The sequence below is a fragment of the Streptomyces sp. cf386 genome (assembly GCF_900103585.1).
Taxonomy (GTDB): Bacteria; Actinomycetota; Actinomycetes; order Streptomycetales; family Streptomycetaceae; genus Streptomyces.
In genome coordinates this window covers 654,965-768,887 of record NZ_FNHV01000002.1, presented here as the reverse complement: position 1 = coordinate 768,887, position 113,923 = coordinate 654,965, and the positions used below count along the sequence as shown (strand labels likewise).

The window sequence follows — 113,923 nt, the reverse complement described above, 5'->3', positions numbered from 1 at the left end:
CCCACCGCCGGAGGCAACCGTCACCCATTCGGCCCACCACCACCCACCCCTCACCCCCCACCCGAGCCATGGTCGTAACAACAGCCCACAGCCCACACCGCACGCAGCAAGCAGCACGCAGCACGCCCTGAGGACTGGAGCCAGAGTGACCGGCATATCGCGCTCACGTCCCGGACCTTCCGGCGTTGTCGGGGGCGGGCCGTCCGGCGGTTGGCGAGGGCGGCGGCGAGGGTGGCGGTGGGTGCGGCGGGGGGTTCTGGGGGTGGGGCTGGTGCTCGTGGCCGCTGCCGGGGCAGGATGGGCCGTCTACGCCAAGCTCGACTCCAACATCACCACCGACGAGGCCGCCGCCGCGGAGCTCCAGCGGTACGAGAACGAGCGGCCCACCTCGCTGGTGCGCGACGCGCGGAACATCCTGCTCATCGGATCCGATTCCAGGGCGGGCAGCGGAAACCGCCGCTACGGGCGCGACTCCGGCACCGAACGCTCCGACACCACCATCCTCCTGCACCTGTCCGCGGGCCGCCGCAGCGCCACCGCCGTCTCGATACCCCGCGACCTGATGGTGAACGTCCCCCGGTGCCGGAGTGACGACGGCAGCCGCAGCGAGCCCATGTTCGCGATGTTCAACTACGCCTTCCAGGTGGGCGGTTCGGCCTGCACCATCCGCACCGTGGAGCGGCTCACCGACATCCGCATCGACCACCACATGGTCGTCGACTTCCACGGCTTCAAGGAGATGGTCGACGCCCTCGACGGTGTGGAGATCTGCCTCGCCAAGCCCATTGACGACAAGGCGGCCAAGCTGCGCCTCCCCGCCGGCAAGGTGACCCTCAACGGCGAACAGGCCCTCGGCTACGTCCGCGCCCGCAAGACCCTCGGCGACGGCAGCGACACCGACCGCATGGACCGCCAGCAGCGATTCCTCGCGGCGCTGGTGAACAAGGTGCAGAGCAATGACGTCCTGCTGAACCCGGTGCGGCTCTACCCCGTCCTCGACGCCGCCACGTCCTCCCTCACCACCGACCCCGCCCTGGCCAGCTTGCGCGGTTTGTACGAACTCGTCCGCGGCGTGCGCGACATCCCCACTGAACGCGTGCAATTCCTCACCGTTCCCCGGGAGTCGTACATCCACAACCCCAATCGCGACCAACTCATGGAGCCCGCGGCCGAGCGGCTCTTCGAGCGGCTGCGCACCGACACCCCGGTGGAAGTTGTGGATTCGTCCGGAATGCGCCAAGGGCCGCCGGGACTCCTCTCGCACAAGAGTTCCCATGCGTGGGGTGGAAAGTCGGACGGCAAGTGGTCCGAGGGCTCCACAGAACCCACTCCCCCGCCCCCCACCTTCCGCGGCAACACCGCCGCCGAGAACCCCTGCGGGTAAAGCGCTCACCAAGTCCACGAACCTCAATTCAAAGAAATGGGGCGGATTGCCCAGTTGTAGGGACGTGGAATTTGTCACCGTCGTCGCTTGACGCTGAACTGGCCGGATAGTGTGAGCGATCCGGTGCACCCAGCCGTAGTTAGGCTTGCGCACTGTTTGACCGAGACCCGAGCGCCTTGGAGGGGTAGGCGCCGCGTGGCCCCGACGGAGGATTCAGACAACCGTGGACGCGCAAGGCCGTGGGCGGGCGGACGACATCGACCCCGCAGACCAGTGGGTACTCAATCCGAACACCGGTGAATACGAACTGCGACTGAGCCCTTCCGCTCCGCAGTCGTCGGTTCCCGGACCTCGCAGATCCGCTTCCCGTGCCGGCGCCGCCTCACGGGCCGCCGGCACGAGCGCCCAGGGCGCGGGCGGCACGACCGGTGGCGCGGTACGCAACCGGAGCGCGGCGCCGGGGCGGGAGACGCGGACGGCGCCGGGCCGTGAGGTGCCGCCGCAGCGTCGGCGCCGGGGTGCGCCCGAGGAGCCGTTGCCGGGGCGGCGTGGTCGCCGGCCGGTGAAGAAGAAGAGCAAGGCGAAGAAGGCCGTGCTCTGGACCGGCGGGATAATGGCGTTCGTGGTCGTCGCCGCCGCAGCCGGTGCGTATCTCTACATCGAGCACCTCAACGACAACATCCAGTCCGTCTCCGACGACGGCGCGAGCACCGGTGGCTTCTCGAAGGACAAGGCCATCAACATCCTGCTCATCGGCACGGACAAGCGCACGGGTGCGGGCAACGACAAGTACGGCGACTCGGGCAGCGCCGGGCACGCCGACACCACGATCCTGCTGCACGTCTCCAAGGACCGTTCGAACGCGACCGCGCTCAGCATCCCGCGCGACCTGATCGTCGACATCCCGGACTGCCGGACGCAGCAGGAGGACGGCTCCTACAAGGTCATCGCGGGTGAGAGCGACGTCCGCTTCAACACCAGCCTCGGCCAGGAAGGCCGCACGCCCAGCTGCACCATGCGGACGGTCACCGAGCTGACCGGGATCACGCCGGACAACTTCATGGTGGCGGACTTCAACGCGGTGAAGACGCTGACGACGGCGGTCGGCGGTGTCGAGGTGTGCCTGGCCAAGGACATCAACGACCCCGACTCCAAGCTCAATCTGACCAAGGGCGAGCACGTGATCGAGGGCGAGCAGGCGCTGGCCTTCGTCCGCACCCGGCACTCGGTCGGCTTCGGCGGTGACCTGAGCCGGATCGGGCTGCAGCAGCAGTTCCTCAGCGCGCTGATGCGCAAGCTGAAGTCGAACGACACCCTCACCAGCCCGACGAAGATGATCAAGCTGGCCGAGGCGGGCACGAAGGCGCTGACCGTCGACTCCCAGCTGGACACCATCGACAAGCTGAAGGACCTGGGTCTGGAGCTGGGCAAGCTCAACACCAAGAACCTGACCTTCACCACGATTCCGGTGATAGACAACCCGGCCGAGAAGGTGAAGGCGACCGTCGTACTCAACGAGACGACGGCGCCCCAGGTCTTCGAGGCCATACAGAACGACGTCTCCTTCACCGAGGTCAAGCAGCAGAAGAAGAAGGAAGCCGCCGCCGTGGCCGCCCGGCTGAAGGGCACCAAGTCCGACGCCTCCGAGGTGCGGGTGCGGATCCTCAACGGCGGTGCCAAGGCCGGCAGCGCGTCGTCGACGCTCACCTGGCTGCAGACCGAGGAGGGCGTGGAGAAGTCCGAGAACGCGGGCAACGCCCCGGCGACGTTGGCGAAGACGACGCTCGAGTACGCCCCGGACCAGGCGGACCAGGCTCGCCGGCTCGCCGCCATCATGGGGCTCTCCGGGTCCGCGATGAAGCCCGGCAAGAGCGTGACCAACTCCCAGGGCCTGCCCACGATGACACTGACGCTGGGCAAGGACTTCAAGGGTGCGGGCCAGTCCCTCACCGCTCCGACCAAGGCGCCCGACGTGGAGAAGTCCACCGCCGACAAGGTCGAGTGCGCGCAGTAGTGACCCAACGGGCCCGTCCCTCAGTCGGCTTGTGCTGAGGGGCGAGCCCGTTTCCGGTGCCGAAAACTCCGGCCGGGAACGCAACTGTGCCGGACTCTCGTTGGTCTGACACAAGACATGGTTGTGTCAGGCACCGTAGGCCGGGCACACCGAACGGCCGTACCTGGCGTGAATTTTGCCGACACGTGGCCAACCCGGTTCGGACCCACAGTGGTCTGACAGGTAGCGAACCAGTGTCGGACAGGGTGGTCTGACATGGTGCGCTCCGCACCGGACAGGGAGGTCCGGCGCGGAGCGATGCCGTGTCGGGCTAAGGGTGGGGAAGGGCAGACAGTTGGCGCAGAGCAGTGTGCGAGGGGATGCCCCCGCGGTGGACGACACCATGTCGCTCACCCCGCAGGCCGACCAGGACACGCCGGCCGACCAGGGCGGCCGGCACGGCGGCGGGGGACGCAGGGGCGGCCGGGGAGCCGACAGCAGGCGCCGCAGACGGCGTGCGCTGCGCTGGTCGGCGACGGTTCTGGCGGTGGTGATACTGGGCACCGCGGGTGCCGGATATCTCTACTACCAGCACCTCAACGGCAATCTGAAGAAGGACGACCTCAACATCGGCGACGAGAAGGACCGCGCCGCCAAGACCGAGGCGAACGCGGCCGGTCAGACGCCGCTGAACATCCTGCTGATCGGCTCGGACGCGCGCGACAGCAAGGAGAACCAGAAGCTCGGCGGCGCCAAGGAGACGTTCGGCGCCACCCCGCTCGCCGACGTCCAGATGCTGCTGCACGTCTCCGCCGACCGCACCAACATGTCGGTCGTGAGCATGCCGCGCGACACGCTGGTGGACATGCCCACATGCACGGACCCGGACAGCGGGGACGTCTACGAGGCCGAGAGGCGTGAGATGACGAACCGCTCGCTCGGCCGTGGCGGCCCGGGGTGCTCGGTGGCGACGTGGGAGAAGCTGACCGACATCCACATCGACCACTTCATGATGATCGACTTCTCGGGTGTGGTGTCGATGGCGGACGCGATCGGCGGCGTCCCGGTCTGCGTCGACAAGAACATCGAATCCAGGGACCGCGAGGGCCACGGTTCCGGGCTGAAGCTGGAGAAGGGCACGACGTACGTCCAGGGCAAGCAGGCCCTTCAGTGGCTGCGCACCCGGTACGGCTTCGAGGACGGCAGCGACCTGGCCCGCGCCAAGGCGCAGCACATGTACATGAACTCGATGGTCCGCGAGCTGCGCAAGAACGCGAAGTTGAGCAACCCGGGCAAGCTGCGTTCGCTCGCCGAGGCGGCCACCAAGGCGCTCACCGTCGACCCGGGCCTGGGCACGGTCGCGAAGCTCTACGACCTGGCGGGCGAGCTCAAGAAGGTGCCCACCTCGCGCATCACCATGACGACGATGCCGAACGAGTACGACACGATCCAGACCGGCCGGGTGGTGCCGACCGACGACGCGACCAAGCTGTTCCGGCTGGTGCGTGAGGACATCGCGCTCGACGGCAAGGACAAGAAGAAGTCCACCACGGAGAAGGCGTCCACCGACCCGGCGGCGGCGGACGGCGAGATCGCCGTCCAGGTGCAGAACGGCACCCGCACCGACGTCCTCGCCCCGGCCCAGGGCCGCGCGAGAACGGTCGCCGGGTTGCTCGTCGGCAAGGGCTTCACCCAGGCCGTGGCCGACGCGTCGACCACGCCGACCGCGGACACGACGCTCGTCCGCTACCCGTCCGCCGACCTGGAGGGCGACGCCCAGCGGGTCGCCAAGGCGCTCGGTATTCCGACCAGTGCCGTGGAGAAGTCCACGGACGTCTCCGGCGTCACCCTCGTCGTCGGCGCCGACTGGCGGGAGGGTACGGCGTACAAGGCCCCGAAGAAGGACGACAAGACGCCGGACACGGCGGAGGCGCTGAGCGCCTCCGACACCAAGGCGTGCATGAAGGTGGACCCGGACTTCACCTGGTGACGGGCTCCCCCGCCCGGCGGGCTCAGTTGGCGCTGAGCACGGCCGGGCGGCGGGAGGCGATGACCTTCCGCGCCAGGGACCGCGGGCTGGTGAGGAAGCCGTAGCCCCAGGACATGTGCATGGTGGCGAGGGCGACCGGGATCTGCAGGCGTGCCTTCAGGGGCAGGCCCTGGCCGGCCGGGACCGAGCCGGCGGTGATGGCCGCGAGGTAGCCGCCGGGGACGACCAGGGCCCACGGGGTGACCAGGGCGCCCAGCACGAGGCCCGCCGCGATCGCGCACACCGCCGTCGGCGGGGCGAGGTAGCGCAGGTTGATGGAGCCGGCGTGGTAGCGGGCGACGACATGGCGCCAGCGGCCGTAGTCCTTGTACTGCTTGGCGAGGGCACGCACCGAAGGACGGGGGCGGTACGACACCTTCAGCTCGGGCGAGAACCAGATCAGCCCGCCCGCCTCGCGGATCCGGAAGTTCAGCTCCCAGTCCTGGGCGCGGATGAACTCCTCGTTGTAGCCGCCCTGTTGCTCCAGCGCCTCGCGCCGGAAGACGCCGAGGTAGACGGTCTCGGCCTGCTGGGCCGCGCCGCCCGTGTGGAAGGCGGCGTTGCCGACGCCGATCTTCGAGGTCATCGCGGCGGCGACGGCGTGCTCCCAGTCGTTCTCGCCCTCGGCGTGCATGATGCCGCCGACGTTCTGCGCGCCGGTCTCCTCCAGGAGCCGTACGGCGGTGGCGATGTAGTTGGGCGAGAGGATGCCGTGGCCGTCGACGCGGACGACGATCGGGTGGCGGGAGGCCTTGATCGCGGCGTTGAGGGCGGCGGGCGTGCGGCCGGTCGGGTTCGGGACGGTGTGGACGCGAGGGTCCTCTTGCACGAGCTCGGCGGCGATCTCGTCCGTGCGGTCCGAGGAGGGACCGAGGGCGATCACGACCTCCATCTCGCCGGCGTACTCCTGCGCGAGGATCGCTTGGACGGCTCCGCGCAGATGCCGCTCCTCGTTCAGGACGGGCATGATGACGGACACGGCGGGGAGCTGCACGTCGGGATTGGCGTTCATAGGGGGCTCACGTTACCGCGAACGGGGGACACCCTTGCGCGCCGCCGGGGTCGCTGCACCGGGCAGCAGATCGTATGGGCCTACGGTGCTCACGGATCCCACGTACGGCCCCCAGGGCAAGCGACAGCGGAGGTATCTCCCCCATGCCCACGCCGCCCCGCCAGTCCCCCTCCCCCGTGCAGCGCCGTCCGCAGCCGTCCCGCCGCGGTGCGCGGCCGGTCGCGCCGGTACGGCGGAAGCGGCCACGGTGGGCCATGCGGGCGGTGACCACACTGTCCGTCGTGGTCCTCGCCTCGGCGGGGATCGGACACGCGGTGGTCACCAGCCTGGACGCGAAGATCGAGCGCGTGGACCCGTTCAAGGACATGAAGAACCGGCCGCAGGCCGGGACCGGGATGAACGTCCTGCTCGTCGGCACCGACGGCCGCGACCGCATCAGCGCGGAGGAGCGGCGCAAGTACCGGCTCGGCGGGGCGCCCTGTCACTGCACCGACACGATCATGATCGTGCACATCTCGGGGGACCGGGAGCGGGCGAGCGTGGTGAGCCTGCCACGCGACTCGTACGCCGAGGTGCCCGACGGAGAGGGCCGCGCGGCGCACCCCATCAAGATCAACGCGGCGTACGCGGAGGGCGGCCCGAACCTCACCGTGCGCACGGTCGAGCACATGACCCACGTCAAGATCGACCACTATCTGGAGGTCGACTTCACCAGCTTCATGAAGACGGTGGACGTGGTCGGCGGCGTCCAGATCTGCACCGCTGAGCCGCTGAAGGACTCGTACACCGGACTCGACCTGCCGGCCGGCACCCATCGGCTGATGGGCGGCGAGGCGCTGCAGTACGTGCGCGCGCGGCACATCGACAGCGGCTCCGACCTGGGCCGGATGCAGCGGCAGCAGCGTTTCATGGCGGGGCTGATCGCGCGGGCGACGTCCTCCGGGATCCTGCTGAACCCGATGCGGTTCCGGGACGTGACGCGGGCGGTGCTGGGCTCGGTGCGGGCGGACAAGGGATTCGGGACGGGCGAGCTGCTGGACCTCGGGCGGGCGATGCGGAACTTCTCGCCGTCGTCGTCGGAGTTCACGACCGTGCCCATCCGGCAGATGTCGTACACCGTGAAGGGCATCGGTTCCACGGTGAAGTGGGACACGGAGAAGGCCGAGCGGCTCTTCCGGGCGCTGCGCGAGGACCAGCCGCTGGCCGCGCTCCGGGGGCGGACCAAGGCGGTCCCCGTGGAGGTCGCCCCGCAGGAGATCCGCGTCCAGGTGGAGAACGGCACGCAGACGGAGGGCCTCGGCAAACGCGTCGACGCGGCGCTGGCGGCGACCGGGTTCCGGACGACCGGGCGGCCGGTGGACGCGACGGGCCGCACCGTGCCGCGCACGGTCGTCGCCCACGACCCTCGCTGGGACCGCTCGGCGAAGTCTCTCGCGGCCGCGCTGCCCGGAAGCGAGCTGCGACCGGTGAAGGGGCTGGGCTCGACGCTGAAGGTGGTCGTCGGGGCGGACTTCCAGCGGGTCCTGAAGGTGCGCTCCACGGACCCGACGCAGGGGGAGTCGATCGTGGTGCGGGGGGACGAGGCGGTGTGCTCGTAGGGCCGTGAGCCCGCTCGGCGGAAGGACTCGGCGTTCTCGTCCCCCAGGAACGGGGCCATGCCACGGTGTGCTTCCGCTCGGCTGATCGGGGCCAACGGCACTTCCCGTCACAGCGCGTGCGCGATGGCTTCGAGCTGCCGGCGCGGAGTGATCGGCTCCGGGCCGGTCAGCCCGTACGTCTGTCCCAGGTGGCCGGTCTCGGTCAGCGCGGCGCGGTCCACCGAGGCGATGTCCGCGGGGTGGATGGTGCGCGGGCTTGAGTGAGGCCGGTCGTCCTACGTCGCCCTCGACGGCTTCGGCATCGGTGGGAAACGCGGCCCCCACGGGGTCACGGGGTGAGGCCACAGAGCGGTTCGGCGTCCAGTGGCGCGAACTCCTTCACCAGGGCGCTTCCTACGTTTCCGGTGGCACTGGTCACGAGGATCATGAGGCCCGCCGTGACTCCTGGTCATCACTCCAATGGGGTCGATGACGCTGCGTCACGACCTCAGGTGGAGGAGGGGGACCCTGTGCCGCGCGGTATCTGGTGGGAATTGTTGCCGTTCGCCCGATGGCGCCCCGGGTCCGGCGGGCGTAGGACGGAAGGGCACGGGGCCCGCCCGGGCTCCCGCACCCCCAGGAGGAGCCATGACCCAGCCCGGAACCATGCCCGCGATGAGCAAGCAGATGCAGGCCTGCGTCGACGCGTGCATGTCCTGCCATGTGGTCTGCGAGGAGACGATGAGCTCCTGCATGCAGATGGGCGGCCAGCCGCAGATGCAGATCATGCGGGCGCTCATGGACTGCGCCGAGACGACCCGTATGTGCGCGGACATGATGATGCGCCGCTCGCCCATGTCGGCCGAGATGTGCGCGATGTGCGCCAAGGCCTGTGAGATGTGCGCCGAGGCGTGTATGTCCATGCCGGACGATCCCCAGATGATGCGCTGTGCCGAGGCGTGTCGCCGCTGTGCCGAGTCCTGTCGCTCGATGGCGGGCGCCACGATGTGACGGTCACTGTGTGAGGACCGTCGGACGACGGACGTCGGGGGCACCCCCAAGGGTGCCCCCGACGTCCGTCGTCCGCGCGGTGCGCGCTGCTCACTTGCCGGAGACGGTCACCGTCTCGTCGTTCTTCAGCTGCTCCACCAGCGTCTTCACCTTCGCGGTGTCCCACTGGAGGTTGCCGTTCGCGGAGTTGCCCGAGATCGGCATGTTCATGGACTTGCCCTCGCCGCCGCTGACGCCCTTCATCGCCCAGAACATGGACGCCAGGTCGTACAGGCCCATGTCCTTGTCGACGATCAGGGAGTCCAGGCCGGCGCCCATGGTCGGGTACAGCTTGAACGGGTTGAGGATCGTGCCCGGCGTCGCCACCTGGTTGGCCAGCGCCGAGAGGAACTTCTGCTGGTTCTTCGTACGGTCCAGGTCGGAGCCGGCCAGCGCGTACCGGGTGCGGACGAAGGCGAGCGCCTCCTCGCCGTTCAGGGTCTGCTTGCCCTTCTTGAAGTCCGCGCCGGACTTGGAGTCCTTGATGTCCTGCGGGATGTCGATCTCGACACCGCCGACCGAGTCCACGATGTTCGCGAAGCCTGCGAAGCCGATCTCGACGTAGTGGTCGATGTGCAGACCGGTGTTGGCCTCGACGGTACGGACCAGCAGTTCGGGGCCGTCCTCCGCGTAGGCCGCGTTCAGCTTCACCTGACGGCCGGTGCCCGGGTAGAGCTTGCCGGAGTCCGAGCCCTTGAACGACGGGATCGTGACGTTCGAGTCACGGGGCAGCGAGATCAGCGTCGGGGCGCCGCTGCCGGTGTGCAGGATCATCATCGAGTCGGTGCGCTTACCCTCGGCGGACCCGGTGTGCAGCTTCTTCTTCTCCTCGGCCGACATGCCCGCCCGGCTGTCGGAGCCGACTATGAGGTAGTTGGTGCCCTCGCCCGCCTCCGGCCGCTCGATGACCTTGGAGAGGTCGACCTCGCGGTTGAGCTTGGAGTCGGCCCAGAAGTAGGTGGCGACGCTCGTCACGAGCAGCACCGTCACCAGCGTGATCGTGGTCACCTTGATACGGCGCCGCCAGTTCGGCGCGGGCCGCGGCTCGCGCATCCCCGTACGGTCGTCCCCGCCACCGCCACCACCGCCGTAGACCTGGCCGGTGTTGTAGCCGCTGTCGTACCCGTCGTCGTCGTAGCCGCCATGGCCCTGGCCGTTGACGTACGACGGCTGCTGCGGCACCCCGCCGTAGCCCTGGCCGGGCGGTGCCGCCGGACCGCGGCGGACCTGCCGCATCACGCGCGCGCCCTCGGGCTGTGCGCTCGCGCTGCCGCGTCCGTAACGGTTGCCGCGGTTGTCGTCGGACCATGCCTGGGGCCAGTCATTCATGCGCCCCAGTGTGCAGGGCACGGCCCCGTGCCTTACAAGGTTCGGGGGAAAATAGAGGCACGGCTGTTGCGAACCCAACACAAAGTCCGCGAATGTCGGGGCCGCATAAAGTGGAGCCCATGACAGACCAGGTCACCGCAGCGGAATCGGGCACTCCGGAAATCCCGGGCAAGCTGATATCCGCGTCCCGCACCACCCTCAGCCACATCATGACCCACAACGACACCAACCTTCTGGGGACGGTGCACGGCGGTGTGATCATGAAGCTCGTCGACGATGCCGCCGGAGCGGTGGCCGGCCGGCACAGCGGCGGCCCCGCCGTCACCGCGTCCATGGACGAGATGGCCTTCCTGGAGCCGGTCCGCGTCGGTGACCTCGTCCATGTGAAGGCCCAGGTCAACTGGACCGGCCGGACCTCGATGGAGGTCGGCGTACGGGTCCTGGCCGAGCGCTGGAACGAGTCGGCGCCGCCCACCCAGGTCGGTTCGGCCTACCTGGTCTTCGCGGCGGTGGACGCCGACGGCAAGCCACGCCGGGTCCCCCCGGTGATACCGGAGACCGAACGCGACAGGCGCCGCTACCAGGAGGCCCAGATCCGCCGGACGCACCGGCTGGCCCGACGGCGCGCGATCAAGGAGCTGCGGGAGAAGCGGGCGGCGGAGGGGTTCGAGGACTGACCCCCACAGCACACGACAACGGCCCCCGGCATCACGCCGCGGGCCGTTCTGCCTGTGTCGCCCCTACGGCAGGTTCCGCGCCATGACGATCCGCTGGACCTGGTTCGTGCCTTCATAAATCTGCGTGATCTTCGCGTCGCGCATCATGCGCTCGACCGGGTAGTCACGGGTGTAGCCGTACCCGCCCAGCAACTGCACCGCGTCCGTCGTGACCTCCATCGCCACGTCCGAGGCGAAGCACTTGGCGGCGGCGCCCAGGTAGGTCAGGTCGGCGTCGACGCGCTGCGAGGCGGCGGCGGCCTGGTAGGTGAGGGCGCGGGCGGCCGAGATCTTCATGGACATGTCGGCGAGCATGAACTGGATGCCCTGGAAGTCGGCGATCGGCTTGCCGAACTGCTTGCGCTCCTGGACGTAGCCCTTGGCGTAGTCGAGGGCGCCCTGGGCGATGCCGAGGGCCTGGGCGGCGATGGTGATGCGGGTGTGGTCCAGCGTCTTCATCGCCGTGGCGAAGCCGGTGCCCTCCTCGCCGATCATGCGGTCCGCCGGGATGCGAACGTTGTCCAGGTAGACCTCGCGGGTCGGGGAGCCCTTGATGCCGAGCTTCTTCTCGGGGGCGCCGAAGGAGACGCCCTCGTCGGACTTCTCGACGACGAAGGCCGAGATGCCCTTCGAGCGCTTGGTGGGGTCGGTCACGGCCATCACCGTGTAGTACTCGGACTCGCCGGCGTTGGTGATCCAGCGCTTCACGCCGTTCAGGACGTAGTGGTCGCCGTCGCGGACCGCCTTCGTCTTCATACCGGCCGCGTCGGAGCCGGCGTCGGGCTCGGAGAGGCAGTACGAGAACATGCCGTCGCCCTTGGCGAGCGGGGTCATGTACCGCTTCTTCAGGTCCTCGGAGCCGGAGAGGATCACGGGGAGGGAGCCGAGCTTGTTCACGGCCGGGATGAGGGAGGAGCTCGCGCAGACGCGGGCCACCTCCTCGATCACGATCACCGTGGCGAGCGCGTCGGCGCCCGCGCCGCCGTACTCCTCGGGTACGTGCACCGCGTGCAGGTCGTTGGCCACCAGCGCGTCCAGCGCCTCCTGCGGGAAGCGGGCCTCCTCGTCCACCGCGGCGGCGTGCGGCGCGATCTTCGCCTCGGCCAGGGAACGGATGACGTCACGGAGCATGTCGTGCTCCTCGGACGGGCGGTACAGGTCGAAGTCAGCCGATCCGGCCAAGGTCTCTCACGCTCCAAGGACGCTGGTGGTAAATGCGCTGCTGGTGCTAATTACCGTTAAGTAACTCAAATTTTAGGGGGCGGCCCACGGGAGTGATACGTGAGCTTGGCGACAGGGGGGAAGTTGCCCGTCAGACCCGCCGACTATGCTCGGGCCCGCATGTCCCCGTACCCCTTCTGGAGTCCCTCATGGCCCTCAAGATCACCGTGATCGGCACCGGTTACCTCGGCGCGACGCACGCCGCGGCCATGGCCGAGCTCGGCTTCGAGGTGCTGGGGCTCGATGTCGTGCCCGAGAAGATCGAGATGCTGCGGCGCGGCGAGGTCCCGATGTACGAGCCGGGACTGGAGGAGCTGCTGCGCAAGCACGTCGCCGGCATCGAGGGATCCACCGGGCGGCTGCGGTTCACCATGGACTGGGCCGAGGTCGGGGCCTTCGGCGATGTGCACTTCGTGTGCGTGAACACGCCTCAGCGCCATGGTGAGTACGCCTGCGACATGTCGTACGTCGACCGGGCCTTCGAGTCCCTCGCCCCGCACCTCACCGCCCCCGCTCTCGTCGTCGGCAAGTCCACCGTCCCCGTCGGCTCCGCCGACCGTCTCGCGGCCTACCTCGCCGAGCACGCGCCGGCCGGCGCGGACGCCGAGCTGGCCTGGAACCCGGAGTTCCTGCGTGAGGGCTTCGCCGTCGAGGACACGCTGCACCCGGACCGGGTCGTGGTCGGCGTGCGCAGCGAGCGGGCCGAGAAGCTGCTGCGCGAGGTGTACGCGACGCCGATCGCCGACGGCTCCCCCTTCGTCGTCACCGACTTCCCCACCGCCGAGCTGGTGAAGACCTCCGCCAACTCCTTCCTGGCCACCAAGATCTCCTTCATCAACGCGATGGCGGAGGTGTGCGAGGCGGCCGGCGGCGATGTCGCCAAGCTCGCGGAGGCCATCGGGTACGACGACCGGATCGGCAAGAAGTTCCTGCGGGCCGGGATCGGCTTCGGCGGCGGCTGCCTGCCGAAGGACATCCGCGCCTTCATGGCCCGCGCCGGTGAGCTGGGCGCCGACCAGGCGCTGACCTTCCTGCGCGAGATCGACTCCATCAACATGCGCCAGCGCGGGCAGATGGTGGAGCTCGCACGGCAGGTGCTGGGCGGCGGGCCGTTCCTCGGCAAGCGGGTCGCGGTGCTCGGCGCCACGTTCAAGCCCGACTCCGACGACGTACGGGACTCGCCCGCGCTGAACGTCGCCGGGCAGATCCACCTGCAGGGCGGCCAGGTCACGGTGTACGACCCCAAGGGCATGGAGAACGCCCGCCGCCTCTTCCCGACCCTCGGCTATGCCGACAGCGCGATCGAGGCCGTCCGGGGCGCCGATGTCGTACTGCATCTGACGGAATGGCGGGAATTCCGCGAGCTGGATCCGGCGGAACTCGGTGAGGTCGCGGCGGCCCGCGTCGTTCTGGACGGGCGTAATGCGCTCGATCCTGAGGTGTGGCGGAAGGCCGGTTGGACCTATCGGGCGATGGGGCGGCCGACGGCCTGAGAAAAGACGGGCATTGTTTCCGGCAGGAAAATTGCGCTCGGACTGCCCCCCCCCGGGGGGGGGACGGGCCCACTGTTGCCCGCCCCCGGCCCTACGGCGGGACCACGCAAAGGCATATGCCGTTCTCCTTGAAATCCCCACGCACCTTCGAATTCTATTCGAGTAGCGTGAAGGAAAAGAAATGACCGCACGCGAATTCTCCACGGCTGCAATTGCACGGAATAACGACGGTCTTACCCGGTCTCACAGCGGGGCACCTCTCGAAAGAGAGGCACCGCAACAGCCGCTTAACTGACGTGTAGCCGCGCGGAATTCGCGCGCCACTCCACTGGTCGGCGTTCACCTGTTTGAACAGACCATGCCAGGAGTGACCATGCCCCTGTTCCGCCGGGCTCTGTGGCCGCAGGACCACCGTGACGAACTGGTCGCGGGCGCGCTTGTCGGCGCCGTGGTGGTCGTGCTCGGCTACGCGTCGGGGATCGGCGCCCCGTCGGCCTCCTCCGCCCCGAGTGCCGCCCCGCCGCCCGCGGCCACCGCGCCCTCGTCCCCGGGCGAGACCGCCGCACCGCCGGACACCCCGGGCGACGCCTCGGGCGGAGCCGCGGCAGGGACCGGGGTGCTCCCGGCCACCGGCGTCTACTACCCCGGCGGCACGGGCGGCACGGATCACACCGGCCACACCGGCACCTCCGGCGGCACGGGCCACACGGGCCACGGCGACTCCCCGACGCCCTCCGACCCCACGTCCCCGTCCTCCCCCGACCCCGACCCGTCCGCGCCGGGCACCACCCCGCCCGCCGACGACGCCACCTGCGAGGACGGCGAGGTCCGTCTCGCCCGCCCCCTCCTCACCGGCCTCGCCGAGCCCGTCTTCGGCCTCCTCAACCCCACAGCCGAAGACCCCACGGCCGAGGACCCCGCCGCCGACGCATCCCCGTCCCCACAGCCCTCCCCCTGCATCGGCCTCGCCCCGCTCCCCTCCCTCCTCGGCGGCATCAGCCCCACCCCGGAGGCGACGCCATGACCCTCCGCCGCGCCCTCACCCTCCTCGTCCTCACCCCGCTCCTCTACGTCCTCCTCGGCACCCCGTCCGCCTCCGCCCACACCGAGCTGGTCACCTCCAGCCCCGCGAACGGCGCCGAGCTGAAGCGAGCCCCCGAGCACCTCACCCTCACCTTCGACGAGCCCGTGGACCTCGCCGAGGTGCGCGTGATGACGCTGGACGGCGACCGGCTCCCGGTGACCGTCGTGCCGGGCCGCAAGGGCGAGGTCGTACGGGCCGCCCTCGGGCACCCGGCGGACGGTGACTTCGCCGTCGTCTGGTCGGTCGTCGACGAGGAGGACGGACACGCGTCCTACGGCAGGCTCGACTTCGGCATCGGCACCGCAGCGCCGGCCGCGAAGGACCGCGGCGACGAGGCCGCACCCGCACCGTCCCCCCTGGTGCGGAAGGGCCTCGTCGCCGCCCGCTGGACCGGCTATCTGTCGCTGGCGCTGTTCATCGGGGGCCTCGCCTTCGTCACGCTGCTGTGGCCGAGCGGTGCGCACGAGCCGCGGGCCCGGGCGCTGCTGGGGCTGGCCTGGACATGCGGGCTGCTGGCGTCGGTGGCAAGCATCGGCCTCCAGGGCGCGTACGGCGCACTCGGCGGCCTGCGTGACGCGCTGCGCGCCGAGACGTACGTGGACGTCCTGACCACCGAGCCCGGCGTCGTGCTCGCCGCCCGGGTGCTGCTGTGGGTGCTCGCGGCGGTGGTGCTGAGCGCGCTGCTGCAGGGCGGGCCCCGCACTTCCCGCTCCCCCGGCTGGCGGGTCGGCGCGCTGGCCGTCTGCCTCGGGCTGCTGCGGGCGACCGGCATGGCGGGCCACAACTCCGAGGGCAGTGAGCCCACTTGGGGTGCGCTCGCCGACCTGGTGCATCTGCTCGGCGTCGCGCTGTGGATCGGCGGGCTGGCCATGCTCGCGCTGGCGGTGCTGCCGCGGCGCCGGGCCGGGGAGCTGGCGCAGGTGGTGCCGGGCTACTCGCGGCTGGCGGCGGTGAGCGTGACGGGCATCGTCGCGGCCGGGCTGGTGCTGGCGTGGCAGGTCGTGGGCTCGTACGACGCCCTGCTGCACACCTCGTACGGGCACTTGCTCCTGCTCAAGACGGGCGTCCTAGGCGTCGTCCTGCTGGCCGCCCTCGCCAGCCGTCAGTGGGTGCGCACCCGTCTCGATCTCGCCGTGCTGCTGCGCGGCGACGCCGCCACCGTGCGGCCTTTCGGTTACTCGGTCGCGGCCGAGACGGGGCTCGTCCTCGTCGTGCTGGCCGTGACGAGTCTGCTGGTCACGACCAACCCTGGCCAGTGAACTCCCATGAAAATCAAAGGAGTTGCGTTGAAACGACGTAATGAGAGCGAGGCGGCGCCGCGCCGCCGGGCGCCCTCGGGCAACCGGGGTCTGCTGGTCGCCGGACTCGGCGCGGCGCTGACCGCGGTGCTCAGCCTGGGGCTGCTCCAGGCGGCCGCGGGCAGCTCGGCCTCCGGGGCGTCCTCCACGGCGGACGCGGGCGCGGCTCAGGCGCCCGCGGCCGCCGCGGCGGCGGCCCAGCCGGCGGCCGAAGCGGCGCCGGACCACCAGGTCGACATCATGAACAACAAGTTCGGCGACGGGAAGCAGCTCGTCGTCGAGGTCGGCGAAACGGTCCGCTGGACCAACCACGACAGCGTGCCGCACACGGTCACCACGACCAAGGGCCCGAAGAAGTTCGACTCGGGCACGTTGGAGCAGGGCGACTCCTGGTCGTACACGTTCACCACGGCAGGGACGTACGAGTACTACTGCGCGGTGCACCCGGACATGGTGGCGTCCGTGAAGGTCGTCGCCGCGGATGACGGCGGTTCGACCGGTGGTTCCACCGGCGGTTCGACCGGTGGCAGCACGGGCGGTACGTCCGGCGGCAGCACCGGTGGTTCGACCGGCGGGACCTCGGGCGGTACGTCCGGTGGCAGCACCGGCGGGACCTCCGGTGGTTCGACGGGCGGCACGACCGGTGGTTCGACGGGCGGTACGTCCGGCGGTGGTTCCGGTGGCGGCGACGAGCAGTGCGCCAGCGTCCAGAACGTGCTGCTGCCGATCCTCCAGCACCTCAAGGCGGCCCACCTGGAGCGGTCCCCGGGCCAGCAGGTCCAGGACGCGCTGGCGCTGGACTCGTACATCAAGCTGCACACGGTGTGGGTCGAGAGCATCCTGACGCCCGCCCTCGAAGACGGCGGCACGGTCCTCGACGACACGCTCAGTGTGCTGCTGAACCACATCAACAAGGCGCACCTGGAGGAGTCGCCCGGGCAGCAGGTCACCGATCTGCTGAACGTCGACAGCTACGTGCAGATGCACACGGTCTGGGCCGAGCACCTGCTCGCGCCCACCGAGGACTACCTCACCAGCAGCTGCTGACACCGCCCGCGCGGTAGACGGACGCCGGTCCGGCCGAGGCTCAGTCGGCCGGACCGGCGCTCCCCCATTGTTCCCGTCACCGCCGCCCTTCCGGAACCGCATTCCAAGGAGACCGGGATGACAACCGTCACCCTCCCCATCGAACCGACCCCACCCGGGGCCCCCGGTCCGGCCGCCCCCTGGCTCCCGCTGCCCGGCCGCTACACGGTGGCGCCCGGCCGCTCACTGGTCGAACTCACCGCTCTCTACGGCCCGTTGCCGGTACGCCGCCGTCGCCTCACCCTCGCCGAGGCCACGCTCACGGTGCCCGAGCCCCATGAACACCCTGACCACCCCACCCTCCGCTTCGCGTTCGACGACGCCCACCTCAAGGCCGCCCTCACCCTCGACCACGCCCAGGAGACCGCCGGCACCGCCCAGCTGACCGGCGACCTCCGCATCGACGACACCGACTTCCCCATACTGCTGCGGCTGCGGGTGGTCGAGCGGGCCGACGACCGGCTGCTCGGCGTGGGTGTGGCCCGGCTGCCGTACCGGCTGCTGCGGCGCGCCACCGGCTTCCGGTTCGGCCGGCTGCGTCCGGCCACCCGGCTGCGGCTGCTGATCGCCGGAGAGTTCGCGTGAGGGCGGCCCGGCGAGCGGTCCAGGGGGCCGTGCTCGCCCTGTCCGCCCTGCTCGGGCTGCTGTTCGTGGTGCCGGGCGGGCAGGCGTCGGCGGCGACGTACCGGGTGACCATGAGCGGGTATGCCTACAGCCCCGCGAGCCTGACGATCCCTGTCGGCTCCACGGTGACCTGGACCAACCAGGACACCGCACCACACGACGTGAAGACGACGTCCGGCCCGGTGGCCATCCACTCCCCCATGCTGAACAAGGGCGGCACCTGGAGCTTCACCTTCACAACGCCGGGGACGTACGCCTACTACTGCACCGTCCACCCGAACATGACGGCCCGGATCGTGGTCCAGGCGGCGGCACCGGCGACCTCGGCGGCGGCGCCGACGCACGATCACTCGCAGGCCGGGGCGGCTTCAGGAAACCAGTCGTCCGGCCATCACGCGACCGTCCCGAGCAGGACGGCGACGACCCGCGCACCGGCCTCCTCGCCGGTACGGTCCACCCCGTCGCCGTCTCACCAGGCCACCGCAAACTCGGCAACGCCGTCTCCGACGCCGACGGCCACCGCGTCCCCGACACCACAGACCCAGGTCATCGCCTCGACGACCCGCCCACTGGACCCCTTGCTGGTCCTGACGGGGATTGTCGCGGGGGTGGCGGTGATGTGCCTGCTGTTGGTGGGTTCACGGGCAGCGCGGTCCCGCGAGGAAGAGGCTTAACAGCAACGCCCCTAAAGGGGCGCGGGGAACTGCGCGACCAGCCACAACGAACCCGCAGCCGCAAGAAGACCCAACCCGGCACCTCCGTAGGCGTCACTTCGCCCGATAACGCCGCATCTTCGCCCGCGCCCCACACACCTGCATCGAGCACCACCGCCCCCGCCCCGCCGGACTCCGGTCGTAGTACGCCCAGTGGCAGTCGACCGCCTCACACGCCTTCAGCCGCATCCAGGTGCCCTCCACCAGCGCCTGCGCTATCCCCACCGCGACCCGCGAAACCAGCGGAGCATCGTCGGCCGCCCCCAGCAGCGCGGAGCCCCCCGCGTCGACCCTGACGAGCAACGGAGCCGCCGTCAGCAGCTCGTCCAGCGGCGCCACGGCACGGTGCGCGGGATGGCCGGCGTGCGCGAGCAGCGCCACCCGCAGCGACTCCCGCAGTTCCCGCGCCCCGGGAAGGTCCTCCTCGGCGACCCCGAACCGCGCGCGCCCCTCCGCCGTGTCCAGCGAGTCGACCCCCGTCTCGACGTCCAGCGTGTTGACCAGGGACTGGACCAGCTCCAGGCCTCCGGGCGCGGCCGATCTCTCACTCATAGCTGCACGCTACCTCCCGATCCCTCTTGCGACGTTACCCCCAATGCGGGAGTATGCGGTAACGCGGTTACCCGTTGACGAGCTATACGGGTAACCAAGACTTCAAGGAGGAAGCCATGGCCATCGCCGAACTGGGCGTCGTCGTCCTGGACTGTCCCGACCCCCGCACCCTCGCGGACTTCTACGCGCGCGTGCTCGGCGGCAGCGTCGAGGGCGAGGACGAGTGGGTGAACCTGAAGGCACCCGGCGGGCAGGCACTGGCATTCCAGGCCGCCCCGGGTTTCGTACCGCCGAAGTGGCCCGCGCCCGATCACTCGCAGCAGTTCCATCTGGACCTGACCGTCGAGGACCTGGACTCGGCCGAGAAGGAGGTCCTGGCCCTGGGCGCCAAGCCGCTGGACGCCGAGGACCGCACGCGGAGCTTCCGGGTCTACGCGGATCCGGCGGGGCACCCGTTCTGTCTCTGCGCCTGCTGATCACGCCTCGACCGCGCCGGCTCCCGGGCCGCCTCGATGACCGGCCAACCGACGAAATGCGCTGATCACGGCAGCTCCTGGACTGCTGGAGGCGATCTGCTCGGCGTCTTCCTCGTACACGGCATGGCCGTGCTCCCACCCGAACGCGCCGAACGGCCGGCGCGTCAGGCGGACGGGGACGGCGAGGATGGCGCCGACGGCGGCAGGGCGTAGACGTTGTCCGGGGTCACGATGCGGGTGATGGCCTGAGCGAACAGCGTGCTGTTCTCGGAGCCCTTGTAGATGAAGTCCGCGTTGGTGAGGATCACCAACGTCGCCTTGGCCGAGGGCAGGTAGACCGTCACCGACTCGTAGCCGGGGAGCGAGCCATTGTGCCCGATCCACCCGTTGGTGGTGAAGATACCGAGCCCGTACGCGGTTCCCGGGTAGCCGGTGGGCAGCATCCGCAGGCGCTGCCGTTGCGTGGCGGGCTCGAGCAGGGTGCCCGTCGCGAGGATCGGCGCCCATTTCCGCAGGTCCTGCAGGTCGGAGATGATCGCACCGGCGGCCCAGGCCCAGGACGGGTCCCAGTTCGTCGCGTTCGCGACGTCGCCGTTCGGTGTCTGCACCGTGTAGCCCTGGGCGTGCGGATCGGGGAACTCGGTCCCCTTGGGGAAGACCGTGTTGCGCAGGCCGGCCGGTTCGATGACCTGCTGCTTCAGGAAGTCGCCGAGGGGTTGGCCGCTCACCTTCTCGATGACCAGGCCGAGCAGGATCAGGTTCGTGTTGGAGTAGTTGAACTTCTGCCCCGGGGCGAACAGCGGAGGGTGCTTGAAGGCGTAGTCGAGCAACTGCTGCGGCGTGAATTTCCGGTCGGGGTCGGAGAGGAAGGCCTTGTCGAAGTCCGGGTCGTCGCTGTACGAGAACAGTCCGCTGCGCATCTCGGCGAGCTGGCGCAGGGTGATGCGGTCCCCGTTGGGGACGTCGTCCACGTGCTTCGAGATCGGGTCGTCGAGACCGACCCGTCCCCCGTCCACCAGCCGCAGGAGCCCGGTCACCGTGAACGTCTTGGTCTCGCTGCCGATCCGCACGCGCAGGTTCTCCGACATGGCGGCGCCGGTGCCCTTGTCGGCCACACCGAACGAGCGGACGTACGTGCCCTTGCCCGGCAGCCACAGCCCCACGGTCACCCCGGGCACGCCCGCCTGCTTCAGCGTCTGCTGGACGGCTTTGTCCAGCTGCGACGACAGCGCCGGGGTGAGTTCACGGACCGAGGTGCTGGGGGAGGGCGTCGCGGCGGCGGCCGCCGGCGGGGAGTTCGTCGTGGCGCCGGTGCACGCCGTCGCTGTCAGGAGCCCGGCGGCGGCGCATGCCGCCACCGCGAGTCTGCCCTGGGCTGTTGCCGCCGACCACCTGCGGCGTTCGGAGCTGCGCGTCATCCCGGATGCCTCTTTCCGCCGTGCGGTCAGTGCGGCGGCACGCGGAGACGGAAGGTCGCGAAGGGGCGCGTGCCGTGCCCAACGTAAGTCCCGCGCACATCCCCGAAGAGGAGACCGGGCCCGGCACTGCCCCGTTCGCAGCAGGCCGGTCAGCCCGCCAGATCAGCCTGAAGCACCATGAATTCGCCTGGCCTCGACCCACAGGCGCTCGAACTCCTCCGCGGAGATCTCGGCTGCCGGCGGCTGGTCCTGCCAGCCGTCGAGCACGGCCTCGGCCAGGACGCCGTACTGCGTTCATAGCGACCCATCGCCGCGAGGTCGGCATGATCACGCAAGTAGTAGGTGCGGAACCAGGTCGTCATACCAGCAGCCCGCACCATGTCCAACGAGAAACGGGCCCCACCAGGACTTTCGTCACTGGTAGAGACCCGTTTCGTCGGTTTCTCTGACCTCGTCCAGGGTGTCCCGGGAGCGGACGAGGTCGGCGATCATGCGGTCGATGCGGTCGCGCTCGGCGCACCGGCAGGACAAGTCATGCGCGGCCGCCCTTCCCTTGCGGTACCGCTAACCGCTCAGCTGTCCAGCGCCTCGATGGTCGCGTTGGACGGGCCCCGCGTCGCCTGAAGATCCCGCGCCACGTCCTCCGCCGCGCCCAGCACCCGCACCGAGTTCTGCCAGGTCAGCTTGGCCAGGTCGGGCTTGGACCAGCCGCGGTCCAGCAGTTCGGCGAGCAGGTTGGGGTAGCCGGAGACGTCGTTCAGGCCGTCCGGGGTGAAGGCCGTGCCGTCGTAGTCGCCGCCGATGCCGAGGTGGTCGACGCCGACGACCTCGCGCATGTGGTCCAGGTGGTCGGCGACCGTGGACACCGTGGCGACCGGGCGCGGATTGGTCTCCTCGAAGGCGCGGTGCACCTTCATCGCCTCGGCGGTCGTGTCGAGGTGGTGGAAGCCGTGCGCACGCATGTTCTCGTCGGCCGCGACCGTCCAGTCGACCGCCGCCTGGAGCACGAACTTCGGCACGAACGTCACCATCGCGACGCCGCCGTTTCCGGGGAGGCGCTCCAGGACGTCGTCGGGGATGTTGCGCGGGTGGTCGCAGACCGCACGGGAGGAGGAGTGGGAGAAGATCACCGGGGCGACGGAGGCGTCGAGCGCGTCGCGCATCGTCGTGGGCGCCACGTGCGAGAGGTCGACGAGCATGCCCGCGCGGTTCATCTCCCGCACGACCTCGCGGCCGAAGGCCGACAGGCCGCCCACTCCGGGCTCGTCCGTCGCCGAGTCCGCCCACGCGATGTTGTCGTTGTGGGTGAGCGTCATGTAGCGGACGCCGAGCGCATAAAGCGCGCGCAGCGTGGCGAGGGAGTTGGCGATCGAGTGGCCGCCCTCCGCGCCCATGAGGGAGGCGATACGGCCCTCCGCGCGCGCCGCCTCCATGTCCGCCGCCGTCAGCGCCGGGCGCAGGTCGTTCGGATACCGCGCGAGCAACTGCCGTACGCAGTCGATCTGTTCGAGGGTGGCGCTGACCGCCTTGTCACCGGCGTAGTCCGAGCGGACGTACACCGACCAGTACTGCGCGCCCACGCCGCCCTCGCGCAGGCGGGGGATGTCGGTGTGCAGATGGGCGCCCTGGTGGGCGGCGATGTCACGGGCGTCGAGGTCGTAGCGGACCTGTTCGCGCAGGGCCCACGGGAGGTCGTTGTGGCCGTCGACGACGGGGAACTCGCGCAGGAGTTCCCGGGCTGCCTCCAGCGAAGCGGAGGTCATCGGCGTCACTTCCCCGTGCCGAAGCCGAAGCCGCCCGCGCCCTCTACCTTGGCGCGCAGCCGCTTGCCCTTCTCGGTGGCCTGGTCGTTGAGGTCCTGCTGGAACTCGCGCATCCGCTGCTGCAGGTCCTCGTCGTGGGTGGCGAGGATGCGGGCGGCGAGCAGGCCGGCGTTGCGGGCGCCGGCGACCGAGACGGTGGCCACGGGGACGCCGGCTGGCATCTGCACGATCGAGAGCAGGGAGTCCATGCCGTCGAGGTACTTCAGCGGGACGGGGACGCCGATGACCGGGAGGGGGGTCACGGAGGCGAGCATGCCCGGGAGGTGGGCGGCGCCTCCGGCACCGGCGATGATCACCTTCAGACCTCGCTCGGCGGCCTGCTCGCCGTACGTGACCATCTCGCGCGGCATGCGGTGCGCGGAGACGACGTCGACCTCGTAGTCGATCTCGAACTCGTCGAGGGCCTGGGCGGCGGCCTCCATCACGGGCCAGTCGGAGTCCGAACCCATGACGATGCCCACGACGGGGCCGACAGCGGTGCTCATTCGGTGATCGTGCCCTTCAGGTAGCCGGCTGCGTGACGTGCGCGCTCCAGCACGTCGTCCAGGTCGTCGCCGTAGGTGTTGACGTGACCGACCTTGCGGCCGGGCTTCACGTCCTTGCCGTACATGTGGATCTTGAGCTGGGGGTCGCGGGCCATGCAGTGCAGGTACGCGGAGTACATGTCCGGGTAGTCGCCGCCGAGGACGTTGACCATCACGGTCCACCTGGCGCGCGGGCGCGGGTCGCCGAGGGGGAGGTCGAGGACGGCGCGGACGTGGTTGGCGAACTGCGACGTTATGGCGCCGTCCTGGGTCCAGTGGCCCGAGTTGTGCGGGCGCATCGCCAGTTCGTTGACGAGGATGCGGCCGTCGCGGGTCTGGAACAGCTCCACGGCGAGGTGGCCGACGACGCCAAGTTCCTTGGCGATGGTCAGCGCCATTTCCTCGGCCTTCAGGGCGAGGGTCTCGTCGAGGTAGGGGGCGGGCGCGATCACGGTGTCGCAGACGCCGCCCACCTGCTGGGACTCGACGACGGGGTAGGCGACGGCCTGGCCGTGCGGGGACCGTACGACGTTGGCGGCGAGCTCGCGGACGTAGTCGACCTTCTCCTCGGCGAGGACCGGGACGCCGGCCCGGAAGGGGGCCTCGGCCTCCTCGGGCGAGTCGACGACCCAGACGCCCTTGCCGTCGTAGCCGCCGCGGACGGTCTTGAGGACGACCGGGAAGCCGTCGCCCTCGGCCGCGAAGGCGGCGACGTCCTGCGGGTCGCTCACGATGCGGTGCCGGGGGCAGGGCACCCCGATGGCATCGAGTCTCGCGCGCATCACGCCCTTGTCCTGGGCGTGCTGAAGCGCGTCGGGGCCCGGGCGGACGGGGATACCGTCCGCCTCCAGGGCCCTGAGGTGCTCGATGGGTACGTGTTCGTGATCGAAGGTGATCACGTCGCAACCGCGCGCGAACTCGCGCAGCGTGTCCAGGTCGCGATAGTCGCCGATGACGACATCGCTGACGACCTGCGCCGCGGAATCCTGAGGGGTGTCACTGAGGAGCTTGAACCTGATGCCCAGCGGGATGCCTGACTCGTGTGTCATACGAGCGAGCTGGCCCCCGCCGACCATGCCGACTACCGGGAACGTCACGCCCCTAGGGTATCGGCCGTCCCGGGGCGCCCCTCTTACCGGAGTTTTCCCGGTCTCTTCCCGACCTATGAGCTTGCGCACAGGCAATCGTCGAGGGGGGTGGTTAGCATGGCTGGGTTGACGAAACCGTCCGACAAATCGACCGACAGGAGCCTTCACGACCATGGGACGTGGTTCCTCGGGGCTTCATGCGGCGCCTCCGGTCTCCCGCAGTGCCGTTCGGCAGCGCTTCGATCGGCTGATGCGTGAGGTTGTCAAGTTCGGGGCGGTGGGGGGAGCGGGGCTCCTGGTCAATCTCCTCGTGTTCAACCTGGTTCGGCATGTGACCGACCTGCAGGTGGTGCGGGCGAGTGTCATCGCGACGGTCGTGGCGATCGCCTTCAACTACGTCGGCTTCCGGTACTTCACGTACCGCGACCGCGACAAGAGCCGCCGTACGAAGGAACTGGGTCTGTTCCTGCTGTTCAGCGTGGTCGGCCTGGTGATCGAGAACGGCGTGCTGTACGCGGCGACGTACGGCTTCGGCTGGGACAGCCCGCTGCAGAGCAACATCTTCAAGTTCGTCGGCATCGGGATCGCGACGTTGTTCCGGTTCTGGTCGTATCGGACGTGGGTGTTCCGGGCGATGCCTTCGGATGAGGGCGAAGCGGAAGCTGAGGCTGAGGCGGCTGCTGTGGCGGGCGCGGAATCGTTCCTGGAGGCGCCGCGGCGGGCGGAGCCGGAGCAGGGGAATCCGCGGGTCCGCCAGCGGGTGGGCTGAGACGACGTTGCCGGCGCGGGCGGCTTGGGCCCTGGGGAGTTTTCGCCCCCGCCGCCCCTACCCGTCCCATCACCAAGGGCTGCCGCCCCTTCGACCCCGCTCCTGGGGGCTGCCGCCCCCAGACCCCCGCTATCGGCCCTGAAGGGGCCTCGTCCTCAAACGCCGGACGGGCTAAAAACAGCCTCTCCGGCGTTTGAGGAGCGGGGGTCCAGGGGGCGGAGCCCCCTGGCGGGGTCGAAGGGGCAGAGCCCCTGGAGGATGGGACGGGTAGGGGCGGCGGGGGCGAAATCCCTCCCGGCCCGCAGCCGTCAGTCGTCCCGAACCCCTACCTCACCTCACCGTCGTCCCCGACTCATGCGCCTGCTTCTTCTCCGGGGGCGTGCGGGACAGGAACAGGGCGATGACCGGGGGGTTCGTCTGGAGCATTTCCAGGCGGCCGCCGTCCGCTTCTGCGAGGTCTCGGGCCACCGCCAAGCCGATGCCCGTGGAGTTGCGGCCACTGATCGCGCGCTCGAAGATGCGGGCGCCGAGGTCGGCGGGGATACCGGGACCCTCGTCGGTGACCTCGATGACCGCCTGGTTGCCGGTGACGCGGGTGCGCAGCGCCACCGTGCCGCCGCCGTGCATGAGGGAGTTCTCGATCAGGGCGGCGAGGACCTGGGCCACCGCGCCGGGTGTGCCGACCGCCTCCAGGTGCCGCTTGCCCGAGGTGACGATCGCCCGCCCCGCGCTGCGGTACGCCGGCCGCCACTCCGCCAGCTGCTGCTGGATGACCTCGTCGAGATCGAAGGTGACGGCGGAGCCGTTGCGCGGGTCGCGGGAGTTGGTGAGGAGGCGTTCGACGACGTCCGTGAGGCGCTCCACCTGCGTCAGCGCGATCGTCGCCTCCTCCTTCACCGTGTCGGGATCATCGGTGAGGGTGATCTCCTCAAGGCGCATGGAGAGTGCCGTGAGCGGCGTGCGGAGCTGGTGGGAGGCGTCCGCGGCCAGGCGGCGCTCCGCCGTGAGCATGCGGCCGATGCGCTCGGCGGAGGAGTCCAGGACGTCCGCCACCCGGTCCAGCTCATGGACGCCGTACCGCTTGTGACGGGGGCGGGGGTCGCCCGAGCCGAGGCGTTCCGCGGTCTCCGCGAGGTCGGTGAGCGGGGAGGCGAGGCGGTTCGCCTGGCGGACGGCGAGCAGGACCGCCGCGATCACCGCCAGCAGGGCCACCGCGCCGATGATCAGCAACGTACGGCCGACCTCCCGCGTCACCGACGACCGCGGCTCCTGCACGATGACCGTCTCGCCCTCCTCGCCCGTCTCGCGGGCGCTGATGACGTCACCGGTGGGACGGGTGCCCACCTCGATCAACGGCTTCCCGGGGATCCGGATCTCGGCGTAACGATCCCCCTGGATCTGGTCCCGCAGCACCGAGGCGTCCACGGTCTCGTCCCCGAGCAGCCGGCTGTCGACGATGCTGACCAGCCGGACGGCCTCGGTGTCCACCCGCTCCTGTGCGGTGCTGGTGATGGTCCGTGTCTCGACGATCACCAAGGAAACGCCGAAGACGGCGATCACGACGAGAACCACGGCAAGGGTGGACTGGATCAGTCGGCGGCGCATGTCCTGTTACTCACGTGTGCGGCTTGGTCGGCGGATACGGCCCTGAAGGCTCAGCTCAGCTCTTCTCGAAGCGGAAGCCCACGCCCCGCACCGTGGCGATGTAGCGGGGGTTCGCCGCGTCGTCGCCGAGCTTCTTGCGCAGCCAGGAGATGTGCATGTCGAGCGTCTTGGTCGACGACCACCAGGTCGTGTCCCAGACCTCCCGCATCAGCTGGTCCCGGGTGACGACCCGCCCGGCGTCCCGCACCAGCACCCGCAGCAGGTCGAACTCCTTCGCCGTGAGCTGGAGTTCCTCGTCGCCCATCCACGCCCGGTGCGACTCGACGTCGATCCGCACCCCGTGCGTGGCCGGCGGCTGCTGCGGCTCGGCCGCGCCGCGCCGCAGCAGGGCCCGCACCCGGGCGAGCAGCTCGGCGAGCCGGAACGGCTTGGTGACGTAGTCGTCTGCGCCGGCGTCCAGGCCGACGACGGTGTCCACCTCGTCGGCGCGGGCGGTGAGGATGAGGATCGGCACGGCGTGGCCCTCGGCACGCAGCCGACGAGCCACCTCCAGACCGTCCATGCCGGGCAGGCCGAGGTCCAGCACGACCAGGTCGATGCCGCCCTGATTCCCGGCGTCGAGCGCGGAGGGGCCGTCCTCGCGCACCTCGACCTCGTACCCTTCCCGGCGCAGTGCGCGGGCCAGCGGCTCCGAAATGGACGCGTCGTCCTCGGCGAGCAGTACACGGGTCATGAGCTGATGGTAGTCCGCCCATGACAAGAGCTGGGGTGTGATCGGACCCCTTGATTCTTACCGGCCTTTGACCGGGCTCTTACCTTCGATCGCTGTGGTACAGACCTATGCCAATGAAGTGGGATCCTGGAAAGGACCTTGGAAAGGGTGCCCGCGGTTCCCTTGACACCTGTGATCCCAGTCTCAAGTCCTTCCATATCCGGCCGTGTCCTGCCGTATGGTGACTCTACGCCTGTAGCACTGCGGGGACCTTTGGCGGCATTTGACGCTGAAGGTCTCTTTTATGTGCGGATCAGTGTGCGGATCAAAAGGAATGACCTGTGGCCGGGCGGCCGAACCCGCCGGAGCCGGCCGCCCCCCACCGGGCGCGCGACCCCCAACGTCGATGCGCGTCCCGACCAGCAAGGATCGACCATGGCGTCCAGCCTGACGAAGGACTCGGCCTCCCCGGGCACCCCCGGTTCCGAGAAGACCTTCTTCGGCCACCCCCGCGGTATGGCCACGCTCTTCATGACGGAGATGTGGGAGCGTTTCTCCTGGTACGGGATGCGCGGCATCCTCGTCCTCTACTTGATCGCGGGCGTCCTCGACGGCCCCCTGGCGGGCCGGGAAGCCCTGGCCGCCTCGATCTACGGTGTGTACAACGCGGTCGTGTACATGGCCGCCATGCCCGGCGGCTGGGTCGCGGACCGCCTCTGGGGCGCCCGCAAGGCCGTGCTCGTCGGCGGCATCGTCATCGCCCTCGGCCACTTCACGCTGGCGATCCCCGCGGACATCGCCTTCTTCTGCGGTCTCGGCCTGATCGCGATCGGCACCGGCCTGCTGAAGCCGAACATCTCCGCGATGGTCGGCGGCCTCTACGAGGGCCAGCCCAGCGCCCGCCGCGACGCCGGCTTCACGCTCTTCTACATGGCGATCAACATCGGTGGCATGGCCGCCCCGCTGGTCGTCGGCTACCTCGGCGAGAACGTCAACTGGCACCTCGGCTTCGGTGTCGCCGGTGTCGGTATGACCCTCGCCGTCATCCAGTACGTCCTCGGCGGCCGCCACCTCGGCGACATCGGCAAGGAGCCCGCCACCCCGGCCTCCCCCGAGGAGAAGCGCACCGCGCTGCGCAAGGTCGCGCTGTGGGGCGGCATCGCGGTCGCCGCGCTGGTCGCGGACATCGCGCTGGGTACGTACGACATCGAGCACATCGTCAACGTGCTCGCGATCCTCGGCATCGTGGTCCCGATCGTCTACTTCGTGACGATGTACCGCAGCCCGGCCCTGACCACCGAGGACAAGCCCAAGATCAAGGCCTTCGCCTGGTTCTTCGCCACCGCCGTGCTGTTCTGGATGATCTACGACCAGTCCGGTTCGCTGCTGACGATCTTCGCGGACACCAAGACCGACCGCATGATCGGCGGCTGGGAGTTCCCGGCGTCCTGGTACCAGTCGGTGAACCCGGCCATGGTCATCGTGCTCGCCCCGATCTTCGCCGCCCTGTGGGTCAAGCTGGCCAAGCGCAACCGTGAGCCCAGCACGCCCATGAAGTTCGCCCTGGCGATGCTCCTCATCGGTGGCTCGTTCGGCATCATGGGCCTGGCCGGCGCCGCCGCCGCGAACAGCGACACGGGCAAGGTCACCGTCTTCTGGCTGCTGAGCGTCTACCTGGCGCAGACCCTCGGCGAGATGTGCCTCTCCCCGGTGGGCCTGTCCCTGTCGACGAAGCTGGCGCCGAAGCAGTTCGTGGGCCAGATCATGGGCCTGTGGTTCCTGGCCGTCGCGACGGGCAACGCCCTCAACGGCTGGACCACCAAGCTCAACGCGCCGCTGGGCGACGCGGTCTACTACACGCTGTGGGCCATCATCGCCGTCGCCGCCAGCCTGGCCTTCATGATGGCCGGCCGCAAGATCCGCGCCCTGATGGGCAACGTGCGGTAGCGCCTGCGGCTGGGCTGAACCGACGGAGGCCGTCGCACCGAGCATGGTGCGGCGGCCTCCGGCTTTTGCGGATCAGGTCAGTTCGGCAGCTCGTCGTGTCGTACGGCCGTGACGAAGGAGGCCCAGGCGGTCGCCGGGAGGATCAGGGCGGGGCCGTCGGGGTTCTTGGAGTCACGGACGGGGACGAGGGGGGTGGGGAGGTTGTCGGCGACTTCGAGGCACTGGCCGCCGTCCGGGTTGCTGTAGCTGCTCTTGCGCCACGAGGCCCCGGCCAGGAGGTCGTCGGAGACCTCAACGCACTCGCCGCCGTCCGAGTTGCTGTAGCTGCTCCTGCGCCACGTCACGCCGTTCAGGTCTATGGATCGCACGGTGCTTCCTCCAGCATCTGCCCGATGAACTTCAGCGACTCGGCCGGTGACAGCGCCAGGTCGCGCATCGAATCGTATGCGAGTTGCAACCGCCCAACTTGGCTTGCTTCCTCGATCAGTTCGCCCCGATAAGCGGTCTCCGTGTAGGCCACGGTACGCCCGTCGGCCATCCGCAGGAACATCACGTGCGTGCCATCCAGGACGCATGGTCCGGCGCTGAACGGCAGCACCTGGATCGTGATCCTCGGATGCTCGGCGGCCTCCAGGAGGTGCTCCAGTTGCTCGCGCCACGCCGCCGGGTCACGCAACGCCATGCGCAGCACCGCCTCGTACAGGATGGTGCGGAGGCGCGGGCCGCCGTCCCCCATCAGTAACTCTGCACGACCGAGTCGCGCTTCCACCTGCTGGACGAGGCCGTCCCCCTCGATATCGCCTGCCGCGAGGACCTCAGTCGCGTATCCCCTGGTCTGAAGCATGCCCGGCACTCGGGTGACGCCGAAGTGCCACAGGCTTTCCGCCTCGGCCTCCAGCAACATGTACCTGCGGTACTGCTCCTTGAACTGAGTCGGATCCGCGACCGCCAGCTCCCACAACGCCAGCAACAACCCCGGCGTCCCGTGATACGCGTCCAACGCCTGCACCACCTCAGGGCTGCCCAGCGTCTGACCCCGCTCCAGCTTCCCCAGGGTCGACCAGTCCCAGCCCAGCTGATCCGCAAGCTCCCGGAGGCTCACCCCGCTCCGCTCGCGCAGCGCCCGTACCTCCTCCGCGAACCGCCGTCGCGGCTCCTGGCTGCGGCTCGTCACCGTCCGTCGCTGCGGCACCCTGTCCTCCCCGTCCGCCCGGCTGTGGAATTTGTGGAATTTGGCAGGCCGAGCGTGGAACTAGCGCGTCCCAGCAGCCATTTCGCACTCCGTTCACGGCATGCTCGTATCTGCACCTGAACACGCACCGTAATCCAGCGGATGCGTTCAGCACAGGCGTTCCCCTGAATCGCCCCTCAAGGAGTGAGCCATGATCACGCCCACGACGCTCCCCCGACTCCCGCGCCGCACCCGCCCGCACGGCCCGAACCGCGCCCCGTCCCCCGCCGCCTGGGCGCCGAGCGGCGGCTGGGCGCGGCCGACGCCCACCGTGCTGCGGGCGATGGAGTCGGCGCTCGCGCGGTGGTCCGCGTGACCACACGTGCGGCATGGGCGGCGGCGCCCCCACCGCCGCCCACGTGTGACGTGTGCGGGGCGTTAACGGCCCAGCGGGACGCGGCACGAGAGGCGGGCCGGACCACCGAGGCCAGCGCCTGCGAACGGGAGTTGCGGGAGCACTGGAGCGTCGGACGGGGGTGTACGCGGTGACCCAGCCACCGCCCCGGTCGAGGCCCTCGTTCGACGTGAGCCGCTCACCCGTCCCCGTGGCCGGCTGCGACTCCTGCCGGGACCTCGCGGCACGACGGGCCGCCGCACGCACCGCGTACGACTACAGCGCGGTGGCCGACGCGAACGTGATGATGCGCTCGCACCTACGCCTGGACCACTGACCCGCCCCTAAGGGGCGCGGGGAACTGCGCGACCAGCCACAACGGACCCGCAGACACCCGACGCCCCTTCCCGGCACCACCAGCGGAGCGCTACCGCAGACGCCGCCCCGGCATGAACGTGAACACCGCGCCACCCAGCAGCAGCGCCGTACCCGCCACCAGGCCCAGGGCCTTCAGCGAGCCCTGGTCCTCCGCGCCGGTCGCCGCCAAGCCGCCGTCCGTGGACGAACCTCCCGCGGAACCGCCCGCCGCCGAGCCGCCACCGGACGCCCCACTCGCCTGCTCGGTCGTGTCCAGCGTCAACGACACCTCCGACTTGGCCGGCGTGCACGTCGTCGTCGTACCCAGGGCCTCGATCGTCAGGACACCCGGCGACAGCGTCGACTCCCCGCTCGCCCCCGGCTTGTACGTGCCCGTGAGGTCCGGGATCTCGATCGGGTCGCCCGACTTGATGGCCTCGGAGTTGGTCGGCCCCTCGACATGGACCGTGCCCTTGTCGACGCCGCCCAGGACGACCTCCATCGACGGCTTGACGGAGTCCTTGGGGATGTCGGCGGGGCTGTCCATCACCGACTTCTTGAACTGGACCGTCAGGTCGAAACTCCCGCCGTTCTTCTTGGCGTTGATCTGGACCGGCGAGGTCGCCTCCTTGTCGCCGATGGGCGTCTTGCACTCGTACGGGACCTGGACCTCTTTGCCGGTGAAGTCGGTCTGACCGCTGTCGCCGCCACCACCGGTGCTGGAACCACCGGCGTCCCCGCCCGTCTCGCTCTCACTCGGCGACGGAGTCGGGCTCGAAGAGCCCGTCGGCAGGCCGGTCGGCAGATCGGTCGGCACACCCGTCGGCAGCGTCGGGATCACCGTCGGCAGCCCACCCGTCGTACCGCCCGAGTTCCCGCCCCCGTCCGTCACCTTGATCGTCGCCGCCTTCTGCACCGTCTCCTTCGGCGTGCACTTGGTGTCCGTCGAGATCGGCTTGTTGACGTTGATGTTGTACGCGTCCGGCGTCAGGGTCACCTCGCCCGGCGCCGTCAGCTTCAGCTTGCCCTTCATGTCGGACAGCTTCATGTCGGTGTTCTTGGGGATCGGCGGGTTCTCGCGCGGCCCCTGCATCGCGATGTCCGCCGTCTGCGCACCGGCCGCCTTCAAGGTGCCCGTCGGCTGGACCGTGTTCTGCTCCAGGTCGAGGATGTTCGGGTTCTTGGACGCCGCCTGGACGAGCTTCCAGACGACCTCCACCTCGTCGCCGACCTTCGCCTCGGCGGGCGCGGTGATCTCCACCTTGGTCGTGCCCTGGACCGGCGGCAGTCCGGAGATGGCGGGCGGTATGCACTCGGTCGCGTACGACACCTCGGCCGCCTGCGCGGGTGCCGCGGCCACGCCGAGCAGCACGCCCGCGCCGCCGAGCATCAGGGCGGCGCCCGCCGCGGTCGCTCTCCGGGGGCGCCGAGGGCCGACCGGTGTGACTCTCCTTCGCTTGCTCACGTGGATCCCTTCCTGGTCGGAGCCGTAGGACCCGGCGGATCCGTGGGACTCGTCGGGCTGTCGTCGTGCGGTGCGGAGAGCCGACCGGCCGTGCCCGGGTCGTTGTCCGGGGTGAACCACGGCAGGGTCGTGGGAGCGGAGGCGGCGTGCTTCGCCTCCTCCCGGGGCCTCAACCCCGGGATGCGCAGGGCCACTTCGGGCATGCGGAAACCACGGCGCCGCGACGTCTGCCGCGGCCGTACCCGGTCCACCACCGCCATCCCGACGCGGAACAGAGCCGCCGGTACGACCAGGCAGACCAGCACCCAGAACAGCGTCACGCCCCAGGGCCGGCCCACGCCCCAGGGTTGCTCCGCCATCACCTTGCCGCCGTACTTCAGGGAGACCGTGTAGTCACCGTGCGCCCCGGCGGCGAGTTCCACCGGCAATTCGATCCGTGCCTTCTTGCCCGGCTGGATCGTGCCGCGCCACTGCTGTTCCTCCCATTGAGGGGCGAACACGCCGTGGGAGGTGCCGACCTGGAAGACCGGGTTCTTGACGGGCGAGGTACCGACATTGCCCACCGTGAACACCAGCGTCCGTGCCGGCGGTGCGCCGAACCAGGTCAGCAGACCGCCGGAGCCGTCGAGGCGGGTGTCCGTGAGGACCGACAGGCGTCCGCCCGCCGGTTCAGCGGGCAGCGGCTCGACCGCGTGCCCGGCCACCTGGAAGATCGCGTCGGCCTCGGCCTTCGCCCCGGTCACCGTCGCCACGTGCACCACGCACGGGCACGGCACGGGCGGCTCGGCCACCGGCAGCTTCCGGCTGAAGCGCCCCTCGGCGTCCGTCGTCACGGCCCTGCCGTCCGCGTTGGCGCAGGAGTTGGTGCCACCGGTCACGCCGCTCGACGGCACGGACTGGCCGCAGACCAGGATCATCAGCAGCGCCTTCGACCGCCAGCCGCTGCCGGTGACGGTGATCGAACCGCCCGTCCCCGCCTGCGACTTGGAGAGCTTCACGGCGGGCGGATCGGCGGCCATGGCAGGAGCCGGCGCCAGCAGCAGCGCCAGCACCGCCAGCACGGCCGGCAACACAGCCATGCGCACCCTGCCCCTGCCGCTCACGTCCCCGCTCCCGTCAACTCGGCTTCCTTCTGGGGTGGTTGTCCGGTTCCGGCGGGCTCGCCGCCGAATGCCGTACGGCGTCGCCTTCGATGTCGTACGACGAAGAAGGCGCCCGCCGCCGCCATCACCCCCGCGACCCCCGTCACCGCACCCCACGGCACGAACCGCGCCGACGCCACCGCCGTGTCGCTCACCCCGCCCGCCGCCGTCACCGTCAGCCGCACGTCGACCGCGTCGAGCGCGGGCCGGTCGGGCCATGGCTCGGTGAGCTCGGTGCGGCTGCCCGGGGGCAGGGCGACGGGGAGGGTGCGCGGGGCCCGGTCGAGGACCCGGCCGAAGACGCCGTCGGCCTGGACGGCCAGCCTCGGGGCGATGGGTGTCGTACCGCGGTTGACCAGCTCGTACGCGATGCGGTCACCGTTCACCCGCACCCGCTCGACGGTCAGCGCCGACAGCTCCGGGACGGTGACCCGGAGTTGGACCCGCACCCTCCGTTCGCCCCCGTCCGTGTCGCGGGCGACGATCTCGACGGCGCGGTCGGCGGTCGGGACGGCCACCGTGAAGGGAACGTCGGCGCGGGTGCGGGCAGGGACGCGCACGGTGCCGTCCTCGAAGGTGACACCGGTGCCGTGCAGTCGGACCGTGACCGGTGCGCCGCTCGGGTTGGTCACGGACACCGTGTCCTCAAGGACCGTCCCCGCCGGCCCCTCGCCGTAGAAGGACGGTCGCCCGCCGCCCGAGGGCGCGAGGGACCACCGCTCGGCGGCCGACGCGACAGGGGACACCGCGAGCAGAAGCAGCAGGGACAGGAACAGGACACGGGCGGCTGACGACATCGGCGGCTCCAACGGTCGTAAGGAAACCGGTCAGCGGCGTACCGCCTGCCCCCTGCGCGTCAGCCACAGCGCGCCCGCCGCGCCCGCGAGCAGGACCGTGCCGCCGAGGGTGCCGAGGGCGATCGCCGAGTCCTCGGGGCCGGTCTGCGGGAGCTCGTCGCCGGAGTCGGAGCCGCTCTGGGTTCCCCCGCCGCCTCCACCGCCCGCGGCCGTCACGTCGAGGGTCAGCGACGGTCCGGGGCTGTTGGTGGGCGTGCAGGTGGTCGTCGTACCGAGGGCCTTGATGGTGAGCACGGCCGCCGTGAAGGTGACCTTGCCGGTCTTCTTCGGGGTGTACGTGCCCGTCAAGTCGTTGATCTTGATGGGCGTGTTGGCGGGAATGGCCTCCTGGTTGGCCGGCCCGGTCACGTTCATGGTGCCGCTGTCGGCGCCGCCCAGCTTGATGGTGGCGCTCGGGTTCATCGCGCCCTTGCCCAGCTCGACCGGGCTGGACGAGACGCCCTTCTGCCACGACATGGTGATCTTGTAGCCGCTGCCGCTCTTGACGCCCTTGATGTCGATGGGCGAGACGGCGCTCTTGTCGCCGATCGGCGTCTTGCAGGCGTAGTTGACGTCGACGACCTCGGCCCTGGCCGCGGGGGCGGCCATCAGCACCGCCGACCCGGCCAGGGCCGCGGCGGTCGCGAGCGCGGCGGTTCGCTTCTGCTTCGACACGGTCCCCTCATTCCTGACGGCATATCAGATCGGCCGTCAAGGTACGCCCGGGGCCTTGAGGAAGGAAGACACAGCGCACGCCGGAGTTGTGACGATCCGGCGTGCGCGTGCGGGGGTTCGAGTGGAGAGCGATGCCCTCGGGGTGACCCTGGGTAACACGGGGTCAGGGCGGTCGCGGAGCTTTGGGCGGCCAAACCGATTCGTTCGGGCGACCAAACCGACTCATCCGGGCAGCCAAACCGATTCTTCGGTACGGCCGTCGAGGCGCCCTAGGCCGGTGCCCCCAGCTCCGCCCACACCGTCTTGCCCCCGACTCCCGGCGTCCGCACGACGCCCCAGTCCAGGCACAGCCGCTGCACGATGAACATGCCGTGGCCGCCGGGCCGGCCCGCGCGGTGCGGGGTGCGGGGCGCGGGCTGGCCCGTGCCCCTGTCGGAGACCTCGACACGGATCACCTTGTTGTCGCAGGCGATCCCCATCTCGGCGGGTCCCTCGGCGTGCAGACAGGCGTTGGTGACCAGCTCGGAGACGACGAGCAGCACGTCCTCGGCGGCGGCCCGCTGGTCGGCGGTGGCCGCGGGCAGCCAGCCCCACGCGTACAACGCCTGACGGGCGAAGTCCCGGGCGAGCGGGACGACCCCGCTCTGGCCCTCGAAGTCCAGCCGTCGGACCTGCCGGCCCGCCGCCGGCTCGTCGGACGACCCGGTCCCCCCGGACGCCCCCGAGGGCCCCTCAGGCGCTCCGGAAGCGCCGCTGGGCTCGGGGCCGCGGTCGCCCGGCGAGAAAGGCCGGGTGGTGCTCATCAGCGCTTCACCTCACCGATTCACCGTTCAACATTCACACGATTCAAGAGTCAGTACGCAGAGCCGGTACGTCCGTACACGGTCCTTGCCTGATAGGTCGGTCACAGTCCCCCACCCCCCGGTGGCCGACATCACAGCCGACGGTTTCAGGGTGTCTCCTGCCCGACCGGGCCGAGGGAACACCCCCGTATTCGGCACAAATGATGTGACGTCCGATGCAGGGGCGGACGCGAGGGGTCAGCCGGGCCCGTCGGCCTCGTCGACCAGGGCGTCGTCGAGCGAGTCATGGAGCGTGAAGACCGCCGAGGCACCCGTGATCTCGAACACGCGGGCAACGGCGGGCAGCATGCCCGCGAGATGCACCCCGCCACCGGCGGCCTCCGCTTTCAGGCGCGCGCCCAGCAGCACGTTCAGCCCCGTGGAGTCACAGAACTCGAGCCGCGAGCAGTCGACGACCAGCCGGCTGAAGCCCTTGCCGAGGAAGTCCTCAAGTGGCTCACGCAACAAATCGGCGGTGTGGTGATCCAACTCACCTGCCGGGGTCACGACGGCACTGGAGCCCTCTTCCCGCACCTCGACCAGAAGTCGGCCAGACTGTGCGCTGCCGACGGTCCCGCGGTCCATGCCGTCTCTCACTCCCGACGTCGTGGCTGCTGACTCACGCTCTCGAACACTACGCCTTCCCTACGCCCCTCAACACCCGAACATCCTCGCAGAATCGGACATTTCGGAACAGAGCGCACTTGCGGTGGGCTCACGAAAGCGGGTAGGGCTAGTAGGGACACGTAACCGAACTCGGCCGGCTTTGGAGGCGCCGCACACCGCAGTGCACCCACAAGGCTTCCGGCAGCCATATGCCGAGAACGATGGAGGACATCATGTCACCCCGGCTCGACGCATCGCATACCCAGAACGCGACGTCGGCACCCCGACCGGAACAGCTGGATCCCATCGAGCAGGACGACGTACTCGCCGGGCTTCCGGACATCCCCCCTTATGACGAGGTGGGGCCGGTGGACGCGCGGGCCCTGTCCAAGACCCTCTTCGAGCGGCTGGAGTCGCTGGAGGAAGGGACCCACGAGTACGCGTACGTCCGCAACACGCTCGTCGAACTCAACCTCGCGCTGGTCAAGTTCGCCGCCTCCCGCTTCCGCTCGCGCAGCGAGCCGATGGAGGACATCATCCAGGTCGGCACCATCGGCCTGATCAAGGCGATCGACCGCTTCGAGCTCAGCCGCGGCGTGGAGTTCCCCACCTTCGCGATGCCGACCATCGTCGGCGAGATCAAGCGCTTCTTCCGCGACACGTCGTGGTCGGTCCGGGTACCGCGTCGACTTCAGGAACTCCGGCTCGACCTGGCCAAGGCCGGTGACGAGCTGGCCCAGAAGCTCGACCGCGCACCGACGGTCGCGGAACTGGCCGAGCGCCTCGGTCTGACCAACGACGAGGTCGTCGAGGGCATGGCCGCGTCGAACGCGTACACCGCCTCGTCGCTGGACGCCCAGCCCGAGGAGGACGACGCCGAGGGCGCGCTGGCCGACCGGATCGGCTACGAGGACCACGGCATCGAAGGCATCGAGTACGTCGAGTCGTTGAAGCCGCTCATCGCCGAACTCCCGCCCCGGGACCGGAAGATCCTCTCGCTGCGGTTCGTCGCGGGTATGACCCAGTCGGAGATCGGCGACGAACTCGGCATCTCGCAGATGCATGTGTCGCGACTGCTGTCACGCACACTGGTCCGGCTCCGAAAAGGGCTGACGGTCGAGGAATGACCGACCGAGGAGCCATGGCCGCTCCTCCGCGCCGAACGCACTGTGCCCGGTGCCCCGCCGAATCTGTCGGCCGGGCACCGGGCACAGCGCGTTCAGGGGTTACCCACAGAAACCCTTTCCCCAGAGCCTCCCTTCCTCCACTATGAGCCGTCATACCCGCCGGTAAGTCAGGACTCCGGACGGGTCGCACGGCTGCAAGGAGGCAGGCGGATGGCTCGGGCCGACGACGGCAGGGACTCTGGCCCAGGGCTGCACGCGGGCGCGTCCGACGCACGGCTCACCGAACTGCTGCGCGCCGACACGGCCACCGCGTACACGGCGCTCCACGAGTTGCGCGCCCGCCATCACGCCCCCGTCCTCGCCTACGCCCGCCTGTGCACCCCGAACGTGTCCATGGCACGGCAGTTGGCGGCCCAGGCGTTCACGCTGGCGGCCCGTCAGACGGCGCGCGGCGTCGACCCGGGCCTGCCCTGGCGGCACCGGCTCCTGCTGCTGACCTCCCGGTCGGCCGGGACCTGGGCCATGGACGAGCGGGCCGCCGGGCTCGACGCGGGTCTGCTGCTCGTCCTGAACTCGACGGGCCCCTCCGGCCCGGTCCCGCCCATGCTCACGGCCTTCCAGACCCTGTCGTCCCGCACCCAGGGCCTGATCTGGTACGGCCTGGTGGAGTGGGAGCCGGTGGAACGGACGGCCGGTCTCCTCGGCCTCACCCGCGAGGACGTGACGTACGGCATCGACCCGGCGCTCCAGCAGCTGGCCCGCGCCTGTCTGCGCACCCGCCTCGCCGCCTCCGACGACCCCGCCTGCCCCGACTTCGGCCGCCTCATCGAGGAGTCGGTACGGCCGGACAGCCCGCGCGACAGCACCGACCTGCACGCCCACATGGCGCACTGCCCGCACTGCACGACGGCTTACGAGGAACTGTCGGCCCTGCGGGACGCGCCGCGCACGGCGCTGGCGGAGGGGCTGCTGCCGTGGGGCGGGACGGCGTATGCGGCGAGGGCCGCGGGGGAGCTGGTGGGCGGCGGCGGGTCTGTCGGCCTCGCCGCGAAGGCGCGGTCACCGGAGGGCGGTTGGCCCCCGGATCGCCGCCGGGTCGTGCTGGTGTCGGCGGCGCTGGGGGTGGCGTTGCTGCCGCTGGTGCTGTTCCTGGTGGCGCAGGGCGGCTCTTCGTCGTCGCAGGATCCGGTGGGCTCGGTCGGCACGCCGGTGAGCGTGCCGCCGGTGACGGTGACGGCCACGGTGTCGGCGACGCCGACGACGTCCTCACCCTCGCCGTCACCGTCACGCAGCTCCAAATCGCCGTCCCCCACGAAGAGTCCGACGCCGACGAAGACGACACGGCCGAAGCCGTCGCCCTCCCCCACGCACCCGCCGGGCAGCGCCTACGCCCAGGTCGTGAACGTCTCCTCCGGACTGTGCCTGGACGTGGGCGGCGCCTTCTCCAACGGCACCGATGTGGTCACCGTCCCGTGCACCTCGTCCCGCACCCAGCGCTGGCGGGTCGACTCCGGGCTCGGTGTGCTCCAGTCGGACGCCGATCCCGACTACTGCCTCGACAGCCGGGGTTCGACGGGTCGGGGCGTCGGGATCTGGACGTGCGACTCGGTCTACGGGTCCAACGGGCAGAACCTGAAGTTCGTGGTGGACGGTGACGGGTTGATCCGGCCGGCCATCGCGGTGGAGCGGGCGGTGACGCCGGACGGTGGGGCCGGGGACGGGCTGTCGCTGGAGTCGGTGAGCGGGGGTGCGGAGCAGCGGTGGAAGGCGGGGGCCGCCTGATCAGGCCTCGCGTACGCCGCGCCGCCACACCTCGCTGACCAGCGGCACCCCCGGCCGGTACGCCAGGTGCACATGGCTCGGTGCGTCGAGGAGGAGCAGGTCCGCGCGGGCGCCCGGGGTGAGGCGGCCGATGTCCTCCCGGCGCAGGGCCGCCGCGCCGCCCGCCGTGGCCGACCAGAGCGCCTCGTCCGGGGTCATCCCCATGTCCCGTACCGCGAGGGCGATGCAGAACGGGACGGACGAGGTGAAGGACGAGCCCGGGTTGCAGTCGGTGGAGAGGGCGACGGTGGCGCCCGCGTCGAGGAGGCGGCGGGCGTTCGGCCACTCGGCGCGGGTGGAGAACTCGGCGCCGGGGAGGAGGGTGGCGACCGTGTTGCCGTGCGCGAGGGCGTCGACGTCCGCGTCCGTGAGGTGGGTGCAGTGGTCGGCGCTGGCGGCGTCGAGTTCGACGGCGAGCTGCACGCCGGGGCCGTAGGAGAGCTGGTTGGCGTGGACGCGGGGGTGCAGGCCCTTGGCCTTGCCCGCGGTGAGGATCGTGCGGGCCTGGTCGCCGTCGAAGGCGCCCTTCTCGCAGAAGACGTCGATCCAACGGGCATACGGGGCACAGGCGTCGAGCATCTCGCCGGTGACGAGGGCGACGTACGACGCCGGGTCCTCGGCGTGGTCCGGCGAGACGATGTGCGCGCCGAGGTAGGTGACCTCGTCGGTGTGGGCGGCGGCGATGCGCAGGGCGCGGGCCTCGTCCTCGACGGTCAGGCCGTAGCCCGACTTGGTCTCGAAGGTGGTGGTGCCCTGGCGCAGGGCCTCGCGGAGGTAACGGGTGAGGTTGGCCTCGAGTTCCTCGTCGCTCGCGGCCCGCGTGGCCGCGACGGTGGTGCGGATGCCGCCGGCGGTGTAGCTGCGGCCGGACATGCGGGCGTTGAACTCCTGCGTCCGGTCGCCCGCGAAGACTAGGTGCGAGTGGGAGTCGACGAAGCCCGGGATGACGGCCCTGCCACCTGCGTCGACCCGATTGTCAGTGGCGGGTGCTTTGCTTTGATCACCGGTCCACGCGATGCGGTCGCCTTCGATGACGACGGCCGCGTCCTGGATCAGTCCGAGGGGGGAATTGTCACCGAGGGAGGGGTCGTTGGTGACCAGGGCGGCGATGTTGGTGATGAGCGTGCTTGCGGTGCTCGCGGAGTGGGCGGGGCTGACGGTCGTCGCGTTGCTCATGGCGTCCTTGGTGGCCTGGTCGGCGGTGGGGTCGGGTTCGGGGGCGGAGGCGGTCCGGGGTGCGGGCCGCGCCGGTGGGCGGCCCGCGGTCGTCATCCGCGCAGGGCTGCGACGGCGTCCGCGAGGGCTTTCGGCACATCCGGTACGAGGGTGTGCGCCCCGTCCCGCACGACGTGCCGACCTCCCACGACCGTATGCGACACGTCTGCTGCCGACGCGGCGAATACGGCCGTCTCGGCCCCGAGCCGCGGAAGCGGCCCTGCCGTCCTGACCGAGTCGAGCGCGATCGTCGCGAAGTCGGCGCGTGCGCCCGGCTCCAGGGTGCCCACGTCGTCCCAGCCGAGGGCCGCGTGGCCGTCGGCCGAGGCCGCCCGCAGGAGGGCCGCCGCCGTCCAGTGACCTCGCGTCCGGGTGCGCAGCCGCTCGTTGAGCTCCATCGCGCGCGCCTCTTCGAGCAGGTCGATCACGGCGTGGCTGTCGGAGCCGAGGGAGAGCGGGGAGCCCTCGTTCTGCAGGGCGACGGCCGGTCCGATGCCGTCGGCGAGGTCCCGCTCGGTGGTCGGGCACATGCAGGTGCCGGTGCCGCTGCCGCCGATCAGGGAGATGTCCTCGGCGGTGAGGTGGGTGTTGTGGACGCCGGTGGTGCGCGGTCCGAGGACGCCGTGCAGGGCGAGGAGCTGCGTCGGGGTGCAGCCGTGGGCCTCCAGGCAGGCCTCGTTCTCGGCGGTCTGCTCGGACAGGTGCACATGGAGCGGGGCCCGCCGCTCCTCCGCCCACCGTGCCACGGTCTCCAACTGGTCGGCGGGCACGGCCCGTACGGAGTGGATGGCCGCTCCGATCCGCGCGTGATCCTGTTCCTTGAGAACTGAACAGCGTTCGGCCCAGGCGTCGGCGTTTCCGTCGGAGAAGCGGAGCTGGTGGGTGGTGGGCGGCTGTCCGAAGCCGGAGGAGAGATAGACGGTGTCGAGGAGGGTGATCCGGATACCGGCTTCGGCGGCAGCGGCGACGAGAGCCTCGCCCATCGCGTTGGGGTCGGCGTACGGGGTGCCGCCCGGCGCGTGGTGGAGGTAGTGGAACTCGCCGACCGCGGTGATCCCCGCCAGCGCCATCTCCGCGTACACGGCCCGGGCGAGGGCGTGGTAGGTGTCCGGGGTGAGCCGTCCGGCCGTGGCGTACATGACCTCGCGCCAGGTCCAGAAGGTGCCGGAGCCGACCTGGACGGTGCCGCGCAGGGCACGGTGGAAGGCGTGCGAGTGGGCGTTGGCCAGTCCGGGGAGGGTGAGCCCGCGGAGGATCTCGGCGCCCGGGGGTGGGGTGGGGACGTCGGTTCGGATGGCGGTGATGCGGCCGTCCGAGCCCGCGGCGGAGCCGCTTGTGGACACGGTCAGGGCGACGCCCGGCTCGACGTGGGTGTCGAGCCAGGCGTGCTCCAGCCAGTAGGTCTTCGATGTCACCTGCAGGCCAGCCCTTCCAGTACGTCGGCGAGTGCGAGCACCCCGGCCACGCAGTCGTCCTCGGCGGCGAACTCTGCCGGGGAATGCGAGACGCCCGTGGGGTTGCGTACGAACAGCATGGCGGTCGGGATGCTCCCGGACAGGATTCCGGCGTCGTGTCCGGCGCCGGTACCCAGGACGGGGACGGTGAGGTCGGTGTCCTTGCCCAGGATGCGGCCCAGTTCGTCACGCAGGGCGTGGTCGAACTCGACGACGGGCGTGAAGGACTCGCGGACGACGTCGAGGTCGATGCCGTGGGCCTGCGCGTACTCCCGCGCCGCCTTCTCGACGCCGCCGACGACGCGGTCGAGGCTCGCCTGGTCCTCGGCACGGGAGTCGAGCCAGCCGCGCACGAAGGAGGGGATGGCGTTGACGCCGTTCGGCTCGACGGCGATCTTGCCGAAGGTGGCGACGGCACCGGCGAGTCCGGCCTCCCGGCGGGCGGCGAGCACGGTCTCGGCGTACGTCAGCATGGGGTCGCGCCGGTCCACGAGCCGGGTGGTCCCCGCGTGGTTGGCCTCGCCCCGGAAGTCGAACCGCCACCGGCCGTGCGGCCAGATCGCGCTGGCGAGGCCGACCCGGTCGCCGGACAGGTCGAGGGCCCGACCCTGCTCTACATGCAGTTCGACGAAGGCACCGATGCGCGCGAGCCGCTCGGGGTCGGCGCCGATGGTGTCGGGGTCGTACCCGGCGGCCTCCATGGCCCGGGGCAGGCTGACCCCGTCCCCGTCGGTCAGCCTGTGCGCGCCCTCGACGGTGAGCTGCCCGGCGGTGAGCCGCGACCCGACACAGGCGAGCCCGAACCGGGCGCCCTCCTCATCGCCGAAGTTGACGATGGCGAGGGGCTTGGTGAAGCCGACACCCCGGCTGCGCAGCTCATCGAGGGCGGCGAAGGAGGAGACGACACCGAGGGGCCCGTCGAAGGCACCTCCGTCCGGCACGGAGTCGAGATGCGACCCGGTGACGACGGCGTCCCCGGCGGCGGGGTCCCCGAGCCAGGCCCACTGGTTCCCGTTCCGGTCGACCTCGTAGTCAAGCCCCCGGCTCTCGGCCTGCTCCTTGAACCAGGCCCGGCAGTCGGAGTCGGCTCCGGTCCAGGCGAAGCGGCGGTAGCCGCCGGAGGCGGAGCTGCGGCCGATCGGCAGCAGCTCCGCCCACATGCTGTGGAAGGTCACGCGTCGTCACCTTCACGCATCGGGACCCGCACGCCCCGCTCGTCGGCGACCGAATCCGCGATGTCGTACCCCGCGTCCACGTGCCGGATGACGCCCATACCGGGGTCGTTGGTGAGCACTCGGCGAATCTTCTCCCCACCGAGCTTCGTACCGTCGGCCACCGTCACCTGCCCGGCGTGAATGGACCGGCCCATGCCGACGCCGCCACCGTGGTGAAGGGAGACCCAGGAGGCACCCGACGCCACATTCACCATGGCGTTCAGCAACGGCCAGTCGGCGATCGCGTCGGACCCGTCGAGCATGGCCTCGGTCTCGCGGTAGGGCGAGGCGACGGAACCGCAGTCGAGGTGGTCGCGGCCGATGGCCAGCGGCGCGGCGAGCTCGCCGGACGCCACCATGTCGTTGAAGCGCTCACCGGCCTTGTCCCGCTCGCCGTAACCGAGCCAGCAGATGCGCGCGGGCAGGCCCTGGAAGTGCACCCGCTCCCCCGCCATCTTGATCCAGCGGGCAAGGGACTCGTTCTCCGGGAACAGATCCAGGATCGCCTTGTCGGTCTTGGCGATGTCGGCCGGGTCACCGGAGAGGGCCGCCCAGCGGAAGGGGCCCTTGCCCTCGCAGAACAGCGGGCGGATGTAGGCCGGCACGAACCCGGGGAAGGCGAACGCCCGCTCGTATCCGGCGAGTTGGGCCTCGCCCCGGATGGAGTTGCCGTAGTCGAAGACCTCGGCACCGGCGTCCATGAAGCCGACCATGGCCTCGACATGCTTGGCCATGGACTCACGGGCCCGGGTGGTGAAGCCGGCCGGGTCCTTGGCGGCGGCGGACGCCATGTCCTCGAAAGCGACGCCCAGCGGCAGGTAGGCCAGCGGATCGTGGGCCGAGGTCTGGTCGGTGACGATGTCGATCGGCGCACCCTCGGCGAGCATGCGCGGCAGCAGCTCCGCGGCGTTGCCCAGCAGGCCGATGGAGAGCGGGCGGCGGGCGTCACGGGCCTCGGTGGCCAGCTGCAGCGCGTGCTCCAGGCTGTCGGCCTTCACATCCAGGTACCGGTGCTCGATGCGCCGCTCGATGGCGCGCGGGTCGCAGTCGATGCAGATGGCGACGCCGTCGTTCATGGTCACCGCAAGGGGCTGGGCGCCGCCCATGCCGCCGAGACCGGCGGTGAGGGTGATCGTCCCGGCGAGGGTGCCGTTGAACTTCTTGGCGGCGACGGCGGCGAAGGTCTCGTACGTGCCCTGGAGGATGCCCTGGGTGCCGATGTAGATCCAGGAGCCGGCCGTCATCTGGCCGTACATGGTCAGGCCGAGGGCCTCCAGGCGGCGGAACTCCTCCCAGTTGGCCCAGTCGCCGACGAGGTTGGAGTTGGCGATGAGGACGCGCGGAGCCCACTCGTGGGTCTGCATGACGCCGACCGGGCGGCCGGACTGGACCAGCATGGTCTCGTCCTGCTTCAGGGTCCGCAGCGTGCGCACCATGGCGTCGAAGGAGCGCCAGTCGCGGGCCGCCTTGCCGGTGCCGCCGTAGACGACGAGCTTGTCGGGGTGCTCGGCGACCTCGGGGTCGAGGTTGTTCTGCAGCATCCGCAGGGCGGCTTCCTGCTGCCATCCCAGGGCACTCAGTTCCGTACCGCGCGGCGCTCGGACGGGGCGGGGTCCTGACATGGTCTGCCTCCCAGCGGACTGTGACTGCGAACTGTTGAGGTGGATATTCACATCCTGGCTTCCTGAATAGAACTAGTCAATACATTCGTGCGCCAGCGCCGGCGCGTCCCGGGTGTTTGGCTGGATGCATGGGCTCGTACAAGGACATGACGGGGGATGTTGTGGGCAACGGAATCGAGATTCCGGCATGGGACGCCGACCGGGCCGCCCGGCGCGACGACGCGGTGCGGGCCGCCGTGGAGCAGGGGCTGCTCGGGCCCGCCGCCCCCATCGTCGGGCTGCTCGACGTGACCGGCATCCGGGAGTCCGCGGCGGCGCTGCGGGCGGCGTTCGACGCGGTGGTGGCGCCGGGCACGCCGGTGCTGCACGCCTTCGCGGTGAAGGCGACCCCGCTGGTGCCGGTGCTGCGGCTGCTGCGCGAGGAGGGCATCGGCGCGGAGGTGGCCAGCCCGGGTGAGCTGGCGCTGGCGCGGACGGCGGGGCTGCGCCCGGAGGCGACGGTGCTGGACTCGCCCGCGAAGACGCCGGCCGAGCTGCGCGAGGCGCTGGCGCTGGGCATCGCCGTCAACGCGGACAACCCGCAGGAGCTGGACCGCATCGACGCTCTGATGAGGTCGGCCGCCAGCCGCTCCCCGCTCGGGATCCGGGTGAATCCGCAGGTCGGCGGGGGTTCCATCGAGGCGACGTCCACGGCCACGGCGACATCGAAGTTCGGGGTGGCGCTGCGCGACGAGGGGGCGCGGGAGTGGGTCGTACGGGCTTATCAGGACCGGCCGTGGCTGACCCGGCTGCATGCGCACACCGGCTCGCAGGGCATCCCGCTGTCGCTCATGACGCAGGGGGTGGCCCAGACGTACGCGCTCGCCGAGGAGATCAACCGGCGGATCGGACGGCGGCAGATCGACACGCTCGACATCGGCGGCGGGCTGCCGGTGAACTTCGCGTCGGACGCGACCACGCCGACGTACGCGCAGTACGCGCGGCTGCTGAGCGAGGCGGTGCCGGGACTGTTCGACGGGCGGTACGGGCTGGTCACCGAGTTCGGGCGGTCGCTGCTGGCCAAGCACGGGACGATCGTGACGCGGGTCGAGTACGCGAAGAGCGCGGGCGGGCGGCCGGTGGCGGTGACGCACGCGGGCGTGCAGGTCGCGACGCGGACGGTGTACGTGCCGGGGAGCTGGCCGCTGCGGATCGCGGCGTACGACGGCAAGGGGCGCGCGAAGGAGGGTCCGGCCGTGGTGCAGGACGTGGCCGGGCCGGCCTGCTTCTCGGGCGATCTGCTGGCCGAGGGGGCCGCCCTGCCGCTGCTGGAGCAGGGGGACTACGCGGCGGCACTGGACACGGGGGCGTACTACTTCGCACATCACTACGCCTACAACTCCCTTGCCCGGCCCGGCGTTTACGGCTTCGTGCCGGACGGTGCCGGGGGCGTCGCCTTCGCGACCGTGCGGGAGCCGCAGTCGCTCGACGAGATCGTGGCCGAATCAGGAGGGGCGCACGCGGCCTCGCTCACCACCCTGCCCGCGCCGAAGCGCCGTTGACGTAGGCCAGACGGCAGCAGTACTCCATACGCGATCAAGTCACGCGAAAACAGGGTCAGTTGACCCACCCTAGTCACTCGGCGCATGTTCCACTGGAAAATGCCCGAACGCTCACTCGCCGCACACACGTTGCGTAGTTTGGCCGTCACTCAGCCGGACCCCAGGCGGGAGGGGAGCGACGGTGCCCGGAATCGACGAGTGCTTGCTGGAGACGATGCGGCTGCCCGGTGCGCGGGGCGCCGCGCTGGTCGACTGGACCAGCGGACTGGCCCTGGGCACCGTGGGCGATCCTCCGGGCGGCGATCACGAGACGGCGGCGGCCGAGGCGGCCGAGCTGGCCCGGCTGGCCGCCGAGCAGCACGCGTTCGGGCCCGCCGACGACGCCGACGGCTCCGACGACGCGGATCCGCCCGTCGAGGACCTGATCCTCAGCAACCGGGACAGCTACCACGTGCTGCGGTTCGTGCCGACGTCCTTCGACAGCAGCGTGTTCCTGTACCTGTGGCTGGCCAGGGCGGACGGCAATCTCGCGCTCGCCCGCATCCGGCTCGGCGAGATGGCCGAACGGCTGGTGCTGGGATGACCGTGATCGACACCCCGCCGCCGCAGCTGCCGGTCCGGGACCGGCAGGCGGCCCTCAAGCAGGCCGGGGGCGGCGTCTCCCCGATGCTGACCCGGCTCGCGGAGGAGCGGGCCACCGGAGTACTGGACCGCGAGCACGGCACGCTCCACCTCGCCGAGGGCCGGGTGGTGCACGCCGAGAGCCCGCTCGCCCCCAGCCTCGGCCTGCTCCTCACAGCCCACGGCGCCCTCGACGCCGAGGCCTGGCAGGACGTCGAGGACAGTGCCGACGAGGAGCGGCTCCTGCGGCACGGCGTCACGCCGGGCGCGCTGGAGCTGGCCCAGGTGAGCGCGGTGTACGACGCCGCGTACTTCGCCCTCGCACCCAGCAGCACGCCCGGCCGCTTCCGCTACGGCACCGCGCACTGGCTCGCCTCCGTGCATCCCGTGCCGGTCGCCGACCTGGAGCGCGAGACACTGCGCCGTCGCACCCTGCTGCGCCGCATCTGGCCCGACCCGGCGACCGACACCGCGCCCCTGATCCGGGCCGATCCGGTCGCGGCGCCCGCGGTCCCGTCCCGGCAGGCCGCAGTACTGGCCCAGGTGGACGGTGTGCGCAGGGCCGCGGACATCGCGCGGGAGCTGGGCAGACCGGCGTTCCACACGCTCGTGCACCTACGGCGGCTGGCCGCAGCGGGGCTCGTGTCCCCGCAGGCGCCGCCCGCCCCCGACCCCCCGCCCGACGACGCCGCCGCCGATCCCTACGTCGCGCTGCTGAAGAGGGTCAGGGATGCGCTGGAGGCCCTTTGACCGCAAACCCTTCGAGGACCGTGAGCCGGCCGGGGTGCCTCGCCCACCGCAGCGGTCCCGCGCCGAGAGGAGAAACCTGATGGCGGCCGAGGCCCCGATACTCGACGAGTTCCGTCGGCTCAGAGCCCGCGTGCCCCAGCTGACCGGAGCGCTCGCGGCCGGCGTGGACGGCCTCGTCCTCGCCCACGACACCCCCGGCATCGAACCGGACGGCCTCGCCGCCCTGACCGCCGCCGCGCTCGGCGTCGCGGTGCGGGTGACGGACGCGACCGGACGGGGCGACTTCCGCGAACTGCTGGTGCGCGGGGCGGACGGCTATGTGGCGACGTACGCGGCGGGCCGTACCGCCGTGCTGACGCTGCTCGCCGAGGACGGCGTCAACGTCGGCCGGCTCCACCTGGAGGGCCGCCGCGCCGGTGCCCGCATCGGAGAGCTCGTCGACGCGGAAGCGACGCCTCCGCGCAGGAGCCCTGCCAAGAGCTCCGCCAAGAGCTCCGCCAAGGAGCCCGCCAAACCCATGCCCACCCGGACGAGAAACGCGCGTACCGCACGCACCACCGCCAACGCGCGTACCACTACCGAGAGTTGAGAGGAACACACGTCATGGCCAACACCGAGACCACGCTGAAGGAATGCCTCGCCTCGATCGAGGGCGCGACCGGAGTCGCGCTCGTCGACTACACCAGCGGGATGGCGCTCGGCACGCTCGGCGGCAGCAAGAGCTTCGACCTCAATGTCGCCGCCGCCGGGAACACGGACGTCGTCCGCGCCAAGATGCGCACGATGGAGCACCTCGGCCTCAAGGGCGGCATCGAGGACATCCTGATCACCCTCACCGACCAGTACCACCTGATCCGGCTGATCGCAGGACGCGGAGGCAACGGGCTCTTCCTGTACCTGGTGCTCGACTCCAAGCGGGCGAACCTGGCGATGGCCCGGCACCAGTTGAAGAAGATCGAGGAGGACCTGGAGGTCTGATCCGGACCGTCCGCGAGGACTGAGCTACACGAGCGCCGCGGTGCGACGGCGGGCCCCGCCCGGGGCCGCGTCGCCCGCGGCGATACCCGTACTGCGGTAGGCCTTCACGGCCTTGCCCGCAGGGCGGCCGCCCCGCCCGTCGAGCCAGTCGACCCGCACCCACAGCAGGGCGTTCCCGTCCCGCTCCCGACGCCCGAGCCACGCGGCCTTGAGCCGCAGCCCCGCCCCGCACCCCGCGAGCAGCATCCCGCCCGCCGCGGGCACGGCGAACGCGCTGCCCAGCGCGGCGAGGAACGCCAGCAGCAGCCACCAGCGGTGACCCCGGCGCCAGTTGCGCACGGCCACCGCCCGGTCCTGGAGCACGTCGTGCTTGCCGGCTCGGGCGGCCGAGCGGGTCAGGACGGTGTAGCGCTTGCGTCGGGCGTACGCGACCAAGGCCGTCGCGACGATGAAGAGCGCCGCCCCGGCCAGCACCCCGATCCGGCGCCCCGTCAGCCCCGGCACCAGCACCCCGATGCCCGCCGCGAACACCCCGAGCCACCACAACGGCGCCGACCCGGCCCGTACGACGACGGCCACCCGAGCCAGCCCCTGCCCTCCTGCGCGCACCACGTCCGGCCTCCCGTCCCCTGTCTGTCCAGATGCTGTGCGCGCACGCTAGCCAGCCAACGTGAGACGAGCCTTAAGAACTCACTCGGACGTCATGAGGTCATTCGATTGAGGTCATCGACTGAGGTCACTCAGCTGAGGTCACTCGGCTGAGGTCACTCGACGAACAACCCCCGCGCCATCGCCCGCGCGTCGAACTCCTCCAGCCGCGCCTGCGCGTCCGGCAGGTCGTCGCACATCGCCTCCAGCAGGACCCGGCCCAGCAGCATCGGCGCACAGGCCGTGTCGAAGGCGAGGCCCGTGCCGACGGCGGCGGGCAGCAGCAGGTCGGAGACCTTGGCGACCGGCGCGAAGGCGGAGTCCGCCACCGTCACCACGGTCAGCCCGGCCTCCTTGGCATAGGCGAGGGTGTCCACGACCTCGCGCGGATGCCGGGGCAGCGCGAAGCACAGCAGAGCCGTCGCGCCGGCCCGTACGGCGGCGTCGATACGGTCGTGGATCATCGTGCCGCCCTCGTGCAGCAGCCGTACGTCCGGATGGACCTTGGCGGCGAAGTAGGCGAAGCCGTACGCCTGGGAGGCGGCGGCGCGCAGGCCGAGCACCGGCAGCGGGCGCGAGGCCGAGAGCAGGCGCCCCGCCTTCTGCACCGGGCGCGGGTCGGCCAGCACCTCGGCCAGGTGCTTGAGGTTCTCGATCTCGGCCTCGACGGCCTGCTGGTACTCGTTGTACGAACCGGCGTCGACCGCCGACTCCACGGGCGCGACCTCGCGCAGATGCCTGCGCAGCGCCGGGTAGCCGTCGAAGCCGAGGGCGACGGCGAAGCGGGTCACCGACGGCTGGCTGACCCCGGCCAGCTCGGCCAGCTCCACGCTGGACAGGAACGGCACGTCGGCGGCCCGCCGCACCATGCTGTGCGCGATGCGGCGCTGGGTCGGCGTGAGCCGGTGCCCCTCGAAGAGCGCCTGAAGTCGCGCGGCGGGGCTGTCCGTCCCGTTCGTGGTCCTGTCCGCACTCATGCGGCGCTCCCCCTCCAGATCTCCGTGAACCGGTCCAGCAGTGCGGCCGCCGCCGTCACGTCATCGGTGAGCGGCCGGTCGGCCGGGTCGTCGTCGAGCACCGACTCGGCCAGCTCCATCGCCCGCCCCGCCGGAAGCTCAGGGTCGGGCCTGAGGCCACGCAGACGCAACGCCCGTACCGCGGCGACGAGTTCGCAGCCGACGACGAGACGGTACGCGCCGCACGCGCGCAGTGTCTGCCGCGCGGCGAGCGAGGCGAAGCTGGCCTGCTCCTCCACGCCCCGGGAGAGTACAGCGTGGCCGAGCGAGGCGGGAGCGGAGAAGGCACGCAGGTCACCGAGGGCGGCCGCGGCTGCGTACTCCAGGATCATCACCCCGGACGAGGCGGCCTCGTGGTCGGCGAGGAAGGGCTTCAGGCGGGTGTAGGCGGGCTCGTTCAGGGTGGAGAGCCGGGATGTGGACAGCCGGGCCACCTGGGTCAGCGCCAGCCGGAAGTGGTCCAGGGCGAGGGCCAGTTGGGCCTGGTAGAAGCCTCCGTGGTGGTAGGCGGCCATGTCCGCGGGGGAGATGAGGGGGTTCTCGGCGGCGGCGTTGATCTCCACCGCGAGCACCTCCTCCAGGGCGTCGGCGGCGTCGTGCGCGGGGCCGTGGATCTGGGGCAGACAGCGGAAGCCGTACGGGTCCTGGATGCGGCCCAGCGGCGGGGTGGGCCGGTCCTCGGCGCCGATCAGCTCCCGCATGCGGCGGGCGACCTCGGTGCTGCCCCGGTGCGGTCGGGCGGTGTGCACGGGAGCGGCGTACGCCTCGTGGGAACCGTCCACGGCGAGCAGGGAGAGGGCGGCGACGACCTGGGTGGCGGCGACGAGCCCGCGCAGTTCGTGCAGGGCCAGGGCCGCCTGGCCGAGGGTGAGGGCGTTGCTGCTGATGAACGCGAGGGCGTCGTTGTTGTCGAGCGGCTGCGGTTCGGGGGCCCCGGAGCCTCGCCAGGGATGCTCGCCGGCCAGCGCCAGGCCGGTCTGGGCGAGCGCCGCGAGGTCGCCGGTGCCGACCGAGCCGAACTCGTTCACCACCGGGTGGGCCCCGCTCTCCAGGGCCTCGCACATCGCGGTGATGACGGTGGGGCGCAGGCCCGCGCCGCCCGCCAGCAGCTGGTTGGCCCGTACGGCGAGCATGGCCCGCACCTGCCGGGCGGGCAGCTCCTCGCCGATGGCGCCGGCATGGCTGCGCAGCAGACGCAGGCCGTGCTCGGCGGCGGCCTCGGTGGGCACGTCCTCGTTCCGGTTCGCGCCCACGCCGGTGGAGCGGCCGTAGACGCGCCCGGTCGCGGCGATGAGCCGGGCCGCGTCCCAGGACTCCTCGGCGCGCTTCATCGCGTCGGTCGCGGGCACCGGCCGTGCGGTCCCCTCGGCCAGGCGTACGACGTCCTCGACGCCGAGCCCGATCCCGTCGAGGACGACCAAGCCGGTATGCCCGGGAGACACAGCATCCGGCGTGTCCACGATCCGAGACGACATCAAGCCCAAACACCCCTCAATCCGGACATCCGATCTCGCGGTTCAGTCATCCGTTACTTCGGATTTACACCAACCCGTTGACAAGTTATTCACCTACCGAGAACTCTGCATGACGTTATACAGCCGGGCAAGGGACATCTCATGATCCAGTTCGACGCGGTCCACAAGCGCTTCCCCAACGGCACGACAGCAGTCCATGATCTCTCCCTGGAGATGCCGGAGGGTGGCGTGACCGTCCTGGTCGGATCCTCCGGTTGTGGCAAGACCACCACCCTGCGGATGATCAACCGGATGGTCGAGCCGACCTCCGGCACCATCCAGGTCGGCGGCAAGGACGTCACCCGGCAGGACGCCGCCGAGCTGCGCCGCTCCATCGGGTACGTCATCCAGCAGGCGGGCCTGTTCCCGCACCGCACGGTGCTCGACAACATCGCCACCGTGCCGCTGCTGCTCGGCTGGAGCCGCCGCAAGGCACGCTCCCGCGCGGCGGAGCTGCTGGAGACGGTCGGTCTCACGGCCGACGCCGGCAAGCGTTACCCGCACCAGCTCTCCGGCGGCCAGCAGCAGCGCGTCGGCGTGGCCCGCGCGCTCGCCGCCGACCCGCCGGTGCTGCTGATGGACGAGCCGTTCGGCGCGGTCGACCCCGTCGTGCGCACCCAGCTCCAGGACGAACTGCTCAGGCTCCAGAAGGAGTTGAGCAAGACCATCGTCTTCGTCACGCACGACGTCGACGAGGCCGTACGGCTCGGCGACCAGATCGCGATCTTCCGCACCGGCGGCCACCTCGTCCAGTGCGCCTCCCCCACCGAGCTCCTCGCCCGCCCCGCCGACGACTTCGTGGCCGACTTCCTCGGCGCCGAGCGCGGCCTGAAGCTGCTGAGCCTGAGGACCCTCGCGGCCGTCCCGCAGGGCCCGGCGCCGGAGGGCGGCACCTGGAGCCTGGTCCTCGACGAGGCGAACAAGCCCCTGCACTGGGCCTCGAAGGACGCCGAACTCCCCGTACGGCCGCTCAAGGACGAGGACTCCCTCCTCTCGGCCCTCAACGAGTCCATCGCCTCCCCCACCGGCCTGATCGCCCGCGTGGACGCGGACGGCATCCTCACCGGCGTCTCGTCCCGCGACGACATCCACGAGCACGCGGGCCAGGCGCACTCGGAAGCCCGGGTGGCGGCATGACGATCGACTGGTCGTGGATAGGCGACCACACCGACGACCTCACCACCCTGACGATCTCCCACCTCCAGGCCGCGCTCACCGCCGTCTTCCTGGGCGTCCTCATCTCCCTCCCCCTCGCGGTGATCGCCCACCGGGTCCGCCCCCTGCGCGGCTTCCTGCTCGGCCTCTCGAACGTGCTGTTCACGATCCCGTCGATCGCGATCTTCGTGCTCCTGCTGCCGGTATCCGGCCTGACCCGCACCACGACCGTGATCGGCCTGACGGTCTACACCCTGGTCGTCCTGCTCCGGAACACGGTCGAGGGCCTCGACTCGGTCCCGGTGAAGGTGAAGGAGGCCGCTAAGGCGATGGGCACGCGCCCCCTGCGCACGCTCCTGACCGTCGAGTTTCCGCTCGCGCTCCCCGTGATCATGGCCGGCGTCCGGATCGCGACCGTCATGTCCATCTCCCTGGTCTCGGTCGCGACCTACATCGGCGACGGCGGCCTCGGCCAGCTCTTCACCGACGGCTTCCAGCGCAACTTCCCGACCCCGGTGATCGTCGGAGTGGTCCTCACCCTCCTGCTCGCCGTGGTCGCGGACGCCCTGCTGGTCGCTCTGCAGTACGTCCTGACCCCGTGGCGGAGGCGGCGAGCCTGACATGTACGAACTCTTCAAGAACCTCGGCGCATGGCTGGTCAGCGGCGAGCAGTGGGCCGGCCCCGACGGCATCGGCCACCGCCTCGCCGAGCACCTCCAGTACTCGCTGCTCGCCACGCTCATCGCGGCGGCGATCGGCCTCCCCCTCGGCCTGCTGATCGGCCACACCGGCAAGGGCGCCTTCCTCGCCATCAACCTCGCGTCCTTCGGCCGCGCCCTGCCGACCGTCGGCCTGGTCGTGCTGGTCTTCCTGGCCAGCGGGCTGTCGATGACGCCGGTCTACGTCGCCCTGGTCGCCCTCGCGGTCCCGGCGATCGTCACCAACACCTACGCGGGGATGACGGCCGTCGACCCGGACGTGAAGGACGCGGCGCGCGGGCAGGGGATGCGCGGCCACCAGGTCCTGTTCCAGGTCGAGTTCCCCCTCGCACTCCCCCTGATCATGACGGGCCTGCGCCTGGCACTGATCCAGGTCGTGGCCACGGCGACCATCGCCGCGTACGTCTCCTTCGGCGGCCTGGGCCGCTACGTCTTCGACGGCCTCGCCCAGCGCGACCTCGTGCAGGTGCTCGGCGGTGCGGTGCTGGTCGCCGTGGTCGCCGTAGCCCTCGACCTGGCCCTGTCCGGCCTCCAGCGCTTCCTCTTCCGCCACCGCACCGCTTAGGACCCCTCGATGAACCGACGCACTCTCCTCGGCGGCCTCTTCGCAGCGGCCTCCGTCCCCGCCCTCGCCGCCTGCTCCAGCGGCATCACCTCCCTCGAAGGCGAGGGCAGCTCCGGCTCCGGCGGCGGCTCCAGCAAGGGCGGCATCACCATCGGCACCGCCAACTTCACCGAGAACCAGGTGCTCGGGTACCTGTACGCCGCCGTGCTCCAGGAGGCCGGCGTGAAGGTGACGGTCCGCCCCAACCTCGGCACCCGCGAGATCCTGATCCCCGCTCTCAAGGGCGGCGACATCGACCTGCTCCCCGAGTACCAGGGCGCCCTGCTCCACTACGTCGCCCCCAAGGCGACGGCGACGGAGGAGGGCGAGATGCAGAACGCCCTGACGATCGCCCTGCCCAGCGGCCTCCAGGTGCTGCCGTACGGCATGGCCGAGGACTCCGACGCCTTCGTCGTCACCCGGGAGACCGCCCAGAAGTACGGCCTGACCTCCCTCGCCGACCTCAAGAAGCAGAACGGCAAGCTGGTCATCGGCGCGGCGCCCGAGGTGAAGAAGCGGGAGGTCGGGGCCGTGGGCCTGAAGGACGTCTACGGCGTCGAGTTCAAGGAGTTCAAGTCCCTGGACTCCTCAGGGCCGCTGGTCAAGGGCGCCCTGAAGAAGGGCGACGTGGACGTGGCGAACCTCTTCACCACCGACACCGACATCCAGGCCAACGACTGGGTCGTGCTGACCGACCCCAAGAACCTCATCCCCGGCCAGCACGTCGTCCCGCTCATCGCCGACCGCAAGGCCGACTCCACCGTCCGCAAGGCCCTCGCCGAACTCGGCAACGCCCTGACCACCGCCCAGCTCACCGAGCTGAACCGGCAGGTCGACAAGGACAAGAAAGACCCCGAGGACGTGGCGAACGCGTACGCCGAGGAGCACGGGCTGGTGAAGTGACCCGGCAGTGCCGTACACCCCCACATGAACAGGGGGGCTAGCCCCAGTGCGACCCGCTCCGGCGCTGCCTACCTTGAGGCGTATGACCGGAATGGAAGCTCGGGACACCGAGCTCAAGAAGGAACTCAACGCCACCCTGCAGGCCCGCAGGGAACTGGGCGACGAGTACGAGTCCGCGCTGGTCGATTCGTTCCTGGAGAAGGTCGACCAGCGTATCGACGGGGTGGTCGAGCGCGGGATGCGGCGCCGGCTGGCCGAGCAGCAGATGGTGGCGGCCCGCGGCGCGCGGACACCCAAACCGACGGACTCCTTCGGTGAGCGCTTCGGCTTCGGCATCGTCTCGCTGGTCGTGGCGATTCCGCTGTCCGGCATCGGCGGCGGCGTCGCCGGCCTCTCCGGTCTGCTGGTCACCTGGGTCGGCATCGTCGGCGTGAACGTCGTCCAGGCGGCGCGCACCCACCCCGGCATCTTCCGGGGCTGGCGCCGCGGGTCGGCCAAGGACGGGGACCGCTGGGAGGACTGAGCCTCCCGACGGTCCTGGGGTTGTCGGTGCGCAGCCGCAGCTCGCTCTGGGGAGTTGGGCCACCACGAGGGCGTGAGCACGCCGGAAAAGCTATGCGCGGGGACCGCCGCACCCCCGTTGCCGGGGGGCGGGACGACGGCGGTCCCCGCGAAGGACGCGAGCCGGGTCAGGGCCGGGCTTGCGCGTCCGTGGCGTCCATGGAGGTCCGGGAGCCGCTCCGGAGGTCCTTGGACGTTCGGCGTCGGCCGGGGCGGGGAGCCGCTCCCGCCCTGCCGACACCCACTAATGTGCCGGACCCGTGTTAAGCGGGTGCTGCGTGAACGTGACGCGCTCGTACCAGTTCCGCGACGACCCGAGCGACCCCGGTCACCGCAAGTTCGCCGCGGACAGGCCCCGTTCACCGCAGGTTCGCCGCTACTTCCCGCCCTTGGCGAGGAACGCCAGCAGGTCCTGCCGACTGACCACACCGGTCGGCTTGCCCTCCACCAGCACGATCGCCGCGTCCGCCGCGCCCAGCACCGACATCAGGTCCCCGACCGGCTCACCGGAGCCGACCTGCGGCAGCGGCGTCGACATGTGCTTCTCCAGCGGGTCCTCCAGCGAGGCCCGCTTGGTGAACAGCGCGTCGAGCAGCTCCCGCTCGACGACGGACCCGACGACCTCCGCCGCCATGACGTCCGGGTGACCGGCGCCCGGCTTCACGATCGGCATCTGCGAGACGCCGTACTCGCGCAGCACCTCGATGGCCTGACCGACCGTCTCGTCCGGGTGCATGTGGACGAGGGACGGGATGGCGCCGTGCTCCTTGTCGTTGAGGACGTCGGCGACGCGCGCGCTCGGGCCCTCGTCCTCCAGGAAGCCGTAGTCGGCCATCCACTCGTCGTTGAAGATCTTGCTGAGGTAGCCGCGCCCGCTGTCGGGCAGCAGCACGACCACCACGTCGTCCGGCCCGAGCCGCTCGGCGACCCGCAGCGCACCCACCACGGCCATGCCGCACGAACCGCCGACCAGCAGCCCCTCCTCGCGGGCGAGCCGCCGGGTCATCTGGAAGGAGTCCTTGTCGGACACGGCGACGATCTCGTCGGCGACGGTGCGGTCGTACGCGGTCGGCCAGAAGTCCTCACCGACGCCCTCGACGAGATACGGCCGCCCGGATCCGCCGGAGTAGACGGAGCCCTCGGGGTCGGCGCCGATGACCCGCACCTTGCCGTCGCTGACGTCCTTCAGATAGCGGCCCGTGCCGGAGATGGTCCCTCCCGTGCCGACGCCCGCCACGAAATGGGTGATCTTCCCCTCCGTCTGCTCCCACAGCTCGGGGCCGGTCGAGTGGTAGTGGGAGAGGGGATTGTTGGGGTTGGAGTACTGGTCCGGCTTCCAGGCTCCCGGGGTCTCGCGCACCAGCCGGTCGGAGACGTTGTAGTAGGAGTCCGGGTGCTCGGGATCCACGGCGGTCGGGCAGACGACCACTTCGGCGCCGTAGGCCCGCAGCACGTTGATCTTGTCGGTGCTGACCTTGTCAGGGCACACGAAGATGCACTTGTACCCCTTCTGCTGGGCCACGATGGCGAGGCCGACACCGGTGTTCCCGCTGGTCGGCTCGACGATGGTGCCCCCGGGCTTCAGCGCCCCGCTCTCCTCCGCCGCCTCGATCATGCGCAGCGCGATGCGGTCCTTCACGGAGCCGCCCGGGTTGAAGTACTCGACCTTGGCCAGGACGGTGGCCTGGATGCCCTTGGTCACGTTGTTGAGCCTCACCAGCGGGGTGTTGCCGACGAGACTGATCATCGAATCGTGGAAATGCACCGTTGTCTCCGGATGCTGCAAAAGGGGTGGTCGTAGTGGTTCCGCCAGCCTAAGGCCCGGTGGCCCGCAGGGGTCGGTGAAGGTCGTTCACTCGCCGTTGGGATTGGGCCACGGTCCGTGCGGGGCAAGCAGTGGATGTACGGCTATGAGGAGGTGGCGGCGACGCATGACGAGCATGTCGAGGGCGAGGGTGGCCCGGCGGATCGCGGCCGGCGCGGCGTACGGCGGAGGCGGGATCGGCCTGGTCGGTGCGGCGGGCGTCGGTCTGCTGCTCGCCGAGGTGCGGCTGGCCAGGCGCCACGTGGGCAACGGCACCAACAACCACGTACCCAACGCCGACGGCCGGTACGGCCACATGTACGACTCCACCGACTCCGCCGGGGAACCCCCGCTGCGCCTGACGATCCTGGGTGACTCGACGGCCGCGGGCCAGGGCGTGCACCGGGCGGGGCAGACGCCGGGGGCGCTGGTGGCGTCGGGGCTGGCGGCGGTGGCCGAACGCCCGGTGATCCTGCGCAACGTGGCCCTGCCGGGCGCCCGCTCGGACGACCTGGACCGCCAGGTGGCCCTGGTGCTCGCCGACCCCGCCCTGACGCCCGACGTCTGCGTGATCATGATCGGCGCGAACGACGTCACGAACCGGATGCCGCCGACGCGCTCGGTGCGTCACCTCTCCTCGGCGGTACGGCGTCTGCGCACGGCCGGCGCGGAGGTGGTGGTCGGCACCTGCCCCGACCTCGGCACGATCGAACCGGTCCAGCAACCCCTGCGCTGGCTGGCCCGACGGGCCTCACGCCAGCTGGCGGCCGCCCAGACGATCGGCGTCGTCGAGCAGGGCGGCCGCACGGTGTCGCTGGGCGACCTGCTGGGTCCGGAGTTCGCGGCGAACCCGCGTGAGCTCTTCGGCCCCGACAACTACCACCCCTCGGCGGAGGGGTACGCGACAGCGGCCATGGCGGTCCTCCCCACGGTCTGCGCGACCCTCGGCCTCTGGCCGGCGGAGGAGGAACGCCCCGACGTCACCCGCCGTGAGGGCTTCCTCCCGGTGGCCCGCGCGGCAGCCGAGGCGGCGTCGGAGGCGGGCACGGAGGTCACGGCGGCGATGCCGACCGGCCCGAAGGGGCCATGGGCTCTGCTGAAGCGCCGCCGGCGGCGTCGGGTCCCCGAGCCGGACCGGGCTCCGGTGACGCCGTCGTCGTGAGCGGCCGGGCGTTTTCCGCCCCCGCCGCCGGAGGGGCTGAATTCAGCCGCCCGCACTGTTACCGGCTCAACCGCCGGAGGGCCAAGCAAGCGCTTAGAAAATTGCGGTCAGGGTCACACCCCTACACCCGTGACCCGATGCATACGTACGGGTAACTTCCCTCACAGCCCTGCCCGACCCCCCGGTATGCCCACCCGTCGCCCGACCACCACCCCTCAACGAGGCGCTGCGCGCCGCACCTTTTGACTGGAGCCGTGATGCCCGAAGCCGTGATCGTCTCGACCGCCCGCTCCCCCATCGGCCGCGCCTTCAAGGGCTCCCTGAAAGACCTGCGCCCCGACGACCTCGCCGCCACGATCATCCAGGCGGCCCTGGCCAAGGTCCCCGAGCTGGACCCGCACGACATAGACGACCTGATGCTCGGCTGTGGCCTCCCCGGCGGCGAGCAGGGCAACAACCTCGGCCGCATCGTCGCCGTACAGATGGGCATGGACCACCTCCCGGGCTGCACCATCACCCGCTACTGCTCCTCCTCCCTCCAGACCTCCCGCATGGCCCTGCACGCCATCAAGGCAGGCGAGGGCGACGTCTTCATCTCGGCCGGCGTGGAGGTCGTCTCCAGCTTCGCCAAGGGCAACTCGGACAGCCTCCCCGACACGCACAACCCCCTCTTCGCCGAGGCCGAGGCCCGCACCGCCGAGGTCGCCCAGCAGGAGGGCACGACCTGGCACGACCCGCGCGAGGACGGGCTCATCCCCGACCCGTACATCGCCATGGGCCAGACCGCCGAGAACCTCGCCCGCGCGAAGGGCATCACCCGCCAGGAGCTGGACGAGTTCGGCGTCCGCTCGCAGAACCTCGCCGAGGAAGCCATCAAGAACGGCTTCTGGGAGCGCGAGATCACCCCGGTCACGACCCCCGACGGCACGGTCGTCAGCAAGGACGACGGCCCTCGCCCCGGCGTCACCCTGGAGGGCGTGGCGGGCCTCAAGCCGGTCTTCCGCCCCGACGGCCTCGTCACCGCCGGCAACTGCTGCCCCCTGAACGACGGCGCGGCGGCCCTCGTCATCATGTCGGACACCAAGGCCCGCGAGCTCGGCCTCACCCCGCTCGCCCGCATCGTCTCCACCGGCGTCTCCGGCCTCTCCCCCGAGATCATGGGCCTCGGCCCGGTCGAGGCGAGCCGCCAGGCCCTGAGCCGCGCCGGCCTCACCATCGACGACATCGACCTGGTCGAGATCAACGAGGCGTTCGCCGCCCAGGTGATCCCCTCCTACCGCGACCTGGGCATCGACATCGACAAGCTGAACGTCAACGGCGGCGCCATCGCCGTCGGCCACCCCTTCGGCATGACCGGCGCCCGCATCACCACCACGCTCATCAACTCCCTCCAGCACCACGACAAGCAGTTCGGCCTGGAGACGATGTGCGTCGGCGGCGGCCAGGGCATGGCGATGGTCATCGAGCGCCTCAGCTGAACCCCTCGACAGAATCCCCTGAGTAGTCAACTCACGACCCACCGTGAGCCTTCGGCCCAGAACCTGGGAAACTCCAAGGTTCTGGGCCGATTTGTGATCCAATCTCCCCCAGGATGTGACCTATCTCCCTCTGCGGAGGGATTTACGCAGCTCAGAGCCGTTGCAGCACCAAACCCCAGGCCCAAAGTCCTGTCCGTTTCGTGACGTTACGCACTGACAGCTGGATAGTCCGCCCTTCAAGCTGATGTAGGAAGTCGGGGGTCGACTTTGAACCGGGAGTACGTCAGTGAGCGCCATGCCGATCGCCTTGCTGCTCACCACGGCCGCCACCGGCGCCGTGGGCGTCGCCGTCCTGCGCACCCTCATGGTGTTGCGCCGACAGGTCGCGGCCCTGCACACCGAGCTGGCACAGAACAACGCGACCACGGCCCGCGGCCTCGTTCCGCCGGCCCGCCTCTCCGCCGACGCCGATGAGATACGCGCCGCGGTGTCCGAGGCACTCGCCGAGGAACGCGAGCGGGAGCTCGCCGAGGCGCGCGCCTTCTGGGCCGCTCAGGAGGCCCGTGACGCCTCCGACGCGCCCACCCTGCTGGGCCTGTCCGACAGCGAGCTGTTCCTGCCCCGTCAGGCCGATTTCGCGGGCCTGGAGCACCTGGAGCCGGTGACCGAGCCGACTACCGACGCCGACGAGTTCGCCGGGGAGTCCCCGGAACTGGCCGCGGCCCGCCGCCGCCACCCCTCCCACCCGGACTTCGTCCCGGTCTCCTCACCGACCGTGAACGATCACGAGCGCACGGTGGCCACCCTTGAGGACCTGGCCGCCTCCGCCACCGAACTCACCGACGTCCGCCCGGGCCCCCTGGGCACCCTCGACGTCTACGTCTTCGCCGACGGCACCACCCTCTGCATGACCCCGGGCCACCGCGAAACGGCGGAACGCCTGTCAACAGCCCTCCGCGCAGGCGAAACGCCGGTACTGCTGGGCGGCTCCGGAGTGTCAGGCGCCTACACCCTGACGTTCGCGTGCGGCGAGGAGAACGTCTACATCTTGGCGGACAGGGTCATAGCGAGCCTGTAGTTCTTGATGCCGGGAACTGCAGCGCCCCTTTTAGGGGCGCGGGGCTGTATCGATGTGCGGCTCCGCCGCGTGGGCGCGACCAGCCCCCACCCGCCCGCACCCGCCAACCTCAGACCCCCGCCCGCTTCTGCGCATCTGCAACCAACCGCACCGCTTCAGCGACCTGATCCTCACTCTCAAGAACCACCGCCAAGTCATGCACGGCGACGGTGACTTGATCAGCCGCAGCGAACATCCCGGCGTCAGGCATCTCCCGAGGCTCGACCCCGGGCGTCTCCAGAGCCTGCGCCCACCGGGCGAACTCCCGGGCCAACCCCAGCGCCTCCCCGGCGGCGCCCCTCTGCAGCCGACTCTGAGGCGCAGCCCTCAAACGGTCGGCGAAGTGATCAACGGCACGAGTCAAGGGCGTCGTATCAACCACGCCACAAACCTACGCGTCCCACCACGACTGTTGCCAACGGGCGAACGCTCAGGCACGGTGACCTGAAGGACCGGCTTACATCCCCTTTGCGTCCGGAGGCGCCGATGTCCCACGTCCTCTCCGAGGAGACCCACCGCAACATGCTCGCCCGCATCCCCCACTGCACCGGTCGTGAAGTCTCCGACTGGCTCCGCACCGTAGAAGAAGGCCCGGCCCTCGTCCGCTTCGAGGAGAAGGTCAGCTGGCTTCGCCACGAATACGACCTCGCGTACGGCCACGCGAAGGCGATCATCCACGAGTACGACCTGAGGAGGGCGGCGCGCAAATTCCTCTAGGCGCGCACAGACGCCGAAGGGCCCCGGGGTGAACCCGGGGCCCTTCGTCTTACGACCGTCTAAAACCGGTCACCGCACAACCGGCGGAGACTAGTCGCTGCTGTTGAGGATCGAGATGAGCCTCAGGAACTCCATGTAGATCCACACCAGCGTCATGGTGAGGCCGAAGGCCGCGAGCCAGGCCTCCTCGCGCGGCGCGCCGTAGGCGATGCCGTCCTCGACCTGCTTGAAGTCCAGGGCGAGGAAGCAGGCGCCGAGCAGGATGCCGACGATGCCGAAGACGATGCCGAGCGGGCCGCTGCGGAAGCCAAGGCCGTCACCGCCGCCGAAGACGGCGAACAGCAGGTTGACCGCCATCAGCAGGATAAAGCCGAGCGCGGCCGCCATCACGAAGCCGACGAAGCGGCGGTTGACGCGGATCCAGCCCGCCTTGTAGGCGACCAGCACGGAGGCGAAGACCGCCATCGTGCCGAGCACGGCCTGCATGGCCGCACCGCTGGCGATGTGCTCGTCGACGACGCTGGAGACGACGCCGAGGAAGACACCCTCGAGCGCGGCGTAGGACAGGATCAGCGCCGGCGAGGCCTTGCGCTTGAAGGACTGCACGAGCGCCAGCACCATGCCGACCAGACCGGCACCGATGGCGATGCCGTAGGACCGGTTGATGTTCGCGGCGTCGACCGGCAGCAGGAACCAGGCGAGCGCGGCCGTGACGATCAGCGTGCCGAGCGTGGTGCCGGTGCGCAGGATGACGTCGTCGATCGTCATCCGGTTGGTGGTGGCCGGGGCCTGCGGCGGCGCGCCGTGCTGGAGGTCCTGCTGGGCGTAAGGGTTCTGCGCGTACGGGTTGCCGGCCTGCGGCTGGGCGTACGGGTTGCCCTGCGTGCCGACAGCGGCGCCCCCGGCCTGCGGCGCGGTGTTGAAGCCCGCGTAGCCGTTGTCGCGGCTGAACCCCCGTCGCGAGAAGACCGGGTTGCTGCTCCTCATTTCACTCCTCCATGGCCACCGTGCGCGGCCTTGGCTCAAGAGTAATAGGTAGGCAAAGGATTGACCCTAGTGCTTGGGGAGGATCTTTCCCTCGTCGTGTCGCGCAACACGCTACGCGGCCGGGTGATTCCCGGCCACGGAGGGGCTCATTCATGACGAACCTGGTACGTGGCCGGAACCGATCGGAGATCACTCCCCCGGCCCGCGCGCGCGGTCACCCGAACGGAAACCCGGTGTACCCCTCGGCGAGGTCCGTCTCGGCCGCCCTCGACCCGGCGATCCGTTCCAGTCGAGCGAGCTGGAGCCGGTCCTCGAACGGCGTGGCGTCGGGGGCACGGTGCAGCAGCGTCGTCATGTCGTACGAGAACCGCTCGGCCTGCCAGACCCGGCGCAGACAGGTCTCGGAGTAGGCGTCGAGGAGCTCGGTCGAGCCCGTCTCCTTCTCGTGCGTCAGCGCCCGCGCGAAGGTGACGACGTCGCCGACGGCGAGATTCAGCCCCTTGGCACCCGTCGGCGGCACGATGTGCGCCGCGTCGCCGGCCAGGAAGAGGCGGCCGTAGCGCATGGGTTCGTGGACGTAGGACCGCATGGGCGTGACCGACTTCTGGGTGATGGGGCCGCGTTCCAGCCGCCAGTCGTCGGCCGTTTCGAAGCGGCGCTCCAGCTCCGCCCAGATCTCGTCGTCGCTCCACTCCTCGGGGTCCGTGCCCTCGGGCACTTGGAGGTAGAGGCGGGAGACGGACGGGGAGCGCATGGAGAGGAGGGCGAAGCCGCGGTCGTGGCGAGCGTAGACCAACTCGTCGTGCGAGGGGGCGACGTCGGCGAGGATGCCGAGCCAGCCGAAGGGGTACGTCCGCTCGAAGACCCGGGTCAGCTCCGCCGGGATCGCCTTGCGGGCCACGCCCCAGAAGCCGTCGCAGCCGACGACGTAGTCGCATTCGAGGACGTCCTCGCCGCCGTCGTACCGGAAGCGGATCCGCGGGCTGCCCGTGTCCGCGCCTTCGACCGCCAGGGCCTCCGCCTCGAACAGCAGGGGGCCGCCCTCCTTGAGTTGGAGGGCGATGAGGTCCTTGCAGACCTCCGTCTGGGCGTAGACCCTCACCGACCGGCCGCCGGTGAGGGCGGGGAAGTCGACGCGGTGGCGTTTGCGGTCGTACCGCAGCTCTATGCCGTCGTGCCCGAGGCCCTCGCGGTCCATCCGCTCCCCGGCGCCGGCCGCGCGCAGCACGTCCACCGTGCCCTGCTCCAGGATTCCGGCGCGCTGGCGGTGCTCGACGTAGGCGCGGTCGCGGCTCTCCAGGACGACCGATTCGATGCCGGCGTTGTGGAGCAGCCTGGCGAGGAGGAGGCCGGCGGGGCCCGCTCCGATGATGCCGACGGTGGTGCGCATCGCCGAACCTCCCTGTTCGTGTCGTTCGCGTGGTGAAGTTTCATTCACCAACTTCCGAACAGGAGTGTGCTCCCCTCGTCATGAGGTGTCAATGAATGCTGCAGGGATCGACGAACGTCGGAAGTGCCCAGAGCCGGACTTGAACCGGCACGCCCGCGAAGGGGCAGCGAGGTTTAAGCTCGCCGTGTCTGCATTCCACCATCTGGGCAGGCCATGGGCTCCGCATCGAGGTTCCGAGCCTATCGGGATACATCCCCCGAACAGCGGACGGGCGGACCGATGTTGTCTTATTTTATTGACGTCTGAGGGTGCATCAGCCCACGGTACGAGCCATCCGCACTTGCCAATAGCCTTTCGTGCGACGGTCGGCCGCGCATACGGAATGACGGAATTTCACCGTCCAAACGAGGACGCTCCACCTGTTCTCGATCCGAACACCTGTCAGGGGTCCTCGTCATCCTCAGGTATGACACAGCCGCGTCCGGTCCATCCGCAGTCTGTCTTCGGAACCAGAACAGCGACTGACTACACGGCGCCTCTCGGCCAGGACGATGGATGACGTCCATCGAACACATCGTCGTCCTTCAGGAGCGTTCCTCTCGTGACCACCGCATCCATCGCCGGCCGGGCCACCGCCGTGGCCGCGCGCGCCACGGATCTGTCGAAGATCTACGGACAGGGCGAGACCCAGGTGGTCGCCCTGGACCAGGTCTCCGTCGACTTCCGGCAGGCCGAGTTCACCGCGATCATGGGCCCCTCCGGCTCCGGCAAGTCCACCCTGATGCACTGCGTCGCCGGTCTGGACACCTTCTCCTCCGGTTCGGTGCGCATCGGCGAAACCGAGCTCGGCTCCCTCAAGGACAAGCAGCTGACCAAGTTGCGCCGGGACAAGATCGGCTTCATCTTCCAGGCGTTCAACCTGCTGCCGACGCTGACGGCGCTGGAGAACATCACCCTCCCGATGGACATCGCGGGCCGCAAGGCTGACAAGCAGTGGCTGGATTCGGTCATCCGTATGGTCGGCCTCGCCGACCGGCTGAGCCACCGCCCCACCCAGCTCTCCGGCGGCCAGCAGCAGCGCGTCGCCGTCGCCCGCGCGCTGGCCTCCAAGCCCGAGATCATCTTCGGCGACGAGCCGACCGGAAACCTCGACTCGCGCTCCGGCGCCGAGGTGCTGGGCTTCCTGCGCAACTCCGTACGGGAGTTGGGGCAGACGGTGGTGATGGTGACCCACGACCCGGTGGCCGCGGCGTACGCGGACCGGGTGGTGTTCCTCGCCGACGGACGGATCGTCGACGAGATGTACCGGCCGACCGCGGACACCGTGCTCGACTTCATGAAGCAGTTCGACGCGAAGGGCCGCACCAGCTGATGTTCCGCACCGCCCTGCGCAACGTACTCGCGCACAAGGCCCGGCTGCTGATGACCGTGCTCGCCGTGATGCTCGGCGTCGCGTTCGTCTCCGGCACCCTGGTCTTCGCCGACACCCTCTCAGGCGCCTTCCGCAACCAGTCGGCGAAGAGCTACGACAACGTCGCCGTCGCCATCACCTCGTACGCCGACCCCGACAACGCCAAGGAGGAGCCCGGGATCTCCCGGAAGACCCTTGACAAGATCTCCGCGGTGGACGGCGTCGACACCGCCTACGGCCGGGTCGAAGGCTTCGCCGGGGTCGCCGACCCCGACGGGAAGCTGATCGGCGTCGGCTGGTCCAACAAGGGCTCCAACTTCGCCCCCGGCAAGGACGGCAAGGACTCCGCCTACACGTTCACCGACGGCTCGGGCCCGGTGAAGGACGATCAGATCGCCCTGGACAAGGAGTCCGCGGCCAAGGGCGAGTACCAGGTCGGCGACCGGGTCCGGGTCGCCACGAACGGGCCGGTGAAGGAGTACACCCTCAGCGGTGTGTTCACCACCGAGGACGGCTCCGTGAACGCCGGCGGCAGCCTCGTCCTCTTCGACACCGCGGTCGCCCAGAAGCAGTACCTCAAGCCGGGCTACTTCGAGAGCGTCACCGTCACCGCCGCCTCCGGCGCGGACGACAAGAAGATCCTGGACGCGGTCAAGCCGCTGCTGCCGGACAGCGCCGAGGCCAAGACCGGCCAGGCGCTCGCGGACGAGCAGGCCGAGCAGATCGAGCAAGGTCTGGGCAACCTCAAGCAGGTCCTGCTCGGCTTCGCGGGCATCGCGCTCTTCGTCGGGGTCTTCCTGATCTCCAACACCTTCACGATGCTGGTCGCCCAGCGCACCAAGGAGATCGCGCTGATGCGCGCCGTCGGTGCGTCGCGCAAGCAGATCACCCGCTCGGTACTCGCCGAGGCCGCGGTGGTGGGTCTGGTCGCCTCGGTGATCGGCTTCGTCCTCGGCATCGGTCTCGCGGTCGGACTGCGGTCCGGGATGGCCGCGTTCGAGATGAAGATCCCGGACGGCCCCCTGATCCTGTCCGCCACTCCGGTGATCGCCGCGATCAGCGTCGGTGTGCTGATCACGATGTTCGCCGCCTGGCTGCCCGGCCGCCGGGCCGCGAAGATCCCGCCGGTGGCGGCCATGAACAGCGTCCACGCGGTGGCCACCACCAAGTCGCTGGTGGTGCGCAACTCCATCGGTACGGCCATCACCGCCCTCGGCGCGGCCGGGATCGTGCTGGGTGCCTCGACCGGCGGCGACGACGGCCGGATGTACATCGGGGCGGGCGCGTTCCTCGCGCTGATCGGCGTGATCATCCTGATCCCGCTGCTGTCCCGGCCCGTGATCGCGCTCGTCCGTCCGCTGCTCGTCGGCCCCTTCGGGGTGGCCGGCAAGCTGGCCGGCCAGAACGCGGTCCGCAATCCGCGCCGTACCGGCGCCACCGCCTCGGCGCTGGCGATCGGACTGACGCTGGTGACCGGCCTGTCGGTGCTCGGTGTCACGGTCGGCAAGGCCATCGACAAGATGACCACGGACAACATCAAGGCCGACTACATGGTCTCGATGGCCAACGGCGGGGGCCTCGACCAGTCCGCGCTGACGGCGCTGGAGAAGGCCAAGGGAGTCTCGGCGGTCTCGCCGCAGCAGAGCACCTACTTCGAACTCGGTGACGAGGACTTCGTGTCCGCTTCGGCGGTGACGCCGGGCGACATCGAGCAGGTCCTGAACGTCGACGTCGTCAGCGGCAACATCGACTCGCTCGCCGAGGGGCAGATCGCGGTCGCCGAGAAGACGGCCAAGAACAAGGGCTGGAAGCCCGGCGACAGCGTCCCGGTCACGTTCAACGACGAGAAGAAGGGCACGCTCAAGATCGGTGCCGTCTTCAAGGACAGCGAGTTCCTCTCCCCCGTCCTCGTCGACACGAAGGTCGTCAACCCGCACGAGGTGCAGCCCAGCATCCAGCAGATCTTCGTGAAGGTGGACGGCGGCGAGTCCGCGGCGAACGAGAAGGTCCTCATCGACGCGCTGGGCGACAACCCCGCGATGACGATCATGGACCAGCAGGACATCCGCAACGAGTTCGGCGGCGCCATCAACACCCTGCTGAACATCATGTACGGCCTGCTGGCGATGGCCCTGATCATCGCGGTGCTGGGTGTCGTCAACACCCTCGCGATGTCGGTCTTCGAACGGCAGCAGGAGATCGGCATGCTGCGCGCGATCGGTCTCGACCGGCGCCGGGTGAAGCGGATGGTCCGACTGGAGGCCGTGGTCATCTCGGTGTTCGGCGCGGTGGTCGGCATCGGTCTCGGCTCGTTCCTCGGCTGGGCGATCGGCGAGACCTTCGCGGACCAGATCCCGGGCTACGCGCTGGTCCTGCCCTGGGACCGGATCGGGATCTTCCTGGTGCTGGCCGCTCTGGTGGGCGTCCTGGCCGCGCTGTGGCCGGCCCGCAACGCGGCGCGGCTGAACATGCTGAACGCGATCAAGGCCGAGTAGTCACGTCCCGACACGTCCCGACACACAGGAGGGCCGGGCTCCCCCGCGACGGGGGAGCCCGGCCCTTTGCTCGTGCCCGGATCTCGTGCCCGGATCAACGGCGCTCGGACTCACCCCACTTACGGGCCCGCAGCGGCATCCCGGAAGCGCCCCCTTCCGGCGTCTTCACCGCCAGCACCTGGTTGACGCCGATGCGATTGCGCTCGAAGGCGAGCGCGCAGGCGGCCATGTACAGCCGCCAGACGCGGGCCCGGCCGGGGCTGGTGAGCTTGACGGCCCGGGCCCAGTCGGCCTCCAGGTTGGCGATCCAGCGGCGCAGGGTCAGGGCGTAGTGCTCCCGGATCGACTCGACGTCGCGCACCTCGAAGCCGGCGCGTTCGAGCTGACCGACGGTGGTGCCGATGGGCTGGAGCTCGCCGTCGGGGAAGACATAGGCGTCGATGAACTCGTCCACCTGGTACGAGGATTCGTCCCGCTCCGGCCGCCGCCCGATCTGGTGGTTCAGCAGCCGCCCGCCGGGCTTCAGCAGCCGGTACAGCACATCGGCGTACTCCAGATACCGCTCGGCACCGACGTGCTCGGCCATGCCGACGGAGGAGATGGCGTCGTACGGACCGTCGCTGACATCGCGATAGTCCTGGACGCGGATCTCCACCTTGTCGGTGAGCCCCTCGCCGGCGACCCGCTTGCGGGCGTATGCCGCCTGCTCCTGGGAGAGGGTGACACCGACGACGCTCACGCCGTACTCGCGGGCCGCGTGCACGGCCATGGAGCCCCAGCCGCAGCCGACGTCGAGCAGCCGCAGGCCGGGGCGGAGGTCGAGCTTGCGGCAGATCAGGTCGAGCTTGTCGCGCTGGGCGGTTTCGAGGGTGCCGTCCGGGGGCGGGGCCGGCCAGTAGGCGCAGGAGTACACCATGGACGGCCCGAGGACGATCTCGTAGAAGTCGTTGCCGACGTCGTAGTGATGGCTGATCGCGCGCTTGTCGGTCCGCTTGGTGTGCAGGTGGCTGTGCCGGCGGACCTCCTCGGGAGGCGGCGCGGGCGGCAGCGGAAGCCCGCCGAGCCGGACGAGCCCGCGGACCGCGGCGCGCGCTTCGGGATCCCCGAGCACCTGCGTCAGGCTCCGGGCGTCCTCGCCCCGCTCCCACACGAGCCCGGCGAGGAGATCGAGGGCGGCGAACAGGTCCCCCTCGATGTCGAGGTCCCCGGCGACCCAGGCCCGGGCCAAGCCCAGTTCGCCCGGCTTCCACAGCAGGCGGCGCACGGCACGGCGGTTGCGTACGACGAGTGTCGGCGCCCCCGGCGGCCCCGCCTGCGACCCGTCCCAGGTGCGGATGCGCACCGGGAGCGGAACTCCCAGCAACTGTTCGAGAAGGCCCTTCAGCCGCACCGCGGCGTCTGCCATGGCGCACACCTCCGTGATAAGGGATCCCGGAATGTCCAACACCACGTAAACACCTGCGGGCCCCCGGCGCAGTCCCCCACGCGCGTCACAGCTGGGCAAACCCTTGGAGGGCGTATCCGGCCGCGGTTGATCAATTGAGTACGCGTACCCACTCGGTACCGGTCATCGCACCCATCCGCCCTGCTCCCGCGCCGACATAGCGTCCCCGTATGCCCGAGAACACCCCGCCCGTGAACGCCGCCCCCGCCCGGGACCCGTACGCCGCCCCTTCCTGCGTCCGCGGGGCTCTCGGCTGCGCGGGCGTCGCACTCCTCGCCCTGATCATCACGGTCGGCGTACTTTCGTGGCGGTCGTCGGAAGCGACGGACTTTCCGCGCGTCGCGCCCGAGGACATGGCGGACCGGGCCTTTCAGCGATCCCAGGAGGCATACGACGTCCTGGGGTTCGAGCGGACCGTCGAGCCGGTGGCCGGGGAGGCCGGCTCCGGCACGGACAACTCCTTCAGCGCCGACTACTGCTATGACAACGGCCCGTTGGGACTGGAGGACAGGACCGTCGACGGCGCGTACGCGATGAGCCACGGCTGGGCGCTGGACCACGTGCGCGCGAGCCAGGCCGCCTCCGGGCTGCGCCGACTGCACCGGCACCTGAAGGACGAGGGCTGGGAGGTGACGACCTACCGTGAGGACAGCAAGGACCTGGGCTGGTGGCTGAGCGTCCAGCGGGACGACGGGGACGAATGGATGTCCTTCGCCTGGTACCCGGACCGGGGTTACTTCACCGGCGACGCGAGCGTGCCCTGCGCCTACGCCCCCGAAGGGGAGTCCGACGACGTCCCGCCCGACTCCGGCCTGGAGCCGCCGTCCCTCGGGCCCTCGCCGCAGGACTAGGACAGCCGGCCCGGACACGCCGAAGGGGGCCGCCCGCACCACGGATGGCGGGCGGCCCCCTTCGAGGCGTTCAAGTGACCGGAGGTCAGGAGGCCTTGGCCTCGGTCTTCTCCGGCTTCGGCGCCGCGGGCACCGGCTTCGCGGCCTCGTAGAACTCCTCGCGCGGGTGCTCCATCGCGCCGAGGGAGACGACCTCGCGCTTGAGGAACATACCGAGGGTCCAGTCGGCGAAGACGCGGACCTTGCGGTTCCAGGTCGGCATCGCGAGGCCGTGGTAGCCACGGTGCATGTACCAGGCGAGACGACCCTTGAGCTTGATCTTCATCTTGCCCATGACGATCATCGCGACGCCCTTGTGCAGGCCGAGACCGGCCACCGCACCCTTGTTGGCGTGCTCGTAGTCCTTCTGCGGGAAGCCCCGCATACCGGAGATCACGTTGTCACCGAGGACGCGCGCCTGACGCAGCGCGTGCTGGGCGTTCGGCGGGCACCAGGCGTTCTCGTTGCCTGCCTTGCGGCCGACGAGGTCCGGGACCTGGGCGTTGTCGCCGGCGGCCCAGATGTAGTCGGTGCCCTTGACCTGGAGCGTGGTCTCGCAGTCGACGTGGCCACGGGGGCCGAGGGGCAGACCGAAGCGGCCGAGGGCGGGGTTCGGCTTGACGCCGGCCGTCCAGACGATCGTGTTGGAGTCGACCTCGAGGCCGTTCTTCAGCACGACGTGGCCGTCGACGCAGGAGTCCATGGAGGTGGAGAGGTAGACCTCGACCCCGCGGGCCTCCAGGTGCTGCTTGCCGTACTGGCCGAGCTTCGGGCCGACCTCGGGCAGGATCTTGTCGGCGGCGTCGACGAGGACGAACCGCATGTCCTCACGGGACACGCTGGTGTAGTACTTCGCCGCGTCGCGGGCCATGTCCTCGACCTCGCCGATGGTCTCCGCACCCGCGAAGCCACCGCCGACGAAGACGAAGGTGAGCGCCTTGCGGCGGATCTCCTCGTCGGTCGTGGAGTCGGCCTTGTCCAGCTGCTCGAGGACGTGGTTGCGCAGGCCGATGGCCTCCTCGATGCCCTTCATACCGATGCCCTGCTCGGCGAGGCCGGGGATCGGGAAGGTGCGGGAGACCGCGCCCATCGCGATGACCAGGTAGTCGAAGGGCAGCTCGTACGCCTCGCCGACCAGCGGGGCGATCGAGGCGACCTTGCGGTCCTGATCGATGGTGGTGACCCGACCGGTGAGGACCTCCGCCTTGGGCAGCACGCGTCGCAACGGGACGACGACGTGGCGCGGGGAGATGCTGCCGGCGGCGGCTTCGGGGAGGAAGGGCTGGTAGGTCATGTACGACCGGGGGTCGACGACCGTGACGGTCGCCTCGCCGTAGCGCATCTTCTTGAGGATGCGCCGAGCTGCGTACAGGCCTACGTACCCACCGCCTACTACGAGGATCCTGGGACGCTCCGTGGTGCTCATGCCATCGAGTATCCACCCGCCCCAGGGGGGTCGCTCGTGCGCCCCTTCACAAGCTCTTGCAGGCCCTGTGCTACACTCCCCGGCCCGCGTGACCCAGGTCATGGTCACGATCGGGAACCCGATCGCGATACGACCCGTTGTCAATGCCGCGTGAGCTGCCTCTCTAGGACATCGGACTCCCTGTGAGCGGACCGAAACGCCGTCCCGCGCCAGCCTCCCGAAGCCTCCATACACCGCCCGTCTGAACATGTTCAAGGGCCTGTTCACCCCTCGGAAGGGTCAACCGGCACCCATCCGTGCTTCTACAGGGCCGAATTCCTTGTGAAGAACTTCACGAAGTTTCTTCCGCGGGCGCCCGCAAGGGGTCCCAGAGGGGGCCGCAAGCGCCCCTCGGAGGCGCTCATACGCTAGCCGACCTGCTCAGCCGTCGGCTACTGCCCAGTAATCAAGGAGACCGGAACCACCTCTCGGCAGCGATCTGGATCACCGTTCACCCGTCGGCCGCATTCCGCGCGCGCCTGGACAGAAGTGTGCATAGCGTGCAGCCATGATCACCTCACAGAAGGCCCTCAAGCGGGCCACAGCTCGAATAGTCACGGTCGGCGCTGCCCTGAGCATCGCCCTCGCAGCAGGGGCGGCGACGGCCGCATCCGCCGCCGCCTCACCCGTCGCCACGAAGGCCACCGCGGCCTACGGCGGCCACGGACACGACCACGACGGCGACGGAGGGAGCTGCAGCGGTCTGCTAGTGCTCCTCTGCAACTGATGGACAGCCCGCACACGCACGGGCCGATACGACGGCCCCGGTTCCTCCGACGAGGAACCGGGGCCGTTCCGCGTCAGCACGCGCGTCAGTCACCGCGCTCGGCGTCCTCCGCCACCTTGAAGGCGATCCCGTCGAGAATGTCGTGCTCGCTCACCACGACCTCCTCGGCACCGATCCGCTCCATGACGGCCAGCAGCACCAGTGCGCCCGCCGCGATGACGTCAACTCGCCCGGGATGCATGGACGGTACGGCCGCGCGCTCCGCGTGCGTGGAGTGCAGCAGCCATTCGGTGATCTCCCGCACCCGGTCGTGGCCGATCCGGGAGTGGTGGATACGGGTCGAGTCGTACTCGGGCAGGTCCTGGGCGATCGCCGACACCGTGGTGACCGAGCCGGCGAGCCCGACCAGGGTCCTGGCCTCGCGCAACGGCACCGTCTCCTCGGCGAGGTCCAGAGCCGCCTCGATATCGGCCCGCATCGCCGCGATCTGCTCCTCGGAGGGCGGGTCGGAGACGACGCCGTCGCGGACCAGGTGACGCTCGGTCATCCGCACACAGCCGACGTCCACGGAGCGCGCCGCGCGGACGTGCTCCTCGCCGACGACGAACTCGGTCGACCCGCCGCCGATGTCCACGACGAGGTAGGGCCGGTGCACGTCCTCCCGCCCCGTCAGCTCCTTCGTCGCGCCGGTGAAGGAGAACTCGGCCTCCTGGTCGCCGGTGACGACCTCGGGCTCGACCCCCAGGATGTCCATGACCCCGCGCACGAACTCGTCCCGGTTCTCGGCGTCCCGGGAGGCGGACGTGGCGACGAAGCGAAGCCGCTCGGCGCCGTGCTCCTTGATGACCGCCGCGTAGTCACGACAGGCGGCGAAGGTCCGCTCCAGCGCCTCGGGGGCGAGCCGGCCCGTACGGTCGACGCCCTGGCCGAGCCGCACGATGGTCATACGGCGGTCCAGGTCGACGAGTTCGCCGGTGGCGGGGTCGACGTCGGCGACGAGGAGCCGGATGGAGTTCGTGCCGCAGTCGATGGCGGCGACGCGGGTCACCGGCCGGCCTCCTCGGACTCCTCGGGCTGCTCGGACTCCCCGGACTTCTCCGGGAGCGTCACGCACGCGCCCTTGCGCCACCACTCCGGCAGCATGGCGATCGCCTCGTCGCCGAGGGGGTTGACCCCGGGACCGGCCGCCAGAGAGTGGCCGACCAGGACGTGCAGGCACTTCACCCGGTCCGGCATGCCGCCCGCGCTCGGGAAGCCCTTCAGCTCCTCGATCTCGTCACGGCGCCGGATGTAGTCCTCGTGCGCGGAGCGATACGCGGCGGCCAGCTCCGGGTCGGTCTCCAGCCGCGCCGTCATCTCCTTCATCACGCCGTTCGCCTCCAGCGTGCCGATCGCCGACGCCGCCTTCGGGCACGTCAGGTAGTACAGCGTCGGGAAGGGCGTGCCGTCGGGCAGCCGCGGGGCCGTCTCGACCACGTCCGGCTGCCCGCACGGGCACCGGTGCGCGATCGCGCGCAGCCCGCGCGGCGGACGCCCGAGCTGCTGCTTGAAGGCCTCGACGTCCGCGTCGGTGGGCTCGGTGCGCGGGGTGGGCGGCGGGGGCGTTTCCATGCCTGTCTTTCTTATCGGTGTTCGCCGGCCGGATTCGGTGGCCAGGGCGAGTGGCCGGGCGCTGCGGCCGGGTTCATTCGCCGGGGCGAGTGGTCGGGTTCAGTGGTCGGGCTCACCGGCCGGGGCGAGCGGCCGGGTTGGGTGATCAGGTTCGAGGGTCGGATTTCAGTGGTCGGGCTCACCGGCCGGGGCGAGTGGCCGGGCGCTGCGGGGCCAGGTTCATTCGGCGGGGCGAGTTGGCCGGGTTCAGTGGCCGGAGGCGTCGGCGTCGGCCTTGTCGATCCCGTCCCAGATGTTCGCGTACCAGGGGCGGTCGGCCGCGGCCACGCCGGCCCGCGACTGCTTGGCCGCGTCCGGGTCGATCACGATGTAACCGGTCTCCCCGGGCATCACATAGTGCAGCCGCTGCCGGATCTGCTGCTCGGCGTAGGCGTCGTCCTGCCAGCGTGCCTTGGTGTCGCGCAGCTCCTCGACCCGCTGGGCGGCCTCTTCCTTCTCCCGCTGCGTGTCGGCGATCTCGGCGCGCTGCGAGACGTACTGCCTTATCGGGTAGGCGAGCGCCACGACCATGGAACAGAGAACCAGCGCGAGCAGCGCGGCGCGTCCGGTGAGCCGGGAGCGCCGGGCCTGCCGCTTGGTCTGGGAGCGGTAGACGCGGGCCGCCGTCTGCTCGCCGAGCAACCGGATCCTGGTCGCGGTGGAGAACCGGTCCCGGTCCTTCACGGCCATGTTCCCCGCCTCCCGTTTCACACGCGTACGTCCCCGCACACGGTACGGGACCGAGTACGGGGACGTACGTACGACTTGGCTAAGGCTTACCCGGGTGGGGTCAGCCGGGTCAGCCCTTGAAGCGCGGGAAGGCGCTGCGGCCGGCGTACACCGCGGCGTCGTCGAGGATCTCCTCGATGCGCAGCAGCTGGTTGTACTTGGCGACGCGGTCTGAGCGGGCCGGGGCGCCGGTCTTGATCTGGCCGCAGTTCACCGCGACGGCGAGGTCGGCGATGGTGACGTCCTCGGTCTCGCCGGAGCGGTGGGACATCATGCACTTGAAGCCGTTGCGCTGGGCCATCTCGACGGCGTCCAGGGTCTCGGTCAGCGAGCCGATCTGGTTCACCTTGACGAGCAGGGCGTTGGCGGAGCCCTCCTCGATGCCGCGGGCCAGGCGCTCCGGGTTGGTGACGAAGAGGTCGTCGCCGACGATCTGGACCTTGTCGCCCAGCTTGTCGGTGATGACCTTCCAGCCGGCCCAGTCGTCCTCGAACAGCGGGTCCTCGATGGAGACGAGCGGGTAGGCCGCCACGAGCTCCTCGTAGTACTCGGTCATCTCGGCGGCCGAGCGGGACTTGCCCTCGAACTCGTACGAGCCGTCCTTGTAGAACTCGGACGCGGCGACGTCGAGCGCGAGCGCGATCTGCTCGCCGGGGACGTAACCGGCCTGCTTGATGGCCTCGATGATGAGGTCGAGCGCGGCGCGGTTGGACTCCAGGTTCGGGGCGAAGCCGCCCTCGTCGCCGAGGCCGGTGGACAGGCCCTTGGTCTTCAGCACCTTCTTCAGGGTGTGGTAGACCTCGGCGCCCCAGCGCAGGGCCTCGGAGAAGGACTCCGCGCCGATCGGGGCGATCATGAACTCCTGGATGTCCACGTTGGAGTCGGCGTGCGAGCCGCCGTTCAGGATGTTCATCATCGGAACGGGCAGCAGGTGCGCGTTCGGGCCACCCAGGTAGCGGAAGAGCGGGAGGTCGCTGGCCTCGGAGGCGGCGTGGGCGACGGCCAGGGAGACGCCGAGGATGGCGTTGGCGCCGAGGGAGCCCTTGTTGTCGGTGGCGTCCAGGTCGAACATGGCCTGGTCGATCAGGCGCTGCTCGGTGGCGTCGTAGCCGACGAGCTCCGGGCCGATCTGCTCGATGACGGCGAGGACGGCCTTCTCGACGCCCTTGCCCAGGTAGCGGTTGGGGTCACCGTCGCGGAGCTCGATGGCCTCGAAGGCACCCGTCGAGGCGCCGGACGGAACGGCGGCACGACCCGTGCTGCCGTCGTCGAGGCCGACCTCGACCTCGACCGTGGGGTTGCCTCGGGAGTCCAGGATTTCCCGGGCTACGACGACGTCGATGGACGGCACGAGCATCTCCTTCTTGGGATGTGACGCGGGTACGCAGACCCCGGAGGGTGCTGCGAGATGAGCCTAACCGCCTCCGGGCGATCGGCCAGCGGTCGACCGCTCCGTGAACAGAACCGAGAGCGAATTGTTTCCGAACGGAACAAAAACCTCGGTGTAAAAACCGGTACGCACATAAGAAAGCCCCGCCCCGGTGCGTACGGGGGAACACGCACCGGAGCGGGGAGCCCGTGGGGGACGGGGGTGACCCTCACGAGGTCTTCACTCTGAAGTCCACGGATGTGAGGGCCCTGTGGTTCAGCTACCGACCCGCTGTTACTTCAGGTGCAGCTGCTGGCCCGGGTAGATCAGGTCGGCGTCCTCGACGATGTCCTTGTTCAGCTTGAACAGCTTCTCCCAGCCGCCCTTGACGTCGTGCTCGGCGGCGATGGTGCTGAGGGTGTCGCCCTTGACGACCTTGTACTCGCCGTCGCCCTTCTTGACCTTCTCGCCGGTCGGGGTGGTGACGGTCTTGGTCGACTTCTTCTCGGCGGCCGGACGCTCGGCGGAGCGGGAGGCCGACTGCTGCTCGGTGGAGCGCGTAGTGGTCTCGGTGCTCGGCGAGGAGCCGCTCGACGAGGAGCCGGAGTAGGCGGCGCTCGACAGGCCGGTGCCGCAGTGCGGCCAGGCACCCTTGCCCTGACCGGCGAGGACCTTCTCGGCTATCTGGATCTGCTGGTCCTTGCTGGCCTGGTCGGCGGTGGAGGCGAACTGGGTGCCGCCGTACGCGGCCCAGGTGGAGGCCGAGAACTGCAGACCGCCGTAGTAGCCGTTGCCGGTGCTGATCGACCAGTTGCCGCCGGACTCGCACTGGGCGACGGCGTCCCACTCGGAGGCGGTGGCGGCGGAAGCACTGCCGGCCGCCATCAGCGGAGCGGCGACGGCGGCGGCACCGGTGACGCCGACGACGGCGATGGCGCGAGCGGCCTTGGACGGACGACGGTGCTTGCCCTTGCTGGAAAACAGCATGGAAGGATCCCCTCACCGACGCCTGCGAGGTGAGCTGTCGGGTTCGGGCCGGTTGAGTTGCCCGGCCGCGTACCGCTGGTACCTGGTACGCGACTTCACCCCAAGCCGACTCCGGCCGTGCGGCCCCGAAGGGCCTCAACTGCCGGACCCGGCACAAACCTTGGGTCCCCCGCTCCTGCCTACGGCGCTTGACGCGACGACTGTTCCCGTACGGCCGCTGGCAGGATTCGGCGTTGCGGCAGCCGGGGCTCGTGGTGACGAGCGATCACGACCGTAGACACTCAATTCGCGGAATGACAAAGACGATCAGGGCTTCTGAGATCTATCTCTCACTGCCACCAAAAGGGACATTAGGGTGCGAAGCGGGGCGCGAACTCCCGCTGCATTTCGCCCTATTCGGCAGGTACTTCCAGGGTCTGACCGGGGAAGATGTGATTCGCGTCAGCACCGATGTCCTGCTTGTTCGCCTGATACAGCGCACGCCACCCGCCGTCGAGGTCAAGGGAGTCGGCGATGGAGGCGAGAGTGTCGCCGGCGCGGACGGTGTACGAGGCGTGGCGGCCGGACGACTTGGCGGCGCCGTCGACAGCCTCGCCCTCCTCGGCACTGGCCCCGCGATGGCGCCCCGAGCCGGTCGCGGAGTCGACCGCGTCGGCGTCGACGGCACCGGTGTCGACGAGGCCCCAGGAGCCCACCCCCGGCTCAGAGTTGTCCTGATTGTCGCCCTTGGGTGTTTCTGCGGGGGAGCCGTCGGGTGACTGTGAGGCCTCTGCGTCGGACGACGTATCGGACTTGGCGGAGCTGTCACCCTTAACGGAAGAAGAGGGCGAAGAGGAGGAATCACGGGAGGATTCGGACGAATCGCCGGCGGAGCCGCTCGGCAAGTCGGAGGAATTCGAAGCGTTCGAGGAGTCGCCGGACGACCCCTTGGACTGCGACGAGCCGGACGAGCCAGACGAGCCGGATGAATCGAGCAATCCGGATGATCCGGACACCGCAGACGGCGAGTCCTCCTCGACACCGGTGTCGATGTCGGTCGAGCCGGACTCCTTGGTGAGCCCGCTGAGCAGTCCGCAGGTGCGCCAGGCGCCGACGCCCTGGTCCGCGAGGATGTCCTGGGCCACGGCGATCTGCTGGGAGCGGCTCGCCAGGTTGGGACTCGGTGCGTAGTCGAGGCCGCCGTACTCGTCCCAGTCCTCCTGGGTCAACTGCAGTCCGCCGTAGCGCCCGCTGCCGTCGTCGTCGGCACTCCAGGAGCCGCCGCTCTCGCACTCGGCCACCTTGTCCCAGACGTTGCCGTCGGCGGCGCTCGCGCTCGCGGCACCGAGGAGCGGGATGGCGATGGCGGAGCCGGTCACACCGGCCGCGACGAGAAGAGCCGGAGCCTGACGGGGGCGTCGGTGGCGACCGTTCCCGGAGAGCATGCGGGGACCTTTCACGAGACAACGGTGACCGCGGCGCGTAAAACCTGGGCGCCGTCGTTGATCCGTGAACGTATAGGCAGACGATCACTTGTCACAAGTTAATGCCGCGCAGATCACGTGAAGATCACAGACTTGAGTGCGTGTCACGTTTGCGGTGGTGGACGAACTCACCCAACCGGGGTGAACTCCACCGGAAGCGTACGCAGTCCGCGCATGATGAGGCCGCCGCGCCAGCGCAACTCGGCCGGGTCCACGGCGAGTTGCAGATCCGGGAGGCGGGTGAGGAGGGTGGCGAGGGCGGTCTGGCCCTCCAGACGGGCGAGCGGGGCGCCGAGGCAGTAGTGGATGCCGTGGCCGTAACCGAGGTGCTGGTTGTCGCGGCGGCCGAGGTCCAGGACGTCGGGGTCGGCGAACCGCTCCGGGTCCCGGTCGGCGGCGGCCAGGACGACGAGGACGGGGTCGCCGGGGCCGATGCGCTGCCCGCCGATGGTGAGCGGTTCGGTGGCGAAGCGCCAGGTGGCGAGTTCGACGGGGCCGTCGTAGCGGAGGAGTTCCTCCACGCCGGTTTCCAGGAGGGCGGTGTCGTGGGCGGCGAGGGACGTCTGGAGGCGGGCGCGCTGCTCGGGGTGGGTGAGCAGGGCGAACGTGCCGTTGCCGATGAGGTTGACCGTCGTCTCGAAGCCGGCGAACAGCAGGATGAAGGCCATCGCGGCGGCCTCGTTCTCGGTGAGGTGCTCGCCGTGGTCGGAGGCGCGGATGAGGCCGGAGATGAGGTCCTCGCCGGGGGTGGGGGTGTCGGGGAGTGCCTCGCGCTTGCGGTGGATGAGGTCGGCGAGATAGCCGCGCATCTTCTTCACGGACCGCGCGACGCCGCCCCTGGGCCCGCCCTGGTGGCGGATCATCATGCCCGCCCAGTCCCGGAAGTCGTCCTGGTCCTCGCGGGGGACACCGAGCAGGTCGCAGATGGCGTAGATGGGGAGCGGGAAGGCGAACTCGTGGATCAGGTCGGCGCTGCCCTTGTGGGCGAACTGGTCGATGAGGTGGTCCGTGAGTTCCTGCACCCGGGGGGCGAACTCGGCGACCCTGCGGGGCGTGAACGCCTTCGAGACGAGCCGGCGAAGGCGGGTGTGGTCCGGCGGGTCGATGTTGAGGAGGTGCGTCATCAACTCGGCCTTGCGTTCACCCGGAATGCCGGTCTTGCCCTTGGCGTGGGCGGGTTCGTCGTGGTGGGCCGGGTTCTTGGACAGGCGTTGGTCGGCGAGGGCCTGCTTGGCGTCGACGTAGCGGGTGACCAGCCAGGCCTCCACGCCGCTGGGGAGGCGCGTCTTGTGGACGGGGGCGTGTTCGCGGAGCCAGGCGTAGGCCGGGTAGGGGTTGGTGGCGAACTCCCAGGTGAAGAGGGCCGGGGGTTCGGGGGTGGGGGTGGGCTGGTTGGTCACTCCTTGACGGTAGCTGGCTGGTCGGCGCGGTCCGCATTCTGTTCGGTCAGGTGCTGCTTGGCACGGTAGTGACCGTGCTCGGCGGCTTTGCCGTACCACCAGCGCGCCTCCTTGGTCCGGCCCTCCTGTTCCATGAACCACGCCAGGTAGTACTCCGCCCAAGCCTTGGCCTCCGCACTGCACTCCCCCAGGGTGGCGACCTGACGGAGGAGAGCCATCCCCTCCCCGTGTCTCTCCTCATTCCGCGCGAGGAGTAATCCGAGGGCGACAGCCGCGTCCGCACTCCCTGCCTCGATCGCCTGCCGAAGGAGCCTCTCGGATTCATTCTGATCACCCCGCTCAACGAGCAGCTGCGCGAGCCCGCGCATCGCACGCGTGTCACCTTGGGCGACGCCCCGTCGGTACCACCGCTCCGCTTCGCACCGGTCGCCCTGCCGCTGCAACAGTTCAGCGAACCGTGCGGCCACCTTCTCACTGCCCGCCTCGGCAGCCCGCGTGTACCAGTGGTAGGCCGCCCCGGTCCGCCCCGCACCGACCAGCAGGTTGCCGAACTGATACGCCGCGTCACCGTCCCCGTGTTCGGCGGCCCTGCCCAGCCAGTACTCAGCCCGCTTCCACAGCAGGCCGCCGAGTACCGTCGCGGCCTCGGAACTGCCCGCCTCAGCTGCCTTCTCCAGGTACGGCAGCGCACCGTGCTCGTCCCCGCGTTCCAGCAGGGCCTTCGCCAGTTCCACTGCCGCCCAAGAATCCCCCGCGTCCGCCGCCCGGCGCAGCCACCCCCCGCGCTCCACGCCCTCGGTACGCCGCGCGAACCCGAGCGCAACCGCCGCGTCCCCCGCCTCCACGCGCTCGTGCAACGCGCTGCGGGCCGCGTCGAGGACTGAGGCGAAGTCCAGCGGAGCGTCCGGTTCCCGCGCCGCGTCCAGCAACGTCCACCAAACCTCGTCCGGCACCGGTTCCAGGTCCCCCGACCTCAGCGCTTCCGCGACCAGCGCCCCGTATGCCCGCCAGGTGCCGTCCTCCTCCCCCGCCACGAGCAATCCCGACGCCCCGAACATCGGCGCCGTCGCCCAGGCGAGGGCCTCCTCGAACGACTCCCTCTCCTCCGCCCTGTACTGCTCCTGCACTCTCCTGAGCAGTTCGGCCGACACCGCTCCCGTGACGCCGCACCGAGCGAGATCGACGGCCGCCCGGACCAGTAACTGCCCGCGTGGATGCTCCAGTTGGGTCCCCACACGCTGCCACTCGTCGAACAGGTGATGCCCGAGGGCGAAGTACGACGCCACGCCCTCCCGGCCGCTCCACATGTATGCCGGATAAGCACGCGGATCATCGACCGCCGCCAGCCGTGCCAGCTCGGCCTCACTCCACTCGCGCGCCAGCTCCACCGTGCGGGCCGCGGCAACGACCCGGTCGCCCGGGGCGGTCCCGGTACGGCGCACGTAGTACTCGGCGGGGCTCATCGTGCCCAGCACGACGGCACCGAGGTCGTTGAGCCGCCCCAGCAGCCGTAAGTCGAGGCCGCCCGCGCCGAGATGGCCGGTCAGCTCGTCCAGCCAGACGACGTACTCGCCGGGGTTGCCCCGCAGTGCGGCGGCCAGAGGCCGAAGGTCCTCGCCGGGGTCCGGGGCGTACAGGCGGTGGCCCCGCAATGAGCGCACGCCGTTCCATGCGGTGTACGACTTCCCCGCGCACGGTTCGCCCAGGATCAGCACGAGGGTGTTGTGGGCCAGCTTGGCCTGCAGGTCCTTGTCGCAGTCGCGCGTCGCGTACGGCGGCACGTCGGGCAGACCCGGCACGGGCCGGGTCGGGCGTACGCCGAACTCCAGCGGCCTCACTTGCCCGACCGGCTGCCACTCCGCCGGGGTAGGCATGGTGCCGTAGTGGTTGTGCTGCACACCTACGACCCGGTCGTGGAAGGTGGAGTCGCGGAAGTCGATGTGGTCGCCGGCGACATGCGTGGCGGTGGAGTTGTCGCCAATGACGGCGATGTGGATGTCACCGCCCGCCGCGATGGAACGGGGGCCACTGGCCATGACGGAGGTACCGGAACCGGTTGTCTGTCCGGACGGGGAAAACTCCTTGATCAGGGCTCGGAGACCTTCCTCCACGAGAGAGGGGTCGGGTGCTTCCGCCAGCGCTTCGGAAAGTCGGCGTTGCCACCGCCGTTCGGCCAGGCTCCCCTGGGTGTATTCGTGCTGGCGTCCTTTGAGGTCGTGGAGGTCCCCGGCGTAGAAGCGCTGATCCGAGGCCTTCAACCACGCGGCGAAACGGTTGCGGACCCGTCTCCAGTTCTCCGAGCTCAACCCGGCCAGGAGCACCGCGCTGCCCTCGACCGCCAGTTCCTCCAACTCCGTTGCCACGACCGCCCCCGCCTCTAGCACCCACCCGTCACCCCAACGGTACTAAGCAGACAACCCCTCAGCGGCCCGAACGGCATCCCGATAAGCCCGCGCGGCAACCCGCAACGCCGCCTCCGGATCCACCCCCGCCGCCTCCGCCCGCACCGCCATCGCGAGCAGCTCGTACCCGACGCCCTCGCCCGACGGCAGCGGCACCTCCAGCCCCGCCGTGCGCACCCGAGAGGCCAGCTTCGACGCGAGCGCCAGACCCGGCTGGCCCAGGGGTATGCCCTCTGTCACCGACTCCCGCTGCTTCTCGACGGCCTTCGTGCGCAGCCAGTGCTCCTTGACCTCCTCGGGGGTCGTCGCCGTCTCGTCGCCGAAGACGTGCGGGTGGCGGTGGATGAGCTTGGCGACGATGCCTCCGGCGACGTCGTCGATGGAGAAGGGGGACTCCGGGTCCTCCTCGGCGATGCGGGCGTGGAAGACGACCTGGAGAAGGACATCGCCCAGTTCCTCGCGCAGCTCGTCGCGGTCGCCGTCCTCGATCGCCTCGACGAGTTCGTACGCCTCCTCGATGCCGTACTTCGCCAGGCCCTTGTGGGTCTGCTGGGAGGACCACGGGCACTCGGCGCGGATGCGGTCCATGACCTGGACGAGGTCGAGGAGGCGGGCGCCGGGCAGGTCGTAGGAGGCGGGAAGCAGTTCCAGATCCGGCATCTGGAGGCGGCCGGTGCCCGCGAGGCGGGCGAGGCCGTCGGTGAGGGCCGGCTCGCCCTCGCCCGTGGCCACGACCACCACCGTGTGGCCGCCTGCACATGCCTCGATCAGCTGCTCGGCGGTCGGGGCAGCCTCGTCGACCGCTATCCCGGCCTCACGCAGATAGGGCAGCTGCGGATGCGCGCCGTCCGCGCACAGCACGCGGTCGGCGCCGTGCAGCGCCTGCCACGCGGGCCAGGACAGCAGGCCGGGCGCGACACGGTGGCTGGTGGTGAGGAGGACGATGCGGCCGGGGGCGGCTTCGGGGCTGGTTGCGTTCACGATCCGAACGTAACCCACGTCGCCGACGACCCCCGAAGTTATCCACAGGCCCTACTGGTCCACAGGCACGGCTTGTCCACAGGCGCTGCTTGTCCACAGGCCCTACATCGTCTGCTGCGTCCCCGCCGCCGTCACCTCGCGCACCCACGGCGTCTTCGCGTCGGCGCGGCTGCTCTTCTGGACGTCCCAGGTGCCATAGCGCGGGTTGAGGTCGATGTCGAGCTTCTTGGACGCCTGGGTCAGGGCGTTCCAGAAGGCGGGCTTGCCGGTGTCCGTGCCGAGCGAGGTGGCGAGTTTCTGGGCCTCCAGCTGGAGGCGGAGGTTCTCGTCGAGGCGCTGCGGGGGGATTCCGTACTGCTGGAGCCAGGCCGTCTCCAGCGCCTCGGCGCCGCCGACCTGGCCCTCCAGGTCGCCGCGCATTCCCTGGATCTCCTTGCGGGTGACGGTCACGCCCGCGTCCTGGGCGGCGCGGTGCAGCACCCGGTCGAGGACCATGGTGTGCAGGACGTCGCGCGGGAGGGTGCCGGACTTGGCGATGACCTGCGCGTACTGGGTCTCGTCGGGTACGGCCGCGCGCTGCGCGTCGCGTACCTCGCTCACCCTGTTCTCCAGCTGCGCGACGGTGATCCGCTGGCCGCCCACGACGGCCGCCGCACCGGGATGCGCTTCGTTTCCGCAGGCGGTGAGGAGAGGGGCCGCGGCGGCGATCGCTGCGGTGAGGAGGAGCGCGGTGCGACGGCGGCGGTGCAAGGAAGCCTCCCGAGGAGATTGTGCGACGGTGCACAAAGTCTTGCGGTGATCGATGGTAGGCAGTGGGCAAGCTCTGGCCAACCCATTCGACCAACGATTCACCAGGACTTCGGGCACCGAAGCACCCCCGCCCGGCCCACTGGGCACACTCGGCCCCCTCAGGGCACTCGGTCTGCCGGGCTCCTCGCGGCGAGAACTAGCCGCGCACCTGCCCCAGCCACTGCAGCGTCCGCCGCACTTCCCCGGCCAGCGGGTGCCCCGGTCCCTTCAGTCGTTCCACGTCGAGCAGCAGCCGGGCCAGGGTGTCGTGGGCCGCGGGGCGGTCACCGAGGGAGAGGAGGAGGTGGCCGATACGGCGGCGGACGTCGTGGGCGAGTTCGGGGTCGCCGCCGGAGACGTACTGGTTCTCGTAGTACGGCAGCAGCGCGCGGTACTCGGCGAGTGCGGCCGCCGGTTCGCCGAGCTGCTCCAGGCACTGGGCGGCGTCGTAGCGGAACCGCAGGGACTGCGGGTCGGCCTGGCCGGCCTCGGCGGCGCGTTCGTCGGCGAGGCGGCGCAGTTCGGGCAGTGCGCGCCGGTACTGGCCGTCGTCCATGAGCGTGGCCGCGTACTGCTTGCGCAGGGTGCGTACGACCGGGGAGTGCTCGCCGTGCTGTTCGGCGGCGGTGGGCAGGATCGCGCCGAGAATGTCGACGGCCTGGGTGATGCGGCCCTCACCGAGGAGCCGCTTGACCTCGTCGACGGCTCGCGCGACGTCCGGTTTCTCGGCGGTGGGCGCGACCGGGGCGGGCTGATGCGCGGGGGTGCGGGCGCGGTCCGGCCAGGGGGCGTGGGGGCGCAGGAAGGGGCGGGTGGGGTCTAGGGGCGCTCCGGTGGGCGTCCCGCGCGCGGGCAGAAGCAGCGCCAGGTGCTCGTACACCTCCTGCGCGGAGTCGGGACGGTGCTGCGGGTCCTTCGCGAGCAGCCGCAGGACCAGGGCTTCGAGTGCCTCGGGGACCTCGGGGCGGATGCGGCGCACGGGGACCGGCGGCTCGTACAGGTGCCGGTGCAGCACACCGAGCGCCGTCGAGCCGGAGAACGGGACGTCGCCGCTGAGGAGTTCGTGCAGGAGGACGCCGAGTGCGTACAGGTCGGTGTACGGGCCGACCGCGCCGCCCATCGCCTGCTCGGGGGCCATGTAGGCGGGCGAGCCGATGGGGGTGCCGGTGTGGGTGAGGCGGGTGGTGTCGGCGTCCATGACGGAGGCGACGCCGAGGTCGAGGACGGTGACCGTGCCGTCCTGCTTCACCATCACGTTGCGCGGCTTGAGGTCGCGGTGGACGATCGGCACGGCGTGCACGGCGCTCAGTACGGCGCACAGTTGCGCTGCGACCGCGACCGCCCACTGCCAGGGGTACGGGTCGTGCTCGGCGAGATGGTCGGAGAGGTCGGCGCCGTCGACGTACTGCATGACGAGGAACAGCTCCTCGCCCTCACTGCCCGCGTCGTGCACGGTGACCAGCCCGGGGTGGTCGACCTGCGCGGTGACCCGGCACTCGCGCACGAAGCGCCGGCGCAGTTCGTCCGCCTCCTGGCCGGCCACCTTGTCGGGGCGCAGCAGCTTCACCGCCACGCGCCGGTCGAGCCGTTGGTCGTACGCCGTCCAGACCTGGCCCATGCCGCCCTGTCCGATGAGCTTGGACAGTTCATAGCGGCCGGCGACGACACGTCCTGTCGCCACGGTCACCTTCCGCCCTCGTGGTTGCCGTCCGGCCGGGCGTCGTGCCGGCGCAGATAGTCACTGAGCTCGTCGAGCTCGGCGCGCACTTGATCGATGCGCGCGGGCGCGGGGCGCTGCGGGGCCGGGGGCGGCGGTACGGGGCTGTGGGGGGCGGCGTCGCGGGGTATCGGGGGCGACTGCGGCACGGTCGTCGACGTGTACGGCGACTGCGGCTGCGGATAGCCGTAGGCCGGGGCGACCGGGGGCTGCTGCGCGGGGTAGCCGGAGAAGCGGAGCTGCTGAAAGTGGCGTATGTCCGCGGAGAGGTAGTACGAGATCGAGAGGACCATGCCGCCCAGGAGGAGGAAGAGGCCCGTCCAGCCGCCCACGGTGTGGATTTCGTCGCCGGGCTCGGAACCCAGCAGGTACAGGCTGAGGATCTCCACCACGATCGACGCCACGAACAGGCCCCAGTCGAGCGCCTTGCGGGTCACGATGGCCAGGCGGAGCATCATCGTCCACATCAGCAGGCCGAAGCTCAGCACCGAGATCACGACGAAGCACACGCGCAGGAAGACCAGCCACCCGGTCGGCGGCGGCTGCTTCACCGGCTGCGTGTAGCCGTGGCCTTGCATGGCTGCTCCTGATGCCTGAAGTGGACGTACGAGGTCCGCCGCCCTGCCCGGTGCGGGACACCCGGTGCGGGACAACCTCGGTTGGGCGATTGTCGCTTCGAGCGTATAGGTCGACACCGACATACGGTCACTGGTTGTACCGAACCGTTGTCGTGCTGATCACTCGGTACGACGGTGCAGGTGAGGCGGAGGCTCGGGTTCCGTGCCGCCTCACAGCGGGTGCCGCATCCACACGTTGGGCTCGACGTACACCGCGTAGTCCCGCTCCGGCTCGCACCGCACCGGCACCAGCGCGCCGGGGACCTCGATCTCGCCGGCGGTGTCGAAGGGCAGGCCGGTCCAGCCGCGCCACTGCTCCAGGGAGCCGGTGACGGTCATGGAGGCCGGGGCGATGGAGTCGATGGTGGCGCCGGCACGGGCGTGGACGCGCAGCCACGGGTCGTGGAGCAGGCCGTCGGGGCGTACCCGGTGGGCGTACTCCTCGATGGGGCTGTGCGGTTCGAGGTGCTTGGCGCTGGGGCGGACCGGGGCGACGACCTCGCCGAAGCCGTGGGCCCGGGCGTTGTCGCGCATCGCGGAGAGCATGCGGGCGGACAGTCCGTTGCCCTGGGCGTGCGGGGCGACGACGACGGAGACGGCGCTGACCGTGTCGGGCCGCGTGCCGCGGCGCAGGTCCGCGAAGGCCCACACCAGCACCTCGTCCCAGCCGCGGACGGGCAGCTTGCCCCGGCCCTCGGCGGCGAGGGCGAACGGCACGCTGTGGGCATGGGCGACGACCTCGCCCCGCTCGTCCTCGGCGAACAGCACGTACTCCGGGAGTTCGCGGGCGATCCGGCCGTAGTGGGCGTTGCCCACGAGGTCCTGGACCACGAACTCCGGCCATGTGTGCGCCATGTCGACGACCCGGTCAAGCATCTCGGGGCGTTCGGCGAGGCTCCATACCTTCGGTTCCATGGGCGTCACCGTAGGCGCGGGCGACTTAGCCGGAAAGGCGTTTTTCGACCCGCCCCTCGGAGCACGGTCGCGTGCCGGGTCACCCCCCGCACTGGCGCAGCATCGTCTCCTTGTCCGCGGCCGTCACCGGCAGTTCGTACTTCAGCGACACCTGGGCGAAGCGCACCGCGTACGAGCAGCGGATCCCCTTGTTCGGAGGCAGCCAGGACGCGGGGCCGGAGTCGCCCTTGGAGCCGTTGGTCGGGCCGTCGACCGGTATGAGGTTGAGGGGGTCGTTGGCGATGTCCTGGCGCTTGCCCTTGGGCCAGCGGGAGGCGCCCATCTGCCAGTCGTACGACAGCGGCATGACGTGGTCGATCTGTACGGTCGTCGCACGGGACTTGGCCCAGTCGATCGTCCGGCCGGTGTACGGGTCGTGCAGTGTCATGGAGCTGACGACACAGTCCGAGCCGGAGCGGTAGCGGACGTCCTCGCCGTCGCGCTTGAGGAGGTCGTTGCGGGTGTCGCAGCCGTTGCGGGCGAACGGGATACCGCCCGGGGCCGAGTCCATCCAGGCGTAGCCGAACTCGTCCCGGTCGTAACCCGTCTTGGGGCCGCGGCCCTTCGTCGCCACCTTCTCGATGAGGGCCCGTGCCTCCGACCGGTCGGTGTCGGACGTGAGGGGCGCGAGCCCCGGTTTCGTGCCGTCGGGGTTGTCCAGCGGGCTGGTGGCGCGGCCGGAACCCGTGGCGGGGACGGACCCGGAGGGCTCGCTGTCCACGGGTAGGTCGACGTTCTCGCACCCCGCAAGTACCAGCACCATGCCGAGCATCGCCGCGGCGCTCGCCGCCCCACCCCTCAGACGCATCACGATGCGCCCCTCCCCTTGTTACCCGTTCCGCCCCGCACAGGCGGTTTTCCCTGGTACGCCGTCGCGAACACGGTAGCGACCCGGCGCACGGCGGCATTCAAGAGGTCCAGACCGGAGGCCGGACCGAACCTTCAGGTCACCAGGAGGCCAACCGCGCATACTTCGCAACCCGGGCGTATCGTCGATGGTGAATCACCTCCGGAAGGAGCTCTGGATGGGCATCTTCGACAGGTTCAAGAACCGCCATGCGCAGGAAAAGGCCACGAACGTGTCCGACACCGCGGAGCGGAAGGTCAACGAGAAGACGGGCAACAAGTACGAGAGCCAGGTCGACGACGCGCAGCAGCGGATGGAGCGCGAACTCGGCATGGACCGCGACAGGCCGCCCGAGCAGCCGTAAGACCGGAGCCCCACGGAGGACCACAAGCCCGGCAGGGCCAGGTGGCCGGCGCGAGGGAACAACCGCGAGGGAATCTACGAGGGCGCGCCCTCAACGCCTCCGCCGGCGCCCGCCTCACGGGCACGCTTTCACTGAACCACCTTGAGAACAGAGGCCGTCCGCGGAGACCCACCTCCCGCGGGCGGCTTCACGCTGATCCGTTCCGGACGCAGCGCGGCCAGGCGCCGCTGTGCGCGGACCAAGCACCGCTACGCACCGGACACGACGGGGGCCGCAATCTCTCCAGCTCCGGCCTCTCGGGCACCGGCCTCATCGTCGGCGCCTCAGACCTTCCCGATCCCCAACGTCGTCTCCGAAGGCAACAGACCGGAGGACAGCACCGCCACCCAGAACTCGCCGAGCCGTTCCACGAGGCGGTCGATCTCCTCGATCGTCAGGGCCTGCCAAGGCGCGGCGGCGAGTCGGTCGGTGTGTTCCTCGACCGTGCGGCGCAGGGCGCGGCCCTCGTCCGTGGCCGTACCGTCGGCATCGACCAGGCCTCGGGCGGCCAGGCGGGCGTGGGCGGCTGCCCATTCCTCGGGGCTCCAGCCTCGGCTTTCGAACCGTTCGGCGGATGCGGCGCCTATCGCGGCGAAGGACACCAGCGACTCGACGGGATCGAGGCCGGCCACCAGCAGGGCCGCTATGTGACCGTCGCCGCGGTGTTCGCGCAGGAGTGTCGCCGCGTGCCAGAGCTGGAGGTGGGGCGCGTCCGGCCAGTCCAGGGCGGCGTTGGCCGCGGCGAGCGGTCGGCCCGCGGTGTCGGTCGCCTCGGCGGCGCGGCGGGCCAGGGCTGCGGCTTCCGCCAGTTCGGGACTCTCCGTACGGTCGCCGAATATCGTGCGGTAGGCCCGGTCCATCCCTCGCACCCGTGCCTGCAGCAGGACGTCGGGGCTCGCGATCTTCCACGCGGGGTCGACATGTTCGGCGACCATGCGAGGGCTGAAGCTGTAGAAGGCGGACGTGACCTGTTCCGCACCGACCGCACCCAACGGCGCGGCCCGGTACGGGAAGTAGCTCGACCAGCGCTCCTCCGTGGCGTAGCCGAGCGCTTCGGCCTCCTCGAAGACCTCCGGCGCGTAGTACAGCACCGCGTGCAACGGCTCCAGCAGGTGCCAGAGCTGACGGACGCGGCCCGATTCCAGGCCGCCCTCGTGCTTCGCCATGACGCGACTCCCCAGTTCGATGTCGCGGGATCCCCGAGCCCCACAACTTGACACCGACAAGATTGCCGGACATCACCCGAACTTGTCAATGCCTAGATTGTGCGTACGCTGCTGCTCATGACCTCCGCACATCAGCCGCCCCCGCAGCAGGAGCCGTCCACCGCCCCGCCGTCACCCCCCGGCCGCCCCTACCACCACGGCGACCTGCGTCGCGCCATCCTCGGCACGGCGCTGGACGTCATCGCCTCCGACGGCCCCTCCGCACTCAGCCTGCGCGACCTCGCCCGCCGCGCCGGCGTCTCGCACGCGGCGCCGGCCCATCACTTCAAGGACCGCACCGGACTGCTCACGGCGATCGCCGCCGAGGGGTTCGGGCTGCTCGCGGGCGCACTCACCGAGGCCGCCGACCTGAAGGACGCGGGAGTCCGCTACGTCCGCTTCGCACGCGAGCACCCCGCGCACTTCCAGGTGATGTTCACACCTGAGCTGCTGCGCGCCGACGACCTCGAACTGACCACCGCCCGAGCCCTCGCCGGCGACGCACTACGCGGCGCCGTCTCCGCCGTACGGCCCGAGAGCCTCGGCATCGACACCCGCCTGGCCGGCGTCGCCGCCTGGTCCCTGGCCCACGGCTTCGCCACGCTGCTCCTCAGCCACAACCTCGACGGCCCGGTCGGCGACAGGGACCCCGAGGAGGTGTTCCGGACGCTGGCGGCGATGCTGTTCCGGGGTGAGGCCTGAACGAGGCCCGAGGCCGAGGCCCGAGGAAACACCCTTGACCTCAAGTCCGCTTGAGGTCCCAGAGTGGTCGCCATGACCACCCAAACCACGGACACCGAGTCCACCGAAGCCGCAGCCGCAGCCGCCAAGTCCACCGAAACCGCAGACCTCACCGCCATCGCAAGGGTCGTCGCCACCGTCGAACGCACCCAGCGCGCCAAGGACCCCGACGGCTTCCTCGCCCTCTTCCACCCCGACGCCCTGTGGACGACCGCTCACGGCAAGGTCCTCCTGGGCCTCGACGCGATCGCCGAGTTCACCCGCGCCGTGCTGCCCACGGCGACCTTCGACGGCGAGGTCACCTACGAGGTGGCGCACACGCAGTTCCTGCGCCCCGACGTGGCGGCCGTCAAGGTCCGGCAGGTCTACCACTCAGCAGAAGGCGACACGGAGGGCGCCCCGCTCTACGTCATGACCAGGCAGGACGACGGCAGGTGGCTGCTGCACGCCTGCCAGAACACCGAGGTGCGGGTCGACTAGTCGGCGACAGGCCCAACAGCCGCGTCCCGCACCCCGGTCCGGATCACGAACCCAGGATCGACGCCAGGAACTCACCGACCCAGCCCAGCAACTCCCGCCCGACAAGCGGCTTCCCGCCCACCTTCGCGGTCTTCGGGCGCGGCACCAGCACCTGGTGCACGGCCGGCTTGATGACGGAGCCCGGGTAGAGCCGCTTGACCCGGAGCTCCTGCGACTCGCGCAACTCCACCGGCGCGAAGCGGATGTTGTTGCCCTGCAGGACGATCTCGCCGACTCCACACGCGCGTGCCAGCATGCGCAGGCCCGCTACCAGGAGGAGGTTCTCGACCGGCTCCGGCAACTTGCCGTAGCGGTCGGTGAGTTCCTCTCGTACGGCCTTGACGTCCTCCTCCGTGTTGGCGGAGGCGATGGAGCGGTAGGCCTGGAGGCGGAGTCGCTCGCCCGGGGCGTAGTCGTGCGGGACGTGGGCGTCGACCGGGAGCTCGATCTTGACCTCCAGCGGCGGCTCCTCCTCCACCCCGCCTTCCAGGGACGCCCGGTAGTCCGCGACCGCCTCGCCGACCATACGGACGTACAGGTCGAAGCCGACGCCCGCGATGTGGCCGGACTGCTCGCCGCCGAGCAGGTTGCCCGCGCCTCGGATCTCCAGGTCCTTCATCGCCACGTACATGCCCGCGCCCATCTCCGTGTGCTGGGCGATGGTCGCCAGCCGCTCGTGGGCCGTCTCCGTCAGGGGCTTCTCCGGCGGGTAGAGGAAGTAGGCGTAGCCGCGCTCCCTGCCTCGGCCCACCCGGCCGCGCAGCTGGTGCAGCTGGGACAGGCCGAAGTTGTCGCCGCGCTCCACGATCAGGGTGTTGGCGTTGGAGATGTCGATGCCGGACTCGACGATCGTCGTGGACACCAGGACGTCGAACTTCTTCTCCCAGAAGTCGACGACCACCTGCTCCAGGGCCTGCTCCGACATCTGGCCGTGCGCCGTAGCGATGCGTGCCTCGGGGACGATCTCGCGCAGGCGCGCCGCCGCCCGGTCGATCGACTCGACCCGGTTGTGGATGTAGAAGACCTGGCCCTCGCGCAGCAGTTCGCGGCGGATCGCGGCGCCGATCTGCTTCTCCTCGTAGGGGCCGACGAAGGTCAGGACGGGGTGGCGCTCCTCGGGCGGGGTGGTGATCGTCGACATCTCGCGGATGCCGGTGACCGCCATCTCCAGGGTCCTCGGGATCGGGGTCGCGGACATCGTCAGAACGTCGACGTTCGCGCGCAGCTTCTTCAGCTGCTCCTTGTGCTCGACGCCGAAGCGCTGCTCCTCGTCGACGATGACCAGGCCCAGGTCCTTGAACTTGGTCTCCGACGAGAACAGACGGTGGGTACCGATCACGATGTCCACCGAGCCGTCCTTCAGGCCCTCAAGCGCCGCCTTCGCTTCCGTGTCGGTCTGGAAGCGGGACAGGGCGCGCGTGTTCACCGGGAACTGCGAGTAGCGCTCCGAGAACGTCCCGAAGTGCTGCTGCACCAGGAGGGTCGTCGGGACCAGTACGGCCACCTGCTTGCCGTCCTGGACCGCCTTGAACGCGGCTCGCACCGCGATCTCCGTCTTGCCGTAACCGACGTCGCCGCAGATCAGGCGGTCCATCGGGACCGACTTCTCCATGTCCTCCTTGACCTCGGCGATGGTCGTCAGCTGGTCGGGCGTCTCGGCGTACGGGAAGGCGTCCTCCAGCTCGCGCTGCCAGGGGGTGTCCGGGCCGAAGGCGTGCCCGGGCGCCGCCATACGCGCGCTGTAGAGCTTGATCAGGTCGGCCGCGATCTCCTTGACCGCCTTCTTGGCCCGCGCCTTGGTCTTCGTCCAGTCGGCGCCGCCCAGGCGGTGCAGCGTGGGGGCCTCGCCACCGACGTACTTGGTGATCTGCTCCAGCTGGTCGGTGGGGATGTACAGCCGGTCGCCCGGCTGGCCGCGCTTGGCGGGGGCGTACTCCACGACGAGGTACTCGCGCGTGGCGCCCTGCACGGTCCGCTGCACCATCTCGATGTAGCGGCCGACGCCGTGCTGCTCGTGGACGATGTAGTCGCCCGTCTCCAGGGTGAGCGGGTCGATGGTCTTGCGGCGGCGGGCCGGCATCCGGGCGCCGTCCTTGCCGGCCGCCTTCTGTCCGGAGAGGTCGGTCTCGGTCAGGACCGCCAGCTTGAGCAACGGGTCCACGAAGCCGTAGTCGATCGAGCCGCAGGCGACATGGACGATGGATGGGGAGAGCTCCCCCAGGTCCGCCTCCAGGCGCGCCGCCACACCCTCGCCGGCGAGCACCTCGACCGTACGGGCCGCCGGGCCGTGGGCCTCGGTCACGAAGACCGTGCGCCAGCCGTCGGCGAGCCAGCCCTTGGTGTCGGCGAGGGCCTTCGCGGTGTCGCCGCGGTACGACTCGGGCGCGTGCATGCCGAGTTTGAGGGTGTCCGCGTCGAGCGTCTCGTCGGCCGCGAAGGGCGACACCGACCACCACATCATGTCCAGTTCGCGGGCACGCTCGCGGACGTCCGCGATGGACCACAGGGAGGCCGCGCCGACGTCGATGGGCGCCTCGCCGCCCCCGGCCGTGGCGGCCCAGGACGCCTGCAGGAACTCCTGGGACGTGGCTACGAGATCGGCGGCACGCGTGCGTACCCGTTCCGGATCGCATACGACGGCCATGGCGCCCTTGGGCAGGACGTCGAGGAGGAGTTCCATGTCGTCGACGAGGACGGGGGCGAGGGACTCCATGCCCTCGACCGCGATGCCCTCGGCGATCTTGCCGAGCAGTTCGCCGAGTTCCGGGTGCTGTTCGGCGAGGGCACGCGCGCGTGCGCGTACGTCGTCGGTGAGGAGGAGTTCGCGGCAGGGCGGGGCCCACAGGCCGTGCTCGGCGACTTCGAGGGAGCGCTGGTCGGCGACCTTGAAGTAGCGGATCTCCTCGATGTCGTCGCCCCAGAACTCGATGCGCAGGGGGTGTTCCTCGGTGGGCGGGAAGACGTCGAGGATGCCGCCCCGTACGGCGAACTCGCCGCGCTTCTCGACGAGTTCCACGCGCGCGTACGCGGCGGCGGCGAGGGCCTCCACGATGGCGTTGAGGTCGGCGGTCTGTCCGGTCCGCAGGGCTACCGGTTCCAGGTCGCCGAGGCCCTTGACCTGCGGCTGGAGGACCGAACGGACGGGGGCTACGACGACGGAGACCGGGCCCGTCTCGGGGTCGTCGGGGCGGGGGTGGGCCAGGCGGCGCAGTACGGCGAGGCGGCGGCCCACGGTGTCGCTGCGGGGGCTGAGGCGCTCGTGCGGGAGGGTCTCCCAGGACGGGTACTCCACGACGCCCTCCGAGGGGAGGAGGGAGCGCAGGGCTGCCGCCAGGTCCTCGGCCTCTCGGCCCGTCGCCGTGACCGCGAGGAGGGGGCGGGCGGTCTCGCGGGCGAGGGCCGCGATCGCGAACGGGCGGGCTGCCGGGGGGCCGACCAGGTCCACGTGCATGCGGTTGCCGTCCGCGGCGGCCGTGATCGCTTCCGCGAGGGCGGTGTCCTTGACTACGGCGTCGAGCAGACCGTGCAGGCTCATTCGGGGGCGCTTTCGTCGGGGGTGGGCAACGCGACGGGCCCGACGCGTGTCACGGGCCGGGGGGTTCCAGCGTACGTCGCTGCGCGGGCGGGTGCCGGGGGCTGTGGATAACGTCCGTTCTCTGGTGGGGGGCGCTGTTGCGGGGGTGTGCGGCGCTGCTGTGCGGTCGGCCGTTTCTCGCCCGCGCCGCCCCTACCCGTCCCATCCTCCAGGGGCTCTGCCCCTTCGACCCGGCCCCCTTCTGGGGGCTGCCGCCCCCAGACCCCCGCATCGGCCCCGAAAGGGCCTCGTCCTCAAACGCCGGACGGGCTGAAAAGGACACCCCTGCGGGCGGGTGGGGGTTAGGGACGGCCGGAACTCGGCCTCCAACGCCGGACGGGCTGAGTCGCGCGGACCGGCGTCGAAAGGGGACGGCCGCTCACAGGACGAAGTCCCCCTCCCGTGCATCCGGGATTCCGCCCCGGTCCCCCCGGCGAGTGAAGGCCACGCATGTACACCGCGTAGGGTCCCCTCATGCCCACCCCCGCTCCCTCAGCGACGTCGAGCACGTCCTCCGAGCCCCACATACCCGCGCAGGCCACGTCCGGGCCCTCGGGGGCCGAGCGGCCCGGTGCGGGCCGGCGTGATCCGTGGCTGCTCGCCGCTGTGCTCTTCGTCGGGTATGCGGTCGTCTCCGTGGGGCGTTATCGGCATCTGGGGCAGCGGTCCTGGGATCTCGGCATATTCGAGCAGGTCATCCGCTCCTACGCGCATCTGCAGGCGCCCGTGGCCGACCTCAAGGCACCGGGCTTCAACATCCTGGGCGATCACTTCAGCCCGGTGACCGCCCTCCTCGCGCCCCTCTACCGGGTCTTCCCCTCCCCGGTCACACTGCTCGTCGCCCAGGCCGCGCTCTTCGCCCTCTCCGCCGTCCCGGTGACCCGTGCGGCCTCCCGGTTGCTCGGGCGGCCTCGTGGGCTCGCGATCGGCGTCGCGTACGGGCTGTCGTGGGGGCTGCAGCAGGCCGTCGACTTCGACTTTCACGAGATCTGTTTCGCCGTACCGCTCATCGCCTTCAGCCTGGAGGCGCTGCTCGCCCGGCGTTGGCGTGCCGCCCTGCTCTGGGCGCTGCCCCTCGTCCTCGTGAAGGAAGACCTGGGGATGACGCTCGCCGTCCTCGCCCTGGTCGTCGCCCTACGGGCCCGACCGCACTCGGCGCGCGACGCCCGGTACGCGATCGGCGTCGCCGCCTTCGGTGTGGTGGCCGTCGCCGTCACCCTCCTGCTCGTCATACCGAGCTTCAACACCGCCGGCACCTACGACTACTGGAACAAGGTCAGCGAGTCGGACGGCGGCGGCCCCCTCGACGGCCTCGACACCAAGCTCCGCACCCTCGGCTGGCTGCTCATACCCACCACCGGGCTGCTCGCCTTCCGGTCCCCGATCCTGCTCATCGCCCTGCCCACCCTGGGGTGGCGGTTCGTCTCCTCCTACTCGGAGTACTGGGGCACCGACTGGCACTACAGCGCCGTCCTGATGCCCGTCGTCACGCTCGCCCTCGTCGACGCCCTCGACAGCACCCGGAACAGCCCGCGCGCGTGGCTGCGGTCGTACGTCCATCACCTGCCGGCCGCCGTCGCCGCCGGCTCCCTCGCGCTGACCACCTCGCTGCCGCTGTCCGCCCTGACCGAGAGCGAGATCTATCGCAAGCCCGCGCGCGTGAGCGCCATCGGGCGGCTGTTGGCCGAGGTGCCGGACGGGGCCTCCGTCGAGGCGAACATCGCCCCGATCAGCCGGCTCACCTCGCGTTGCCGCGTCTTCTGGATCACCAACACGCGCGGCATCGACCCCGACTTCATCGCCCTCGACAACTCCCGCAAGCGCTACCGCGACGTCGAGGCCTACGCCAAGGCCCTCCACCCCAACGCCCGGTACACCGTCCAGGGCACCGCCTACGGGGTCGTACTCCTCAAGCGGCAGAGCCAATAGCCAATTGCCGACAGCCAACAGCGCGTCACGACCGTGGGCCCGGTCCGGAAGGTGATCCCTCCGGGCCGGGCCCGTCCCCCGCAACCCCCGTGTGCGGTGGCTACTCGGTCGGCCGGTCGGTTGGTTATTCGGTCGCTATCGCGTTCAGTACGTTCATCCGGCCCGCCCGGAACGCCGGGATCAGTGCCGCGAACAGCCCCACGAACGCCGAGCCGATGAAGACCCCGATGATTGTCGGCCAGGGGATGTCGAGGACGTTCAGGCCCTCCAGAGCCAGCAGCTGCTGGGCGGTAGCGCCCCAGCCCATGCCGAGCCCCAGGCCGAGCAGAGCGCCGAACAGGGCGATCACCACCGACTCCATGCGGATCATGCGGCGCAGCTGGCGGCGGGAGAGGCCGATCGCGCGGAGCAGACCGATCTCCCTCGTCCGCTCGACCACCGACAGCGCCAGGGTGTTCACCACGCCCAGGACAGCGACGATGATCGCCAGGGCCAGCAGGCCGTAGACCATGTTCAGGAGCTGGCCGACCTGGTCCTTGAGCTCCTGCTTGTAGTCGGTCTGGTCGCGGACCTGGTACTGCGGGTATTCGTGCAGGGACTTCTTCAGGGCCGCGTACGCCGTCTCCTCCTGGCCCTTCTTCGCCTTGGCGAACATGATCACGCTCTGCGGGATCCGGTCGGCGGGGAGGTACTTCGACAGGGTCTCGATGCTCGTGTAGCGGGCGCCCTGGTCGATGGAGGTGTCGTCGTCCGTGATGGCCGCGACCTTCAGCTCGGCCGTCTCGCCGCCCTTGAAGGCGACCGTGATGGTGTCACCGACGTGCACGCCGTGCTTCTTGGCGTAGTCGGAGCCGACCGACATGGCGTCCTTGCCGTAGGCGGCGGAGAGGGTGCCCTCCGTGGCCGTACGGCGCACGTCCTCGGCGTAGGTCGGGTCCGCGGCCGTGAGACCGGTGTCGTCGGTCTTGCCGTCCGGCGAGGTCAGGGTGGCGTCGATGTCCTTGTAGCGGGTGACGTGGGCGAGGCCCGGTGTCTGCTGCATCGCCTTCTCGGCCAGCGGCACGATCCGCTGCTGCTGGGTCATGACGATGTAGTCCGCGCCGACGGATTTGTCGAGCTCGCTCGTCGCCGAGGCGACCATCGAGGAGCCGACCACCGACAGGCACGCCACCAGCGCGAGGCCGATCATCAGGGCGGCGCCCGTGGCGCCGGTACGGCGCGGGTTGCGCAGGGCGTTGCGCTCGGCCATGCGGCCGACCGGGCCGAAGGCCCGCAGCAGGACCGCGCTGATCACCCGGACCACGCCGCCCGCCAGCAGCGGGCCGATGACCACGAAGCCGATCAGGGACAGCACCACGCCGCCGCCCAGCATCAGCGCGCCGTCGCTCGCCTTGTCGGCCGTGGCCGCCGCGTAGAGGGCGAAGGCGCCCGCGCCGGTCAGGACCAGTCCGATCAGGCCGCGTATCCAGCCCGCCTTGCCGTCGGCCGGCGTACCGGCGTCGCGCAGGGCGGCCATCGGGGAGACCTTTCCGGCCCGGCGGGCGGGGAGGTAGGCCGCCAGCACCGTCACCACGACGCCCAGGATCAAGCCGACGACAGGGGTCGTCACCTTCACCGTCAGGTCGTCGGTGGAGAGGTTCATGCCGGCCATCGACATGAGCTTCATCAGGCCGACCGCGATGCCGACACCGGCACCGACGCCGAGTATCGATCCGACGAAGCCCAGCAGCAGCGCCTCCACCAGCACGGACCGGTTGACCTGTCGGCGCGAGGATCCGATCGCCCGCATGAGGCCGATCTCGCGGGTGCGCTGGGCGACCAGCATCGAGAAGGTGTTGATGATCAGGAAGATGCCGACCAGAAAGGCGATTCCGGCGAAGCCGAGCATGGCGTACTTGATGACGTCCATGAAGGCGCCGACGTCCTTGCGGTTCTCGTCGGCGTTCTCCTTGGCCGTCTGGATCTTGTACGCGCCGGACGTCCCGTCCAGGGCCGCGGCGACGTTGCTCTTGAGCTGCGCGTCGCTCACGCCGGCCGCCGCCGTGACGGAGACCTGCGTGAAGCGGCCGGTCGCGCCGAGCAGCGTGCGCTGGGCGGTCTCGGTGTCGAAGTAGACGACGGCCGCGCCCGGGTTGGTCACCTTCCAGGAGGCGATGCCGACGATCCGCGCGCGGAGGTCGCCGGTGGCGGCGATGGTGCGCAACTCGTCGCCCAGCTTCAGGTCGTGCTTGTCGGCGGTGTCCGCGTCGACCATGACCTCGGTGGGCCCGCGCGGGGCGTGCCCGGAGGTGATCTCCATGGACTTCAGGTCGTTCTGGGTCCAGTTGCCGGCGAAGGTGGGCGCGCCGGTGGTGGAACCCATGTTCTTGTTCTCGGAGTTGACGACGGTCACGCTCGTCGAGGCGACCGCGCCCTCCGCCTTCTTGACGCCGTCGACGGCCGCGACCTGCTCGACGGTCGAGGCGGGCAGCGAGACGGGCTTTCCGGTGCCGGCGCCGGTGTCCTCGTCCTTGGCGTCCTTGGGGCTGACGGTGACGTCGGACGAGGTGACGGCGAAGAGCTTGTCGAAGGTCGTGTTCATCGTGTCGGTGAACACGAGCGTCCCGCACACGAAGGCGACCGACAGCAGCACCGCCACGGCCGACAGCGCCATCCGGCCCTTGTGCGCGAAGAAGTTGCGCATGGAGGTCTTCAGGACGGTCATGACGTACGTCCCCGGGCGTCGAAGTCCTTCATGCGGTCCAGGACGGCGTCGGCGGTCGGCTTGTACATCTCGTCGACGATGCGCCCGTCGGCGAGGTACAGCACGCGGTCCGCGTACGAGGCGGCGACGGGGTCGTGGGTGACCATCACGATGGTCTGCCCGAGCTCGTCGACGGACCGCCGCAGGAAGCCGAGGACCTCGGCGCCCGCGCGCGAGTCGAGGTTTCCGGTCGGCTCGTCGCCGAAGATGATCTCCGGGCGCGCGGCCAGGGCACGGGCCACGGCGACGCGCTGCTGCTGGCCGCCGGAGAGTTGGGTGGGCCGGTGCTTGAGCCGGTCGGAAAGGCCGACGGTGTCGACCACACGACCGAGCCACTCCCTGTCCGGCTTGCGGCCCGCTATGTCCATGGGCAGCGTGATGTTCTCCAGAGCGTTGAGCGTCGGCAGCAGGTTGAACGCCTGGAAGATGAAGCCGATCCGGTCCCGGCGCAGCTGCGTGAGCTTCTTGTCCTTCAGCCCGGTGATCTCGGTCTCGTCAAGGTAGATCTGGCCGCCGGTCACGGTGTCGAGACCGGCGAGACAGTGCATGAGCGTGGACTTGCCGGATCCCGAGGGGCCCATGATCGCGGTGAACTGGCCACGCGCGATGTCCACGTCGACATGGTCGAGGGCGACGACCCGGGTCTCCCCCGACCCGTACGCCTTGACGACCTGCCGCGCCCGCGCGGCAACGGCCGTACGCCCTCCAGTGCCCCCGTGCCTGGGAATGGTCACAGCCGATGTCACGGTATGTCTCCTAAGTCGATCAACAGGTGAATCACGAGAACTTGCTACGGCAGTCAGTCTCGTGGCGGGAGAGGGTCCGGCGCGCTGGTGCGCGGCCCCGTCTTGTGCGGGGGAAAACCCCACCCCCGTTGGTTCGGTCAGCCGCCCCCCAGCGGCGTAAAGCCAGGTTAAGGACGAGGTGTGCCCCGTCTCGTCCTCCGGGGGTACGAACCCTCCCCGAGACCTAGTACGGAGGTCCCCCTAGGGGCAGTCCTCCCACCGGTGGAGCCCTTCTCAGGGGCGTCTCCCCCCTCGGACGCATCCAGGCTCCACCCTCCCGCGGTGTCAGGGTCAAGTGGGAAGCTGTTCGGCGGCAGATAGGTGCAAGGGGAAAGCAACAGGGAAGGACCCCGGTGGGCCGTACGACACCCGCGATACGCGACACCGCACAGCACACCGGAACGGACAAGCGCTCAGCCGTGGTCGCGGCTCTGATGCTCGCGATGGCGCTGGCGGCACTCGACTCCACCATCGTCTCCACGGCCGTGCCCCAGATCGTCGGTGACCTGGGCGGCTTCTCGGTGTTCTCCTGGCTCTTCTCCGGATATCTGCTGGCCGTGACCGTGACCCTCCCGGTCTACGGCAAGCTCTCCGACACCTTCGGCCGCAAGCCGGTGCTGATCGCGGGCGCGGTGGTGTTCCTGCTGGGGTCGCTGCTGTGCGCGGTGGCGTGGAACATGGCGGCGCTGATCGCGTTCCGGATCGTGCAGGGGCTGGGCGGCGGGGCCCTTCAGGGGACGGTCCAGACGCTGGCCGCCGACCTGTATCCGCTCAAGGAGCGCCCGAAGATCCAGTCCAAGTTGTCCACGGTGTGGGCGCTTTCGGCGGTGGCCGGACCGGGGTTGGGCGGGGTCCTGGCGGCGTACGCGGACTGGCGCTGGATCTTTCTCATCAACCTGCCCATAGGGGCGGTGGCGTTGTGGCTGATCGTGCGCCATCTGCACGAGCCCGAGCGCGAAACGACGGGCACGCGCGCGCGTATCGACTGGGCGGGCGCGCTGGCGGTGTTCGCGTGCGGGGGTGTGCTGCTGACGGCACTGGTGCAGGGCGGGGTGGCGTGGCCGTGGCTCTCGGGGCCGTCCTTCGCCCTCTTCGGTACGGGACTTGCCCTCGCGGCGGTCGTCGTGCTGGTGGAGCGCAGGGCGGCCGAGCCGATCATCCCCGGGTGGGTGTGGCGGCGCCGGACGATCGCGGCGGTGAACCTGGCGCTGGGCGCGCTGGGACTGCTGATGGTGGCCCCGGCGGTCTTTCTGCCCACGTACGCCCAGGCGGTCCTGGGCCTCGCCCCGGTGGCGGCCGGATTCGTGCTGTCCGTCTGGACGTTGAGCTGGCCGGTGTCGGCCGCGCTCAGCCAGCACGTGTACCGAAGGATCGGCTTCCGCAACACGGCGATGCTGGGCATCGCAGCGGCCTCCTTGATCCTGCTGGCGTTCCTGTTCCTGCCGTATCCCGGGCAGGCCTGGCAGCCGACGCTGCTGATGCTGTTGCTGGGCGCGGCCCTGGGCCTGTTCCAACTGCCGCTGATCATCGGCGTGCAGTCGACGGTCGGCTGGTCGGAGCGGGGTACGGCGACAGCGTCCATCCTCTTCTGCCGGCAGACCGGCCAGACGGTGGGCGCGGCGCTCTTCGGCGCGGTGGCGAACGGCGTGCTGGCGTCGCGGCTCGGCGGGGCGAGCGACCTGGACTCGGTGACCCGGGCACTGGATTCCGGCGGCACGGCCCCGGAGGCCACCAGGCGGGCCATCGCCGACGCGGTGCACGCCGTGTATCTGGGGGCGTCCTGCGCGGCGGCGCTGGCCTTCCTGGTGCTGTTGCTGCTGGCGCCGAGGCGGTTCCCGGTGCTCAAGGAAGACGGACAGTGAACCCGGCTGACTCGGGTTCCCGCGCGCGGGGGCCGCGACGCATGCTCATGCGTCAGCCCAGGGTGACGCGGGCGGCGACCGGCAGATGGTCGCTACCGGTGGCGGGCAGGGTGCGGATGTGACCGACGGTCGCGGAGCGGGCCATCACCTGGTCGATCCGGGCCAGCGGCAGGGCGGCGGGGAAACTGAAGGCGAAGCCCCGCTCCGCCACGTTCATCCGTGAGGTCAGGGGGGCCAGCCCACGGTCGTCGACGGTGCCGTTGAGGTCGCCCAGCAGAAGCACCGTTCCCAGCTTCTCGGCGGCGACGGCCCGGCCCAGCAGTTCGGCGCTCTCATCGCGCCAGGAGGACGCGAGGCCGCTCGCCCGGACGCGGACCGAGGGCAGGTGCGCGACATACGCCGCGACGGCGCCGTACGGCGTGTGAACCACGGTCCGCAGCCCGCGACTCCAGGCCTCCGCGATCCCCTGGGGTTTGATGTCCACCAGCCGGGCACCGGAAAGCGGATGCTTCGACCAGAGCCCGACGGTGCCCCGGACCACGTGGTACGGGAAGTCCGGGGCGAGCGCCTTCTCGTAGACCGGCAGCGCCCGCGGCACCAGTTCCTCCAGCGCGATGAGATCGGGCTCGGCGTCGGCGAGGGCGCGGGCGGTGCCCTCCGGGTCGTCGTTCTCGTCGCTGACGTTGTGCTGCACCACGACCAACTCGCGCGCGCCGGGCTTCGCCGCGGGCGGGAGCAGCCCGCCGAAGAGGTACGTCCAGGCCGCGACCGGCAGCAGGAGGGCCACCAGTGCGACGGCCGACCGGCGCAGCAGGGCCGCGCCGAACAGCACCACGACCACCAGGCCCAGCCACGGCAGGAAGGCTTCCAGCAGACTGCCCAGCCGCCCCACGGAGTTGGGCACCGCCCGGTGGAACACCAGCAGCCCGGCGGTCAGTACGGCGAGTGCCGCGAGCACCCGCCCCCGGGCCCACGGGTCCGCCGCCACCGCCTTCACCGTCGACGTCATGTCACTGTCCGCTCGATCGCCCGCCCGCTCCACCATGGCTTCCCGTCCGCTTGATCTCCCTTTCCAAGACGAGCCGCGGAGTGGATCAGTTTCTGCGATCCTGCGGCCCATGGTGAAGCTGGAGCGGCTGCGGGGCGATCACGCGGATGCACTGTTGGCCTTCGAGCGGGAGAACCGGGAGTACTTCGCGCGTACGGTGCCGGATCGCGGCGACGCCTACTTCGCCGACTTCGCCTCCCGGCACGCGGCTCGGCTGGCCGAACAGGACGCCGGGATCTGCCACTTCCATGTGGTCGTGGACGAGCGAGGCGGGATCGCGGGCCGCGTGAACCTGGTCGATGTCGAGGACGGTTCCGCCGAACTCGGGTACCGCGTCGGCGAGCACGCGGCGGGCAAAGGCGTCGCCACAGCGGCGGTGGCGGAGGTGTGCCGGGTCGCGGGTTCGGCGTACGGGCTGACCTCCCTGGTCGCGGTCACCACCCTGGACAACCTCGGGTCCCGGACCGTCCTGGAGCGGAACTCCTTCGCCCTCGTGGAGGACACCGTTGTGGCTGGCAAGCCCGGTATCCGCTACCGCCGCTCGCATCTGTGGGTCCCGTGAGCCGCCACGGCGACCACCAGCAGGACAGGCCCTAGGGCACGCCCCCTATCCCCGTTCCGGGGACGGACCACCCTCCCGGAGGACGCCCCGTCGCCTGTCGGCCACGTCTGCTGAAGTCATGGATTTCAACAGGCGTACGGCGATGGCGGCGGGCTTGGGCGCGACGGTGGTGGCGGCGACGGGCATCGGCACGCGCACCGCCCGCGCAGCCGGCCCTGGAGGGATCACCGTCCCCGGCGAGTCCCCGACCCGCACGAACATCCCGGTCGCCCGCGACCGCCGCGCCTCCGGTGGCCGCTACCTCGCCCTGCTCACGAGCGAACACCCCCCGCCGGACACCGGCTGGTACGCCACATACCGCGTCCGCGTCCCGCACCAGCAGGTGTACGCGCTCACCGCCGTCGCGACCGCGCCCGTGGAGACACCGCACACGGAGGCCGTCGCCTCCTACCTCCAACTGTCGGTCAACGACGGCCCCTTCACCGACCTCGCCCGCTCCCAACCGCACTGGTACGGCTCGCCGCCCGCCTGGGGCGATCTGTCCGTCCTGGATCTCGGCACCCGGGAACTCCGCGGTGGGGACAACACGTTCACCTTGCGGGTCATCGAGCCCACGATCCTTGACAACACCACTGCTTACGCCTTTTCTCTGGACCACTTCACCCTGCGCCCTCTGCCCGGCCCGGCTCTCCGCGAGGCCCATGTCCGCCGCCACCGCGTCGGCACCCCAGCCCACCTCCGCCTGACCCTCGACGGACACGCCACCCGCCCGCACCCAGTCCGCTACACCGTCACCGACTACTTCGGCCACCAGGTCACCGACGGCGGTACGACCATCCGCGCAGGCCACACCACCACGACGGTCCCCCTCCCCGCCGACCTCCCGCCCGGCCACTACCGCATCCGCACCGACGACGGCACGTCAAGCACCTTCGCCCGTCTCCCGGCCCGCCCCGCGGTCACCGACGCGACCGCCAACCGCTTCGGCGTCAACGTCTGGGCGTCCTCCCTCGTACCGCCCTCCCGGCTGGACGAATTCGCCGCCGCCGTAAGGGACATGGGAGCCGCCTGGATCCGCGACGGACAGTCCTGGCCGGTCGCCGAGCCCACACCCGGTGCGTACGACACCGCGCACCACGACCGCGTCACCCGCACGCTGCGTGCCCACGGTCTCGCCGTCCTGGACGTCCTCTCCCCTGCCCCCGAGTGGGCGATGACCGACGCCTCGCTGCCCCTGCCCGCGGACCTGCGCCACGCCTACCGCTACGCCCGCCGCCTCGCCCTGGCCGCCCCGGAGGCGCTCCAGCTCTCCAACGAGCCCGACGTCGACACCACCCGCAGCACCGGCGACGCCCACGCCGCGTTTGTGAAGGCGGCGGCGCTCGGCACCAAGGACGCCTGTGACGAACCGCCGCTCGTCGTCCTGCCCGGCCTCGCCCAGGCCGGCCCCTTCCAGGACCTGATGCTCGCGAACGACGTCGTCCGGTACGCCGATGTGTGGGCCTTCCACGGCTATCCCGATCCCGCCGAGCAGGACGATCCCGCGTTCCCCGGCGCGGCGGACGAGCAGCACGCGCTCGCCCGGCGGCACGGGGCCGATGAAGTACCGCTGTGGATGACGGAGTGCGGGGCGTTCCTGGAGACGTCCGGCGACCTCAACCCGGCGCAGGAGCGCGTCCAGGCACGGTTCCTGGTGCGGTCGATGGTGGAAGGGCTGGCCGCCGGGAACGGTCGGCAGTTCTGGTTCGCGGGACCGCCGCTGCACGACGACGGCGTGTACTTCGGCCTCCTCGACCGGGACTTCGGGCCCCTCCCCGCCTACAGCGCCTTCGCCGCGCTGACCTCGCTGCTCGGCGCGGCGCACTTCGTCGGGCCGGTGCGGCATCCGCCTGCCGGCGTCCGGGGGTTCGTCTTCGACGACGGATGCGGGCAGCGGGTCACGGTGGTGTGGGCCGAACGGCCCGCGCGCGTGCGGCTGCGGGTGCCGGTGCCCGGGGTGGCGTACGACATCATGGGGCGGCCGTTGGCGGACCTGACGGAGGGGGCCGCCGTGATCGTGTCGCCGGATCCGGTCTACGTCGTCTCGCGTGCCGGGTCTCCCGACCTACGGGGTGCCGGTGTGCGCCACCGCCCCGGCGCCCTCTCCCCCGCCGAGCACATCGTCCTCAGCCAGCGCTACGCCGCCCGCAATGCCGCGCCCGGCAAGGACAACGGCGACGCGCCGCCGCCGTACGGCTACCGCCTCGGCCGCCGTACGCGCATGACCGTCGACGTCTACAACTTCGGTGGCTCGGGGCAGTACGTGACGGTCGCGGCGGAGGCGATGGGGGCGGGGTGGTCGGTGCGGCCGGCGGCGGGTACGCGGGTGTGGGTGCCGGCCGAGGGGCGGGTCGGTGTGGAGTTCTTGGTGGTGGCGGGGAGTTCGGTGCGGCGGCGGGTGGATCGGCGGCTGGCGTTCCGGGCGCGGCTCGACAACGCGGGCGGCGGGCGCGGCGAGGTGCCCGGCAGTGTGGCCCTCGTTCACCTCAAGTAGGGCCGCGGTCGCCTCCAGTAGCCCCACAGTGGACACAAAGGTCTGAGTTAACCGGGGTAACACCCCAGGTCAGACACAGTTCGGCGTAAGTAAGCGCATACCGACCACTCAGTTTGGTGAAACCCTCGACCATCCCGGTACTGCGCAGTAACGTGCGTGGCTCGCCCGCCCCCCACACACTCCCTGCGGTCCGCCGCACCGGACCCGAGCCACGCAAGGAGCACCGGGATGTCCTCCCCGTACCACCCGTACGACCCGCACGACCGGTATGACCCGCACGACCCGTTCTCACCGTTCCCGCGGTACCCGGCCCCACCGGCACCCCCGTCTCCGTCCGCGTCCCCGTCGTACGCCACCTACCCCTGGCAACCCCCCACCCCTCCGGAGCCGACCGCACCCCCACGCCACCGAACCCCGGACCACCCGCCCCTCGGGCACCACAGCGACCTGCGGATCCTGCGCACCGCCTACCGCTGGCAGCGGCGCGTGGCGACGCTCACCGCACTCGGGTACTTCACCCTCTTCCTGATCCTGTCCGCCGTCGCGCCCGGGTTCATGACGAGCACCATCACCGACGGGCTGCCCACCGGCCTGCTGCTCGCGCTGCTCCAACTGCCCGTCACCTGGCTGGCGATATGGCTGTATGAGCACACGGCCGGCCGTTACGTCGACCCGCTCGCGGACCGCATCCGCAAGGAGGCCGCGGTGGAGGCCAAGCGCGAGGCGGGCAAGAGGGAGGCCGGGCGATGACGGACTTCAGCTCGGACGCGCAGGCGTGGTCGCTGGTCGCGTTCTGCACCGTGGCCACGATCACGCTGCTGCTGTGCGTGATGATGGGCCCGGACCGGGACGACCTCGACGAGTTCTACACGGGCTACAGCTCCCTGTCCCCCATGCGCAACGGCCTGGCGATCGCGGGCGACTACATCAGCGCGGCGACCGTGCTGGGCACGACCGGGGTGATCGCGCTGTGCGGCTACGACGGCATCGTGCTGGCGCTGAGCACGACCCTGTCGCTGATGCTGCTGATGTTCCTGCTCGCCGAACCCCTGCGCAACGCGGGCCGGTTCACGATGGGCGACGCGCTGGCGCGCCGGATGCCGGGGCGGGGTGTACGGGTCGCGGCGTGCGTGGTGACGCTGGCCGCGCTGGTGCCGCTGATGCTGGTGCAGTTGGCGGGGACCGGGCAACTGCTGGCGTTCATCCTGGGGTTCTCGGGCGACTCCCTGAAGACGGGGTGCATCGTCGGGCTGGGTGTGCTGATGATCAGCTACGCGGCCATCGGCGGGATGAAGGGCACCGCCCTCATCCAGATCCTGAAGATGGTGATGCTGCTCGGGTCGGGCGTCGTGGTCGCCGTACTGGTGCTGCGGCGGTTCGACTGGGATCCGGGCGCGCTGTTCGACGCGGCGGCGGCGCGGAGCGGGGTCGGCTCGGCGTTCCTGGAGTCGGGCTTGCAGTTCTCGGGCGGTCCGCACCCCCGCCTCGACATGATCAGCTCCCAGCTCGCGGTCGTCCTCGGCGGTGCGGTACTGCCGCACATCACCATGCGCATGTACACGGCGAGCGGTGCGCGTCAGGTGCGGCGGTCCATGTCCTGGGCGGTGTCCAGCGTGGCGGTGTTCGTGCTGGTGATCACGGTGATCGGCTTCGGCGCCGTGGCACTGATCGGGCGGGAGGTGATCGCCGGGGCGGATCCGCAGGGCAACACGGCGTATCTGCTGGGGACCAGGGCCGCGTTCGGCGTCGATGTCTCCACCACGGAGACGCTCGTCTTCACGGCGGTCACCACGGCCATCTTCCTGACCGTGCTCGCCTCGGTCGCGGGCATGATCCTCGCCTGCGCGAACTCCCTCGCCCATGACGTGTTCGCCACCCGGCTGCGGGAGCTGTCCGGCCGCCGCGAGATGGCGGTGGCACGACTGTCGGCGCTGGCGGTGGGCGTCCCGGCGATCGTGCTGGCGACGATGGTCCAGCACCGCAGCCTGCAGCCACTGGTGACCCTGTCCTTCACCCTCGGCGCCTCCGCCATCGCGCCGGCCCTCGTCTACAGCCTCTTCTGGCGCCGGTACACCCGCGCCGGCCTGCTGTGGACGCTGATCGGCGGCTCGGCGGTGGTGCTGGTCCTGATGCCGGGGACCAATCTTGTCTCCGGGTCACCGATTTCCGCCTTCCCCGACGCCGACTTCAACTGGTTCCCCTTCACGACACCCGGGCTCGTGTCGATTCCGGCCGGGTTCCTCCTCGGGTGGCTGGGGACGGTCGCGTCCGGGCGGAGCGAGTCGGAGGAACAGCGGCGGCAGTACGAGGCCGTGGAGGGGTGGATTCTGGCGGGGGCGGTGCGAAGGGGGAACTGAGCCGAGGGGGAGCCTCCGAGTGGCCTCCGGGTCACTCGCCGGGGGCGGGCTGCATCTCGGCGTCGGGGTCCTCGCCGGTCTCCGCCCGTGGTTGATTGCCACGGGCGCGCAGCAGGTCCGCCCTGGCGTAGGTGAGATGGGCCACCGCCTTGATGATCGCTGCCGCGCCCGCGGTGACGCCCGAGGTCAGGCCCGCGATCGCCACGATGACCTGCGCGGTCTCGGAGGCGTCGAAGCCGAGTGGGTGGGGCTCGTCGAGCAGGGGCCGGGCGGCCAGGAAGGCGATGGCGTATCCGAGCAGGGCCACCGCGGCCAGGAGGGTCATCTCGCGGAGGCGCCGGGCAGAGTCCGCGGGCTGTACGGCGGCGCCGGGGACGTGGTGACGTCCACGGCCTCTCAGCACCGCCCCCGCGAGGGCACCCGTCGCGGCGGCGGCCACGGCGGCGACGACCACCTGTGCCGCGGGCACGCCCCCGCCGTCGGACGCGGTGTCGCGGGTGAGGACCAGCCCGGCGAGTGCCAGGACGCAGAGCATCAGCGCGAAGGTGATCAGCCGGGCGGCCGCGCTGAACAGCGGCGGCCTGTCGTCCGGCGTCGCGGCGCGGTTGGGGTGCACCTCGCCGTCCCGGATACCGCCGAGCAGTCGTACCGGGCTCCCCACGCGGCCGCCCGACAGCAGCACCAGCACCTTGAAGTGGTCACCACGGTTGAGCGGCACGCGCGGGAGGCGCAGCTGGTTGCCCTGGTAGCCGAAGCCCACCGAGGGCGTGAAGTGGTCCATCAGGTGATCGAGGTGGGGCGGCTGGGTGACCGAGACGCCCCGGACCGCGCGGTCGGTGAACATCACGGTGAGGCCGTGGTGTTCGCGGCCCGTGTAGTCGTCGTTCCCGATGCTCTGCGTGCCGTCGTTCTCGATCCGCAGCAGCACGAGGGTCGCGTCGTCCATGCCCGGTGTCTCGTCGAACAGACCCAGGCGGACACCGGCTCGTCGCCGCCACGCATCGTCGTCGACCGGGCTGTCCATCTGCACCCGGTAACCGATCTGCTTGCGACGCGGCACCCGGCGCTCGTACCAGACCATGGCCACCGAGGCGACGACCATCACGACGACCGCCACCACAGCCACGACATCCTGCGCGCTCAGCCAGTCCACGGTGCCTCAACTCACGTCCGATACAGGGCGGTTCCCGTTCCCACCTTGCCCGGACGCAGCGTCCCGCAACCGGCGTCGCTCACTCCTGGGACGCCTGCCGGGTCAGCGTCATCAGGCTGTTGCGCATCTGGTCCATGTGCGTGCGCACCTCGTCCCAGGTCTTCCCGTGCTCGTGCAGCACCCGATCCGTCTCCTGGGTGATCTCCTCCGCGCGCTTCCGGGCCTCCGCGAGAAGCTCGGTCGCGTGCGCCCGCGCCTCCTCCTGCAACCGTTTCGCCGAGTTCTCCGCGTCCGCCAGCACCAGCTCCGCCTCGGCCACCGAGGCCTCGGCCCGTGCCAGCCGCTCCACCTCCGACGCCCCCAGCGCGGCCACCCGTTCCTCGGCCTCCCGCTCGGCCTCGGCAATCCGCGCGGCCTGGTCCTTCGCCTGGTCGGTGAGCAGACCGTTGGTGCGCTGCCGCGTCTCCCGCAACGGCCCGAGCACCTCCCCGCGCCCCTCCTTCAACGCCCGCCGGGCGGCGATACGGATCTCCCCCGCCTCATTGCGCGCCGCGAGCAACCGCTGACGGGCGTACTCGTCGGCCTCGGCGCCCACGACCTCGGCGTGCGCCTGTGCCGCTTCCCGCACGCCCTCCGCGTACGTCTGCGCCTCCTCCACCACATGCCGCGCCTCCTGCCGCGCCCTCTCCCGCATGACCGCGGCCTCCGCCTCCGCCAACTCGAAGAGCCGGCGCGCGCCCTCCCCGAGCGTCTCGTACGTCTGCGGGGCCAGTAGCGCCACCGCCTCCCGCAACCGCTCCGCCTCCTCCTCCATCTCCCTGGCGAGCACGGTGAGCCGGGCGGCCCGTTCCCAGGCGGCGTCACGGTTCTGGAAGACGGCGTCGACGTAGGCGTCGACCTGGTCGGGACGGTAGCCACGCCCGCGTACGACCACGAAGTCGTGGAGCGAGCCCGGTGCGCCGCTCATCCTGAACCCCTCTCCGCCGAGGAAGCGAAAATGATGATTTAGCGCACATCTTGATGTATCGGGCGGAAGCGTTCATAACGCGACACTCCGCGTGCGGGACACGGGCGGAGGCACTGAGCCCGCAGGAAAAGCGCAGACGGGCGCATACGAAAGGGCCGGCTCCCGGTCGCACAACCGGGAGCCGGCCCTTTCACTCCTGCACGCCGCTGTCAGCGGCAGCCGGGTGATGTCACGTCAGACGTCATGCCGAACGCCATGTCAGACGTCACCTCAGGTGTCATGTCAGGTGCCACGTCAAATGGAACAGTCGGGCGGCGTCACAGCAACCCGTCCCACATCTGCTCCAACAGCACCGACCACCAGCTCTCCGGCGAGCCGAGCGCCGCCGGGTCGAGGGAGGCGAGCTGGGCCTGGAAGTCGACGGTCCAGCGGCCCGCCTGCTCCTGGTTCAGGCCGAAGCGAAGACGCCACATCCGGCCGAGCAGCGCCAGGCAGCGCTGGAACTCGGGCAGGCCCGTGTTCACGAACTGCGGCGGTACGGGCGCACCGCCCGGGCCCGCCTCCACCGGCACGGCGACGATGTTCGCCGTCCCGTACTGGACACAGAGCGCCTTGCCGAAGTCGCTGCCCATGACGAGGTACGACCCCGCGTCCGAGGCCGGCTGCACCCCGCGCTCCTGCGCGAGCTCCGCCAGCGTCGGAACGGGCCGCCCCGGGTGGGCCTGCGCCCAGAAGAACGGACCCAGGTCCATCGGCAGACCACCGACGACCAGGCTGTGCGCCACGACCGGCGGCACGCCCTGCCGGGACACGGCGGCCTGCTCGAACCGGAAGATCCCCGGCCCGAACGTCCCCGCCAGTTCCTGCGCCACGCCCTCCGGCGGAATCGGCGGCGCCGGCTGCACCTGCGGCAACGGGGCACGCACCGGCGCCGGGCGGGCGGGCCCGTCGGCCACCTGGTGCAACTCACCCTGATGCGCGAGCAGTTGCCGCATGCCCTGTTGCCGGCTCGTGTGATCCATACCGTACGGCGCGATGGACGTGATCCGCGCCTGCGGCCACTGCTCCCGGATCATCCGCGCACAGTACGCACCCGGCAGCTCGCACGACTCCAACTCCGTGTGCAGCTCCAGCACCTGGTCCGGCGGCACGTTCATGCCCCGCAGCTCATGGAAGATCTGCCACTCCGGATGCGGCGTCCCCGGCGCCGAACGCCGGATCAGCTGCTGCTCCGACCCGTCCTGCGCGCGGTAGCGGAGGACGGCCTGGTAGCCGGGGCCGACGGTCGGCTGGCCGGTGGGGGGCTGAGGGTAGCCGTAGGCCGGGGGCCGACCTGGGGTGGAGGGTTGGCCCGGAGCCGGGGCCGGAGGGCCGGGCTGGCCGGGCGGCGGTACGGCACCTGGCGGCATCGGGGGCTGCGGGGTGGCCGGGGCCATGCCGGGGGCGCCGGGCGCGGCGGGGACGCCCGGGGCTGGGGGCATGCCGGGAGCGCCAGGCGGTTGTGGAGCGCCGGGGGCGCCTGCAACACCGGGCACGCCAGGAGACTGCGGAGCACCGGGCACGCCAGGGGGTAGCGGAGCCCCGGGCGCGCCAGGGGCCGGGGGCAGGCCAGGAGCACCGGCAACACCGGGTACGCCTGGGGGCTGCGGAGCGCCGGGCGCGTTGGGCGCACCAAGGGCGCCGGGACCGGCTGGAGCACCGGGCGCGCCCGGAACGCCGGGACCGCCGGGACCGCCGGGTGCCTGCGGGGGCGGCGGTACACCGGGGCCGCCCACCGGGGGCGCGGCCAGCACCGTCTCCGCATGGTGAACGGCACCGCGAGCGCCGCCCGCCGAGCCCTGGGAGGCCTGCCCGCCAGGGAAGCCGGGAGGCTGCGGGGCGCCTGGGGAGTGCGGGGCGCCTGGGGAGTGCGGGGCGCCGGGCGCACCCGGAACACCGGGAGGCTGCGGAGCACCGGGAGTGCCAGGCGCACCCGGAACACCGGGAACTCCAGGAGGCTGCGGAGCCCCAGGCATGCCCGAAGCACCCGGAACACCAGGCGCGTGAGGAGCACCAGGCGGATTCGGCGCACCCGGA

General features: G+C 70.6%; 100 protein-coding genes, 1 tRNA gene and 1 riboswitch. Of the genes, 47 read left to right on the top strand and 54 right to left on the bottom strand.

Translation table 11 applies throughout. The features are described 5' to 3' along the window. Positions 1–241 precede the first annotated feature (241 nt). The 3 genes from BLU79_RS07775 (at position 242) to BLU79_RS07765 (ending at position 5,367) form a co-directional block, all read left to right on the top strand. Positions 242–1,384: an LCP family protein gene (locus BLU79_RS07775; RefSeq protein WP_177000914.1), complete on the top strand. Its 1,143-nt coding sequence runs from the start codon at positions 242–244 to the stop codon at positions 1,382–1,384. A gap of 223 nt (positions 1,385–1,607) precedes the next feature. Next, positions 1,608–3,398: an LCP family protein gene (locus BLU79_RS07770; protein ID WP_093904843.1), complete on the top strand. Its 1,791-nt coding sequence runs from the start codon at positions 1,608–1,610 to the stop codon at positions 3,396–3,398. A gap of 382 nt (positions 3,399–3,780) precedes the next feature. Further along, a complete protein-coding gene (locus tag BLU79_RS07765) occupies positions 3,781–5,367 on the top strand; it encodes an LCP family protein (RefSeq protein ID WP_093904936.1) in 1,587 nt (528 codons plus the stop codon). A gap of 22 nt (positions 5,368–5,389) precedes the next feature. On the opposite strand, the gene BLU79_RS07760 is transcribed toward BLU79_RS07765, so the two are convergent. Continuing rightward, positions 5,390–6,418 carry a glycosyltransferase family 2 protein gene (locus BLU79_RS07760; protein WP_093904842.1) on the bottom strand — a complete coding sequence of 343 codons (1,029 nt, stop codon included), beginning with the start codon at positions 6,416–6,418 and terminating at the stop codon, positions 5,390–5,392. A gap of 143 nt (positions 6,419–6,561) precedes the next feature. Here BLU79_RS07760 and BLU79_RS07755 point away from each other — a divergent pair, with 143 nt between their 5' ends. Together BLU79_RS07755 and BLU79_RS07745 are read left to right on the top strand one after the other, a co-directional pair. After that, positions 6,562–8,016 carry an LCP family protein gene (locus BLU79_RS07755; protein WP_177000913.1) on the top strand — a complete coding sequence of 485 codons (1,455 nt, stop codon included), beginning with the start codon at positions 6,562–6,564 and terminating at the stop codon, positions 8,014–8,016. Between the two features lie 627 nt (positions 8,017–8,643). Beyond that, on the top strand, positions 8,644–9,006 hold the full coding sequence (locus BLU79_RS07745; protein WP_093904840.1) for a four-helix bundle copper-binding protein: 363 nt from the start codon (positions 8,644–8,646) through the stop codon (positions 9,004–9,006). 90 nt (positions 9,007–9,096) lie between these two features. On the opposite strand, the gene BLU79_RS07740 is transcribed toward BLU79_RS07745, so the two are convergent. Continuing rightward, positions 9,097–10,374 (bottom strand): LCP family protein, encoded by a 1,278-nt coding sequence (locus BLU79_RS07740; RefSeq protein ID WP_093904839.1) that lies wholly within the window; start codon positions 10,372–10,374, stop codon positions 9,097–9,099. Between the two features lie 119 nt (positions 10,375–10,493). On the opposite strand from BLU79_RS07740, the gene BLU79_RS07735 reads away from it, so the two are divergent. Beyond that, on the top strand, positions 10,494–11,051 hold the full coding sequence (locus BLU79_RS07735) for an acyl-CoA thioesterase (RefSeq protein ID WP_177000912.1): 558 nt from the start codon (positions 10,494–10,496) through the stop codon (positions 11,049–11,051). Positions 11,052–11,114: 63 nt separating this feature from the next. On the opposite strand, the gene BLU79_RS07730 is transcribed toward BLU79_RS07735, so the two are convergent. After that, positions 11,115–12,272 carry an acyl-CoA dehydrogenase gene (locus BLU79_RS07730; RefSeq protein WP_093904837.1) on the bottom strand — a complete coding sequence of 386 codons (1,158 nt, stop codon included), beginning with the start codon at positions 12,270–12,272 and terminating at the stop codon, positions 11,115–11,117. A gap of 188 nt (positions 12,273–12,460) precedes the next feature. Between BLU79_RS07730 and BLU79_RS07725 the strand changes: the two genes are divergently transcribed. The 6 genes from BLU79_RS07725 (at position 12,461) to BLU79_RS07700 (ending at position 18,570) form a co-directional block, all read left to right on the top strand. Next, entirely contained in the window at positions 12,461–13,804 is a 1,344-nt protein-coding gene (locus tag BLU79_RS07725) for a UDP-glucose dehydrogenase family protein (RefSeq protein WP_093904836.1), read from the top strand. Positions 13,805–14,177: 373 nt separating this feature from the next. Then, entirely contained in the window at positions 14,178–14,828 is a 651-nt protein-coding gene (locus BLU79_RS07720; RefSeq protein WP_093904835.1) for a hypothetical protein, read from the top strand. Then, entirely contained in the window at positions 14,825–16,147 is a 1,323-nt protein-coding gene (locus BLU79_RS07715; RefSeq protein WP_093904834.1) for a copper resistance CopC/CopD family protein, read from the top strand. The genes BLU79_RS07720 and BLU79_RS07715 overlap by 4 nt, the downstream gene beginning before the upstream one ends. 27 nt (positions 16,148–16,174) lie before the next feature. After that, entirely contained in the window at positions 16,175–17,233 is a 1,059-nt protein-coding gene (locus BLU79_RS07710; protein ID WP_256333186.1) for a cupredoxin domain-containing protein, read from the top strand. Positions 17,234–17,350: 117 nt separating this feature from the next. Next, positions 17,351–17,857 (top strand): hypothetical protein, encoded by a 507-nt coding sequence (locus BLU79_RS07705; RefSeq protein WP_177000911.1) that lies wholly within the window; start codon positions 17,351–17,353, stop codon positions 17,855–17,857. Then, the gene (locus BLU79_RS07700) at positions 17,854–18,570 is read left to right on the top strand and encodes a cupredoxin domain-containing protein (RefSeq protein ID WP_256333185.1); all 717 of its coding nucleotides are present in this window, start codon (positions 17,854–17,856) and stop codon (positions 18,568–18,570) included. The genes BLU79_RS07705 and BLU79_RS07700 overlap by 4 nt, the downstream gene beginning before the upstream one ends. Before the next feature lie 93 nt (positions 18,571–18,663). Here BLU79_RS07700 and BLU79_RS07695 read toward each other — a convergent pair whose 3' ends face one another. Further along, positions 18,664–19,161, bottom strand: a complete 498-nt coding sequence (locus BLU79_RS07695) for a CGNR zinc finger domain-containing protein (protein ID WP_093904832.1) — start codon at positions 19,159–19,161, stop codon at positions 18,664–18,666. Positions 19,162–19,277: 116 nt separating this feature from the next. On the opposite strand from BLU79_RS07695, the gene BLU79_RS07690 reads away from it, so the two are divergent. Further along, positions 19,278–19,637, top strand: a complete 360-nt coding sequence (locus BLU79_RS07690; RefSeq protein ID WP_093904831.1) for a VOC family protein — start codon at positions 19,278–19,280, stop codon at positions 19,635–19,637. Between the two features lie 164 nt (positions 19,638–19,801). On the opposite strand, the gene BLU79_RS07685 is transcribed toward BLU79_RS07690, so the two are convergent. Further along, on the bottom strand, positions 19,802–21,055 hold the full coding sequence (locus tag BLU79_RS07685; RefSeq protein ID WP_093904830.1) for a serine hydrolase domain-containing protein: 1,254 nt from the start codon (positions 21,053–21,055) through the stop codon (positions 19,802–19,804). Positions 21,056–21,232: 177 nt separating this feature from the next. Here BLU79_RS07685 and BLU79_RS48895 point away from each other — a divergent pair, with 177 nt between their 5' ends. Continuing rightward, entirely contained in the window at positions 21,233–21,355 is a 123-nt protein-coding gene (locus BLU79_RS48895) for a hypothetical protein (protein WP_256333184.1), read from the top strand. Between the two features lie 272 nt (positions 21,356–21,627). On the opposite strand, the gene BLU79_RS07680 is transcribed toward BLU79_RS48895, so the two are convergent. Genes BLU79_RS07680 through BLU79_RS07670 form a run of 3 tightly spaced genes read right to left on the bottom strand, consistent with a single transcriptional unit; the run spans position 21,628 to position 24,499 of the window. Continuing rightward, positions 21,628–22,818: a dipeptidase gene (locus BLU79_RS07680; RefSeq protein ID WP_093904829.1), complete on the bottom strand. Its 1,191-nt coding sequence runs from the start codon at positions 22,816–22,818 to the stop codon at positions 21,628–21,630. A gap of 5 nt (positions 22,819–22,823) precedes the next feature. Next, positions 22,824–23,363, bottom strand: a complete 540-nt coding sequence (purE, locus tag BLU79_RS07675; protein WP_177000910.1) for a 5-(carboxyamino)imidazole ribonucleotide mutase — start codon at positions 23,361–23,363, stop codon at positions 22,824–22,826. Then, entirely contained in the window at positions 23,360–24,499 is a 1,140-nt protein-coding gene (locus BLU79_RS07670) for a 5-(carboxyamino)imidazole ribonucleotide synthase (protein WP_093904828.1), read from the bottom strand. The genes purE and BLU79_RS07670 overlap by 4 nt, the downstream gene beginning before the upstream one ends. Before the next feature lie 163 nt (positions 24,500–24,662). Here BLU79_RS07670 and BLU79_RS07665 point away from each other — a divergent pair, with 163 nt between their 5' ends. Then, positions 24,663–25,259 (top strand): GtrA family protein, encoded by a 597-nt coding sequence (locus BLU79_RS07665; protein ID WP_093904827.1) that lies wholly within the window; start codon positions 24,663–24,665, stop codon positions 25,257–25,259. 330 nt (positions 25,260–25,589) lie between these two features. On the opposite strand, the gene BLU79_RS07660 is transcribed toward BLU79_RS07665, so the two are convergent. Together BLU79_RS07660 and BLU79_RS07655 are read right to left on the bottom strand one after the other, a co-directional pair. Further along, positions 25,590–26,864: an ATP-binding protein gene (locus BLU79_RS07660; RefSeq protein ID WP_093904826.1), complete on the bottom strand. Its 1,275-nt coding sequence runs from the start codon at positions 26,862–26,864 to the stop codon at positions 25,590–25,592. A gap of 55 nt (positions 26,865–26,919) precedes the next feature. After that, positions 26,920–27,597, bottom strand: a complete 678-nt coding sequence (locus BLU79_RS07655; protein WP_093904825.1) for a response regulator transcription factor — start codon at positions 27,595–27,597, stop codon at positions 26,920–26,922. Positions 27,598–28,011: 414 nt separating this feature from the next. On the opposite strand from BLU79_RS07655, the gene BLU79_RS07650 reads away from it, so the two are divergent. Then, complete coding sequence (locus BLU79_RS07650) at positions 28,012–29,523, top strand: peptide MFS transporter (RefSeq protein WP_093904824.1); 1,512 nt, start codon at positions 28,012–28,014, stop codon at positions 29,521–29,523. Between the two features lie 77 nt (positions 29,524–29,600). Here BLU79_RS07650 and BLU79_RS07645 read toward each other — a convergent pair whose 3' ends face one another. Continuing rightward, positions 29,601–29,891, bottom strand: coding sequence for a DUF397 domain-containing protein (locus BLU79_RS07645; RefSeq protein WP_093904823.1), 291 nt, complete (start codon positions 29,889–29,891; stop codon positions 29,601–29,603). Continuing rightward, a complete protein-coding gene (locus BLU79_RS07640; protein ID WP_093904822.1) occupies positions 29,879–30,715 on the bottom strand; it encodes a helix-turn-helix domain-containing protein in 837 nt (278 codons plus the stop codon). Before BLU79_RS07640 ends, BLU79_RS07645 begins: the two co-directional genes overlap by 13 nt. A 190-nt stretch (positions 30,716–30,905) precedes the next feature. Here BLU79_RS07640 and BLU79_RS48135 point away from each other — a divergent pair, with 190 nt between their 5' ends. Together BLU79_RS48135 and BLU79_RS48130 are read left to right on the top strand one after the other, a co-directional pair. After that, positions 30,906–31,070 carry a hypothetical protein gene (locus tag BLU79_RS48135; protein WP_177000909.1) on the top strand — a complete coding sequence of 55 codons (165 nt, stop codon included), beginning with the start codon at positions 30,906–30,908 and terminating at the stop codon, positions 31,068–31,070. A gap of 208 nt (positions 31,071–31,278) precedes the next feature. Further along, on the top strand, positions 31,279–31,425 hold the full coding sequence (locus BLU79_RS48130) for a hypothetical protein (protein ID WP_177000908.1): 147 nt from the start codon (positions 31,279–31,281) through the stop codon (positions 31,423–31,425). Positions 31,426–31,515: 90 nt separating this feature from the next. Here the strand turns inward: BLU79_RS48130 and BLU79_RS07630 are convergent, their stop codons facing one another. From BLU79_RS07630 to BLU79_RS07605, 6 genes are all read right to left on the bottom strand, one after another. Then, the gene (locus BLU79_RS07630) at positions 31,516–32,835 is read right to left on the bottom strand and encodes a hypothetical protein (RefSeq protein WP_093904820.1); all 1,320 of its coding nucleotides are present in this window, start codon (positions 32,833–32,835) and stop codon (positions 31,516–31,518) included. Between the two features lie 71 nt (positions 32,836–32,906). Then, positions 32,907–33,989: a hypothetical protein gene (locus BLU79_RS07625; RefSeq protein ID WP_177000907.1), complete on the bottom strand. Its 1,083-nt coding sequence runs from the start codon at positions 33,987–33,989 to the stop codon at positions 32,907–32,909. 20 nt (positions 33,990–34,009) lie between these two features. Beyond that, positions 34,010–34,849 (bottom strand): hypothetical protein, encoded by an 840-nt coding sequence (locus BLU79_RS07620; RefSeq protein WP_093904818.1) that lies wholly within the window; start codon positions 34,847–34,849, stop codon positions 34,010–34,012. A 30-nt stretch (positions 34,850–34,879) separates the two neighbouring features. After that, the gene (locus BLU79_RS07615) at positions 34,880–35,563 is read right to left on the bottom strand and encodes an LPXTG cell wall anchor domain-containing protein (RefSeq protein ID WP_093904817.1); all 684 of its coding nucleotides are present in this window, start codon (positions 35,561–35,563) and stop codon (positions 34,880–34,882) included. A 269-nt stretch (positions 35,564–35,832) separates the two neighbouring features. Further along, on the bottom strand, positions 35,833–36,366 hold the full coding sequence (locus tag BLU79_RS07610; RefSeq protein WP_093904816.1) for an ATP-binding protein: 534 nt from the start codon (positions 36,364–36,366) through the stop codon (positions 35,833–35,835). A 237-nt stretch (positions 36,367–36,603) separates the two neighbouring features. After that, complete coding sequence (locus tag BLU79_RS07605; protein WP_093904815.1) at positions 36,604–36,990, bottom strand: STAS domain-containing protein; 387 nt, start codon at positions 36,988–36,990, stop codon at positions 36,604–36,606. 242 nt (positions 36,991–37,232) lie between these two features. Here BLU79_RS07605 and BLU79_RS07600 point away from each other — a divergent pair, with 242 nt between their 5' ends. After that, positions 37,233–38,138, top strand: coding sequence for an RNA polymerase sigma factor SigF (locus BLU79_RS07600; protein ID WP_093904814.1), 906 nt, complete (start codon positions 37,233–37,235; stop codon positions 38,136–38,138). Positions 38,139–38,348: 210 nt separating this feature from the next. Beyond that, the gene (locus BLU79_RS07595; RefSeq protein WP_093904813.1) at positions 38,349–39,920 is read left to right on the top strand and encodes an RICIN domain-containing protein; all 1,572 of its coding nucleotides are present in this window, start codon (positions 38,349–38,351) and stop codon (positions 39,918–39,920) included. Here the strand turns inward: BLU79_RS07595 and hutI are convergent, their stop codons facing one another. Genes hutI through hutU form a run of 4 tightly spaced genes read right to left on the bottom strand, consistent with a single transcriptional unit; the run spans position 39,921 to position 45,464 of the window. Next, positions 39,921–41,231, bottom strand: coding sequence for an imidazolonepropionase (gene hutI, locus BLU79_RS07590; protein WP_093904812.1), 1,311 nt, complete (start codon positions 41,229–41,231; stop codon positions 39,921–39,923). It lies immediately after the preceding gene. Beyond that, complete coding sequence (locus BLU79_RS07585; protein ID WP_093904811.1) at positions 41,228–42,589, bottom strand: formimidoylglutamate deiminase; 1,362 nt, start codon at positions 42,587–42,589, stop codon at positions 41,228–41,230. The genes hutI and BLU79_RS07585 overlap by 4 nt, the downstream gene beginning before the upstream one ends. Then, on the bottom strand, positions 42,586–43,788 hold the full coding sequence (locus BLU79_RS07580) for an allantoate amidohydrolase (RefSeq protein ID WP_093904932.1): 1,203 nt from the start codon (positions 43,786–43,788) through the stop codon (positions 42,586–42,588). The genes BLU79_RS07585 and BLU79_RS07580 overlap by 4 nt, the downstream gene beginning before the upstream one ends. Before the next feature lie 11 nt (positions 43,789–43,799). Continuing rightward, entirely contained in the window at positions 43,800–45,464 is a 1,665-nt protein-coding gene (hutU, locus tag BLU79_RS07575; protein WP_093904810.1) for a urocanate hydratase, read from the bottom strand. A 146-nt stretch (positions 45,465–45,610) separates the two neighbouring features. Here hutU and BLU79_RS07570 point away from each other — a divergent pair, with 146 nt between their 5' ends. From BLU79_RS07570 to BLU79_RS07550, 5 genes are all read left to right on the top strand, one after another. Continuing rightward, a complete protein-coding gene (locus BLU79_RS07570) occupies positions 45,611–47,005 on the top strand; it encodes a type III PLP-dependent enzyme domain-containing protein (RefSeq protein ID WP_093904931.1) in 1,395 nt (464 codons plus the stop codon). 181 nt (positions 47,006–47,186) lie between these two features. Beyond that, on the top strand, positions 47,187–47,588 hold the full coding sequence (locus BLU79_RS07565; protein ID WP_093904809.1) for a hypothetical protein: 402 nt from the start codon (positions 47,187–47,189) through the stop codon (positions 47,586–47,588). Beyond that, positions 47,585–48,376: a hypothetical protein gene (locus BLU79_RS07560; protein ID WP_093904808.1), complete on the top strand. Its 792-nt coding sequence runs from the start codon at positions 47,585–47,587 to the stop codon at positions 48,374–48,376. The genes BLU79_RS07565 and BLU79_RS07560 overlap by 4 nt, the downstream gene beginning before the upstream one ends. Before the next feature lie 79 nt (positions 48,377–48,455). Then, positions 48,456–48,965, top strand: coding sequence for a roadblock/LC7 domain-containing protein (locus BLU79_RS07555; protein ID WP_093904807.1), 510 nt, complete (start codon positions 48,456–48,458; stop codon positions 48,963–48,965). Between the two features lie 14 nt (positions 48,966–48,979). Next, positions 48,980–49,354 carry a roadblock/LC7 domain-containing protein gene (locus BLU79_RS07550; protein ID WP_093904806.1) on the top strand — a complete coding sequence of 125 codons (375 nt, stop codon included), beginning with the start codon at positions 48,980–48,982 and terminating at the stop codon, positions 49,352–49,354. A 24-nt stretch (positions 49,355–49,378) separates the two neighbouring features. On the opposite strand, the gene BLU79_RS07545 is transcribed toward BLU79_RS07550, so the two are convergent. The 3 genes from BLU79_RS07545 to BLU79_RS07535 form a co-directional block, all read right to left on the bottom strand. Beyond that, positions 49,379–49,963, bottom strand: a complete 585-nt coding sequence (locus BLU79_RS07545) for a hypothetical protein (RefSeq protein ID WP_371131832.1) — start codon at positions 49,961–49,963, stop codon at positions 49,379–49,381. Between the two features lie 155 nt (positions 49,964–50,118). After that, entirely contained in the window at positions 50,119–50,979 is an 861-nt protein-coding gene (locus BLU79_RS07540) for a MurR/RpiR family transcriptional regulator (RefSeq protein WP_093904804.1), read from the bottom strand. Next, positions 50,976–52,493: an aromatic amino acid ammonia-lyase gene (locus BLU79_RS07535; protein WP_093904803.1), complete on the bottom strand. Its 1,518-nt coding sequence runs from the start codon at positions 52,491–52,493 to the stop codon at positions 50,976–50,978. The genes BLU79_RS07540 and BLU79_RS07535 overlap by 4 nt, the downstream gene beginning before the upstream one ends. 141 nt (positions 52,494–52,634) lie before the next feature. Between BLU79_RS07535 and BLU79_RS07530 the strand changes: the two genes are divergently transcribed. The 5 genes from BLU79_RS07530 to BLU79_RS07510 all read left to right on the top strand — a co-directional run bounded on the left by BLU79_RS07530 (position 52,635) and on the right by BLU79_RS07510 (position 56,436). Beyond that, positions 52,635–53,669, top strand: coding sequence for an ABC transporter ATP-binding protein (locus BLU79_RS07530; RefSeq protein ID WP_093904802.1), 1,035 nt, complete (start codon positions 52,635–52,637; stop codon positions 53,667–53,669). Next, positions 53,666–54,307, top strand: a complete 642-nt coding sequence (locus BLU79_RS07525; RefSeq protein ID WP_093904801.1) for an ABC transporter permease — start codon at positions 53,666–53,668, stop codon at positions 54,305–54,307. Before BLU79_RS07530 ends, BLU79_RS07525 begins: the two co-directional genes overlap by 4 nt. A 1-nt stretch (position 54,308) precedes the next feature. Continuing rightward, the gene (locus tag BLU79_RS07520) at positions 54,309–54,971 is read left to right on the top strand and encodes an ABC transporter permease (protein WP_093904800.1); all 663 of its coding nucleotides are present in this window, start codon (positions 54,309–54,311) and stop codon (positions 54,969–54,971) included. Positions 54,972–54,980: 9 nt separating this feature from the next. Beyond that, positions 54,981–55,913 (top strand): ABC transporter substrate-binding protein, encoded by a 933-nt coding sequence (locus BLU79_RS07515; protein WP_093904799.1) that lies wholly within the window; start codon positions 54,981–54,983, stop codon positions 55,911–55,913. A gap of 82 nt (positions 55,914–55,995) precedes the next feature. Beyond that, positions 55,996–56,436: a hypothetical protein gene (locus tag BLU79_RS07510; RefSeq protein ID WP_177000906.1), complete on the top strand. Its 441-nt coding sequence runs from the start codon at positions 55,996–55,998 to the stop codon at positions 56,434–56,436. Between the two features lie 414 nt (positions 56,437–56,850). Here BLU79_RS07510 and BLU79_RS07505 read toward each other — a convergent pair whose 3' ends face one another. Next, the gene (locus BLU79_RS07505; protein WP_093904797.1) at positions 56,851–58,239 is read right to left on the bottom strand and encodes a cystathionine beta-synthase; all 1,389 of its coding nucleotides are present in this window, start codon (positions 58,237–58,239) and stop codon (positions 56,851–56,853) included. Between the two features lie 166 nt (positions 58,240–58,405). Between BLU79_RS07505 and BLU79_RS07500 the strand changes: the two genes are divergently transcribed. The 3 genes from BLU79_RS07500 to BLU79_RS07490 all read left to right on the top strand — a co-directional run bounded on the left by BLU79_RS07500 (position 58,406) and on the right by BLU79_RS07490 (position 61,996). Then, on the top strand, positions 58,406–59,440 hold the full coding sequence (locus BLU79_RS07500; protein WP_093904796.1) for an SGNH/GDSL hydrolase family protein: 1,035 nt from the start codon (positions 58,406–58,408) through the stop codon (positions 59,438–59,440). Between the two features lie 257 nt (positions 59,441–59,697). Beyond that, positions 59,698–60,918, top strand: a complete 1,221-nt coding sequence (locus tag BLU79_RS07495) for an acetyl-CoA C-acetyltransferase (protein ID WP_093904795.1) — start codon at positions 59,698–59,700, stop codon at positions 60,916–60,918. 286 nt (positions 60,919–61,204) lie between these two features. Beyond that, on the top strand, positions 61,205–61,996 hold the full coding sequence (locus BLU79_RS07490) for a hypothetical protein (RefSeq protein WP_093904794.1): 792 nt from the start codon (positions 61,205–61,207) through the stop codon (positions 61,994–61,996). 109 nt (positions 61,997–62,105) lie between these two features. Here the strand turns inward: BLU79_RS07490 and BLU79_RS07485 are convergent, their stop codons facing one another. Further along, positions 62,106–62,417: a hypothetical protein gene (locus BLU79_RS07485; RefSeq protein ID WP_093904793.1), complete on the bottom strand. Its 312-nt coding sequence runs from the start codon at positions 62,415–62,417 to the stop codon at positions 62,106–62,108. A gap of 104 nt (positions 62,418–62,521) precedes the next feature. On the opposite strand from BLU79_RS07485, the gene BLU79_RS07480 reads away from it, so the two are divergent. Next, positions 62,522–62,752: a DUF4287 domain-containing protein gene (locus tag BLU79_RS07480; RefSeq protein WP_093904792.1), complete on the top strand. Its 231-nt coding sequence runs from the start codon at positions 62,522–62,524 to the stop codon at positions 62,750–62,752. A 90-nt stretch (positions 62,753–62,842) separates the two neighbouring features. Here BLU79_RS07480 and BLU79_RS07475 read toward each other — a convergent pair whose 3' ends face one another. The 3 genes from BLU79_RS07475 to BLU79_RS07465 all read right to left on the bottom strand — a co-directional run bounded on the left by BLU79_RS07475 (position 62,843) and on the right by BLU79_RS07465 (position 65,337). Next, positions 62,843–63,739, bottom strand: coding sequence for a Bax inhibitor-1/YccA family protein (locus BLU79_RS07475; protein ID WP_093904791.1), 897 nt, complete (start codon positions 63,737–63,739; stop codon positions 62,843–62,845). Positions 63,740–63,953: 214 nt separating this feature from the next. Beyond that, positions 63,954–65,129 (bottom strand): 4-hydroxybenzoate 3-monooxygenase, encoded by a 1,176-nt coding sequence (locus tag BLU79_RS07470; protein WP_093904790.1) that lies wholly within the window; start codon positions 65,127–65,129, stop codon positions 63,954–63,956. Between the two features lie 124 nt (positions 65,130–65,253). Then, positions 65,254–65,337, bottom strand: a tRNA-Leu gene (locus tag BLU79_RS07465). Positions 65,338–65,730: 393 nt separating this feature from the next. Here BLU79_RS07465 and BLU79_RS07455 point away from each other — a divergent pair. Together BLU79_RS07455 and BLU79_RS07450 are read left to right on the top strand one after the other, a co-directional pair. Beyond that, the gene (locus tag BLU79_RS07455; RefSeq protein WP_093904789.1) at positions 65,731–66,501 is read left to right on the top strand and encodes an ABC transporter ATP-binding protein; all 771 of its coding nucleotides are present in this window, start codon (positions 65,731–65,733) and stop codon (positions 66,499–66,501) included. After that, positions 66,501–69,035, top strand: coding sequence for an ABC transporter permease (locus tag BLU79_RS07450; RefSeq protein ID WP_093904788.1), 2,535 nt, complete (start codon positions 66,501–66,503; stop codon positions 69,033–69,035). The genes BLU79_RS07455 and BLU79_RS07450 overlap by 1 nt, the downstream gene beginning before the upstream one ends. A gap of 94 nt (positions 69,036–69,129) precedes the next feature. Here the strand turns inward: BLU79_RS07450 and BLU79_RS07445 are convergent, their stop codons facing one another. Further along, positions 69,130–70,440 (bottom strand): SAM-dependent methyltransferase, encoded by a 1,311-nt coding sequence (locus BLU79_RS07445; protein WP_093904787.1) that lies wholly within the window; start codon positions 70,438–70,440, stop codon positions 69,130–69,132. A 209-nt stretch (positions 70,441–70,649) separates the two neighbouring features. Between BLU79_RS07445 and BLU79_RS07440 the strand changes: the two genes are divergently transcribed. Next, complete coding sequence (locus BLU79_RS07440) at positions 70,650–71,330, top strand: hypothetical protein (RefSeq protein ID WP_256333181.1); 681 nt, start codon at positions 70,650–70,652, stop codon at positions 71,328–71,330. A gap of 85 nt (positions 71,331–71,415) precedes the next feature. On the opposite strand, the gene BLU79_RS07435 is transcribed toward BLU79_RS07440, so the two are convergent. Next, complete coding sequence (locus BLU79_RS07435; protein WP_093904786.1) at positions 71,416–72,795, bottom strand: NAD(P)/FAD-dependent oxidoreductase; 1,380 nt, start codon at positions 72,793–72,795, stop codon at positions 71,416–71,418. Positions 72,796–73,342: 547 nt separating this feature from the next. On the opposite strand from BLU79_RS07435, the gene BLU79_RS47820 reads away from it, so the two are divergent. Then, complete coding sequence (locus BLU79_RS47820) at positions 73,343–73,561, top strand: hypothetical protein (protein ID WP_143052469.1); 219 nt, start codon at positions 73,343–73,345, stop codon at positions 73,559–73,561. Between the two features lie 85 nt (positions 73,562–73,646). Here the strand turns inward: BLU79_RS47820 and BLU79_RS07430 are convergent, their stop codons facing one another. The 14 genes from BLU79_RS07430 to BLU79_RS07365 form a co-directional block, all read right to left on the bottom strand. Beyond that, positions 73,647–74,609 (bottom strand): Ppx/GppA phosphatase family protein, encoded by a 963-nt coding sequence (locus tag BLU79_RS07430; RefSeq protein WP_093904785.1) that lies wholly within the window; start codon positions 74,607–74,609, stop codon positions 73,647–73,649. Next, positions 74,606–75,172, bottom strand: a complete 567-nt coding sequence (locus tag BLU79_RS07425; RefSeq protein WP_093904784.1) for a DUF501 domain-containing protein — start codon at positions 75,170–75,172, stop codon at positions 74,606–74,608. The genes BLU79_RS07430 and BLU79_RS07425 overlap by 4 nt, the downstream gene beginning before the upstream one ends. 246 nt (positions 75,173–75,418) lie before the next feature. Then, positions 75,419–75,901 (bottom strand): FtsB family cell division protein, encoded by a 483-nt coding sequence (locus BLU79_RS07420; RefSeq protein ID WP_093904783.1) that lies wholly within the window; start codon positions 75,899–75,901, stop codon positions 75,419–75,421. Positions 75,902–76,010: 109 nt separating this feature from the next. After that, a complete protein-coding gene (gene eno, locus BLU79_RS07415; RefSeq protein WP_093904782.1) occupies positions 76,011–77,297 on the bottom strand; it encodes a phosphopyruvate hydratase in 1,287 nt (428 codons plus the stop codon). 306 nt (positions 77,298–77,603) lie between these two features. After that, positions 77,604–78,296: a LysM peptidoglycan-binding domain-containing protein gene (locus BLU79_RS07410; protein WP_093904781.1), complete on the bottom strand. Its 693-nt coding sequence runs from the start codon at positions 78,294–78,296 to the stop codon at positions 77,604–77,606. A gap of 4 nt (positions 78,297–78,300) precedes the next feature. Further along, positions 78,301–78,493: riboswitch (cyclic di-AMP (ydaO/yuaA leader) on the bottom strand. A 195-nt stretch (positions 78,494–78,688) separates the two neighbouring features. Continuing rightward, the gene (locus tag BLU79_RS07405; protein WP_093904780.1) at positions 78,689–79,720 is read right to left on the bottom strand and encodes a transglycosylase family protein; all 1,032 of its coding nucleotides are present in this window, start codon (positions 79,718–79,720) and stop codon (positions 78,689–78,691) included. A gap of 167 nt (positions 79,721–79,887) precedes the next feature. Further along, complete coding sequence (locus BLU79_RS07400) at positions 79,888–81,159, bottom strand: cytochrome P450 family protein (RefSeq protein WP_093904779.1); 1,272 nt, start codon at positions 81,157–81,159, stop codon at positions 79,888–79,890. After that, positions 81,156–83,522, bottom strand: a complete 2,367-nt coding sequence (locus BLU79_RS07395; RefSeq protein ID WP_143052468.1) for an SEL1-like repeat protein — start codon at positions 83,520–83,522, stop codon at positions 81,156–81,158. Before BLU79_RS07395 ends, BLU79_RS07400 begins: the two co-directional genes overlap by 4 nt. Before the next feature lie 42 nt (positions 83,523–83,564). Further along, the gene (locus tag BLU79_RS07390) at positions 83,565–84,542 is read right to left on the bottom strand and encodes a nucleoside triphosphate pyrophosphohydrolase (RefSeq protein WP_093904930.1); all 978 of its coding nucleotides are present in this window, start codon (positions 84,540–84,542) and stop codon (positions 83,565–83,567) included. Positions 84,543–84,644: 102 nt separating this feature from the next. Beyond that, entirely contained in the window at positions 84,645–85,292 is a 648-nt protein-coding gene (locus BLU79_RS07385; RefSeq protein WP_093904777.1) for a SurA N-terminal domain-containing protein, read from the bottom strand. A 196-nt stretch (positions 85,293–85,488) separates the two neighbouring features. Further along, positions 85,489–86,976: a serine/threonine-protein kinase gene (locus BLU79_RS07380; protein WP_305657735.1), complete on the bottom strand. Its 1,488-nt coding sequence runs from the start codon at positions 86,974–86,976 to the stop codon at positions 85,489–85,491. Between the two features lie 38 nt (positions 86,977–87,014). Further along, positions 87,015–87,626, bottom strand: a complete 612-nt coding sequence (locus BLU79_RS07375) for a hypothetical protein (RefSeq protein WP_093904775.1) — start codon at positions 87,624–87,626, stop codon at positions 87,015–87,017. Positions 87,627–87,836: 210 nt separating this feature from the next. After that, on the bottom strand, positions 87,837–88,580 hold the full coding sequence (locus BLU79_RS07370; protein WP_177000905.1) for an N-acetyltransferase: 744 nt from the start codon (positions 88,578–88,580) through the stop codon (positions 87,837–87,839). Between the two features lie 79 nt (positions 88,581–88,659). Next, positions 88,660–89,427, bottom strand: a complete 768-nt coding sequence (locus BLU79_RS07365) for an HNH endonuclease family protein (RefSeq protein ID WP_093904773.1) — start codon at positions 89,425–89,427, stop codon at positions 88,660–88,662. A 217-nt stretch (positions 89,428–89,644) separates the two neighbouring features. Between BLU79_RS07365 and BLU79_RS07360 the strand changes: the two genes are divergently transcribed. Next, a complete protein-coding gene (locus tag BLU79_RS07360) occupies positions 89,645–89,830 on the top strand; it encodes an Rv0909 family putative TA system antitoxin (RefSeq protein ID WP_093904772.1) in 186 nt (61 codons plus the stop codon). A 323-nt stretch (positions 89,831–90,153) separates the two neighbouring features. On the opposite strand, the gene BLU79_RS07355 is transcribed toward BLU79_RS07360, so the two are convergent. Then, positions 90,154–91,035: an SCO6745 family protein gene (locus BLU79_RS07355; protein ID WP_093904771.1), complete on the bottom strand. Its 882-nt coding sequence runs from the start codon at positions 91,033–91,035 to the stop codon at positions 90,154–90,156. Positions 91,036–91,152: 117 nt separating this feature from the next. On the opposite strand from BLU79_RS07355, the gene BLU79_RS07350 reads away from it, so the two are divergent. Further along, positions 91,153–91,776 carry a TetR/AcrR family transcriptional regulator gene (locus tag BLU79_RS07350; protein ID WP_256333180.1) on the top strand — a complete coding sequence of 208 codons (624 nt, stop codon included), beginning with the start codon at positions 91,153–91,155 and terminating at the stop codon, positions 91,774–91,776. Between the two features lie 72 nt (positions 91,777–91,848). Beyond that, the gene (locus tag BLU79_RS07345) at positions 91,849–92,295 is read left to right on the top strand and encodes an SgcJ/EcaC family oxidoreductase (RefSeq protein WP_093904928.1); all 447 of its coding nucleotides are present in this window, start codon (positions 91,849–91,851) and stop codon (positions 92,293–92,295) included. Positions 92,296–92,338: 43 nt separating this feature from the next. On the opposite strand, the gene mfd is transcribed toward BLU79_RS07345, so the two are convergent. Next, positions 92,339–95,869 carry a transcription-repair coupling factor gene (gene mfd, locus BLU79_RS07340; protein ID WP_093904770.1) on the bottom strand — a complete coding sequence of 1,177 codons (3,531 nt, stop codon included), beginning with the start codon at positions 95,867–95,869 and terminating at the stop codon, positions 92,339–92,341. 513 nt (positions 95,870–96,382) lie between these two features. Between mfd and BLU79_RS07335 the strand changes: the two genes are divergently transcribed. Then, positions 96,383–97,837, top strand: coding sequence for a DUF2079 domain-containing protein (locus BLU79_RS07335; RefSeq protein ID WP_093904769.1), 1,455 nt, complete (start codon positions 96,383–96,385; stop codon positions 97,835–97,837). 124 nt (positions 97,838–97,961) lie between these two features. On the opposite strand, the gene BLU79_RS07330 is transcribed toward BLU79_RS07335, so the two are convergent. Next, positions 97,962–100,541, bottom strand: a complete 2,580-nt coding sequence (locus tag BLU79_RS07330) for an ABC transporter permease (RefSeq protein ID WP_093904768.1) — start codon at positions 100,539–100,541, stop codon at positions 97,962–97,964. Then, positions 100,538–101,326: an ABC transporter ATP-binding protein gene (locus BLU79_RS07325; RefSeq protein WP_093904767.1), complete on the bottom strand. Its 789-nt coding sequence runs from the start codon at positions 101,324–101,326 to the stop codon at positions 100,538–100,540. Before BLU79_RS07325 ends, BLU79_RS07330 begins: the two co-directional genes overlap by 4 nt. A 392-nt stretch (positions 101,327–101,718) precedes the next feature. Here BLU79_RS07325 and BLU79_RS07320 point away from each other — a divergent pair, with 392 nt between their 5' ends. Then, a complete protein-coding gene (locus BLU79_RS07320) occupies positions 101,719–103,227 on the top strand; it encodes an MFS transporter (protein ID WP_093904766.1) in 1,509 nt (502 codons plus the stop codon). A gap of 52 nt (positions 103,228–103,279) precedes the next feature. Here BLU79_RS07320 and BLU79_RS07315 read toward each other — a convergent pair whose 3' ends face one another. Further along, on the bottom strand, positions 103,280–104,236 hold the full coding sequence (locus BLU79_RS07315; RefSeq protein ID WP_256333179.1) for an endonuclease/exonuclease/phosphatase family protein: 957 nt from the start codon (positions 104,234–104,236) through the stop codon (positions 103,280–103,282). 109 nt (positions 104,237–104,345) lie between these two features. Between BLU79_RS07315 and BLU79_RS07310 the strand changes: the two genes are divergently transcribed. The 4 genes from BLU79_RS07310 (at position 104,346) to BLU79_RS07295 (ending at position 109,727) form a co-directional block, all read left to right on the top strand. Continuing rightward, positions 104,346–104,837: a GNAT family N-acetyltransferase gene (locus tag BLU79_RS07310; protein WP_093904765.1), complete on the top strand. Its 492-nt coding sequence runs from the start codon at positions 104,346–104,348 to the stop codon at positions 104,835–104,837. Between the two features lie 118 nt (positions 104,838–104,955). Then, positions 104,956–107,370 carry a hypothetical protein gene (locus tag BLU79_RS49765; protein WP_143052467.1) on the top strand — a complete coding sequence of 805 codons (2,415 nt, stop codon included), beginning with the start codon at positions 104,956–104,958 and terminating at the stop codon, positions 107,368–107,370. A gap of 228 nt (positions 107,371–107,598) precedes the next feature. Further along, on the top strand, positions 107,599–108,120 hold the full coding sequence (locus BLU79_RS07300) for a DUF485 domain-containing protein (RefSeq protein ID WP_093904763.1): 522 nt from the start codon (positions 107,599–107,601) through the stop codon (positions 108,118–108,120). Then, the gene (locus BLU79_RS07295) at positions 108,117–109,727 is read left to right on the top strand and encodes a sodium/solute symporter (RefSeq protein WP_093904762.1); all 1,611 of its coding nucleotides are present in this window, start codon (positions 108,117–108,119) and stop codon (positions 109,725–109,727) included. Before BLU79_RS07300 ends, BLU79_RS07295 begins: the two co-directional genes overlap by 4 nt. A 31-nt stretch (positions 109,728–109,758) precedes the next feature. Here BLU79_RS07295 and BLU79_RS49890 read toward each other — a convergent pair whose 3' ends face one another. The 3 genes from BLU79_RS49890 to BLU79_RS07280 all read right to left on the bottom strand — a co-directional run. Next, the gene (locus BLU79_RS49890; protein WP_177000903.1) at positions 109,759–110,880 is read right to left on the bottom strand and encodes a hypothetical protein; all 1,122 of its coding nucleotides are present in this window, start codon (positions 110,878–110,880) and stop codon (positions 109,759–109,761) included. A 79-nt stretch (positions 110,881–110,959) separates the two neighbouring features. Continuing rightward, positions 110,960–111,847: a cellulose-binding protein gene (locus tag BLU79_RS07285; RefSeq protein WP_093904761.1), complete on the bottom strand. Its 888-nt coding sequence runs from the start codon at positions 111,845–111,847 to the stop codon at positions 110,960–110,962. Between the two features lie 317 nt (positions 111,848–112,164). Then, positions 112,165–113,923, bottom strand: a 1,759-nt coding sequence (locus tag BLU79_RS07280) for an SUKH-4 family immunity protein (RefSeq protein ID WP_177000927.1), incomplete at its 5' end; no start/stop codon positions are given.

Bases quoted from the DNA above. Each gene is read 5' to 3' on its own strand.
- BLU79_RS07620 (WP_093904818.1), bottom strand. From the start codon at position 34,849: ATGTCGTCAGCCGCCCGTGTCCTGTTCCTGTCCCTGCTGCTTCTGCTC.
- mfd (WP_093904770.1), bottom strand. From the start codon at position 95,869: ATGAGCCTGCACGGTCTGCTCGACGCCGTAGTCAAGGACACCGCCCTC.
- BLU79_RS48895 (WP_256333184.1), top strand. From the start codon at position 21,233: ATGAATTCGCCTGGCCTCGACCCACAGGCGCTCGAACTCCTCCGCGGA.
- BLU79_RS07525 (WP_093904801.1), top strand. From the start codon at position 53,666: ATGACGATCGACTGGTCGTGGATAGGCGACCACACCGACGACCTCACC.
- BLU79_RS07330 (WP_093904768.1), bottom strand. From the start codon at position 100,541: ATGACCGTCCTGAAGACCTCCATGCGCAACTTCTTCGCGCACAAGGGC.
- BLU79_RS07570 (WP_093904931.1), top strand. From the start codon at position 45,611: ATGACGGGGGATGTTGTGGGCAACGGAATCGAGATTCCGGCATGGGAC.
- BLU79_RS07650 (WP_093904824.1), top strand. From the start codon at position 28,012: ATGGCGTCCAGCCTGACGAAGGACTCGGCCTCCCCGGGCACCCCCGGT.
- BLU79_RS07315 (WP_256333179.1), bottom strand. From the start codon at position 104,236: ATGACGTCGACGGTGAAGGCGGTGGCGGCGGACCCGTGGGCCCGGGGG.
- BLU79_RS07370 (WP_177000905.1), bottom strand. From the start codon at position 88,580: ATGGAACCGAAGGTATGGAGCCTCGCCGAACGCCCCGAGATGCTTGAC.
- BLU79_RS07765 (WP_093904936.1), top strand. From the start codon at position 3,781: ATGTCGCTCACCCCGCAGGCCGACCAGGACACGCCGGCCGACCAGGGC.
- BLU79_RS07405 (WP_093904780.1), bottom strand. From the start codon at position 79,720: ATGCTCTCCGGGAACGGTCGCCACCGACGCCCCCGTCAGGCTCCGGCT.
- BLU79_RS07735 (WP_177000912.1), top strand. From the start codon at position 10,494: ATGACAGACCAGGTCACCGCAGCGGAATCGGGCACTCCGGAAATCCCG.
- BLU79_RS07550 (WP_093904806.1), top strand. From the start codon at position 48,980: ATGGCCAACACCGAGACCACGCTGAAGGAATGCCTCGCCTCGATCGAG.
- BLU79_RS07555 (WP_093904807.1), top strand. From the start codon at position 48,456: ATGGCGGCCGAGGCCCCGATACTCGACGAGTTCCGTCGGCTCAGAGCC.
- BLU79_RS07475 (WP_093904791.1), bottom strand. From the start codon at position 63,739: ATGAGGAGCAGCAACCCGGTCTTCTCGCGACGGGGGTTCAGCCGCGAC.
- BLU79_RS07440 (WP_256333181.1), top strand. From the start codon at position 70,650: ATGCCCGAGAACACCCCGCCCGTGAACGCCGCCCCCGCCCGGGACCCG.
- BLU79_RS07425 (WP_093904784.1), bottom strand. From the start codon at position 75,172: ATGGAAACGCCCCCGCCGCCCACCCCGCGCACCGAGCCCACCGACGCG.
- BLU79_RS07500 (WP_093904796.1), top strand. From the start codon at position 58,406: ATGACGAGCATGTCGAGGGCGAGGGTGGCCCGGCGGATCGCGGCCGGC.
- BLU79_RS07435 (WP_093904786.1), bottom strand. From the start codon at position 72,795: ATGAGCACCACGGAGCGTCCCAGGATCCTCGTAGTAGGCGGTGGGTAC.
- BLU79_RS07410 (WP_093904781.1), bottom strand. From the start codon at position 78,296: ATGCTGTTTTCCAGCAAGGGCAAGCACCGTCGTCCGTCCAAGGCCGCT.
- BLU79_RS07360 (WP_093904772.1), top strand. From the start codon at position 89,645: ATGGGCATCTTCGACAGGTTCAAGAACCGCCATGCGCAGGAAAAGGCC.
- BLU79_RS07665 (WP_093904827.1), top strand. From the start codon at position 24,663: ATGGGACGTGGTTCCTCGGGGCTTCATGCGGCGCCTCCGGTCTCCCGC.
- BLU79_RS07760 (WP_093904842.1), bottom strand. From the start codon at position 6,418: ATGAACGCCAATCCCGACGTGCAGCTCCCCGCCGTGTCCGTCATCATG.
- eno (WP_093904782.1), bottom strand. From the start codon at position 77,297: ATGCTCGTGCCGTCCATCGACGTCGTCGTAGCCCGGGAAATCCTGGAC.
- BLU79_RS07660 (WP_093904826.1), bottom strand. From the start codon at position 26,864: ATGCGCCGCCGACTGATCCAGTCCACCCTTGCCGTGGTTCTCGTCGTG.
- purE (WP_177000910.1), bottom strand. From the start codon at position 23,363: ATGAGCACCGCTGTCGGCCCCGTCGTGGGCATCGTCATGGGTTCGGAC.
- BLU79_RS49765 (WP_143052467.1), top strand. From the start codon at position 104,956: ATGGATTTCAACAGGCGTACGGCGATGGCGGCGGGCTTGGGCGCGACG.
- BLU79_RS07295 (WP_093904762.1), top strand. From the start codon at position 108,117: ATGACGGACTTCAGCTCGGACGCGCAGGCGTGGTCGCTGGTCGCGTTC.
- BLU79_RS07345 (WP_093904928.1), top strand. From the start codon at position 91,849: ATGACCACCCAAACCACGGACACCGAGTCCACCGAAGCCGCAGCCGCA.
- BLU79_RS07685 (WP_093904830.1), bottom strand. From the start codon at position 21,055: ATGACGCGCAGCTCCGAACGCCGCAGGTGGTCGGCGGCAACAGCCCAG.
- BLU79_RS07520 (WP_093904800.1), top strand. From the start codon at position 54,309: ATGTACGAACTCTTCAAGAACCTCGGCGCATGGCTGGTCAGCGGCGAG.
- BLU79_RS07690 (WP_093904831.1), top strand. From the start codon at position 19,278: ATGGCCATCGCCGAACTGGGCGTCGTCGTCCTGGACTGTCCCGACCCC.
- BLU79_RS07540 (WP_093904804.1), bottom strand. From the start codon at position 50,979: ATGAGTGCGGACAGGACCACGAACGGGACGGACAGCCCCGCCGCGCGA.
- BLU79_RS07560 (WP_093904808.1), top strand. From the start codon at position 47,585: ATGACCGTGATCGACACCCCGCCGCCGCAGCTGCCGGTCCGGGACCGG.
- BLU79_RS07680 (WP_093904829.1), bottom strand. From the start codon at position 22,818: ATGACCTCCGCTTCGCTGGAGGCAGCCCGGGAACTCCTGCGCGAGTTC.
- BLU79_RS07595 (WP_093904813.1), top strand. From the start codon at position 38,349: ATGGCTCGGGCCGACGACGGCAGGGACTCTGGCCCAGGGCTGCACGCG.
- BLU79_RS07335 (WP_093904769.1), top strand. From the start codon at position 96,383: ATGCCCACCCCCGCTCCCTCAGCGACGTCGAGCACGTCCTCCGAGCCC.
- hutU (WP_093904810.1), bottom strand. From the start codon at position 45,464: ATGTCAGGACCCCGCCCCGTCCGAGCGCCGCGCGGTACGGAACTGAGT.
- BLU79_RS07350 (WP_256333180.1), top strand. From the start codon at position 91,153: ATGACCTCCGCACATCAGCCGCCCCCGCAGCAGGAGCCGTCCACCGCC.
- hutI (WP_093904812.1), bottom strand. From the start codon at position 41,231: ATGACGACCGCGGGCCGCCCACCGGCGCGGCCCGCACCCCGGACCGCC.
- BLU79_RS07420 (WP_093904783.1), bottom strand. From the start codon at position 75,901: ATGGCCGTGAAGGACCGGGACCGGTTCTCCACCGCGACCAGGATCCGG.
- BLU79_RS07285 (WP_093904761.1), bottom strand. From the start codon at position 111,847: ATGAGCGGCGCACCGGGCTCGCTCCACGACTTCGTGGTCGTACGCGGG.
- BLU79_RS07450 (WP_093904788.1), top strand. From the start codon at position 66,501: ATGTTCCGCACCGCCCTGCGCAACGTACTCGCGCACAAGGCCCGGCTG.
- BLU79_RS07720 (WP_093904835.1), top strand. From the start codon at position 14,178: ATGCCCCTGTTCCGCCGGGCTCTGTGGCCGCAGGACCACCGTGACGAA.
- BLU79_RS07355 (WP_093904771.1), bottom strand. From the start codon at position 91,035: ATGGCGAAGCACGAGGGCGGCCTGGAATCGGGCCGCGTCCGTCAGCTC.
- BLU79_RS07495 (WP_093904795.1), top strand. From the start codon at position 59,698: ATGCCCGAAGCCGTGATCGTCTCGACCGCCCGCTCCCCCATCGGCCGC.
- BLU79_RS07605 (WP_093904815.1), bottom strand. From the start codon at position 36,990: ATGGACCGCGGGACCGTCGGCAGCGCACAGTCTGGCCGACTTCTGGTC.
- BLU79_RS07725 (WP_093904836.1), top strand. From the start codon at position 12,461: ATGGCCCTCAAGATCACCGTGATCGGCACCGGTTACCTCGGCGCGACG.
- BLU79_RS07365 (WP_093904773.1), bottom strand. From the start codon at position 89,427: ATGCGTCTGAGGGGTGGGGCGGCGAGCGCCGCGGCGATGCTCGGCATG.
- BLU79_RS07535 (WP_093904803.1), bottom strand. From the start codon at position 52,493: ATGTCGTCTCGGATCGTGGACACGCCGGATGCTGTGTCTCCCGGGCAT.
- BLU79_RS07600 (WP_093904814.1), top strand. From the start codon at position 37,233: ATGGAGGACATCATGTCACCCCGGCTCGACGCATCGCATACCCAGAAC.
- BLU79_RS07530 (WP_093904802.1), top strand. From the start codon at position 52,635: ATGATCCAGTTCGACGCGGTCCACAAGCGCTTCCCCAACGGCACGACA.
- BLU79_RS07755 (WP_177000913.1), top strand. From the start codon at position 6,562: ATGCCCACGCCGCCCCGCCAGTCCCCCTCCCCCGTGCAGCGCCGTCCG.
- BLU79_RS07580 (WP_093904932.1), bottom strand. From the start codon at position 43,788: ATGTGGGCGGAGCTGCTGCCGATCGGCCGCAGCTCCGCCTCCGGCGGC.
- BLU79_RS07740 (WP_093904839.1), bottom strand. From the start codon at position 10,374: ATGAATGACTGGCCCCAGGCATGGTCCGACGACAACCGCGGCAACCGT.
- BLU79_RS07300 (WP_093904763.1), top strand. From the start codon at position 107,599: ATGTCCTCCCCGTACCACCCGTACGACCCGCACGACCGGTATGACCCG.
- BLU79_RS07375 (WP_093904775.1), bottom strand. From the start codon at position 87,626: ATGCAAGGCCACGGCTACACGCAGCCGGTGAAGCAGCCGCCGCCGACC.
- BLU79_RS07445 (WP_093904787.1), bottom strand. From the start codon at position 70,440: ATGGCAGACGCCGCGGTGCGGCTGAAGGGCCTTCTCGAACAGTTGCTG.
- BLU79_RS07510 (WP_177000906.1), top strand. From the start codon at position 55,996: ATGACCGGAATGGAAGCTCGGGACACCGAGCTCAAGAAGGAACTCAAC.
- BLU79_RS07310 (WP_093904765.1), top strand. From the start codon at position 104,346: ATGGTGAAGCTGGAGCGGCTGCGGGGCGATCACGCGGATGCACTGTTG.
- BLU79_RS07470 (WP_093904790.1), bottom strand. From the start codon at position 65,129: ATGCGCACCACCGTCGGCATCATCGGAGCGGGCCCCGCCGGCCTCCTC.
- BLU79_RS48135 (WP_177000909.1), top strand. From the start codon at position 30,906: ATGATCACGCCCACGACGCTCCCCCGACTCCCGCGCCGCACCCGCCCG.
- BLU79_RS07625 (WP_177000907.1), bottom strand. From the start codon at position 33,989: ATGGCTGTGTTGCCGGCCGTGCTGGCGGTGCTGGCGCTGCTGCTGGCG.
- BLU79_RS07715 (WP_093904834.1), top strand. From the start codon at position 14,825: ATGACCCTCCGCCGCGCCCTCACCCTCCTCGTCCTCACCCCGCTCCTC.
- BLU79_RS07655 (WP_093904825.1), bottom strand. From the start codon at position 27,597: ATGACCCGTGTACTGCTCGCCGAGGACGACGCGTCCATTTCGGAGCCG.
- BLU79_RS07630 (WP_093904820.1), bottom strand. From the start codon at position 32,835: ATGCTCGGCGGCGCGGGCGTGCTGCTCGGCGTGGCCGCGGCACCCGCG.
- BLU79_RS07515 (WP_093904799.1), top strand. From the start codon at position 54,981: ATGAACCGACGCACTCTCCTCGGCGGCCTCTTCGCAGCGGCCTCCGTC.
- BLU79_RS07480 (WP_093904792.1), top strand. From the start codon at position 62,522: ATGTCCCACGTCCTCTCCGAGGAGACCCACCGCAACATGCTCGCCCGC.
- BLU79_RS07610 (WP_093904816.1), bottom strand. From the start codon at position 36,366: ATGAGCACCACCCGGCCTTTCTCGCCGGGCGACCGCGGCCCCGAGCCC.
- BLU79_RS07705 (WP_177000911.1), top strand. From the start codon at position 17,351: ATGACAACCGTCACCCTCCCCATCGAACCGACCCCACCCGGGGCCCCC.
- BLU79_RS47820 (WP_143052469.1), top strand. From the start codon at position 73,343: ATGATCACCTCACAGAAGGCCCTCAAGCGGGCCACAGCTCGAATAGTC.
- BLU79_RS07745 (WP_093904840.1), top strand. From the start codon at position 8,644: ATGACCCAGCCCGGAACCATGCCCGCGATGAGCAAGCAGATGCAGGCC.
- BLU79_RS07695 (WP_093904832.1), bottom strand. From the start codon at position 19,161: ATGAGTGAGAGATCGGCCGCGCCCGGAGGCCTGGAGCTGGTCCAGTCC.